The organism is Bradyrhizobium sp. SZCCHNRI2009 (assembly GCF_032485115.1).
Taxonomy (GTDB): Bacteria; Pseudomonadota; Alphaproteobacteria; order Rhizobiales; family Xanthobacteraceae; genus Bradyrhizobium.
The window spans coordinates 114,199-212,066 of the sequence record NZ_JAUEUH010000012.1 but is presented as its reverse complement, the minus strand read 5'-3'; the positions used below and the strand labels follow the sequence as shown (position 1 = coordinate 212,066).

Sequence of the window (97,868 nt, the reverse complement as noted above, 5' to 3'; positions counted from 1 at the left end):
ACCACAACGCGCCAATTCGTCCTCGAAACAGATGGCGTTCACGACGAAACTACTGCCGACTTTTTCAACGGAATCGGCCCCTCGCGGACCTTTCCAGTCGGGACGGTGACGTCTGCTCCCGGAGGTCGACCGGAAGCAAGCCGTCCAGGGGGCAAAAGGACCGGCTTTGACCTAAACCGGACCTTCGTTCGCACCGCTGTCATTTTGGGGTTGCAAAGCTTCAGTCAACGTATGCTGGTACGTTGAGGGAGAGTACCGAGGCATCGTGGCCTCCTGGAGTACAAGCAATTTGGCACTTTGCGGCGACCAGTGAGTCAAACGACGGCCGATCTGCCCGACATCTCGTATCCCGTGCTTTGTTGGCGAGAGGGCTACATCTATCTGGCTGCGACGCCACTCGAACTCTGTGCACATCCCCGCTCGATGTTTGAGGAGACGGCCCAACGCGCCCGCGCTGGCGAATGGCACTTAGTAGACGCCGACGGCCGGTCGTTCGATGTTCTAGACTTTATTCGTGTTCGCCCGTTCGGCGGCATCAGAGCCATCGGACCATGGTTGCTGCGTTCGATTTTTGCGATTCCGGTGCTGGCCAATGAAGCGAGGCTGCCGCTGTCCGAGTTTAAGAAAACGCTGATCGGCGCGATCAGGATTCGCTATCAATATGACTCCGATAAGGCACCGGCGGCACGGGCCATCAGGCTTCTGCAATCTGCTGATTCGTATGCAGCGGCTATCGACGCGCTGCCAAAGAGGTGACGGCGACAAGTAGCCCTTCGCTTTTGTCGCGTTTACTTCCGCTGCTGGCCCGTCCCGGACCTTCGGTCCCGCCGGTGATGTCGGCTTCCGGGCCTCGACCGGAATAAGGGAGCCGGGCACCGACCGCCGGCTTTTTGACCCGAAGCGGAAGTGGGCTGTTGGACGGGCAGACGCCGCTCAGGTTATGTTCCCTAACCGCCAAAAGGGGGCAAACGATGGAGCAGCGTTTCACATTCGATCAGGTCGCGAACGTATACAGGGCCTCACGACCCGATTACCCTGAGGCTCTGATTGACGATGTCATGTCATTTGCAAACCTAGAGCCAACCGATGCCGTTCTTGAAATTGGCTGTGGAACGGGTCAAGCAACAAAAAGCTTTGCGAAGCGGGGTTTGCAGATCGTCGCCATTGATCCCGGATCGGAAATGATCCGCTACGCGCGCGAGACTTTGGCGAGTTTTGCCAACGTGAAACTAGCCGAGGCTACTTTCGAGGCGTGGCCAGTTGGAAATTCAGTGTTCGCTCTAATCTTTGCGGCACAGGCGTGGCACTGGGTATCCCCGGAAGTGCGGTTCGTAAAAGCCGCCCAACTGCTTTCGACTAACGGAACACTGGCCGTCTTCGGGCACGTGCCTGTCGGACTACCCTCACATTTACTGGAACGGTTTAAGCAAATTTGGCTACGTCACACGGGCTCGTGGGGGGCGCCGCCCGAAGCTTGGTACCTACCGAACGGCCCGTTTAAGGACTGGTTTGACCAGTCGCAGTTGTTCGGGCCCGTTGAACACAAGTGCTATCTGTGGAAATGGCAGCACACGGCGTCCAGCTACACCGAGTTTCTGAGCACGCGGTCGGACGTTCGGTTACTCGCGGCAGAGACGCGTGAAGACCTGCTCGATGAAATTGCAAAAGCAATCGACGATCAAGGAGGCGGCCTCGACATCGATTATGAAACGCATCTTTACATTGCTCACCGTATTGATGGCGACAAATAGCCCTTCGCGTTAGCCCATTTGTCGCGTTCACTTCCGGTTCTGGCCCCCTACGGACGATCCAGAGCGGCATTGAGAATGTCCGCTTTCGCGGTTTAACCGGAAGCGAGCCGTCAGACGATCAGAAGGCAGCTTTTCGAATCGGACATCGTTAGTTTTTAGTAACGGCCGCACAAAAGATGCTCTCCTTCGATTTCCGCTTCCTTGTCCAAGAGCGGTATTGAGTGCGGCGTGGGCAATGTCGGCAAGCGACCAGGAAGATGAGAACAAAGCTCGCAATTGCAATGCTTCTGAGCTTCGGTGTGATCGTTCTAGGCCACGCGTACCTTCGCGGCTACGCACCCTTCACCGCTCAATTTGTGCAGACATGTGATAGAGCAATCAAGGAGCGGTTGGTTGCTCCGTCCACCTATGAGCGGATCAGCGTAGACGAGTCTCGGAAGACAATCACGTTCGACGAGTTCTTCAAAGACCCGATACGGCGAGTGTCCGAGGCAGCCAAGAAAGCCATTGCCCAAGTCGAGCGAGCTTCGCCGGTTCAGTATATCGCGCTCATCGATTACCAAGCTCAGGATCGTATCGGTGCCATCATTCGCGAAAGCGCAACATGCACTTTCAACTCACTTGATGGGAGTGACATGCCTGAACGTACAGGTTTTGTGCAGGTCGACGGCGAACATAATATTACGTGGGCTGCGAGGCAGCCGAACGCGGCCGCGCTCCTATCGCGCCTGGGACGGTGACTGGTGGTCGGCTATTGGCCCATCACGTCGATCCTGCGATTGATCGAAATGGCCGCTATCGAGGGGTAACCGGACCACCAGCGGAATCGGGAAGACAGTCGCCCATGAGGCGTAGCGGAAGATCGTAGTCCGTCGCTGGTTATCCGGCCGGATCGCTTTGGCGGCCGCTGCATCATAGAGGTATAGCGAAGCAGTAGTGCCCATCTTCATCGGCCGTGGTGCGCCATTTCGATTGGGTACACCGTAGTTGCGGAGCAATTCAGAGGTCTGCGTTCTGCGCATCGTGTTCAAGCCGAGGGGCAGTTTGCCGTAACCAATGTTTCTCGAGAAAGCCAATTGACTAAAGTCCGGATAGCTCGATCACCGGTGAGTTCTGGACGCCAACGTGCCACATGGACTTTGCTCGAAGACACGTGAGGCGTCGCCAACAACGCCGGTACGAGGCGGCCATCGGCGACTGCGTCGGCGATCAGAAGCGAGCGTCCAAGCGCGACCCCGCCGCCTTCGACGGCAGAGGTGAGGCAAAGCCCGATATCACGCAGAACCGGCCCGCGGGAGACGGCCTGGTTCACGCCAAGTGTCTTGAACCAGAATTCCCAACTCCACTCACCGGCGGGATCGCTCCCCTTGCGAATCAGCGGAAGCTCAATCAGACCGGCCGGATTCGCCAGCGGCTTGCCTTCAGGCAGCACACGTGGCGCGCACACCGGAACCACCCGTTCCTGAAACAATGGCGCTTGAGTCGAACTGGGCCGTGCTTCGGCAAGCGACGTCCAGACGATACGAAGATCGACTGAACTCGTCGCGTCCTGCTCCGCTTGGATTGGCTCGAACTCGACATCGATGTCGGGATGCTCCGACTGAAACGATGGAAGTCGCCTGACGAGCCACCACGCGGCGAACGCCGGGCCTGAACCCAATCTGACGGTTTGGCGGCTGGCGCGGCGGCGCAGACGAGGCTCCAGTCCGGCCATGGTGTCGAGCAACATCGCAAGTTCGGCTCGCAGCAAACTTCCTTCGGCGCTCAGCTCGACCCCGGGATTGAGTCTGCGGAGCAGAGTCGTCCCGTAAAATGTCTCGAGCTGCCGAATTCGATGACTGACCGCGCTCTGGGTCACACCAAGTTCTTCAGCCGCGCGAGTGAATGAGCGGTGGCGCGCGACGGCGTCGAACGCGACCAATGGAGCAAAAGGTGGAAGGCGACGGACCATCGGAGCAAGAAGTGATCAATGAGAACCACATGATACAGTTTCATGAGATTTTGAGAATGCTTCATTCGCTGCCAAGCCGTTTTTCCGCCAGCCTAAGGCGATGGCAGAACATCTCGAAATTGCGCTGGTTGAGGATCCGACAATCGCGGATAACGGTTCTTCTTCACGATTGCCGCGGTTTGCGCTTCTTGCGGCGAGTGTCAGCGGATTTCTGTTCCAGGTCGATCTCACGGGCCTGGCCGCAGCGCTACCGGACATCGCCAGCAGCTTAGGGGTCCCGGTGCAAGACCAGGCCTGGATTATCGACATCTACAGCCTCGCTCTCATCTTCGCGCTTCCGGTTGCCGGTCCGTTTGCAGACCGACACGGGCGGCGAAGAGTGTTCATTGGCGGCGGCGTCTTGTTTGCTCTCTCCTCGGCACTGTCTGCGGCGTCGACCACGTTCGAGAGCCTGCTGGCGTGGCGCGTGCTGCAAGGCGTCGCAGGCGCTGCGATCACGTCGGCGGCTGCGGCGCTACTCGCGGCCGCTTATCCGGGTAAGCGACGCGCCTGGGCCTTCGGCATCTGGGGTACGGTCATCGGTGGCTCAATGGTCGTCGGACCACCGCTCGGAGCAATCATTGCCTCCTATGCTGGCTGGCCGTGGATCTTCTGGATCAATCTTCCGCTCTGTATGGCGCTCGTGGTCTTCGCCTCGCCGCTGGCGGAATCGGAACGTGTCGGCTCTCAACCGCCAATGGATTGGCTCGGGCCGAACCTGCTAGCGCTAGTCGTCGGTTCCTCAGCGTACGCGCTCCTCTCATCAGGCGGATTTCGTGGGATAGCATTGGCTACAACCGTGCTCGCTTCTTGTGCGTTCTGGGTCGTAGAGCGCAGGCACCCGCGGCCGGCCTTTGATTTCGGACTGTTTGCGTCGGTTCCGTTCCTTGCCCTTTGTATCACCGCTATTGCAAGTTCGATCGGTTACTGGTCCTTGCTCGTCCATCTGCCGCAGATGATGCGCGGGCCGATGGGGCTCGATGCAAGTCGCTCCGGATTGCTGCTAACCGCGCTCACCATACCAATGCTCCTGCTGCCTAGTCTGGGCGCGCGCTTGTCGCAGTGTATGCCGGCACGGTTCTACTTCGGCGGAGGACTGACGGTGGTTGGCGTCGCGGCATTGTTCCTGGGAGCCATTTCAAGGGATCTATCCAGCTCGGCAGCGACGTGGGCCGTGGGCGCGATGCTGCTCCTGGGCGGAGCGGGGTGCGCACTGTTCAACGCTCAGATCACGGCCTTCTCGGTTTCCTCGGTTCCAGCCGATCGAGCGGCGACGGCTGCCGCCATGTGTGTCACAATGCGTCAGGTGGGCTTTGCTTTCGGCATCGCGCTGATAGGAGCCGTCCTGAATCTGGGCGGTAGCGGCCTGTATCCACCCGCTTTTCTTCTCGTCGGTGCGATCACGCTTGTGCTTGGTGCAATTGTGTTTGCCTTGCTCTCAATTCCTGTCGCAAGGGAGCTGCAGTAAAGCGGCAAACCAACTTTGCAGTTGATATTAGGATCGTGCAATTCACCAAGCGGGCTGCTGCGGAAGCGTTAGTCGGCCAACGTGCGATTGTCGCGCATTCTACGAACTGTGCGCGTTTCCATTGCAGGGTCCGTTTCGAACGCTTGTTTTCCCTTCGCGGCCCAAAGCTCACGTGCCCGTTCGCCCTCACCGCTTTTAAGCTTGTCAGCCATCCAAAGCAGCGCGCCCAAGATCGTGGAACGGTCGTCACCGGTCAGGTCCACGATGCCGGCTTTGACCACGAGGCCGCCGAGTTCGATGAGGTGCCGGGTGCGCTTGCGGCGTTCGACCTGCCACGCGCGCATGTCATGTCGCGCTTTTGCGGCTTGATGCCGGTTGCGCGCCGTCCGGTTGCCCAGGAGCGCCGTCCGTGTTGCGGTCAGTTGCTGGCGCATTTCAGCGCGTCCGTCCTTGAAAAAACGCGGCGCCGCGCTTGGCCCATGCCTCCCTCTTCCCGGCCTCCTTCGTCTCGGCCAGCACGATCAGCGCGCCTGCCAGTTCTTCAGCCGTCAGTGTGTCAGCTCCGGTCGCGATGACCAATTCGCCGAGCTGGCGCACCTTTCGAGTTTTCAGCCCGCGCGCTTTGTCTTCGAGTGCCTTCAGATCCGCATCAAAGTCTCGTGGCTTGCGCATCATCGTCTCCATGAGCTCGATGGAGAAATAATAGGCGAGCACACCGCAGAATGCTGTAAGGTCATCAGGACGAGCTGAGACGGGGTAGTCCCTCCCGAGATTTTTTCGAGGAGGGCGCGCTTATACGTCGTTCCGACGTGCGCTTCGCTGTGCCAGTGATCTGGTCGCGATGGCGATCTATCATCTTCACGTCAAGGTCATTGGCCGAAAGGCCGGGAGCAGCGCGGTAGCATCGGCGGCCTACCGCTCCGGCTCGCGGCTGCGTGACGAGCGGCTCGGCCGCGATCAGGATTTCTCCGCCAAGCGCGGCGTCGTTCATTCCGAGGTCATGCTGCCGGAGAACGTGCCGGAAGCATGGAGCGACCGCGAGCGGCTTTGGAATGACGTCGAAGCGCACGAAATCCGGAAAGATGCCCAGCTGGCCCGCGAGGTGGAGTTTGCGCTTCCGCGCGAGATGAGTGAGGCGCAGGGCATCGAGCTAGCCCGCGATTTCGTTCGGAGCGAGTTCGTGGGTCTCGGTATGATCGCCGATCTCAATGTGCATTGGGACAGGGCGGAGGACGGACTGCCGAAACCTCATGCCCATGTCATGGTGACCATGCGCTCGGTCGACGAGAGCGGCTTTGGCAATAAGGTACGGGACTGGAACCGTACGGAGATGGTCGAGCGCTGGCGCAGACGCTGGGCCGAGCTTGTCAACGAGCGGCTGGCCCAGCTCGACATCGACGCGCGGATCGACCATCGCAGCCTGGAAGCCCAGGGCATTGCGCTGGAGCCGCAAAGCCAGATCGGCGCGCCCGCCAAACGGATTGAGATCCGAGGCATTGCGGGCGACGAGTCTGAGGCCGACCGGGCCGAGATGCACCGCGAGATCGCGCGCAACAATGGCGCGCGGATCATCGCTGATCCCTCCCTTGGACTGGACGCGATCACCCAGCAGCAATCGACCTTCACGCGCCGCGACCTGGCAAAATTCGCGCACCGGCACAGTGACGGGCTCGACCAGTTCGATGCGGTCATGGGCGCGATACAGGGAACGCCCGATCTGATCGAACTCGGTAAGGACGCCCGCGGCGAGGATCGGTTCACAACCCGCGGAATGATCGAGACGGAACAGCGCCTGCACCGTGCCGCTGAATTGTTGGCGGGAGGGGAGCGCCTCGAGGTGCGAGATGCGGAGCGCAGGGCGGCTTTGGCGCGTGCGGAAGCGCGCGGCCTGGTGCTGTCATCCGAGCAGGTTGACGCCTTGGCGCACGTCACGGGTGGACGCGATCTCAGCGTCGTGGTCGGCCATGCCGGGACGGGAAAGAGCGCGATGCTGGGGGTGGCACGGGAGGCGTGGGAAGCGGCTGGCTTCGAGGTCCGGGGCGTGGCGCTGTCCGGCATTGCCGCGGAAAACCTTCAAAGCGGATCGGGCATTGCGTCGCGCACGATTGCCAGCCTGGAGCACGGCTGGGGACAGAGCCGTGATCTGCTCAAATCGAGCAATGTGCTTGTCATCGACGAGGCGGGGATGGTCGGCACGCGGCAGCTCGAGCGCGTGCTGTCCCATGCCGCCGAGGCTGGCGCAAAGGTGGTGCTCGTCGGCGATCCGCAACAGCTGCAGGCGATCGAAGCGGGAGCGGCCTTCCGGTCGATTTATGAGCGTCACGGCGGCGCCGAGATCGGCGAAGTGCGCCGTCAGCGGGAGGACTGGCAGCGCGGTGCCACGCGCGATCTAGCGACCGGCAAGGTGGATCATGCGCTCGGAGCTTACCGCGCCCATGGCTTGGTGCACGAGGCCCAGACCCGCGAGCAGGCTCGAGGGGATCTGATCGAGCGTTGGGACCGCGACCGGCTGGCCTCGCCGGATCGGAGCCGGATCATCCTCACCCATACCAACGAAGAGGTCCATGCGCTGAACGAGACGGCGCGCGAGCGGATGCGGGCAGCGGGCAATCTCGGCGACGAGGTGGAGGTGACGGTCGAGCGCGGCACGAGAGACTTTGCGGGCGGCGATCGGGTCATGTTCCTGCAGAACGAGCGCGGGCTCGGCGTCAAGAACGGCACGCTCGGAACCATCGAGCAGGTCAGCGCAAAATCCATGACCGTGCAGACCGACGATGGCCGATCCGTGCGCTTCGACCTCAAAGATTACAATCGGCTCGACCATGGCTATGCGGCGACGATCCACAAGGCGCAGGGCATGACGGTGGACCGCGTCCATGTGCTGGCGACGCCCGGCATGGACGCCCACAGCAGCTATGTCTCCCTGTCGCGGCATCGCGACAGCGTCGACCTGCATTATGGCCGTGACGACTTTGCCAATGAGGTTCGGCTGGTCCGCGCCCTGTCGCGCGATCGCGCCAAGGACATGGCTTCCGACTACGACCGTGCCGATCCGATCCAAAGCTACGCCGAGCGGCGTGGGATCACGTTTCGCGAGCGCGTGGCCGAGATCGTACGCAAGGTCATGCCGGAGAAGCTGCGCGACATGTTCGACGGCCTTCGCGTTCCTGGGGAGGTGTCCGACCGATATGGCGGACAACGGCCCGAGCCCGGGTCGCCGGAAAGGGAAAGGAGTGGTACGGCAACCGACCGGCGTGAACCCGAAGTGCCGGCAAGGAACGTGGCGCAAGATCCCGAGGTGGAAGCACGTCGCGTCCGGACCCGGGCGCTCGTGCGCCATGCCCGCGCCGTGGATGCGATCTTCGCGGAGCGGAAGATAGGCAGGCAGGCAAGTCCGGAGCAGGTGAAAGAACTACAGACGGCCCGCCATGCCTTCGAGGCGGTGCGGCCTTATGGCTCGCATGACGCCGAAGCCGCCTACCGAAACAACCCGGAGCTCGCCCGTAAGGCGGCGGCCGGTCAGGTCAGCCCCGCCATCCGTGCGCTCCAGATCGAGACCGAACTTCGCACCGATCCAAGCCGGCGCGCCGATCGCTTTGTGGAGCGCTGGCACAAGCTTGGCCACACCAGTCAGCGCCTATACCAAGCTGGCGACATGTCCGGCTACAAGGCTGCGCGCTCGGCAATGGGCGACATGGCCAAAAGCCTCGAACGCGATCCGCAATTGGAATCCATCCTCGCCGGCCGCAAGAACGACCTCGGCATCGCGTTCGAATCCGGCCGCCGGCTCGGCCAGGAGCTAGCCCTTGCCCACGGTATCGGCCTTGGAAAAGACCGAGGCCTCGAACGCTGACTAGGCCTATCTGCCGCCGCTTGGGCGCCACGCCCCGACAAGTCGAAAACCCAATTGCACGCCCGCCAGGCGGTGGCCTCTCTTCTCTCAGCAGCCGTCAGAACCAGCCAGCAGGAGGCAGCCCGGCCATGCGCGAAGCGGACCGCATCATCCGTTTGAAAACCGTTCTCGCGAGGACCGGGCTGTCGCGGTCCACGATCTACCGCAAGATCGCCGAGGGCACATTCCCGGTTCAGATCAAGATCAGCACCAATGGCAGCGGTTGGCATGAATCCGAAATCAACCGGTGGATCGCAGATCCTGTCTCGTGGCGACCGAGGGGCGCGCTCGGTGAAGTCCGGTGACGAGAAGATGAACGTCAATCGTCGTTGTCCTCGAAACGCATGATCAACAACGCGCGCGTCCGCCGTGGCGGCAGCTTGCCCTATTCCTTAGAGAGGCGCGTCTTCGGCCCGTTGCTGATTGGACCGTCAATCGGTCCTAGTTCTGCGCTGATAGCAACAGGCTTGTCCTGCGCTGACAGAGGGGCTTCTCCACGCAGCCAACTCCGCGTTTTCTGATCCGTTCTTGGTGAAATGCCGGCGTCCCATTGTTCACCAAAAGGGCCGCCGCCATAAGCTCACTCGTGTCGTACCCCAATCGATGTGTACCCGGAGGTGCTGACCGGATTATCGGATAGCCTTCCTATCCCCGCACACGATCTTAACGTACTAGGCCCACCACTGCTCACGCTGACGCTTCCTTGAATTGCAATATGCGCGCACCCTGGCGCAGCGCATCGAGATAGTCGGCCCACCACGTCATCAGTTTCACACGCTCATCCCAATAGTCGCCGCGGGCGTAGGCCCGGCGCACAGCATTCCGCTCAACATGCGCCAGCGCAGCCTCGATGGCGTTGATGCTCCACTTTCCGCTTTCGTTGGCCAGGGTCGAAAAGGTCGAGCGGAAACCGTGAGCGACCATCTCGTCGTTCGAATAGCCGAGACGGCGCAGCGCCGCACACAGCGTGTTTTCGCTGATCGGCCGCGTCACCGAACGCAGGCCCGGGAAGACAAGCCCGGCCACGCCTCGCCCTGTGATCGGATGCAGATCCCGCAAAATGGCGGTAGCCTGCGCTGGAAGCGGGACGCGGTGAGGTCTGCGCATCTTCGTCCGCTCGGCGGGGATGTTCCACACGGCAGCGTCCAGATCAAACTCAGCCCATGTCGCGTGGCGCAGCTCGCCCGGCCGCGGCGCTAGCAGGGCGATCAGTTGCAGCGCGGCCTTCGTCGTTGGCTGGCCCTGAAAGCCGTCAATCGCCCGCAGCAAGCCGCCGAACGCGACAGGCTCGATAATCGCCGCCCGGTGCTTCGGTTTTGGAGCTGCGATTGCGCCGCGCAGCGCTTGGGTCGGGTCCGCATTGGCACGGGCGGTCGTGACAGCATATCGAAATACGGCACCAATGACCGCCCGCAGGCGCTTTGCCGTTTCGAGCTTGCCGGCCGCTTCCAGTGGTTGCAGCACCCGCAAGACTTCGCCAGCGGAGACGTCGCCGATCGGCAGCGGTCCCAGATCGGCCTTGGCCAGGCCGAGCAGCCATTCCAGCTTGCCAGCGGTCGCAGTCGCAACGCCCTCCCGCTTCTTCTTGGCAAGCAGCTCATCGGCCAGAACACTGAACGTGTTGGCCTGAGCCTCGGCGCGCGCCGCCTTCACCTGGCGCTTCCGGATGGCGGGATCGATGCCGTCCCGCAAGAGGCCCGCAGCTTCGTCCCTTAGCCTTCTGGCAGCTTCCAGTGGCACACCGGCCGGGGCCTTGCCGTATTCGCCAAGGGCGAGCTTCTTCTGCTTGCTGCCGAACCGATACGCGAAATTCCAGAGTTTGCCACCGCTTGGCGTAAGCCACAGTTGCAGGCCGCCCCCGTCCGAGAGCTTCACTAGCCGCCCACTAGCCTTGGCGTTCCTAACGGCAGCGTCCGTAAGTTTTCCACTCGCCATGCCACGCACCAACTGTTGGCCTTTTCAAAGCTACATCGCCCGAAAGGCCAACAAGGAGGCCAACAATTTCATCGGCTGTCAACGAACGAGAACAAACCGTGACGGCCACGAATGACCGAAAATGTTTTGTTTTCAGTACCTTGTCGGCGAGAAACGAACGAGGGAGGACGGCTGCGGAAGGGGGGTGGTGCCGCAAGAGGGACTCGAACCCCCGACCCCGTCATTACGAATGACGTGCTCTACCAGCTGAGCTATTGCGGCGAACCATAGCGGCGAGCGCCCGGCACGAGGCCGGACGACGCGGACGCGCTCCTGATATCGGGCGGACGGCCCGTTGGCAAGGACAACGCGCGCGGCCGCGGCTCCGAAACGAACCGGTGTGACCGGAACGGCGGGAGGGCCTGACGGTCCTCAGCCGCCGAACCGCGACCAGAATCCGCGCCAGCCGCCGGCCTGGGCCTTGGGCGCGAGCTGCTCGGCGAACTCGTCGCGGGGCTGGTCATCGTCATCGACACCGGGATCGTCCGGCGGCCGCATGATCGGCACGATCGCCTGGATCGGCGTCTCCGCCGGCCGGGCGAGATCGTTGCGGGTGCGGAACAGCGGCGTCGGCGCGGCTGCCGCGGTCTCGGCCGGCTTGGCGGCGACCGCGTTCGGCTCGGCCTCCGTCTCCGGCTCCGATTCGGCCTCGACGGGACCCGCGGCCTGCAACGGCGGCGCCGGCTCGGCGGCGACGGCCTCGATCAACCGGCTATCCTCAGCCATGTCCACAGGGATATCCACCGGCTTGTCGACAGGCTTGTCCACGGCCTCGGCCGGTTGTTCGGCCTGCTCGAGATCGGCGGCGACCACCGGCCGCGGCGGCTCGTTGTCCTGCAGCGCCGGAGTGATCACCACGGCCTCGCGCGGCGGCTCGACCGCGGTTTCGGCCACGGCGGGCCGGGCCGGCGGCGCCAGCACGGCTTCGGCGAAGGCCGAGCTTTCGATCACGCTGCTGCGCTCCGAGGGCAGGCTCGCCACCGGGGTCTGCCATTGGAAGGCGTCCAGCCGGCCGGTGACCGGCGAGATCGGCTGCCAGCGATCGCTGACATAGCCGTCCGCGGTCCAGGCCGGGTCGTGGCGGGCGCGCACCGCGCGCAGCGCCCATTCGCGCGCCTTGCCGGCGTCGCCATGCTCGGTGCGCTCCAGCTCGGCCATCAGCATCGCCACGCGCTGGGTCGGATCCTCCGTGAACGGCGCCAGCGCCTCGCGGGCGCGGCCGAATTCGGCGGCGTCGATCGCCGCGCGCGCCACCGCCAGCGCGCCTTCGACATGGCCGGGCGTCCGCGCGGCCAGGTTCTCCACCCGCGCCAGCCGCTGCGTGGCCGAATCGCCGAGCCGCACATGGGCGTAGGCATCGGCGAGATCCGGATGCGGACACGCCGCCCAGGCCGCCTCGATGATCTTCATCGCGCGCCGCACCTGGTGCGCCTCGCTCTCGAACTTCGCCGCCAGCACCGCGGCCGGCACCAGGGTCGGCGCCAGCTTCACCGCCTCCATCGCGCTCGAGCGCGACAGGTCGCGATCCCCGGTCTCCAGCGCCAGCGCGCGCGCCGTCAGCAGCACGCCGCGCTGACGGCGGTAGGTCGGCTTGTCGATCATGCCGGCGGTGTAGTTGCCGTCGAGGATCGAAAGCGCACCGTCCCAGTCGGCCTCGGCGCAGCGGAAGCCGAGCACGGCATGCGAGGCCCAGGTGGCGTTGGGCGCCAGCCTGAGCGCTTCGTCGGCGATCATCACCGCGGCATAGGCGTCGTCGGCGCGCTGCGCCTCGATGAACAGGCCGCGCAAGCCGAGCAGGCGGGTGTCGTGGCGCTCGGCCATGGCGCGGAAGGCGCGCCGGGCGCCGTCGCGGTCGCCTTCGAGCTGCGCCGCCTGGGCGTGCAGGAGCAGCGTCAGCGGATCATCGCCGGCCAGCCGTTTGGCGGTGTCGGCGTGCTGCCGCGCCGCGGTCGAATCGCCCTGGCCGATCGCCAGCAGGCCGTGGGTGATGGCGTGGCGGCCGCGCTGATGCCGGCGGGCGCGATGCGCCTTGCGGATGTGGCCGGGCGCCCGCAGCAGCGCGCTGATCAGGTTCCAGACCAGCACGCAGGCCGCGATGGTCAGGCCGAGCGCGAGCACGAACACCGGCAAGGTCATGGCGATCCGCCACGGGCCCCAATTCAAGACGACGTCGCCGGTCTGCTCGGCGACCCAGGCCGAGCCCGCAGCGGCGAGCCCGACCAGGATGAGGAAAATGACGATCCGGAACATGGGCGTCCTATTGCGCGGGTTTGGCGAGCGCGGTCATCGCGTCGTCGGCGAATTTGCGGGCGGTCGACAGCGCGGCGTCGCGGGCATCGGCGCGTGCGAGCCAATCATTGGCGGGGGCGCGATCCTCCGGCGAGAGACCCTTCAGCTCGCGGCGGGCCTCGGCGAAATCGTTGCGCAGCGCCGCCGCGGTGATCCGTGCCACGACCGCGCCGCGATCGGTGCCGGCGCCGTCGGTGCGCTCGACCTTGACCAGGCTCGAGGCGCCGGCCGAGAGCTTGCCGAGGATCGAAGTCCCCGTGGTGCTCTCGGGCGCCGGCGGCGAGAGCTTCGGCACGATGGTGAGCAGCTCGCGGCTCAGTGCCGCGGGGCTCGGCACGCCGGTCGTGGCGAATGCCTCCAGCGGCTTCAGCGCGGCCGCGTCGGGCGCCAGCGATCTGGCGGTGGTCAGCGCCGCTCCATAGGGATCGCCGTGACGCACGGCGACGTCGAGCAGGGTCGCGGCGACCACGCGGCGCAGCGGCGCATCGTCGGCCGGCTTGGCCGCCTCTGAGAGCTTGGCGCGCTCCTGTGCCAGCGCCGCGCTCTGGCTCTTGCTCGCCCGCTCCAGCGCGTCGATGCGCGCCGTCAGGCCGGAGAGATCGACCGGCTCGGGCGCCGGCGCGGAGCCGTCCCGCGGCTGCGCCCGGACATCGTTGAGGGCCGCCACGGTCTTGTCGGCCTGCGCGCGCAGGCCGACGACGTCGTTGCGCAGCGCTGCAATCGTCTTGTCGGCGGCATCGAGCCGGCCGGTCACGGCGCCGTCCGGCTTGCCGACGCGCTGCTCCAGCCCGGCGACGCGGGAGGTGAGCTCGTCGATAGCGGCGGACTGCGGCGAGATCGCCGAGGGCGGCTGCACAGGCGGCCAGCCGAGCATCCAGCCGACGCCGATCACCAGCGCGGCCGCGGCCGCGCCGGAGAACGGTGCGATGATCCAGGGCGACACCGGACGCGGCGGCGGGGGTGGAGGAAGCTCGGCGTGCGGCGGCTCGGCCGCGGCGACCGTCTCCTCGGGCGTCTCGCTGGCGGCCGATTCCGGTTCGGCGTCACCGGCGCCATGCGGATGCGACTCGCTCGCCGCGCCCGACGACCCCTCGGCCAAGGCTTCGGCCGGGGCCGACCAGGGCGACGTGGTCGGCCGCTCGGCCGCGCTCTCGCTGGCCGACGGGCGCTCCTCGCGCGAGGTCGGCTCCAAATCGATGGTCGGCGGTGGCCGTTTCGGCCGCCCGGTGTCGGAGGCCGGTGCAGCGGTGTCGGGTTCATCGACCATGGTGGAAGTTCCCTGGCTGAGGCAAGATTGAGCAGGCCCTCTTACGCCATTCACGACCGTAGCGCACGGGTCAGGCCCTCCAGCATGTCGTTTTCATCCGGATGCGCCGCGATTGTGACCTGGGTGGCGCCGGCCTCGCGCAGCACCTCGGCGACATTGGCCGACAGGCAGCCATGCGGCACCGCCAGCGCCGAGATTTCGACGCCGTCGGCGCGGATGGCCGCCACGAACGCAACCGCGCTCCGCCGCGAATAATGCAGCACCGCCTCGATCCGGTTGGCTGCGAAGGCGTCGCAGACCTCGCGCGGCAGGGTGGTCACCTGCGCCATGCGATAGACGGTCTGGGTGATCACATCGAAGCCGCGCTCGGCGAGCTCGGAGGCGAGGTCGCGCGAGATGTCGGCGCCGGCGAGATAGAGCAGGGTGGCCCTGGCCTCGATGACGCCGCTGTCTGCGATCAGGTCGCGCAACGCGGTCGCATCGGCCGCGGCCGAGATCACCTGCGTGAAGCCGGCCTCGCGTGCGGCTGCGGCCGTCCGGTCGCCGACCGCGAACAGCGGCAGGCGCAGCAAGGCGGACGCCCTGAGCTGCGGCGCCGCCGCGCGCAGCGCGTTCGATGACGTCACGATCAGTCCGGCGGCATCGCCGCCGACGTCCGGCGGCAGCGCGACCGGCTCGAAGCGCAGCATCGGCGCCAGCAGCACCTCGAAGCCACGCGCGCGCAGGGCGCTCGCGGTGCGTTCATTGTCCGGGGCGGGACGGGTCACCAGCACGGCCATGTGCTATGCTCCCGTCGACCACGGATCGGCCGGGCTGCAACGGACGGACGATTGCACCTGGCGACCTCGTGGTGTTAGGCGGTTCTGCGCACTCATAATGACCAAAAGGGTTGAGATTGGGTAACGAATCGCAAACGCTCGTGCTGGGCATCGAAACCACCTGCGACGAGACCGCCGCGGCGGTGGTGGCGCGTGATTCGGACGGCAAGGGGCAGATCCTTTCCAATGTCGTGCGCTCGCAGACCGACGAGCATGCCATCTATGGCGGCGTGGTTCCCGAGATCGCCGCGCGCGCCCATGTCGACATGCTCGACCATCTCATCGACGCGGCGATGCGCGAGGCCGGCATCGACTATGCCGCGCTCGGCGGCGTCGCGGCGGCGGCCGGGCCGGGCCTGATCGGCGGCGTCATCGTCGGCCTCACCACCGCCAAGGCGATCGCGATGGTGCACGACACGCCGCTGATCGCGGTCAACCATCTCGAGGCGCATGCGCTGACGCCGCGCCTCACCGATGCAATCGACTTCCCCTATTGCCTGTTCCTGGCCTCCGGCGGCCATACCCAGATCGTCGCGGTCGCCGGCGTCGGCGATTATGTCAGGCTCGGCACCACCGTCGACGACGCGATGGGCGAAGCGTTCGACAAGGTCGCGAAGATGCTGGGTCTGCCCTATCCGGGCGGACCACAGGTCGAGCAGGCCGCGCGCAACGGCGACGGTCAGCGCTTTGCCTTCCCGCGTCCGATGCAGGGCCGCAGCGATGCCAACTTCTCGCTGTCCGGTCTGAAGACCGCCGTGCGTAACGAGATCGGTCGGCTCGGCAAGGTGAGCGAGCAGGACATCGCCGACCTCTGCGCCAGCTTCCAGGCCGCGGTGCTGGACTCGACCGCCGACCGCCTGCGCGTCGGCCTCGATCTGTTCAAGCAGCGTTTCGGCGCGCCGACCGCGCTGGTGGCCGCCGGCGGTGTCGCCGCCAACCAGGCGATCCGCGGCGCACTCGACGATGTCGCGCAGCAGGCCGGCACCCGCCTGATCATGCCGCCGCCGGCGCTGTGCACCGACAATGGCGCGATGATCGCCTGGGCCGGGCTGGAGCGGTTGGCGCTAGGGATGGTGGACGGCATGGACGCCGCGCCGCGCGCGCGCTGGCTGCTGGATGCCAATGCCAGCGTGCCGGGCAAGTTCGCGAATACGCGGGCGGGGTTTTAAGGGTGGCGGAGTTGCTGGCTGAACTCAGCCATCGGTTGAGCCGTGCTCCTGCACATCGTGACGCAAGCTGGTGCGCAGGACGCGGTGCACTCCCCTCCCCGTTGCGGGGAGGGGTCGGGGGTGGGGGTGGCCCCACAAGGATTGCCGCTCGTGGCACCCTCCCCAGCCCTCCCCCACAAGGGAGGAGGGAGCGCAGCGGCGCTTGCGGCGCATGACCCACGTCCAAACCATTTCCATCGTCGGCTCCGGTGCGTGGGGCACGGCGCTCGCCGCCGTCGCCGCGCGTGCCGGCCGTGAGGTCACGCTCTACGCGCGCGACAGCCACCACGCCGCGCGCATCTCTGCTGCCCGCGAAAACCCGCGACTGCCCGGCATTCCGCTCGCCCCCAGCATCGCCGTGACCGCCGATCTCGCCGAGGCCGCCCGCGCCGACGCCGTTCTCATCGTTGTCCCCGCCCAGCATCTGCGCGGTGCGGTCATGCATCTCGCCCCGCTGCTCCGTCCGGGCACGCCGCTCGTCGCCTGCGCCAAGGGCATCGAGCACGGCACCCATAAATTCATGACCGAGGTGATCGCGGAGGCCGCGCCGAACGCGATCCCGGTGATCCTGTCCGGCCCGAGCTTCGCCGACGACGTCGCGCGAGGGCTGCCGACCGCGGTGACGCTCGCCGCGCCCGACGAGGCGCTCGCGGCCGACCTCGTCCATGCGCTGGGTTCGCCGACCTTCCGGCCCTATCATTCGACCGACGTGCGCGGCGTCGAGATCGGCGGCGCCGCCAAGAACGTGCTGGCGATCGCCGCCGGCATCGTTGCCGGCCGCAATCTCGGCGCCTCGGCGCTGGCGGCGCTGACCACGCGCGGCTTCGCCGAGTTGGTGCGGCTCGGCCGCGCCTATGGCGCGCGCAGCGAGACCTTGACCGGCCTGTCCGGCCTCGGCGACCTGATCCTCACCTGCGCCGGTCCGCAATCGCGCAACTTCGCCGCCGGCCTCGCGCTCGGCCGCGGCGAGCCGCTGCCCGCAGGCAAGCTCGCCGAGGGACAATACACCGCGCCCGTGCTGGTCGAACTCGCCACCTCGCGCGGCGTCGAGATGCCGGTGGCGCAGGCGGTGGCCGCCATTCTCGCCGGCACCGTGACGATCGATGCCGCGATCGAGGCGCTGATGATGCGCCCATTCAAGGCGGAGGAGTGAGCGGCCGCCGCGCGACCGACGTCATCCAGCACGACGCTCTCTCCGCCGTCATGCCCGCGCTTGTCGCGGGCATCCATGTCTTGGATAATGCGCCGAGCAGTGCGACGTGGATGGCCGGGACCTCCCAGCGCTTCGCGCTTTTGCCTGGCCAGGACGAATGGAAAGAGACGACCATCATGAACTACTGGCTGGTGAAATCCGAACCCTCGGTATGGTCGTGGGACCAGCAGGTGGCGAAGGGCGCGAAGGGGGAGGCCTGGACCGGCGTGCGCAACTACACGGCGCGGCAGAACCTGGTGGCGATGAAGAAAGGCGACCTCGCCTTCTATTATCATTCCAACGAGGGCAAGGAGATCGTCGGCATCGCCGAGATCATCAAGGAAGCCTATCCTGATCCGACCGACAAGACCGGCAAGTTCGTCTGCGTCGACATCAAGGCGCACAAGCCCTTCAAGACCCCGGTGACGCTCGCCGCGATCAAGGCCGACAAGATGCTGAGCGAGATGGCGCTGGTGAAGCAGTCGCGGCTGTCGGTGCAGCCGGTCACGCCTGCGGAATGGAAGCACGTCTGCAAGCTGGGCGGCGTGTAGGGGCGCAAGGGCTTGTGAGACGCGCAAGGCGTTAGCGCTACTCGTGGTAGCTCCGGACCTGCGGCTGCCATGGGTAGGCTGCGTCCTTTCAGGCGCCGCGCGATGATGCTACGTTCAGTTGTGGCAGGGAGCACCTGCTTCCTGCTCCATACCGAACAGGAGACCGACATGTCTGACAGCGTCTACAAAGTCATCGAGCTGATCGGTACCAGCAGCGAATCTTGGGAAAGGGCAGCTACCAACGCCGTCGAGCAGGCGGCGAAGACACTCCGAGACCTGCGTGTCGCAGAAGTGGTCCAGCTCGATATGCAGCTCGACGCGAAGGGGAAGGTGGAAGCCTATCGAGCCAAGCTCAACGTGTCGTTCAAGTTCGAAGGCGCATGAGCTGACCATCGACTTGCGTTGTCGTTCGCCGGACTATCGGCCCGCGGCAAGGTTTGAGCCTGCAATCCGGTGTCGTGCCCGGCGTCGGGGGCATGACCGTGGACGTCTCGGTTCGGCTTCCCGGGGATGGCGAGGCGGGACGGACCACAAGCCTGTCATACGGAAATTGCCCGTCGCGCCGGTTATGTCGCAGGGCAGCGCCGCTGCATGACGATCGGGAGTTCGGATCAAAGATCGAGACCTTTCTTCCTCAGTTCATCGACCATCTGCTTCCTGATCTCTTCGCCGAGAGCTTGACCAAATTTCTGCCCGGCAATGCTCGACTCCTGGGTGACGGACGGCAGCTTCTGCAGGACTCGTTGACCTGTCGGGGTCCTGTAGAACTCAGCCATGGTCCTGAGGTCGTCCGCCGAGAAGTTCCTGGCATAGACGACCGCGATCGCATCCGAGAATTCGGAAACCCTGCCCTGAAAGGCCTGGGTGAACTTCGGGATCAACGCATCATATTGCAGAGCGACCTCGGCGCGCCCCTGGACGATCGTCGGTCTCAGGTTCTTCAGAATGATCGGCAACAGGGCTGTCGCCTGGTCATTCATATGCATCACGGAGACCAGCTCTTTCGCGGCCGCCAAGGACTCCTGTGATGTCGCTTGGGCTCTTGCCGATGGCGGCGTTGCGGCGGTGAGCCAAATGGCGGAGGCGACGACTACGTACCGACAGCGATGCTTCATCCTGATCCCCCATGTGCCGGCTGCAGCGGCGATCGCTGTTACGGCCGGGTTCCAATTCTTAAGATCAGCCGGAGCCAGCGAACAGTACCGCTAAGCTGTGTTTTCTGCCGCTGCAACCGGATTGGCATCCCCGCGCTATTGTGCGGATCAAAGCCTGCTCTGTTGCCCGTCGGGCAGTTTCCGCATTCCCGACATGCGCGAATTGCCCGTCGTGTTAGTTTGTCGCACGCTGTCGGCATTGCACCGTCGGGCAAATCACCTGCACATTTCCGCACGTCCCTGCTGCCGCATGAGGGACGTTTCGCGACCGTCACGGATCGTTGGCAGTGGGATGCGATGGGCGTGGGTCGACGCAGCGTGAGCTGATCGCGCGGACGAACGGCGATGCACGCACGGTCAAGTCGCGCGGTCCTGATATCCCGACGCTGATATCAAGCGGGTGCCGATACCCTCAGCGTGTCGCGCTCGTGATGGTGGCCAGACAGCCCGGCGCACCAGGGAGAACGCGAAGCAGCCGTTAAAACCAATCGCGCAGGGAGGGCCGGGTGTGTTCGGCCAGACCTGTGGTGCCTGCCGCCAGCATTTTCTTTCGCTGGCGGGCCACGGGCGCGGCCAGCGCCCGGCCTTCCCTGCGCCCTCTGTTTGAGGAGGGCGATAGTTTCAGCACAGCTCGGGCGCATCGTGTCGCGAGAACGAGATCGTTCGCCTTCGAGCTGCTTGTCGAGGCAACGCCGGGACCGCCAACCACAGCTGTCGTCCCGGGCAAGCGCGAAGCGCGCCGACCCGGGATCCATAACCACAGGGTTCAGTTGTCTTGCACGGACTCGCAGCCTGCCTCTTACAAACATCACGCGGTATGGGTCCCTGCGTTCGCAGGGACGACATCGGCTATTTGGCGCGCGCTCGGCCCTCACGATCCAAACACAAAGAAAGGGGCCCCAGCTTGCGCTGGAGCCCCTCAACGGTCAGGGCATTGCCGGGTATTTGCCCGAACCGAAGTTGCGGACCTGGTCGCGTACGACCAAGTCCCGGGAGAACTCAGTAGTTGTAGGCGCGCTCGCCGTGGTCGGTGATGTCGAGACCCTCGCGCTCCTGCTCCACGGTCGGGCGCAGGCCGATGATCACGTCGACGACCTTGTAGAGGATCGCCGAGCCGACACCCGACCATACCAGCGTGGCGACGACAGCCTTGATCTGCGCCAGCATCTGCGTGGCGAAGTCGTAGGTGCCGGCGTTGTTGCCGGTGATGTTGGTGTAGTCGGTGATGCCGACGCCACCCAGAGCCGGGTTGACCAGGATGCCGGTGGCCAGAGCGCCGATGATGCCGCCGATGCAGTGCACGCCGAAAACGTCGAGCGCGTCGTCATAGCCCAGCGCGTTCTTCACGGTGGAGACGAAGAACAGGCAGACCGGGGAGACGATCAGGCCGAGCACCAGCGCGCCGATCGGACCGGCATAACCGGAGGCCGGGGTAACGGCGACGAGACCGGCGACCGCGCCCGAGCAGATGCCGAGCAGCGACGGCTTGCCCTTGACGGCCCATTCGCACAGCAGCCAGGACAGCGCCGCACCGGCGGTCGCGACCATGGTGTTGACGAAGGCCAGGGCGGTGACGCCGTTCGATTCCAGGTTGGAGCCGGCATTGAAGCCGAACCAGCCGACCCACAGCAGCGCGGCGCCGATCATGGTCATGGTCAGCGAGTGCGGAGCCATCAGCTCCTTGCCGTAGCCGGTGCGCTTGCCGATCAGAACCGCGCCCACCAGACCGGCAATGCCGGCGTTGATGTGAACGACGGTGCCGCCCGCGAAGTCGAGAGCGCCGGCGCCGGCGAGCCAGCCGACAGCACCGGTGACTTCGTCGAGCTTGGCCTGGGCGGCGGTCTTGGCGGCAGCGTCGCCAGCGGCAGCGAGAGCCTTGGCAGCAGCAGCGACGTCATCGGGAGCGGCGATGTACCAGACCCAGTGCGCGATCGGGAAGTAGATGAAGGTCACCCAGAGCAGGATGAACAGCATCACCGCCGAGAACTTGATGCGTTCGGCGAAGGCGCCGACGATCAGGGCCGGGGTGATCATCGCGAAGGTCATCTGGAACACGAAGTAGGCCAGCTCCGGGATCACCACGCCGTTCGAGAAGGTCGGAACGGTCGAGTTGGCGTCGACGCCGTGCAGGAAGGCCTTGGAGAAGCCGCCCACCCACGAGGTCATGCTGCCGCCGTCGGTGAAGGCGAGCGAGTAGCCGTAGAGCGTCCAGACCACGCCGACCATGGCGACGATGGCGAACACCTGGGTGAGGACCGAGGCCATGTTCTTGGTGCGGACGAGGCCGCCATAGAACAGCGCGAGGCCGGGGATGGACATCATCAGGACGAGCGCGCTGGACACGAGCATCCAGGCGACGTCGCCCTTGTTGGGAACCGGGGCGGCTGCGGCAGCGGCGGCAGGCGCGTCCTCGGCGAACGCCACATCGACGAGGCCTGCGACGCAGAGCCCTGCAATTGCGAGCGTAACCCATCCCGCGCTGGTTGGACGCTTGAACGTCATTTTATTGTACTCCGTAAGTGTTCTGGTTTGAGCGCGAAATCAAAGGGCCGCAGCGTCCGCTTCGCCGGTGCGGATACGCACGGCGTGGTCGAGGCTGATGACGAAGATCTTGCCGTCGCCGATCTGGCCGGTCTTGGCGGCCGAGCTGATCGCATCGATGGTCTTGTCGACCTGGTCGGAGGGGATCGCGACCTCGATCTTGATCTTGGGCAGGAAGCTCACCGCATATTCGGCGCCGCGGTAGATTTCCGTATGACCTTTCTGACGGCCGTACCCCTTCACTTCCGTCACCGTGAGACCATGAACGCCGATGGCGGTCAGGGCGTCCCGGACTTCTTCGAGCTTGAATGGCTTAATGATCGCCATAACAATTTTCATGGGTCCTATCCCCGCTTGGGCCCGGCACGGACGTTACCGAGCGCTTCCTGTCGACTGAGGTTCACCACGCGGAGAAATCTTCACGACGCGGGCACAGCCGGGAGCGATAGAATCAAATGCCGTGCCAGACGGCTGGTCAGGGCTAACGAGCGGTGAATCCTGGCCTTTTCACCCCTCGGGAGGGGCAGCAGGGGCTGCGCTATTCCGTCGCGCTCAAGGAATGGGCAGGCATGCGCAAAAGTTGCGCATGTCAGGCTCAAGACACAATGCTGCTCAGCGCGCGGGCAGAATCCTGCGGCGCCGAACAGGTCAATTGGCGTCAATTGCTGCAGCTATTGCAGCGCCTCGCCATGCTGGGAGATGTCGAGTCCTTCCAGCTCGTGCTCACGCGACACCCGCAGCGGCACGAAGGCGCTGACCAGCTTCAGGAGCCCCCAGGTGACGCCGCCCGACCACACCAGGGTGACGGCGACGCCGTAGAGCTGGGCCGCAAGCTGCTTCGGGTTGCCCTCGATCAGCCCCGCCGTGCCGCCGATCGCGGCGGTCGCGAACACGCCGGCCAGCACGGTGCCGGTGAGGCCGCCGACGCCGTGGACGCCGAACACGTCGAGCGAATCGTCATAGTTGAAGCGGTGCTTCAGCGAGGTGCAGGCCCAGTAGCAGATGATACCAGCGAGCGCGCCGATCACCAGCCCATGCCAGGGGGCGACGAAGCCGGACGCGGGCGTGATGGTGCCGAGGCCGGCCACCGCGCCCGAGATCATGCCGAGCACAGACGGCTTGCGCCGCGTCGACCATTCCAGCGCGCCCCAGGTGACGGCGCCGGCGCAGGCGGCCAGATGCGTCGTCAGGATCGCCATCACCGCATGCGCATTCGCCCCGAGCGCCGAGCCGCCATTGAAGCCGAACCAGCCGACCCAGAGCAGGCCGGTGCCGACCACCGCGAGCGACAGGTCGAACGGCGAGAGGTTCTCACTGCCGTAGCCCTGGCGGCGTCCCATCACCAGCGCGGCGACCAATCCCGCGGTGCCCGCGGAGAGATGCACGACGAGACCGCCGGCGAAGTCGACCACGCCGGCCTGAGCGAGAAAGCCGCCGCCCCAGATCCAATGCGCCAGTGGCACATAGACGAAGATGAACCATGCGATGCTGAACAGGAGGTAGGCGGAGAAGCGCATGCGGTCGGCGACCGAGCCCGCCACCAGAGCCACCGTGATGATCGCGAACGTCATCTGGTACAGCATGAACAGCGACTCGGGGATCGTCTTGGCGCCGGGATGGACGCTGTCCATGCCCATGCCGGCGAGGAAGGCGCGGTCGAGCGAGCCGATCCAGGTGCCGTCGCCGACGAAGGCCAGCGAGTAGCCGAATGCGACCCACAGGATCGAGATCAGCATCACGGCTGCGAGGCTCTGCGCCATCGTCGCCAGTACGTTCTTCTTGCGCACCATGCCCGAGTAGAACAGCGCCAGACCCGGAATGGTCATCATCAGCACCAAAGCGGTGGCGACGATCATCCAGGCGGTGTCGGCCGGTTCGATCGTGGACGGCGCTGCGGCCGCTGCTGGCGTGGTGAAGGCAATCGCTCCCGCTGCAGCCAATGCTGCAGACGCGCGCAGGCTACGAGACGCGCTGGTCTCCATGACAGTCCCCCCGGCATGTCAGATGTTAGGATTTTGCAGTCCGCCGCGCCGTTGCGGCGGGCGTGCAGCCGTTGCGGCTGCTTGACGGGCTTAGAGTGCGTCGGTGTCGGTTTCGCCGGTGCGGATGCGGCGGGCATGATCGATCGGCGTCACGAAGATCTTGCCGTCGCCGATCTGGCCGGTGCGCGCGTGCGTCGTGATCACCTCGACCGCCTTCTCGGCGATGTCCGAGTTGACCGCGATCTCGATGCGCAGCTTGGGCAGGAAGTTCACGATATATTCGGCGCCCCGGTAGATCTCGGTATGGCCCTTCTGGCGGCCGTAGCCCTTGACCTCGGTGACGGTCATGCCGTGGACGCCGATCGCGGTGAGGGCTTGGCGCACCTCGTCGAGCTTGAAGGGTTTGATGATCGCGACGACGAGCTTCATGGGCGGGCCCTGGTTTCCTCAGGTAGAAGCAGCCTGTTTCGGAGGCAGGCTTGGGATGGCCGTTTTGGCCTGTTCCTAGGCAAATGGCACAAAATCAGCGCAGCGTTAAGCGAAAACGTCAAGGAGTGACGGATATCACTGAACGGAACGCGACATCGCCCGACAGACTGAAGACGTTTTCCTGCCATCCTCCATTCAAGGACATCCCATGTCGAATCGTTCCTGGTATTACGCGGCGCAAGGCCAGCAACAGGGCCCCATTTCGGAAGACGAACTGCGCGACCTGATCGCCCGGGGTGTCGTCACGGTCGAGACGCTGCTGTGGAGCGACGGCATGGCCGGCTGGGAGAAGGCCGGGCGCATTCCCGGCCTGATGTCGGGCGTGCCGAGCATCTCCCCCGGCGTCCCGCCCGCGTTCGAGGCCGGCGTGCCTGCGTCGGGCGGCGCGCTCTCGGTCAAGCTGGACACCTGGTCCTATCTCGGCTGGACACTGCTGTATGTCGTCGGCCAGTTCCTGGTGGTGATCACGCCCTGGACCGCTGTCTATCTCTACCGCTACGTGATCGAGCGGATGCGGGTGCCCGGCCGGCCGAACCTCACCTTCACCGGCCAGCCGCTCGACATCTGGTACGTCTTCATCGCGATGGGCGTGCTGGCCTACGTCGGCCTCAGCGACCGGCCGATCCTCAACCTGATCTCGCTGGTTGCCCCGGCGTTCCTGGGCTGGATGGTGCTGCGCTGGCTGCTGAGCAACCTCGCTTCGAATGGCGAGCGGTTGCCGATCCATTTCGAAGGCAGCCCCGTCGTCTATGCCGGCTGGTACCTGCTGATGATCGTGTCGGGCATCACCGTCATCGGCTGGGCCTGGGTGCTGACCGCCTGGATGCGCTGGGTCTGCCGCAACATCCAGGGGACGCGGCGCGAGGTCGTGTTCACCGGCTCGGGCCTGCAGGTGCTGTGGCGCACCTTCGCGTTCGTGCTCGGCTGCTCGGTGATCATTCCGATCCCGTGGCTGCTGCGCTGGTACAGCGCCTGGTACGTGTCGCAATTCGCGGTCGTCCCGCGGACGGCACAGCCGGTGTGATGCGGCTAGGCCCGGCGCTCGCGGATCGAGCCCTCCTGCGCGACGGAGGCGACCAGCGTGCCGTCGGGCTTGAAGATCGAGCCGCGGGTGAGCCCGCGGCCGCCCTGCGCGCTCGGCGAATCCTGCGCATAGAGCAGCCATTCGTCGGCGCGGAACGGCCGGTGAAACCACATCGCATGATCCAGCGAGGCCGGCATCATGCGCTTGTCGAACAAGGTGCGGCCATAGCGCGCCATGACCGCGTCGAGCAGCGAGAAGTCCGACGCATAGGCCAGCGCGCACATGTGCAGCGCCGGATCATCGGGCAGCTTCGCCGCCGTCTTGATCCAGACGTTGATGCGGCCATCCTCGATCTTCTGGCCGAAGTACCGGTTCAGTTCGACGGGGCGCAGCTCGATCGGCCGGTCGGATTCGTAGTAGCGGCGGATGAAGTCCGGCATCCTTTGGAAGACCTCCTGAAACATCGGCTGCTTGGAGATCTCCTCCGCCGTCAGCTTCTCCGGCGGCGGCACGTCCGGCATCTTGTCCTGGTGGTTGAACGCGCTCTCCTCGTCGCTGTGGAACGACACCATGATCGAGAAGATCGCATTGCCGTGTTGGATCGCGGTGACGCGACGCGTCGCATAGCTCTTGCCGTCGCGCAGACGCTCGACCTGGTAGATGATCGGCACCTGCGGGTCGCCGGGCAGGATGAAGTAGCAGTGCAGCGAATGCGGCAGCCGGCCCTCGACGGTGCGGCAGGCCGCCATCATCGCCTGGCCGATCACCTGGCCGCCGAACACGCGCTGCCAGCTCGTCTTCGGGCTGTTGCCGCGGAACAGGTTCACCTCGATCGGCTCGAGATCGAGGATCGAGATCAGGTCGATCAGTCCCTTGGACATGGCGTGGTGCTTTCGCTGGCTCGGCCGGCCGCTCCGGTCCCGTTCTCGCGGGATCAGGCATCCGGAATTGATGGCCTCGGGTGGCAGCCCTTGGTTCACGCCCCTGTTTCGCCCAGCTATAATCCTCCCGCAAGAGTAACTGTGAGCAGGGTGGCATGACGACACAGCGAAGCATTGTCATTTGTGGCGGGGCCTTTGCCGGCCTGGCGCTCGCGCTCGCGCTTCGGCAGGGGCTCGGTCCCGAAGTGCCGGTGATCGTGGCCGACCCGGCGCTCGCCAACCGGCCGAGCCGCGATCCACGCGCCAGCGCCATCGTCGCGGCGTGCCGCAAGCTGTTCGATGTGATCGGGGTCTGGGCGGACGTGGCGCCGCAGGCGCAGCCGATCCTCGACATGGTCATTACCGATTCCAAGCTCGAGGACGCGACCCGCCCGTCGTTCCTGACGTTTGCGGGCCAGGTCGAGGCCGGCGAGCCGTTCGCGCACATGGTCGAGAACCGGCTCTTGATCGACGCGCTGGTGCGGCATGCGGAGGCCGCAGGCGTCGAGCTCAAGGCGATGCCGGTGACCGGCTTCGTGACGCGGGCCGACGGCATCGCGGTGACTCTGGGCGACGGCAGCCAGCTCGAGGCGAGCCTGCTGGTGGCCGCTGACGGCGCGCGTTCGAAGCTGCGCGAGCGCGCGGGCATCCAGACCCATGGCTGGGACTATGACCAGTCCGGCATCGTCGCGACCATCGGTCATGAGCGCGACCATGGCGGCCGCGCCGAGGAGCATTTTCTTCCGCCCGGACCATTCGCGATCCTGCCGCTGACCGGCAAGCGCTCCTCGCTGGTGTGGACCGAGCGGCGCGCCGAGGCGAAGCGCCTCGTCGCGCTCAGCGCGGATGAATTCCACGCCGAGCTGGAGAGGCGCGCCGGTCTGCATCTCGGCGAGTTGAAGGTGCTCGACCAGCCGCGCGCTTTTCCGCTGTCCTACTTCGTCGCCCGCTCGTTCATCGCGCCGCGGCTGGCGCTGGTCGGCGACGCCGCCCATGTGATCCACCCCATCGCGGGGCAGGGGCTCAACATGGGGCTGAAAGACGTCGCCGCACTGGCCGAGGTCGTGGTCGATGCGGCAAGAATGGGGATCGATCCGGGGCAGGTCGATGTCCTCGAACGCTACCAGCGCTGGCGCCGCTTCGACACGATGGCGATGGGCGTTGCCACCAATTCGCTGAACTTCCTGTTCTCGAACAAGTCGACGCTGTTGCGGGCCGTGCGCGACATCGGCCTTGGCATCGTCGATCGCGCGCCGCCGTTGAAGGAGCTGTTCATCAAGCAGGCCGCGGGCCTCACCGGAGAGATGCCACGGCTGCTGAAGGGTGAGGCGCTGTAGAGCATGATCCGGAAAAACGGGAACCGGTCTTCCCTCGCGACAAACGCCGAAGGCGTTTGCGCGGAGATCATGCTCGAACAAAGAGCTCAGCGCGGGCCTGCGGCGGCGATGAAGCCGGCGACGGCCTCGACCATGTCGGGGTCGAGCGGACGGTCGGGGTCGTTGTAGGAGGCGAGGTTCTCGTCCTCGTTGGCGACGTCGACCAGGACGTGGTTCATCTCCGGCAGCCACAGCGACTTGGCGGTCGGTGCGGCGGCGGCGAGCGCGACCATGTCGAGGCGTGCGATCTGGTGGTCGCGGGCGCCGCCGACGATCAGAATCGGGATCGTGAGCTGCTTCAGTGGATCGATCGGGTCCTCGGCAAAGGCGGAGCCGATGCTGGGCTGCATGCTCGGTGCGACCGGCAGCTCGGGCGGTGGCGGGTCCACGACCTGCCCGGCCATGATGGCGTCGATCGCCTTGGCGACCGGCTCCATCTTCGCGGCCGGCAGCTTCTTCTCTAGCTGCGCCTTCAACAGGTCGCCCTGCCGCCGCGCCGACGTCGTGAGCAGCACGAGGCGGTCGACCGGGGTGCGGCGGGCGGTGAGGATGGCGACCAGGCCGCCCTCGCTGTGGCCGACGAGAACGATGCGGGCGAACTTGCCGCGCAGGAAGTCGACCAGCGCGGCGGCGTCGTCGACGTAGTCCTTGAAGCGGAAGTCTTCCGGGCGGCCGAATTCCGCCTTCCACCCCCGCGCGCCGCGCTTGTCGTAGCGCAGGCTGGCGATGCCTTGGGTAACGAGCTGCTCGGCGAGCTTCTTCAAGGTCGCCGGCTTGAGCTGCGGCCCGTTGCCATCCCGGTCCGTCGACCCGGAGCCGGCGATCAGCAGCGCCACCGGCGGGCGCTCGACACCCGCTGGCGTCGTCAGGACGGCGTCGAGTGCGCCAATGCGGACGGCGCTCTCCTCGGCCGAGACCCCCGAAGCGAGGGCCATCAGCGCCACGGCGAGCGCACAGCGGATCACGACGGGCCGCATCGGTCAGTCGATCTTCCGCGCTTCCTCGGGCAGCATGATCGGGATGCCATCGCGGATCGGGTAGGCGAGCTTCGCCGACCGCGAGACCAGCTCCTGTTTCGCCGCGTCGTATTCCAGCGGGCCCTTGGTCATCGGGCAGACCAGGATCTCGAGCAGCTTGGGATCGACGGAATTGGCGGGGCGTTCGAGCGGGGCGTTCATGGCAAGGGTCTCCGGCGGGCGCCTCTGTAGCATAACGTCCGCTCGCTTGTCGTGCTTCAAGGCATGTGCCGGGCGATCCGGATCAGCTCGTCGATGACCGCGTCCAGTTGCTCGGCCGGCAACGGCCGATCCGACAGCGCGTGGCCGAGGAAGGTCCAGTACAGCACCTGGGCGCGTGCGCGCGCGATCGCCGGCACTAGTCCCTCGGCTGCAAGCAGGCTCTCGACATAGCCCAGCCGGCGCCTGTCGATGGCTTGGACAGCCTGCCGCGCGGCGGGGTCGGATCCGGCCCAGTTGCGCACGGCGCGCTCCAGGGTGAGCTTGACGTTGAACGCGCGGCGGAGGAGCACGGCAATGGCCGGCTGGTCGCCGGCGTTCGCCTCCACCCCGGTGATGATCTGCTCGGCCGCAATCTCCCGCCACTTCTTGAGGAGGGCCGCGTGAAACCCGGCCACATCGGCGAAATGCCAGTAGAAGCTGCCGCGCGACACGCCCAAGGCTTTCGCCAGCGGCTCCGCCTTCAGCGCGGTGAAGCCCCGGCTGGCCAGCACCTTCAATCCCTGTGTCAGCCAATCGTCGGCCGAGAGCTGATCGGTCATGTCGTCACCATGAGACGACCATACACAGCTGTATTGACGACCGCCAGGGCTTCGTGCATTGTCCATACATAACTGTATGGAGGCGTGCCATGCGCGATGCGCTGCTCGTGACCGCGGGGCTGATGGCGATCACCGTCGCCGTGATCCACGGCGTGCTCGGCGAGACGACGGTTTTCGCGCGTGCCACCATCTCGCCGGAGCGGCTGCGAACCCTGCTGCGGCTGGTCTGGCAGACTGGCACGGTGGCGTGGATCGGCTGTGGCGTGCTGCTCGCCGTCGCCCCGCAAATGGCGTCGGAGTCGGCGCGGCATTGGACGGTGACCACGGTCATCGTCGTGTTCGCTTTCGCCGCAGGCGCCAATGCGCTCGCGACGCGCGGGCGGCATTTCGGCTGGGTCATGCTCGCCGGCGTAGTCAGTCTCGCCATCGCCGGCTACTGACGCGGCGAATCCCGGTCCACCGCAGCGCCGCCACGTACCCGGCGAGAGGAAGGCATCGCGACGCTCCGTAACCGCCGCGTCGCCTCAACTGCTGTTCGGCCGCACTCCGTTCACCGCGAGGCCACTGCCACGACACATTCGCCAAGAATGGTTCCAACTTAGAAGGAGTCTCTTTGCAGACACGGCGACGAGCCGCTTAGCTGTTCGTCGTCGCGAACGGGTGCCCGGCGTCGACATCGATCCGGGCGCACAACCGTTCTCCGATTTGCTTGTCTGGATAGGAGAGGGGACGGATCGATGTTGGTCGACGTGGTGCGGAAGTTGGTCGTCGTAGGTGGAAGCGTCGGCGTGCTGTTGATGGCAGCGCAGGCGCACGCCGGGGGATCGAGCGAGATCTGCCTCACCTATGCCAACGGTCAATTCGAGCCCAAGGAGCCGACCGTTCCTGCGGACGCGCCGCTGACCATCCGCGTCCGGAACATGGAGGGCAAGGCCATCGAGTTCGAGAGCGAGACCCTGAAGGTCGAGAAGGTGATCGCGGCCAACAGCGAGGCGGTGCTCAACGTCCGCGCCATGAAGTCCGGGCGCTACGAGTTCTACAACGACTTCAACGAAAAGGCCCGCGGCTTCGTCAACGTCCAATAGGTCCATATCCCATGCTCGCCGCCCTGATCATCGTCTTCCGCGAAGTGTTCGAAGCCGGCCTGATCGTCGGCATCGTGCTTGCCGTCACCAGCGCGGTCCCGCATCGCCTGCGCTGGATCGGCGCGGGGCTGTTTGCCGGCCTGGTCGGCGCATGCATCGTCGCGGCGTTCGCGGGAACGTTGACCCAGCTCTTTGAAGGCATGGGGCAGGAATTGTTCAATGCGGGGATCCTGTCGGCTGCCGTGATCATGCTGACCTGGCACAATGTCTGGATGGCCCGGCACGGCCGCGAGATGAGCACTGAGCTGCGGACGATGGGCCAGGCGGTGGCAGACGGCGCCAAGCCGCTGGTCGCGCTGGCGACCGTGATCGCCATCGCCGTGTTGCGCGAGGGCAGCGAGGTCGCGCTGTTTCTCTATGGGGTCGCGGCCTCCGGCGACGGCAGCGGGCGGGCGCTGCTCGGTGGCGGCGTCCTTGGCCTGCTGCTCGGCGTTGCCGTCTGTCTCGCGACCTATCTCGGCCTGATGCGCATCCCGCCGCGCGCGCTGTTCAAGACCACCACCGTGCTGATCACCCTGCTGTCGGCGGGAATGGCCGCGCAGGCGGTGGTCTTTCTCGCCCGCGCCAACTGGCTGACAACGTTCGACCATGTGGTGTGGGATTCGAGCGCGGTTCTGCCCGAGCGTGGCGTCGCCGGGCGGACGCTCAAGGCTCTGATCGGCTATACGGATCAGCCTACCGCGATGCAGCTCGCAGTCTACATCGGGGTGATCGTCACCACCATCGCACTGATGCGCCTGACGGCGGCCCCGCCAGCGCCGCGCGCGGCTCCCGCCGAGTGATCATTGCAGCGGCGGATCGCCCGAGGTCCGCTTCTTGGCGAGATCCATCTCGGTCACGGCGATAAGGATTTCGGCGCGGGTCTTCAGGTCCGGCGCCTCGAGCATCGCCTGCTTCTCCGCCGGACCATAGGGCGACATCATCGCCAGCGCGTTCACGAGCGCTTCGTTCGGCGCCGCTTCGATGCCGGCCCAGTCGACCTTGAGATTGTTCGCCTTGAGGAAGTCGGTGAGAACCGCGAGCAGCGCTTCGCGGTCCACCGCCTCTTCACCCTTGCGCGCCGTGAAATCATCGACGAACGGGAAATAATCGACCTTGCACTGCCGATAGGGCGTGAGCACCGTCATTTCCTCGACCACCTTGAAGCGGGACACGCCGGTGAGCTCGAGGATGTAGCGGCCATCGCCGGACTCGGCGAGCTGCGTGATCCGGCCGACGCAGCCGACCTTGAACAGCACCGGGCGCTCCTCGCTGGAGGAGTGCGTGACGTCGGGCTGGATCATGCCGATGAGCCGATGGCCGTCACGAAGCGCATCGTCGACCATCGCGAGATAACGCGGCTCGAAGATGTTGAGCGGCATTTGGCCGCGCGGCAGCAGCAAGGCTCCCGCCAACGGAAACACCGGAACGATCTCCGGAAGCTCGGCGGGACCGCGATATTCGGCATTGATCGGCATGCGATACCTCGTGTCCGCTGGAACGAGCGCGCGTCCCGTCCAGCCGGGTTACGAAAACAGGATCGTCGACAGCCGCTTGCGGCCCTCGATGGTGGCCTCGTCGGCGCCGCCCCAGGCTTCGAAGAACTGCACGAGCTGCTTACGCGCGCCGTCTTCGTTCCATTTGCGGTCACGCTTCACGATCTCGAGCAGCTGGTCGGTGGCTTCCTTCCGCTTGCCCGCGGCGTTCAGTGCGGTCGCCAGGTCAAAACGCGCCTGGTGGTCGAGCGGATTGGCGGCGACCTTCTGTTCGAGCTCGCCGACCGGCCCAAGCGACTGGGCCTGCTCTGCCAGATCGATCGCGGCCTGCACGGCGGAGACCGCCGAATCGCTGCGCTTGGAGTCCGGGACCATCGCAAGCGTCTGCTTGGCCTCGTCGATCGCGCCGAGCTCGACCTGGCACTTCGCAAGCCCGGCGATCGCGGGGATGTTGGCGGCATCGATCGCGAGCACCTCGGCATAGATCTCGGCCGCGCCGGCCGCATCGCCTTCAGCGAGAACCGCTTCGGCTTCCTTGAGGATTTCGGCGATGTCGGGCTCGCCGGCGCCGGGAACGCCCTTGGTGATCTTTTCGATGAAGGCGGCGACCTGGCTCTCGGGCACGGCACCCATGAACCCATCGGCGGGCCGTCCGCCGACGAACGCGATCACAGCCGGAATCGACTGGATGCCCATCTGGCCAGGGATGGCCGGATGCTCGTCGATGTTCATCTTGACCAGCTTGACCTTGCCCTTGGCGGCCTTGACGGCTTTTTCCAGGATGGGCGTCAGCTGCTTGCACGGTCCGCACCACGGCGCCCAGAAGTCGATGAGGACCGGCTGCCGCTTCGATTCCTCGATGACGTCCTTCACGAAGCTCTGCGTCGTGGTGTCCTTGATCAGATCCGGCACCTGCGGCGCCGGTCCGCCGCCCTGCTCAACAATGGTCACGGGGTCCCTCGTCCGAAAAATTCCGATGAACGGCGACCGGGAACCGGCCGCCGCCGCGCCTCAATACACGTTTTCTTTCACTTTAAGTGGCGGTCCAGCTGGAAATTTCAATCAGCGCCCATCGCGGTCCGGTGATGGGCAGGTCTCAGCCCGGTTCGGCCGGTCCCGGCCGCTAAAATTTGAACGTCGCCGGCGTACGAAACCTGTCGCAGACCTGTTGCATTCGTCCGCGGCATTTGGCATAGGTCTGCCCGTCGCTGGCGGCCACGCCGCCAAGGCGTCACGGATGCGGGTGTAGCTCAGTGGTAGAGCACGACCTTGCCAAGGTCGGGGTCGAGGGTTCGAACCCCTTCGCCCGCTCCAAAAATTTCGCTCCGTTGTTCCTTCGTCTCGTGCCTCATCATTTTGTCGGCGGGGATTTGTCCCAGGCCGCGAGCACGTCGGCGAATACCCGATCTCCACTGGGACCTTTGCCGATTGCGAGGATGCCGCGGCGCTGGTTCGCATAGACGACCGGGATGTCGAACCATTCGCGCCGTGCGAGCAGCTCCTCGTTGCGCGCGCGATCGGCCTCGACGTTGGACAAGCCCACCAGGAACGAACCTTCGGTGATCTTGACGGAAAGCCCGGCAAGCGGCGTCCCGCGCGACTTCTCATCCGTCTTCATCAGCATTCCTGGGACGCTGCTGATGCCGCCACCGACGAAATCGGCAGCGGGCCTGAATGTGAGCTCGGCGACATGGCTGGCCGGCAGGCTGGGATCGTCGTTGCGGCGCAACTGCAGGCTGACCTTCAGTTTGCGCTCGGGAATGTCGATCTCGCCACGGATCACCGGCGTGGGCCGTCCCGATTGTGCCTTCTTGACCGTCTCCGTCCGCCAGGTGACCGAGCCGGAATAGCGCTTACCCTTGGGGTCGGAGAGATCCTCATCATACAGCACGGCAAGTCCGGGCGTCCGCGCATCTGCCGCGTCGGACGATGCGGTCGGGCTCGAAACGGGAGCGTTGCTCCGGGCGGCGGCGGGGCCAGCGGGCTGCGCCGGCTTCGCCGCAGCGGCGCTCAGTTGAGCGCCGCCGTCGATCGACGTGAACATCACGAGCGGCTGCTGCGCTCCGCCCGTGGCTCGCTCCACCGCCGCGTTGGTCTGGTTGAAGGTCTCGATCAGGCGTTGGCCTGGCTGCTGCAGCGCCTCTGCAAGGGCGGCGGCGAACACGCCTTGACCGTCCGGGCCGCGCTGTCCCGCCGTCCCCGCCTGTGCGGCAAAGGAGATCACGGTCCGTGCGGAAACGTCGACCGGGACGAGGCCGGCGGCAAGACCGGCAATGCCGCGCCCGGCGAACGGATTGGAGCGGAAGGCGTCGAGAATGATCACGTTCTGCCGGGGGCTCGATCCGCCCAGCTCGCGCAGAATTGCAGTCAGGTCGCGCAGCTCGGTCTCGAGATCCGCAGCTGTCGCCGGTGCCGCGTCGACCGGGACGAGATAATCGGCGCCGCCCAGGTTGAGCCCATAGCCGGCATAATAGATCAGCGCGACGTCGGCGTCCGCGATCCGGCCCTTGAACTCGGCAAGCGCGCGATCGAAGCCGCGTCGGTCGAGATCGATCTGCGCGGCACCGCCGCTCAGGGTGAAGCCGAGTCGCGACAGGCTGTCGGCGATCAGCCGGGCATCCGCCGCCGGCTCCTCCAGCAGCGGTGCGTGCTCGTGGATGGCGTTGCCGATCACCAGCGCCACCCGCTTGTCAGCGGCAGCGGGCCCGGTCGAGATCAGGATCGCGCCGACGACAAGGATGGTTGCAGACAGCAGCTGTCCAACTCGGCCGATCACCCGACGCATGCCAACGATCTCCTGTCACCCGATCTGCTCGATCGATGATTTTACCGCATTTCGAACAAAGCAGGAACAAGAATCGTGGCAGGAAAAAGAGAAATTGCCGTGGGCTGTCGGCGACCTAGACGACCACCGGCGTGCGCACCCGGCCGGCATCGCCGAACACGCGGAGATAACGGGCGATCTCGGCGGGATCGCCGGTCGCCTTCTCCGGGTTGTCGGACAGCTTCACGGCGGGGTGCCCGTCGGCCGACGTCACCTTGCAGACCAGCGAGATCGGATCGAGGTCGACCGAGCCGTCCGGCGAGCAGCCGACGAAATCGTTGGTCAGGTTGGTGCCCCAGCCGAACGACAGCCGCACCTGGTCGGAGAACCGATGATGGATCTGCTCGATCGATTCGACGTCCATCGCGTCGGAGAACACGAGCAGCTTCTGCTTGGGATCACGCCCCTTCGATTTCCACCAGGCGATGATCTCCTCGCCGGCCTGGATCGGAGGCGCGCTGTCGGGACGGAAGCCGGTCCAGTCGGCGACCCAGTCGGGTGCGTCGCGCAGGAAGGCCTTGGTGCCGAATGCGTCGGGCAGCGCGATCAGCAGGTTGCCTGCGTAGGTCTGCCGCCACTGGTCGAGAATGCGATAGGGCGCGAAGCGCAGCTCGTCATCGTCCTTGGCAAGCGCGGCGGCGACCATCGGCAGCTCATGCGCGTTGGTGCCGATGGCTTCGAGATCGTTGTCCATCGCCAGCAGCACGTTGGAGGTGCCGGTGAACGACGGGCCGAGACCTTCCTTGACGGCCTCGACGCACCAGCGCTGCCACAGGAAGCCGTGGCGGCGGCGGGTGCCGAAATCCGACAGCCGCAGCCCCTCGAGCTTGCGCAGCCGCTCCACCTTGGCCCACAGCTTGGCCTTGGCGCGGGCGAACAGCACGTCGAGCGCGAACCGGCCCTGGCCCTTCATGGCCTGGCGCGAGCGCAGCTCGTTGACGATCGCGAGCGCCGGGATTTCCCACATCGTGGTGTGGGTCCAGGGCCCGTGGAAATGCAGCTCGTACTGGCCGTCGGACTTGCGCAGCTCGTATTCGGGCAGGCGGAAGGTGGCGAGCCAGGCGATGAACTCCGGCGAGAACATGTGGGTCTTGCCGTAGAAGGTGTTGCCGGCCAGCCAGATCAGCTCCTTCTTGGCGAAGCGGATGGTGCGGGCGTGGTCGAGCTGGGCGCGCAATTCGCCCTCGTCGATGACGTCGCCGAGCCGCACCCGCCGGGTCCGGTTGATGACCGAGAAGGTCACCTGCTGAGTCGGGTAGAACTCCCGAATCATCTGCAGCATCAACAGCTTGTAAAAATCGGTGTCGAGCAGGCTGCGCACGATCGGATCGAGGCGCCAACCGTGATTATAGGTTCTGCTCGCGATGTCTGTGATTGTCATGTGATCGTTTTACAGCGCTGGCCGCAAACCCGCCACTGGGCTTGTCGGAGGAGGCCCTCGTGGCGCGGCGGCATCCTTGCTCGGGGGTCGTGGCGGCGATTAGCGCGCCAGGAGCGGCACGCCGGGATCGAACGCCAGCACCGCTTCGGCCCATTTCGCGACGCGGAGCACGTGGAGGTCGTTGCGATAGGGGCCGGCGATCTGCACGCCCAGTGGCAGGCCGTTGTTGCCGAACCCGGCCGGCAGGGAGATGGCCGGCGCTCCGACGAAGGTCCAAGGGGCGCAATATTCGGCGTCTCCGGTCCAATCCAGGCCGCGCGGCGCTTCGCCGAAGGCTGGCAAGGTGAGCACTGCGTCGAAGCCGTCGAGCTCAGCGGCGAGCGCCTTCTGCCTGAGGGCTTGGGCCGCCTTCGCAGCGAGATATTCCATGGCCGTCTTGCTTCGCCCGCTCTCGACGTGGCCCTTCATGACCTCGCTGACCCGGTCGGGATAGCGCGCGATCAGATCGGAGAAGATCGTGGTCGCCTCGCTGAGCATGATCGTGGTGATCGCATCCCAGTTCACCGCGTCGAGCTCTCTCAGTTCGATCTCGTCGATCGTCGCGCCGGCGCTGCGCAGCTTGTCGACGACCGATTCGAACACCGCCTTCTGCTCGGCCTCGGCGCGCTCCCATTTGGCGAAGCGCACCACCGCAAGCCGTGGCGTGCGGAGCGGCGTGAGGCCGTGGTCGATGTCGACGGTGAAGCCCGGCAGCGGCCGGCCGTGGCGATCATCGGCGCTGGTGCCGGCCAGCAGAGAGAGGGCCAAGGCCACGTCGTCGACGCGGCGGGCGAAGAAGCCGACATGGTCGAGCGACGGGCTGAGGGGATGCACGCCGACGCGTGGAATCGCGCCGAAGCTCGGCTTGAAGCCGACGACGCCGTTGAAGGCCGCCGGTCGGATCACCGAGCCGAGTGTCTGCGTGCCCAGCGCGAGCGGGACCAGGCCGGCCGCAACCGCCGCGGCCGATCCGGACGATGAGCCGCCCGGCGTGTGCTCGGGGTTCCATGGATTGACGGTCGGACCTGGATGACGCCAGGCGAATTCGGTGGAGACCGTCTTGCCGAAGATGGTTGCGCCGAGATTGCGCAGTCGCTCGACCACCCAGGCGTCCGCATCCGGCACGTGATCGCGGTAGATCTGCGAGCCGTTGGTGGTCGGCATGTCCGAGGTGGCGATGATGTCCTTGATGGCGACGGGAATTCCACCGAGCGGGCCGGTCTTTGGAGCGACATCCCGCGGCAGATATTCGAATGCTTTCAGCCGCGGCTCGATTGCCTGCGTCTTCTTCAAACAATCTTCACCATAGGCGGTGGCCGCTGTCGGATCGGCTGCAAACCGTCGCAGCAGCTCGAGAACGCCGGCACCGGCCTTTGGCGTGGACACAGGGATACGCTCGGACATTCATCGATCCTGTCGACTTGATCTCATTGCCGCGCGGTGAACGGTCGCAGCCGGTTGTTCCGATCCTATCGGGTGTTCAAGCGCACGCCAATCGTCCGGCCGATCGGAGCATATGAATACAGCGCATGGCGGCAGGCCCGTGCCGCGTGGCGGACAATCGCCGATGCGGCGCAGGCGTGAGCATGGGCATGCGCATCCAGTATGAGATGAGTGGAACGGCATCTCTTGAGCCTCGCGCGAACCTGGCAGCAATCCGCTTCTCACCCGCTCAGGATGTGCTACCATTTTCGAGCAGGACCACTGGTGTGGTCGGCCAAAGGACGTCTTCAGATACGTTCCGAATAGTAGACGCAGCCACACGAGCTGCCTCATGGGAGTGAAGCGATGACATCGGCTTTTCACCGAAGCATTCTTGCGCTTGCAACAATCAGTCTTCTCGCCGGCACCAGCATCGCCGGCGCGCAGCAGCAATCCGATCAGGGCAAGGGCCTGAAGAAATACGAATCAGGCACCAAGGAGTTCTGGACGCATCCGCCGGACGACTGGTTCCTCGGTGACGAGACCGAGGCGCAGAAGGGGCTGGCGCCGCCATCGGGCCCGCCGACCGGCGCCTCCGATGCCGAGCTTGCGAAGATCGTCAAGCAAGTGAAGCTGCCGGACGGCTTCAAGATGGAGGTCTGGGCGTCGGGCGTGCTCGCCGCGCGGCAGATGGCGTGGGGTGACAAGGGCACGCTGTTCGTCGGCTCGTTCGGACTCGGCAACGTCTATGCGATCAGCGACAAGGGCGGCAAGCGCGAGGTCAAGACGGTCCTCAAGGGCTTGAACATGCCGACCGGCCTCGCCTTCCAGGACGGCAATCTCTACGTCATCGCCGTCGACAAGCTGATCAAATACGAGAATGCCGAGGCCAATCTCGACAATCTCGGCCAGGGCCAGGTCGTCTATGACGACATGCCGTCCTATGCGGCGCATGGCTGGAAATACATCGCGGTCGACAAGGAGGGCTGGTTCTATATTCCGTTCGGACCGCCCTTCAACATCGGCATTCCGCCGACATCGGTGTCGCAGATCCGCCGCGTCGATCCGCGCACCGGCAATGCCGAGATCTGGGCGCTCGGCGTGCGCAACAGCGTCGGCGGCGACGTCGATCCACGCACCGGCCGCTACTGGTTCACCGAGAACGCGCGCGACTGGGTCAGCGATGAACTGCCGAGCGACAAGCTCAACATGATCTCGAAGATCGGCGAGCATTTCGGCTATCCCTATTGCCATCAGGGTGACATGCCGGATCCGAAATTCGCGATGGGTCACAAGTGCTCGGAGTTCACGCCGCCGGTGCTGAACCTCGGTGCGCACGTGGCGCCGCTCGGCATGAAGTTCTACACCGGTGACCAGTTCCCGGCGGAGTACAAGAACAACATCCTGATCGCCGAGCACGGCTCCTGGAACCGGCACAAGTACCAGGGTGCGCGGATCATGCGCGTCATCGTCGGTCCCGACGGCAAGGACGCCAAGCAGGAGGTGTTCGCTTCCGGCTGGCTCGAAGGCGACCAGGGCTATCTCGGCCGTCCCGACGACATCATCCTCGCCAAGGATGGCTCGATCCTGGTGGCGGACGACTGGGCCGGCGCGATCTATCGCATCAGCTACGAGAAGAAATGAGCTCGTCGTGAAAGCGGGGCTGCGCGCTGCCTTACGGCGGCCGCAGCTCCAACTATTTTGACAGTCGCGCGTTGACCGGGGGCGAGGTACCGCTCATCGACCGAAGGCCGGTCCGCGCGCCATAGCAATGATGGGAGCGAGAACCCCCGCGATGACTCCAGGGACCTCCAGAATGTGCCAGGCAGCAGCGGCCGCGCTGGCGCTCATGCTCGTGCTTGCGGCGCGTCCGGCCGACGCCGCCGATCTCGAGGCGGGCAAGACCAAGGCACAGCTCTGCGTCGGCTGTCACGGCGATAACGGCATCTCGCAGACCGAGAACATTCCCTCGCTCGCCGGCCAGCAGGATCAGTTCATCCAGTGGCAGCTCGTGTTCTTCCGCGCCGGCACACGCAAGAACGAGGCGATGAAGCCGATCGTCGATCAGCTCACCAACGAGGATATCCGCAATCTCGGCGCCTATTTCGCCTCGCTGCAGCCGGCCAAGGCGCCGCCCGACAATGATCCGGATCTGTCGGCCAAAGGCGCGCAAGCCGCCGCCGGCCGCCGCTGCGCCTCGTGCCATCTCGACAGCTATGCCGGCACCAAGGGCGTGGCGCGGCTCGCCGGCCAGCGCGAGGAATATCTCGTCAAGGCGCTGCACGACTATAAGAGCGGCCAGCGCGTCGGCGGCAGCCAGGCGGCGATGACGGATGTTGCCTATCCGCTGAGCGACGAGGAGATCACGGCGCTCGCGCATTATCTGGCGCATCTGTAGCTGGGACGCCGCCCAGATCACAATTGTCGTCCCGGCCTCGCGCCGGGACCCATACCGCGGAGGCTATCGAGGGACGTCGGTGAGAGTGACCTGCTTCACTACGGGCGGTGGCTAAGGGTCCCGGCGCGAGGCCGGGACGACATCGGAGTCTGTGGCGCCGTCGTGCCTGACCAACGGTTCGGCGAACACCGAGGCGACACCAAGAGCTACTTGTCCCGCTGTGCCTCATAGACCTTGAGCTGGGTATAGGCGATGCGCAGCCGTGGCACCGGGACCTTGGCGGCATCGGCGCGGGCGACGAGATCGCCGATGACGTGATCGGCCTCGACCGGCAGGCCGGCGCGGAGATCGCGAAACATCGAGGCGGTCATCGGTGATCCCTCCGCCGTGAGCATGCCGGAGACACGCTGGAAGAAGGCGCCAGCCGGAGGGTAGCCGGCGGCCGCAGCGGTGGCGCTGCATTCGTCGAGCATGCCGAGCAGGAAATCCTTGCCGCCCGGCGCGGTCAGGATCACGCCGACCGGCCCGCGCATCAAGGTGGTCGACGCGGCGAGCGAGGACAGGAACACCCACTTCTCCCACATGTCCTGCATGATGTTCTCGCTGGCCGACGCATTGAAATTGCCGCGCTGGAAGATCTCGAAGATCGCGCGGACGCGCTCCGACGATCCGCCGTCGCGCTCGCCGAAGCTCAGCGACTGCATCGGCTGCAGCTGCACCACCTCGCACTGTTCGTTCAATGTCGCGGCGATGGCGCAGAGCCCGCCGAGCACGCGCGCGCGCCCGAACCTGGCGTCGAGCACGTCGAGGTGCTTCATGCCGTTGAGCATCGGAATGATCGCGGTGTCAGGTCCCACCGCCGGTGCAAACGAGCCGATCGCGTCGTCGAGATCGAAGGCCTTGCAGCTCAGCAGGACGACGTCGAAGTGCTGCTTCAAACCATCCGCCTGCACCGTCCGCGGATTGGGCAAGGTGACGTCACCGGTCGGACTGCGGATCACGAGGCCGGCACTGGCGAGCTCAGCCGCGCGCCGCGGGCGGACCAGGAAGGTGACATCGGCTCCGGACTGCAGCAGCCGGCCGCCGAAATAGCCGCCGATGGCGCCGGCACCGACGACGAGGATACGCATGGGGGTCTCTCCGTTAGCAAGGCTGCATCATGACGAAGCGCGTGGCGAATGACGAGTGGCGAATAGGGATGGCCACCATTCGCTACTCGCCACTCCCTATCGCCCCTACCACTTCTCGCCAAACGGCCGGATCTCCATTTCGAAGGTCCAGGCGCTCTTCGGCTGCTGGTAGAGCTGCCAATAGGCGCCGGCAACCGAGGACGGCGGCATCAGCAGGTCCGGATTGTCCAGCGCCTCCTCGCCCCAGAGCTGGGCGCGGCGCTCGCGCACCCAGGCGGTGTCGACGCCGGAATCGATGATCAGGTGGGCGACGTGAATGTTCTGTGGCATCAGTTCGCGCGCCATCGCCTGCGCCACCGCGCGCAGGCCGAACTTGGCGGAGGCGAAGGCCGCGAAGCCGGCGCCGCCGCGCAGCGACGCGGTCGCGCCGGTGAAGAAGATCTTGCCGCCGCCGCGCGGCAGCATCAGCCGGGCGGCCTCGCGGCCGGTGACGAAGCCGGCCCAGCACGCCATCTCCCAGACCTTGCGGAACACGCGGTCGGTGGTCTCCAGGATCGGGAAATTGACGTTGGCGCCGACATTGAAGATCACGACCTCCAGCGGCGCATGCTTGTCGGCGTCGTTGAGGAAGGCGGTGGTCTCGTCCTCCTTGCGGGCATCGAGCGAGCGCGCCACGATCCGCCCGCCGGCGCTCTCGACCTCCGCGACCAGCGGCGCGAGCTTGTCGCCATTGCGGCGGCCGGCGAACACCGTGAAGCCTTCGGACGCGAACTTCTTGACGATCTCGGCGCCGATGTAGTCGCCGGCCCCGACGACCGCGACGGTGGCGTTGCGCTGCTGCATGCTTGGTCTCCGTTCTCCCGAGGCGTCATTGCGAGGAGCGAAGCGACGAAGCCATCCAGTCCTTCGTCGTGGCTCTGGATCGCTTCGCTCGCGATGACGGCGATTACCTGCCTAGGATGTAGTCCTCGACGTCGCGCAGCTGTTCCTTGCCGAAGAACATCTCGTTGCCGACGAAAAAGGTCGGCGAACCGAATGCGCCGCGCTCGACGGCGCGCTGGGTGTTCTCCACGAGCTTCGCCTTGACCTCGGGCTCCTGGGCGCGGGCGAACAGCCTGGCCCCGTCGAGCCCGGACGATGTGATCGCGGCGATCGCGATCTCGGGATCGTCCATCTTCTTCGGCTCGCGCCACATGTGGTGGAACGCCGCGTCGACATAGGCCTCGAACACGCCCTCGAGCTGGGCGGCGATGGCCGCGCGCATCAAGTTCAGCGTATTCACCGGGAAGTACGGATTCCAGACCCAGGGCTGCACGTGGTAGCGCTTGAGGAAGCGCTGCGTCTCGACCTCGTGGAACTCACGCTTGTTCTTGATGCCGGCGAGCGACTCGGCGGGCGACTTGTTGTTGGTCGCCTTGAAGATGCCGCCGAGCAGCACCGGGACATAGTAGAACTGGACGCCGATCCGCTTCACGATCGCCGGGATCGCCTCGTGGCTCAGATAGGCGTTGGGACTGCCGAAGTCGAACATGAATTCTGGCGCTGGACGGCTCATGGGCGGTCTCCTCGGTTTTTCGCATTGTGGTCCAGCGCAGCAGCCCCGTCCAGGGTTTTATGACGGTCATCATATTCCAGCGGCCGGAAGACGCCGGTGGTGCGTCAGATCATCCGGCGCACCGTCCGCTTGCGCCATACCAGGAGATAATAGCTCATCTGCAGCAGCATCATCGCGGCGAACGTGATGGGATAGGCGAGCCAGACGCCGTCGAGCCCGATGCTGCGGCTGAGCCAGGTAGCGGCGGGCACCTCGATCGCGGCGATCGCAAACGCCGAGATCGCCAGCGGCATCCACACCGTCCCGGAGGCGCGCATCGCCGACGAGAACGTGATGGACATGCCGAACAGCACGGAGCTCCACAGCACGATATGCAGCGAATGCTGCGCCACCTCGATGACGGCAGGGTCGGTGATGAAGAAACCCATCAGCACCCGTGAGAACAGATAGCCGATCGCGACCAGGCCGCCGGTCAGCACCACGTTCATCTCGATGCCCGTCCGCACGATGTCGCCGATCTGCTCGGCCTGGCCGCGGCCGATCGCCTGGGCGCCGAAGATCGAGACCGAGATCGCGATCGACAGCGCCGGAAACTGCACATAGCCCAGCACCTGGTTGACCGCGCCATAGGCCGCCGTCGCGTCCGAGCCGAAGCCGTTGACGAGGCCGATCAGCACCATCTCGGCCAAGGACATCACGATCATGCCGATCGCGGCGGGGATGCCGAGCCGCAGCACCGCCCGCAGCAGCTTCGGATCAGGCAGCATGCCCTGCAGGAAGGCCGCATCGATCGCCAGCGGATGCTTGCGCCGGCGCAGATGGACGTGGAGCCAAGCCAGCGTGGTCAGGGTCGAGATCGCCGACGCCCAGGCGGCGCTGGCGACGCCGAGCACGGGCGCGCCGAGCCAGCCGCGGATGAAGACCGGGGTGAGCACCAGCCCGAGCGTGGTCGATGCGGCGAGCGAGGCCAGCGGCGTCACGGTGTCGCCGACGCCGCGCATCTGCGACGACAGCAGGATGTAGGCGAAGGTCAGCGGCATCGTGATCGTCATGATGCGGGCATAGCCCGCGGCGGCATCGAGGATGTTGGCGGGAGTGGCGAGCGCGGTCAGCAATTCGCGGCTGAACAGGCCGCCGAGCACCGCGATCAGGCCGCCGAGCAGCAGCGCAATGGTCAGCGTCGTGCCGGCGACCTGCTTCACCTTGGCGGGCTCGCCGGCGCCCCAGGCCTGTCCGATCAGAACGCCGGCGCCCGAGCCGAGGCCCATGACGAAGGAGACGAAGAAGAACATCGCCGGGAAGAACACCGAGACCGCGGCGAGCGCATCGACGCCGATCATCTGGCCGAGATAGACATTGTTGATGGTGCCGAACAGCGATTGCAGCGTGTTGCTTAGCATCATCGGAACGACGAACATCAGGAACGGCTTGCGCAGCGAGGCGGTTGGCGGCGACACGGCATGGTTCTCCGTCGACCGCTCTTCATTCGGAGCACGGTCGCGTTGCGAGGAATTGGAATGAGAGCGGCCGCGAACGGCCGCTCCCGCTGGCTGTTGAAATCAGCCGATCTCAATCGGCCCTGTGGCGATTTGCGAGCGCCACCGCATGGTCGCGGATGTCGGCCGGCCAGTCCGCGATCAGCGCGGCGAAGCGGCCGAGATCGCCGGCGAACAGCGCCCGGGAGGCCTCCTCGAATTGCGGCAGGTTGCTACCGATCCCCGACATGAAGTGATAGGCCGCGTCGCGCGCCTCGCGGGCGCGGTCGGTGTCGCCGCTGACGCGGCGGGCGTCGTGGACCAGCTTGCGCAATGCCACCGAGGCGCCGCCCGGCTGCGCGTTCAGCCAGTCCCAGTGCTGCGGCAGCAAGGTGACCTCGCGGGCCACGACCCCGAGCTTCGGCCGGCCGCGGCCGCGCGGCCCGCTCGTCGGCTGGTCTGCGACCGCGCCGGCGTCGACCGGCAGGCGCGCCAGGATCTCCCGGTCGCTGCCGCGCAGATCGAGGTCGATCGGCTGCCCGGTGCGGTCGCTGAAGATCACGATCGGCTCGGTGTTCGGCGCGGCGTGTTTCAGCACCAGCGCCACCTTGGGCAGCGGCCCGGCGGCGACCCGGGTCTGGCCGGCAAACGCGGTGAAAGTGTCCATGGCTTGGTCCCTGTGATGCGCCTAATAAGACCCGGGTGAAATTAAAGTCAATATTACCCGGATAATTATTGTGGCCGCCTCCACTGCCGAGGACGCCTCGCCGAACCCCTCCTGTCCTGCTACGGAACGGCGCCCGCCACCCGATCCGTCCCTGGGAACCCCATGCTGACCGTTCACCACCTCAACAATTCCCGCTCGCAACGCGTGCTCTGGCTGCTCGAGGAGCTCGGCGTGCCCTACGAGATCATTCGCTACGAGCGCCAGCCGGACATGCGCGCGCCCAAGGAGCTGCGCGCCATCCATCCGCTCGGCAAGTCGCCCGTGATCACCGACGACGGCAACACGGTCGCGGAGTCCGGCGCGATCGTCGAATATCTGATCGAGACCTATGGCGAGGGACGGCTGATCCCGCCGCCGAAGACGCCGGAGCGGCTGCGCTATTCGTACTGGCTGCACTACGCCGAGGGCTCGGCGATGCCGCTGCTGCTGCTGAAGCTGCTGTTCAACATCATGCCGAAGCGCGCGCCGGCGCTGCTGCGCCCGATCGTGCGCAAGGTGTCGAACCAGGCCTTGAGCACGCTGGTCAATCCGCAATTGAAGCAGCACATGGCGTTCTGGGAAAGCGAGCTGCAGAAGAGCGAGTGGTTTGCGGGCGATTCGTTCACCGCGGCCGACATCCAGATGAGCTTCCCGCTGCAGGCGGCGGCATCGCGCGGCGGCCTGGAGCAGGGCCATCCGCGGGCGATGGATTTCCTCGCCCGCATCGAGGCACGGCCGGCCTACAAGATCGCGCTGGAGAAAGGCGGGCCCTACGAGGTCGGCCGCTGAGCGCTATTTGGCGGCCGTCGCCGGCGCCGCGGTCGCCGCAATCACCTCGCGCACCAGCCGGGCGACGCCTTTGATGTCCCCGTCCGGATCCACGGAATCGCCGAGCCGGACCACGACCATGCGCTGGCTCGGCATGATCACGAGCCGCTGGCCGAGCAGGCCGAAGGCGAAGAACGCGTCCGCCGGGATGCCGGCGCGCGCCCGTCCCAGCGCGTGAAAATGCTGGCTGCGGTTCGTCCACAGTCCCGCGCCATAGTCGGTGTCCAGCGTTGCGGTCGCCGACATCGCCACCCAGCCCTCGGGCAGGATGCGCTTGTCCCCGGCGACGCCGTCACCGAGATAGAGCAGCCCCAGCTTCGCCCAGTCGCGCGCGCTCGCCAGCATGTTGCCGTAACCTTGCAGCGTGCCGGTGCCGTCGAACTGCAGCGTCGCGCTGCGCATGCCGAGCGGATGGAACAGCTCGCGCCACGCGAGTTCGATCGCCTGCTCGGGACCGCCGGCGGCATCGCGGATGATGCGTGCCAGGATCTGGGTGCTCGCGCTCGAATAGGCCCAGCGCTGGCCGGGCGGCGCGATCAGCGGCGCATGCACCGCGAACGCCGCCATGTCGCGGTGGATGTCCATCTGGCTCGACGGGTCGAAGCCGGAATTGGTCTCGTCCAGCGCCAGGCCTGATGTCATGCGCATCAGCTGCTCGATGGTGATGTCGTGGCGCGGATCTCCGGCTTCGCGCCATTCCGCGACCGGCGCCGGGACCGACGGGCTCAGTCTGCCCTGCCGGGCGAGGATGCCCAGCAGCGCATTGGTGACCGTCTTGGTCATCGAGAAGCCCAGGAGCGGCGTATCGACGCCGATGTTCGGCGCATAGCGCTCCGCGATCAGGCGACCGTCCTTGACGACGACGACCGCCTTGGTGCGGCGGAACGGCGGGTTGGCCGGCTCCTCGAAGGCGTGATCGAGCGCCGCCTTCAGCGCGGGATCGCTGGGCTCCACTGCAGCGCCTTCCGCCAAGTCGGGCAACGCGGGAGCGGGCGCCGCGGCACGCAGCGCAGCGACGTCGGTGTGAGGCACGTAAGGCGGCTTCTGGCCCTGGAGCGTCACGCAACCGAGACCGTCATGATACGTGGCCCGGGTGGCGTGCAGGCCGAGCAGCGACGCCTCCACCATGCGCATGTCCGGCTCCACCCGGTAGCGCATCACGGCCCGCAGCCGGCGCAGACCGGGCCGTTCCATGGTCTCCGCAAACACCGTTTGCGGATCGAAGCCGGAGACGTAGGTCTTGGCGCAGATCATCTCGGCGACCGCGCTGGTCGCGACGCGCAGCGCCCGGTCAGGCCGATAGGTGAGCCACCCCGCCACCAGCAGGGCCGCAAACACCAGCAGACCGACCACGAATCTTCGCAAATGCACCAGAACGTCCGACACCGTCTCGCGGGCGAGCCTCGCTGCGCCCTGGTATGCTTCTAACGCGCCTCGGTCACCACGCCAACGGAGGGAAGCGGGTGCAGGGCCCCGCCGGGCGGCGGCAAATCGTCATCCGGGGCCGCGATGTCCGGCATCGCCTGGGAACCGGCGCCTCAGCGCCCGGCTGCGGTGGCGCCCTTGCTGCGCGGATCCGGCGCGCCGACGAATCCATCCGACGTCACCAGGATGGAGTTGGCCGAGGTCCGTCCCATCGGCTCCTCGAGCTTGTGACCTCGGGCGCGCAGACCGGCGAGCACGTCCTCGGCAAAACCCTTCTCGATTCGGACCTCGTCGGGCATCCATTGGTGATGCAGGCGAGGCGCGGTGACGGCCTGGCGGACGTCCATCCGATAGTCGAGCACGTTGACGACCACCTGCAGCACGGTCGAGATGATGCGGCTGCCGCCCGGCGAGCCGGTGACGAGCACGGGCTTGCCGTCCTTCAGCACGATGGTCGGCGACATCGACGACAGCGGCCGCTTGCCGGGGCCTGGCAGATTGGCCTCGAAGCCGACCAGGCCGAAGGCATTCGAGGCGCCGGGCGCGGCGGTGAAATCGTCGAGCTCGTTGTTGAGCAGCACGCCGGTGCCCTCGGCGACGAGGCCGACGCCATAGGGGAAGTTCAGCGTGTAGGTGTTGCTGACGGCATTTCCGTCATTGTCGACGACCGAAAAATGCGTGGTGTTGCTGCCCTCCCGCAGCGGCGTGGTGTTGAGCACGTCGCCGGCGCTGGTGGCGTGCGCGGGATCGATCCCGGCGCGCTGGCGCGCGGCATAGTCCTTCGACAGCATCGCGCGCACCGGCGCGTCGACGAAGGCGGGGTCGCCGAGATAGCGCGCGCGGTCGGCATAGGCGCGCTTCATCGCCTCGATCAGCAGATGCAGCGAGGCGGGCGAGCCCTGCTTCAGCTCAGCGAGCGGAAAGCCCTCGAGGATGTTCAGCATCTCGACCAGCACGGTGCCGCCCGAGGACGGCAGCGGCATCGACACGATGTCATAGCCGCGATAGGTGCCGCGCACCGGCGTGCGCAGCACCGGCCGGTAGGCCTTGAGATCGTCCGCTGTCATGACGCCGCCGGCATCCTGGATCGCCTTGGCGAGCTGGTCGGCGACCGGCCCTTCATAAAATCCGCGCGGGCCCTGCTCGGCAATGGCGGTGAGCGTCGCCGCCAGATCGCGCTGGATCAGCCGGTCTCCTTCCCTCAGCACCGTGCCATCGGGACGGATGAAGATCGCGGCCGATGATTTCCATTTTGCCAGCCGCGGCGCCATCATCGGCAGGGTGACGGCAACGTCGTCGGCGACGGGGATGCCGTCGCGCGCCAGCACGATCGCCGGATGCAGCACCTGCGCCAGCGTGAACTTGCCCGAGCCGTATTTCTCCAGCGCCAGCGCGAGACCTGCCACCGATCCGGGGACGCCGATCGACAGCGCCGAATCGCGCGACTTGACGTTGTCGGGCTTGCCATCGGCGCCGAGGAAGATGTCGCGCGTGATCGCGGCGGGACCGGTCTCGCGATAGTCGATCGCCACGTCCTCGTTGGTCCTGGCGATGTGGATGACCATGAAGCCGCCGCCGCCGATGTTGCCGGCAACGGGATAGGTGACGGCCATCGCAAAGCCGGTGGCAACGGCGGCATCGACCGCGTTGCCGCCCAGCGCAAGGATGCGCTGGCCGACTTCGGCCGCGATCCGCTCCTGCGCCACCACCATGCCATGTGCGGGCGGCTGCGCCGGCGCGGTGATACCGGGGGGCTGCGGGATATCGAAGGTTTGCGAATCCAGCGCCCGCGCGGGCAGGCAGCCGGCCAGCAACAGCATGAAACCCGCAAGGAGCCGTCGTCGATCAATCGTGAACGTGGTCATCGCAATTCTGCCGTTGCTGACATCCGCCTGGGATCGTCAGATGTTATAGGGCCGCGTCGCCGGCGTAAAACGCAACGCCGTGATCGTCGCGAGATGCGACGCGGTGATTGCAGAGGATTTTCGAATGGCCGTCATCACGATCGAGACCTCTGGTCCTGCCGACGGCCGAATCTATCCCGGGCGCGCGGCCGTCGTCAGCTGGATCTTCTTCGATTGGGCGGCGCAGCCCTACTTCACGCTGATCACGACCTTCGTCTTCGCGCCCTATTTCGCGGCGCATGTCGCGCCGGACGCGGCGAGCGGCCAGGCGCTGTGGGGCTTTGCGACCGCCGCGGCCGGCATCGTCATCGCGCTGCTGTCACCGGTGTTCGGCGCCATCGCCGATGCCACCGGGCGCCGCAAGCCGTGGATCGCGGCGTTCGGCGCGATGCTGGTGATCGGCGCCTCGCTGATGTGGATCGGGCGTCCCGGCGCGCCCGAGCTGATCCCGCCGCTGCTCGCGGCCTATGTGATCGCCACCATCGGTGTCGAGTTCGCCACCGTGTTCAACAACGCGATGATGCCGACCCTGGTGCCGCCGGAACGCATCGGCCGGCTGTCCGGCACCGGATGGGCCACCGGCTATGTCGGCGGCATCCTCTCGCTCGTCATCGTGCTCGGCTTTCTCGCCGCCAATCCCGACAGCGGCCGCACGCTGTTTGGATTCAAGCCGCTGTTCGGGCTCGATCCCGTGAGCCATGAAGGCGACCGCATCTCCGGTCCGCTCACCGGGCTCTGGTTCATCGTGTTCGTATTGCCGATGTTCCTGTTCACACCGGACTTTCCGGCGCGGCACCGGCTGGGCGCGGCCGTGGGCGAGGGGCTTGGTCAACTGAAGCAGACGCTGCGCAGCCTGCCGCAGCAGCGCGACGTCGCGCTCTTTCTCCTCGCCAACATGATCTACACCGATGGGCTGGTGTCGCTGTTCGCTTTCGGCGGCATCTATGCCGCCGGCACGTTCGGCTGGAACACGATCCAGATCGGCACCTTCGGCATCATCCTCGCCGCCGCCGGCGCGTTTGGCGGCTGGCTCGGCGGCAAGCTGGATGACTTTCTCGGGCCGAAGCGCGTGATCGCCGGCAGCATGACGCTGCTGCTGCTCGCGATCATCGCGATTCTCATGGTGAGCCGTGATTCGGTTCTGTTCATTTCGGTTACGCCGGCCGTGCCGGGCGGCCCGCTGTTCGCCTCGCTGCCGGAGCGCGCCTATCTCTTGCTCGGCTGCGTCATCGGCGCCTGCGGCGCGCCGCTGCAGGCGGCCTCGCGCTCGCTGCTGATCCGCATGGTGCCGAAGGAGCGCGTGGCGCAGTATTTCGGTCTGTTCGCGCTCACCGGCAAGGTGACGTCGTTCATCGGCCCGCTGCTGATCGGCATCATCACCGCGGCCACCGCGAGCCAGAAGGCGGGCATGGCCGTGCTGGTGCTGTTCTTTGCGGTGGGGCTAGTGTTGCTGGCGCGGGTGAATGCAGGTGGTCGTGCGGGGCAGGGCGCCTGAAACTTGCTCCGCCGTCATTCCGGGGCGCCCGCAGGGCGAGCCCGGAATCCATACTCACGATCGTGGTTATGGATTCCGGGCCTGCGCCTTGCGGCGCATCCCGGAATGACGGCGGAGATTGTGGGCGCAATCAGTGCCGGAAGTGCCGCACGCCGGTCAGCACCATGGCGATGCCGTGCTCGTCGGCCGCCTTGATGACCTCGTCGTCCTTCACGGAGCCGCCGGGCTGAATGACCGCGGTGGCGCCGGCCTCGATGCAGGCGAGCATGCCGTCGGCGAACGGAAAGAACGCGTCGGAGGCGACCACCGATCCCTTGGTCAGCGGCTCGGCGAGCTTGAGCGCGCTGGCCGCATCCAGCGCCTTGCGCGCGGCGATGCGCGCCGAATCGACCCGGCTCATCTGTCCCGCGCCGATGCCGACTGTCGCCGACTCCTTGGCGTAGACGATGGTGTTCGACTTGACATGCTTGGCGACGCGGAAGGCGAAGCGCAGGTCGCGCAGCTCGGCTTCGGTGGGGGCGCGCTTGGTCACCACCTTCAGCTCCATGTCATCGACGACAGCATTGTCGCGGCTCTGCACCAGCAGGCCGCCGGCCACGGTCTTGGCGGTGAGGCCGGCTTCGCGCGGATCGGGCAGGGCGCCGGCGAGCAGCAGCCGCAGCTTCTTGCGCGCTGCGATCACCGCGATCGCCTCCTCGGTCGCGTCGGGCGCGATGATCACCTCGGTGAAGATGCCGGTGATCGCGTGCGCCGTGGCGGCATCGAGCTTGCGGTTCATCGCGATGATCCCGCCGAACGCCGAGGTCGAGTCACAGGCCAGCGCCTTCTGGTAGGCGGTGACGAGATCGGGCCCTTCGGCGACACCGCAGGGATTGGCGTGCTTGACGATGACACAGGCGGCGGTGCGCGCCGGGTCGAACTCGGCGATGCACTCATAGGCCGCGTCGGTGTCGTTGATGTTGTTGTAGGACAGCTCCTTGCCTTGCAGCTGGCGCGCGGTGGCGACGCCGGGACGGCGGCCGGGCAGCGCGTAGAACGCGGCGTGCTGGTGCGGGTTCTCGCCATAGCGCAGCGACTGGATCAGCTTGCCACCGAAGGCGCGGTAATCGGGCGCGTCGTTCTGGATGGTGGCGGCGAACCAGTTGGAGATCGCGGCATCATAGGCGGCGGTGCGCGCATAGGCCTTGGCGGCAAGCCGGCGGCGCAGCAGCAGCGTGGTCGAACCCTCATGCCGCGCCAGGTCGTCCAGCACGGCGTGATAGTCGTTGACGTCGACGACGACGGCGACGTCCTCGTGGTTCTTCGACGCCGCGCGGATCATCGCCGGGCCGCCGATGTCGATGTTCTCGATGCAGTCGTTGAACGGGGCGCCGCGTTCGACCGTGGCCTCAAACGGGTAGAGATTGACGACGAGCAGATCGATCGGCGCGATGCCGTGGGTCTTCATCGCCTCGGCATGCTCATCATTGCCGCGGATCGCGAGCAGTCCGCCATGCACCTTCGGATGCAGCGTCTTGACGCGGCCGTCCATCATCTCGGGAAAGCCGGTGAGGTCGGAGACGTCCTTCACCTTGAGGCCGGCATCGGCAATCGCCTTGGCGGTGCCGCCGGTCGAGACCAGCTCGATGCCGCGCGCGGCGAGCGAGCGGGCGAAGTCGACCAGGCCGGTCTTGTCGGATACGGAAAGCAGGGCACGGTGAACGCGACGAAGCTGATTGGTCATGGGCAGAGTCCTTGTGCAGGAGTTCAAAATGCCCAGGCGCACGGCGTCAAATCCCGCGCTCCCCGATGGTGCTCCATCCAAAGTCGCCAGTCGCGCGAGAGCGGGCCTCATATCAGCTTTTGCCGCCCGCGACAACGGGTGGGCGATCGAACGATCACCTTGGCCGCACGTCTCACGATGAGCCGCCCGAACGTCGGCCGCGTTCCGAGGGCCCGCCGAAGGCGGACGTCTCGACGGACGGTGATGTGAGATGATCTGAGAAGCGACCGGCCCGGTGTTACAGCGGCAGCTCAGGCTCTCTCCGCCCGTTGCGGCGCCCGTTGGTCTCGGTCGGGGACGCCGACGAGCGGACGAAGCTCCAGCGGATCGACGGGGCCTGCTGCGCGTCCTGCCGGATCACCAGTTGGGTGGTGCGGCGCGGACCGTCATTGCCGGCGAGAAACACGCTGTCCTCGAGGTCGACGCGATCGTCGAACGTCTCGAACGTCCAGACCTCGCGATTGGGCAGCACCAGCATGGCGCCGCGGCCGTCGCTGAGCCGGCTGGCCTTGACGGCCGGGTGCAGGTGGAAGCGCAGCGCGTAGTCCGATCCGCCGCCGCGGAGCCGCGCGCCCTGCGCCGGCGTCACGGTGTCCTCGCCGTCGAGCCGCGAGCCGTCCTCCGCCGCCACCAGCACGCGGCGATGGATCAGGCCGAATTTCGCCGCGTAGCCGTTGTGCGAGGTCGACAGCACGGTGCCGTCGGGCACGATCTCGCGGAAGTTCTCGACCCGCGTCGGACCCGATACGATCGGCGCGCCGTGCAGCAGGCGCTTCATCGCCGACATCTCGACGAAGGTGCAGGACGAGGTGTTGTGGTAGGTCAGCGTCGAATGCGCCACCGTGCTGCGCGCGAAGGCACGCCAATTATCGCGGCCGGTCGACGGCATGCCGCAATTGATCACGATGCGGCACGGTCCGGAGGACATCTCGAAGGCGAGGCAGCCGGCATGGGCCTCATGGCTCAGATGCGGTGGCGGCGGCGGACCGGTATCGACGATCACCGTCATCGGTCCGGCGTCGAGCCGCTGGAAACCGGAATGCGGCATGCTCGCCATCGGCGTGCCGTGGGTGTCGTCGTAGGCGAGCAGGGTCGCCAGCAGGTCGGACGGGGTGCCGCCCATGCCATTGAACAGCGCCATGTTGCCGTCGCCGTGGCGGAAGAAGCGCAGCATCGGCATCATGCGGTCGATGGCGTTGAGCAGCGCCGGCGGCGGGGCGATGTTGCGGGCCGCAAACGTCTGCCGCAGCGGCAGCAGGTCGATCAGCAATTCGATCAGCGCGCCCGGGTTGCGCGAGACGTGGCCGCCATCGGGCAGGATCTGCCGCTGCAATTCGTCGGAGAGTTTCCGGGTCGCGCTGCGGATGTGCTTGGCCTGGTTGGCGAGGCACAGCGCGGCGTAACACAGTGCGATCAGCACCTGCAGCCGCGGCGCGCCATCCGGGATGTCGATCGTCGAATAGCGCAGATAGCGGATCTCGCGGGTCAGCCCGCGCAGATAGCGGCGGTAGAACTTGCCGTCGGAATCGGCCAGCACCAGCGGCGCCTGCGACAGCAGCGAGATCACCCGCCGCGCCAGCACGTCGGCGCGCCGGCTCAGCGGATGGCGGCCGATCTGGTTGGTGATCCAGTCGTCGACCAGAGCACGGGCATTGGCGCGGGTCAGCGCGGTGTCGGCTGCGCGCAGATGTCGCAGCCAGCCGAAGCCGAGCAGGGCCACCTCCCAGTCCTCGGACGGCGGCTCCAGGTCGAAGATCGAGCGGCCATGGCAGGTCACGATCTTGCCGGCGAAGACGAAGCGGCCGGCGTAGATCTCGGCCGCCCGCGTCGCGTCCGACGTGCGCAGGTCATGCGGCGCAATGATGAGTCGGTCGGCGCGACCGGGCCACAACCCGGACACGGATACCGATACACCGCTGACGTTGGACATCAGGCTGCGCGCAAAGCGGCCCATCACCAGCGTCGATATGCGTCTGCGTTGAGCGGCGGACACGCCAAGCCTTGGATTCAGAGGGGGATTCGGTTGCGCATCCTTCATAGATCGCAACTGCCGCCGATACACCATTTTTGGCCCCGGTGCAGCACCATCGCGGGACCAGAATCTGGTGCAAAATCAGGATTTAACGGACTAACGCAACGCCGACGCCCTTAAAGCCCGACCGACGCAGGGCCGGCGCACGGCGCACGATGACACGCTCACGGCCGCCGCTCCAGTCTCGCCGCATAAAAACCATCGAGACCGCCAAGCCGGGGGTCCTGGTGCGGCAAATGGCAGGGCAGCGTGCGCAGGTCGCCGGCCGGGGTGACCAGCTCGGCCAGTCCTGCCACCTCGCCGGCGGTGACGGGGACGCGGCGCAGCTCGGTGGTTTCGGCCAGCACGCGCTCGACCACCTGCTCGCCCTCCTCGGGCTCCAGCGAACAGGTGCAGTAGACCAGGGTTCCGCCCGGCTTGATCAGGCTGCCCGCCCTGGTCAACAGCCGCGCCTGCAAGCCCGACAACGCGGCGATGTCGGCCTCGCTGCGCAACCAGCCGACGTCGGGATGACGCCGAATCGTGCCGGTCGAGGTGCAGGGCGCATCGAGCAGCAGGCCGTCGAAGCCGCCGCTGTCGGCGGGCTGCCATTCGGCGGCGTCGGCCACGACCGTCTCGGCGGTCAGCTGCAGCCGGGTCATGTTGTCCTTCAGCCGGTTCATCCGGGCCGGCGACCGGTCGACCGCGGTGACGCGGGCGCCGGCATGGGCGAGCTGAGCCGTCTTGCCGCCTGGCGCCGCGCAGAGGTCGGCGACGGCCTTGCCGCTGATGTCGCCGAGCAGGCGCGCAGGCAAGGCGGCGGCGGCGTCCTGCACCCACCATTGTCCCTCGGCGAAGCCCGGCAGCACCGTCACCGAACCATGCAGCACGGTGCGCACGGTGCCGGTCGACAGCACCTCACCATGCAGCCGCGACGCCCATTGCGCCGGGTCCGACTTCACCGTGAGGTCGAGCGACGGCTCCTGGCCGAGCGCCGCGGCGATGTCCCTGGCGGTCGCTTCGCCATAATGATCGATCCAGCGCTTGAGCAGCCAGGGCGCGATGTCGAGCGGCTGACCGGTGGCATCGTCGAGCAGGGTTGCGCCCTCGCGCGCGCAGCGCCGCAGCACCGCGTTGACGAGCCCGGCATATTTCGCTGCGCGGCGGTCGGCCTGCACCAGGCGGACGGAGAGGTCGACGGCGGCGTGGTCAGGAACGTCCATCCAGAGGATCTGGGCGGCGCCGATCAGCAGCGCGCTCTGCGCCCGCGGCGCGTCGGTCGGCACGCCGCGATCCAGCAGCCGCGACAGCACGTGACCGAGCGTTCCAAGCCGCCGCAAGGTGGTGGCGACCAGCCGCCGCATCAGCGCGCGGTCGCGGTCGGCCAGATGCTTCAGTCCGGGATGTGCGCCGGTCCCGTCGAGCTGATCGTCGAGGGTGCGATGCTTGTGCAGCACGCCGTCGACCACGTCGGCGGCGATGCGCCGTGCCGCCAGGCCTGGGACTTCGGAAGGGGTCGCAAAACGCGGCGGAGGCATGCCTGGGAATTACTCGCGAAAGAAGAAAGGCAGTTCCGCGACCATCGGGTGCATGCCATCAGCTTGCGGGTCCTCTGTCACCGGAATATGCCAAATGTAAGAATCGGCTCTGCTTTTATTAGCCCTGTTTTTTCATGGGTGGGCACACGATCTGATGAGGTCGGGAACGAACCGGTTCAATGGTGGAATGGTACGATGAGCAACGAGCCCGAGAATGAGCCCAGGAGTGAGCCGAAGGGCAAGGCCGCTTTGGCCGTGGTCGCCAGCAATGAGTCGCCGCGCAAGCCGCTGACGCCGGCCGCGCAGCGCGCGCTGGCCGAGGCTGAGGAACGCCGCCGACTGGCAGCACAACAGACGAAGCCGATGCCGACGGAGTTGCAGGGGCCGAAAGGGCCGGAGCCGACCCGGTACGGCGACTGGGAGAGAAAGGGACTCATCTCGGACTTCTGACGGGATCTCGGCGCGCGGCTTGCGTTGTTCGGCGCCGGGGTTGCCGGTCCCGCGTTCTCCGCACTCGCGTATCGCAGCGGTGACTCAGCGCGTGACCACCACCGTCGTGCCGATCGACACGCGCTCGTAGAGGTCGGTGATATCCGGGTTGAGCATGCGGATGCAGCCGTAGGACACGTAGCCGCCCACCGAATTCGGCACGTTGGTGCCGTGGATCGCATATTCGCCGCCGGCGAGCGTCAAGGCGGCAACGCCCATCGGATTGCGCGGCGAGCCGCCGGGAATGACGTCCGGCAGCTCCGGCTTGTCGCGCTTGACGTCGGCGGGCGGAGCCCAGGCCGGATTCTTGTACTTGCCGTCGATCTTGGTGGTGCCGGCCCATTGCCGGCCGGCCTTGCCGACGCCGACCGTGTAGCGCAAGGCGTGGCTGCCATCGAGCACGAGATAGAGTTTCCGCTCGCCGGTCCTCACGACGATGGTGCCCGGCGAAAAGTCGCCGGCGACGGCGACCAACTCGGGACGGGCCGACGCAGAGCCGGCCGTCGTGACCATGGTTCCGATCACCGACGCGGCCAGCATCGCCGCCTTCATTGTCAGCCTGACCGCCCCAGTCCGCATGGTCATCCCCTCAGCCGGTTCCGCGGCGCCTGCTCCCCGGCCGGGAGCACGCAGATCGCATGAGGAAAGGAAAACTCCGTCTGCGAGTAAATGACCTGAAAACAACACTCCCGCGGAATCAGCCGCGGGAGTGCGATGAGACTTGACGATTGCGGCGAACGCGCTTGGCGCCCGCGGGGCACGGCGTGCTTACGCCTGCTTCTCCTTGCGGTTCTGCCGGTGCTGGACGAGATCATCGACCACGCCGGGATCGGCAAGGGTCGAGGTGTCGCCCAGCGCGCCCGGCTCGTCCTCGGCGATCTTGCGCAGGATGCGGCGCATGATCTTGCCGGAGCGGGTCTTGGGCAGGCCGGGGGCGAACTGGATCTGGTCGGGCGAGGCGATCGGGCCGATCTCCTTGCGCACCCAGGCAACGAGCTCCTTGCGCAGCTCCTCGGTCGGCTGCTCGCCGGCCATCAGGGTGACATAGGCGTAGATGCCCTGGCCCTTGATGTCGTGGGGATAGCCGACCACGGCGGCTTCCGACACCTTGGGATGGGCAACCAGCGCGCTTTCCACCTCGGCCGTTCCCATGCGGTGGCCGGAGACGTTGATGACGTCGTCGACGCGGCCGGTGATCCAGTAATAGCCGTCGGCGTCGCGGCGACAGCCGTCGCCGGTGAAGTACTTGCCCTTGTAGGTCGAGAAGTAGGTCATCTCGAACCGGGCATGGTCGCCATACACCGTGCGCATCTGGCCCGGCCAGGACCGGGTGAGGCAGAGATTGCCCTCGGTCGCGCCTTCCAGCGTCTTGCCGTCGGCATCGACGATCTCGGGCACGACGCCGAAGAACGGCCGCGTCGCGGAGCCCGGCTTCAGTCTGGTCGCGCCCGGCAGCGGCGTGATCAGGATGCCGCCGGTCTCGGTCTGCCACCAGGTGTCGACGATCGGGCAGCGGTCGTCGCCGACGACGCGGTGATACCACTCCCAGGCTTCCGGATTGATCGGCTCGCCGACCGAGCCGAGCAGGCGCAGAGACGCGCGCGAGGTCTTCTTCACCGGCGCGTCGCCGCCCTGCATCAGCGCGCGGATCGCGGTCGGCGCGGTGTAGAAGATGTTGACCTTGTGCTTGTCGATGACGTTCCAGAACCGCGAATTGTCCGGATAGTTCGGCACGCCTTCGAACATCAGCGTGACAGCGCCATTGGCCAGCGGCCCATAGAGGATGTAGCTGTGACCGGTGACCCAGCCGACGTCGGCGGTGCACCAGTAGACGTCGCCCTCGTGATAGTCGAACACGTATTGATGCGTCATCGCGGCGTAGACGAGATAGCCGCCGGTGGTGTGCAGCACGCCCTTGGGCTGGCCGGTCGAGCCCGAGGTGTAGAGGATGAACAGCGGATCCTCCGCATTCATCGGCTCGCACGGGCATTCGGTGGTCACCATCTCGGCGGCCTCGTGGTACCAGAGGTCGCGGCTCGGATTCATCTCGATCTTGCCGCCGGTGCGCTTGACCACGACGACCCAGTCGACATTGTCGACCTTGTTCAGCGCTGCGTCGACATTGGCCTTGAGCGGCACCTTGCGGCCGCCGCGCAGGCCCTCGTCGGCGGTGATGATGATCTTGGAATCGCAGTCCTTGATGCGCTGGGCGAGCGAGTCCGGCGAGAAGCCGGCGAACACCACCGAGTGGATGGCGCCGATGCGGGCGCAGGCCAGCATCGCATAGGCGGCCTCCGGGATCATCGGCAGATAGATGGTGACGCGGTCGCCCTTCTTGACGTTGCGGTTGCGCAGGATGTTGGCCATCCTGCACACCTCGTCGTGCAGCTCGCGATAGGTGATGTGCTTCGACTGCGAGGGGTCGTCGCCTTCCCAGATGATCGCGGTCTGGTCGCCGCGGGTGGCGAGATGGCGGTCGATGCAGTTATAGGCGGCGTTGAGGACGCCGTCCTCGAACCATTTGATCGAGATGTTGCCGGGTGCGTAGGAGACGTTCTCGATTCTCGTCGGCGCCTTGACCCAATCGACGCGCCTGGCCTGCTCGGCCCAGAAGCCGTTGGGGTCCTTGATCGAGCGCGCGTACATCTCCTGGTACTTCGCGTCGTCGACAAAGGCGCGTTTCGCCCACTCGGCCGGAACGTCGTAGATCTTCTCGGACATTTCACACCCTCCACATGCGGCCTGCCGTCGATCCCGCGCAGGCCATCGTTGTTCCCACTATGCGTCCGCGTAACCGGCGGCGACAAGGCAAGACAAGTAGGACCTTCGGCGGGGAGGCGGTCTGAGCAGGATCAAAGAATTGTGCGCGGAGGTTGCGTGCGCCGGCTGCGCCTCGGAGGTCGCTACAGTCTGCAGCATCAAGGTTACCCGGAATCGGGGCGCGTACCGGTATTTTGAAACCGCTTTGCCCAAAATTAGGGACTCGCTATCCGGCCCGTCACGCCCTAAATCGCCTTGAAGCTGTGGATAACCCGGCCGGAACCAAACCGGACTCCGGGGCATTGAGCGGATGAAAACGACGGCAGGGCGTCTAAAGCAATGATGGACCAGCAGAATTTCGAGAGCCCGCGGGTCGGCCCGGCCGATCCCGAGGTCGCGCTCGCGAAAGCGCTGGGCCAGTGGCCGCCCAAGCCGCCGCGCCGCAAGCTGAGCTTGAAGGATCTGGCCCACGCCAAGACCGCCGACGCGCAAGGCAATGCCAAGACCTCGGTCGAGGAACTCGCCAAGCGCATCGGGCTGAAGCTCGGCGACCAGACCGCGCTGACCATCCGCCGCATCAGGCGGGGCAAGAGCTATACCTTCATCCGCGCCAACGGCACCCCGATCCGCCACGCCGGCACCATCCGCCGCCTGCACGCGATGGCGGTGCCGCCGGCCTATCGCGAGGTGCGCTACGCCCCCGATCCGAACCTGCATCTGCAGGCGGTTGGCGTCGATGCCGCCGGCCGGCTGCAATACCGCTATCACGCCGACTGGGAGAAGGTGCGCGAGCATCGCAAGGCGCATCGCCTCGCCAAGCTGGTCGGCGCGCTGCCGCGCATCCGTCGCGCGGTGTCGAAACATCTCGCCGGCGACCAGCCGACGCGCGAGTTCGCGCTCGCTGCTGTCATCGAGCTGATCGCGCGCACGGCCATTCGCCCCGGCAACGAGTCCTATGCCCGGCTGAACGGCACGCGCGGCGCCACCACACTGTTGAAGTCGAACGTCACGCTCGAGGATGACTCCCTGGTGCTGACCTTCAAGGCCAAGGGCGGCAAGGCCGTGCGCAAGGAATGCGACGCCGCCAAGCTGGTGCGGGCCGTCGGCATTTTGCGCGGCGTGCCCGGCCGTCGCATGTTCCAATACCGCGACGCCCAGGGCGTGGTGCGCGCGGTCTCGACCACACAGGTCAACGCCTTCCTGCGCGAGATCGCCGGCATCAAGATCTCGCTGAAGGATTTCCGCACGCTGATGGCCTCCGCCGTGGCGCTGGAGACCTTGTCGCGGATCACGCCGGCGGCGAGCGCGCGCGGCCGCAAGAAGCAGATCCTGGAAGCGATCCGCGCCGCCGCCGACGAGCTCACCAACACGCCGGCGATCTGCCGCAAGAGCTACGTGCACGACACCATCGTCACGGCGTTCGAGGACGGCATCCTCGAACGCTTCGCCGCCACCATGAAGGGCCAGCGCTCGCAGACGCGGCGCGAGCAATTGCTGGCGCAGGTGGTGACGGCGGTCTCGGCCTGACGCCGCAATTCATCAAGCCTGGCAGCGCGGCCCGATCTTGGCCGACGCAAGGAAGCGGGCGATCGGATCGAGCTGCCGGCACGGCGCCGCCGCGCTCTTCACCGGCGCGGCCTCGCGCTTGGCCGGCCGCAGCACGGTCGACTTGCTGGCCGGCTTGGCGCGGCGGGCAGCCGACGCACCACGTCCCTCCGCGCGCACGGCCCGCGAGAGCAGCGGCAGCCGTGCGCCTTCGTTGAGATCGAGCGGCGGTGTTTCGAAACTGCGATCGGACTCGTTCAACGTATCAACGCCGGGAATGGGCTCGCGGATCAGCGACGACGTCGCTTCGCCCGCGATGTCGCCGGGCGATACCGCGGCAAGCACCATCTTCGTTGCAAGCAAGCAGCAGATTATCACGAGGCAGAACCCCGCAATCCAGATCGTTCTGTTCACTGTAGGAAACCCCCGCCGATCGCGCCGGACAGTGCGGGACATCCCCTTCCCGCAGCCGGCGCCGTGCCGACCAATCAACCTTAAGAAAGTCTTACTCGCAATGTTTTCGGCAGGTTCGGCCGGGCTCGGCTCGCATTGTAGTTAATGGCGACGATGATCGGTCATCGGCGTCGGCCAATGACCGACAGAGAGCTGATCAGTTCGCAGCAGGCTGCGACATTGCGGCGCGGATCTCGTTCAATGAGTCGGCGAGACGATCTCGATCGCCGCAGGTTTCACGGATCACGTTAAATTATGCGCCGAAACTCGCTTCCGAACGCGGCGTAGCTCGGCCTGACACGACGCAAGAGCACATCCGCTCAAGATCAGCATCGGTGTCGCAGTCGAACTCATCACGCGGCTCTGCCGCCGCCTTTCATAGGGAGCTACCCATGTCCAAGCGCATTGCCTTTCTCGCTGCCGCCGCCTTCAGCGCGCTGTCGCTGACCTCGACCTTCGTCGCGCCGGCGCGCGCCGAGGAGAAGACCGTGATGGTCGGAGGCGCGGCGATGTATCCGTCCAAGAACATCGTGCAGAACGCGGTCAACTCGAAGGATCATACGACGCTGGTCGCCGCGGTGAAGGCCGCCGGCCTCGTGCCGACGCTGGAAGGCAAGGGTCCGTTCACGGTGTTCGCGCCGACCAATACCGCGTTCGGCAAGCTGCCGGCCGGCACCGTCGACAGCCTCGTCAAGCCGGAGAACAAGGCGACGCTGACCAAGATCCTCACCTATCACGTCGTGCCCGGCAAGCTCGAGGCGTCCGACCTGAAGGACGGCCAGATGCTGAAGACGGTCGAGGGCGAGCAGCTCACCGTCAAGCGCGAGGGCAAGAACGTCATGATCGTTGACGCCAAGGGCGGCACCTCGATGGTGACGATCCCGAACGTCAACCAGTCGAACGGCGTCATCCACGTGGTCGACACCGTGCTGATGCCGGCGTCCTGAGGCCCGGCGCGACACCGGACACATCCGTTTCTTCCTCCTCCTCGCGGATGTGACCAGGAGCGAGCCGGGCCACCCCCCGGCTCGCTTTTTTGTGAACGCGATAGTTTCTGCGTATCGTTTTGATCGGCGCCGCGGTGTAACGGAGCCCGCCGAGCCGGCGTATAATTGGCGTGACGAATGCAAGCGACGGAGCCGACCGCCATGACGAGCGCCACCACCAGCGCCCCCTCGACCCTCGCGGCCACCGGGGGAGCTGTAACCGGAGTCGCGACCAAGGTCGTTCAGCCGGCCTGGGTGCGCGTCATGCATTGGATCAACGCCGTCGCGATGATCATGATGATCATGTCGGGCTGGCAGATCTACAATGCCTCGCCGCTGTTCGACTTCCGCTTCGACCGCAGCTTCACGCTCGGCGGCTGGCTCGGCGGCGCGCTGCTGTGGCACTTCGCGGCAATGTGGCTGCTGATGCTGAACGGCCTTGCCTATCTCGTCACCGGTCTCGCCACCGGCCGGTTCCGCCGCAAGCTGCTGCCGATCTCGCCGGCGTCCGTCGTCGCCGACCTCAAGGCCGCGCTGACCTTCAAGCTCGCCCATGACGACCTCACCGTCTACAACGCGGTGCAGAAGCTGCTCTATCTCGGCATCATCTGCGTCGGCATCGTCGTCGTGCTCACGGGCCTGTCGATGTGGAAGCCGGTGCAGCTGCACTGGCTGGTGAGCCTGTTCGGCGACTATCCGGCGGCGCGCTACGTCCATTTCGTCTGCATGGCGCTGATCTGCGCCTTCCTGGTGATCCACATCCTGCTCGCGCTGCTGGTGCCGAAGAGCCTGCGCGCGATGATCATCGGCCGCTGAGAGGAGAGACAACCATGGCGAAACGTCCGTTCCTCATTCCCGGCGTCGACAAACGGCTCCTGATCAAGGACTCGCTGAAGGTGATGCCCGATCTCACGCGGCGCCGCTTCATCACCGGCGGCGCCAGCCTCGGCGCGCTGACCTTGCTCGCCGGTTGCGACGTCGTCGACGGCGACACCGCCGAGGAGCTGCTCAAGAAGGTCTCGAAGTTCAACGACGCGGTGCAGGCCTGGATGTTCAATCCGGATGCGCTGGCGCCGACCTTCCCGGAGAGCGCGATCACCAAGCCGTTCCCGTTCAATGCCTACTACACGCTCGACGAGGCGCCGGAGATCGACGCCGCCGACTGGAAGCTCGAGGTGCGCGGCCTCGTCGACAACAAGAAGTCGTGGACGCTGGATGAGCTGCACGCGCTGCCCCAGGTGACGCAGATCACGCGCCACATCTGCGTCGAGGGCTGGAGCGCGATCGGCTCCTGGACCGGCACGCCGCTGCGCGACTTCCTCAAGCTGATCGGCGCGGACACGCGTGCGAAATATGTCTGGTTCAACTGCGCCGACAAGGACGGCTACAACTCGCCTTTGGACATGCGTACCGCGCTGCATCCGCAGACCCAGATGACCTTCAAGTTCGCCGACCAGATCCTGCCGCGCGCCTACGGCTACCCGATGAAGATCCGCGTGCCCACCAAGCTCGGCTTCAAGAACCCCAAATACGTCGTCGCGATGGAAGTCACCAACGACTACAAGGGCGGCTACTGGGAGGACCAGGGGTACAATTCGTTCAGCGGGAGTTGATCTCCCGCCAATCGAGCCCGGATAGCGGCCGCAATATCCGCTGTCGTCCCTGCGAACGCAGGGACCCATAACCACCGGCCGTGATGAGGCAGGCAACTACCAGCAGATCCCTCGATAGCGTCCGCGGTAGGGGTCCCTGCGTTCGCAGGGACGACACCGTCGATCAGGCTCGATCGGCGCGCTTCAACTTCCCCTGCAGCGCCGCCATTGCCGCGCCCAACAGCAACAGCGCCGCCGACACATTCAGCGCATAGGTCAGGCTTCCCATTGCATCCGTGATCGCGCCGACCGCGAACGGACCCAGCGTCTGGCCGATGCCGAACGAGATGGTCAGCGCCGCGATCGCGCGCGGCCAAGCGGCTTGCGGCAGGTTGAAGCGCACGAAGGCCGTCGTCGCGGTCGTCACCGTCGAGAACGCGATGCCGAACACTGCGGCCGACAAGGTCAGCATGACGGGCGAATGGCTGAGCGAGGGCAGGGCGGCGCCGATCGCGTTGATGGTGAGGATGAGGGCGGTGGGCCAGCCGCCGCGATCGAGCGCCAGCACGCGCCGCCACACCCAGGGCGTGGTGAAGCCGGCGAGGCCAATGAGGCACCAGAAGCCGGATTGCGCCGCGGCGCCGCCGCCGAGGTCGCGGACATAGGCGATCATGAAGGTGAGATAGGCGATGTAGCCCGCGCCGTAGAGGAAGTAGCCGAACAGATAGATCGCCATCGGCCGCAGCGAGACGCGGTCCGCGCGCGTCTCCGGCATGGCGGCGTTCGCTGGAAGCCGCATCAGCAGCAGCGGCACGATCAGCATTGCGCCGGCGCCTGCGAGCACCGCCCACACGATCCACCATGAGCCGGGCCCGAACGCCTGCAGCACGAACGGCGCGATCAGGCCTGAGATGACGATGCCGAGCGGCGGCCCGGCATAGAACAGGCTCAGCACGAAGCTCGCCTGCGCCGGCCGCGCCAAGGCGACCCGCGCCGCCACCGCGCCGCCGGCCACCAGCGCCACGCCGGCGCCGATGCCGGTCACGAGCCGCGCCAGGCTGAGCGCAATGAAGTCGCCCGTCATGGCGCAGACGACGAGAGAGACCAAAGCCGCCAGCGTGCCGCCGCGCACCGCGGTCAGCCCGCCGAACCGCCGGGCCGTCTGCGCGGCGATCAACGCCCCGATCAGATAGCCGGCGGCATTGACCGTGTTCATGAAGCCGGCCGCCGAATACGACCAGTGCAGCGTGTCGCGCATGTCCGGCAGCACCAGCGCATAGGCGAAGCGGCCGATGCCGAGACCGATGATGGGACCGAGCGACAGCGTGAGGTTGGTCAGCGCCGGGTGGGCCGGCGGCGGATCGGAACGGGAGATCGGCAAGACATGCTCCGGCGTGGCGCATATCCGGCAAATCATGCTGCTCGGCCGCCAGTTTCGAGCACAGTACAGCCTTGCCCGGCGCGACAGAAGGCGGGCGGCGGCAATGGTGGCTTGCCAACCGCGCAGGAGCGCTTTAGCACTCCGCCGATTTTGCAACTCTCGTCATTGCCGGGCTGCTGTCCCCGACCCATCGGGGCGAGCCGGCAATCCAACCAAAAGATGACGGATGTCCGGGCTCAGGCCCCGGCATGACAAGCCCCGTGAGGACAACGACCATGGCGACCCAGAAGCTCCTTTTGCTGCCCGGCGACGGCATCGGCCCCGAAGTGATGGCCGAGGTGAAGCGGCTGATCGGCTGGCTCAACGCCAAGGGGCTGGCCTCGTTCGAGACCGAGGAGGGTCTGGTCGGCGGCGCCGCCTATGACGCCCATGGCGTCTCGATCTCGGAAGCCGACATGGACAAGGCCAAGGCTGCGGATGCGATCATCTTCGGCGCCGTCGGCGGTCCGAAATGGGACGGCGTTCCCTATGAGGTCCGCCCCGAGGCGGGCCTGCTGCGCCTGCGCAAGGATCTCGGCCTGTTCGCCAATCTGCGTCCGGCCGTGTGCTATCCGGCGCTCGCCGATGCCTCCAGCCTCAAGCGCGAGATCGTCGAGGGCCTCGACATCATGATCGTGCGCGAGCTCACCGGCGGCGTGTATTTCGGCGAGCCCAAGACCATCACCGATCTCGGCAACGGCCAGAAGCGGGCCGTCGATACCCAGGTCTACGACACCTATGAGATCGAGCGCATCGCCCGCGTCGCCTTCGACCTCGCGCGCAAGCGCCGCAACAAGGTGACGTCGATGGAGAAGCGCAACGTCATGAAGTCGGGCGTGCTCTGGAACGAGGTCGTCACCGCGGTCCACAATCGCGAATACAAGGACGTCACGCTCGAGCACCAGCTCGCCGATTCCGGCGGCATGAATCTGGTCAAGTATCCGAAGATGTTCGACGTCATCGTCACCGACAATCTGTTCGGCGACATGCTCTCGGACATCGCGGCGATGCTGACGGGATCGCTCGGCATGCTGCCGTCGGCTTCGCTCGGCGAGGTCGACGCCAAGACCCACAAGCGCCGCGCGCTGTACGAGCCGGTGCACGGCTCGGCGCCGGACATTGCCGGCAAGGGTCTCGCCAACCCGATCGCGATGCTGACGTCGTTCGGCATGGCGCTGCGCTACTCCTTCGACATGGGCGCGCTCGCCGACAAGCTCGACGCCGCCATCGCCGCCGTGCTCGGCTCGGGCCTGCGCACCGCCGACATCAAGGCCGAAGGCTCGACCCCGGCCTCGACCGCGCAGATGGGCGAGGCGATCATCAAGGAGCTGGAGAAGCTCACGGCGTAGTCGGAGCCGAGGTTCCGCCGCGCCGAAGGGGCACTCCCCTCCCCGCAAGGGGGAGGGGGGGCTCACCGTCGTTGTCGAGATAGCGCAAATTCAACGCACGACGTGTTCGATCGCGCCACCGGGCGCGTCGTCGCTATTCCGCGGTCGCGTCCTGCAGGCGCATCGCAAGGCCTGTCGATTTTACCTATAGACTTTCATCCCCGGATGAATAGCCTGACCCCAACGCCGCGCCATTGAATGGACGCGGGCTCGCACGCGTTCGACATGATGCGTGCGAGGGCCGGGGAGGATGAATGTGATCGCGCTTGCGATGCGATATGTCGCTCGCCGTGCATGGTGTCGTCGCCAATGTCGCGACCACCGCCCCGTGGCGATTGTACGCAACCTCCCTCACCACAAACGCTGACGCATGACTGCGCCGCTCATCTCCGTTCACGGGCTGTGCAAGAGCTTCCCCGGCGTCCGGGCGCTGCACAATGTCAGGTTCGAGCTGCGCGCCGGCGAGGTCCATGCCGTGATGGGCGAGAACGGCGCCGGCAAGTCGACCCTGATGAAGATCCTCGCCGGCGTCTACCGCAAGGACTCCGGCGAGATCATCTACGACGGCGCCAGCGTCGATTTTCCAGGACCGCGCGAGGCGCAGGCCGCCGGCATCGGCATCATTCATCAGGAGCTGCAACTGATGAACCACCTCACGGTGGCGCAGAACATCTTCATCGGGCGCGAGCCGATGAAGGCGTTCGGGCTGCTGCTCGATGAGGACAGGCTCAACCGGCAGGCGGCCGAGCTGCTTGCCCAGCTCAATCTGTCGATCGACCCGCGCACGACAGTCGGCGGGCTGACGGTGGCCAGGCAGCAGATGGTGGAGATCGCCAAGGCGCTGTCCTTCAACTCGCGCGTCCTGATCATGGACGAGCCGACCGCCGCGCTGAACGATCGCGAGATCGCCGAGCTGTTCAAGATGATCCGCGCCTTGAAGGCACGCGGCGTCGGCATCGTCTACATCTCCCACAAGATGGACGAGCTGAAGCAGATCGCCGATCGCGTCACCGTGCTGCGCGACGGCGAGTATGTCGCGACGGTGCCGGCCGAGACCACCACGATCGAGACCATCATCGGCATGATGGTGGGCCGCACCTTGGGCGACGCGCGCGTCGCGGGCACGCAGCCCGCCGGCGCGATCGCGCTGGAGGTGCGCGGGCTCAACTGCGGGCCGCTGGTCCGCGACGTCAGCTTCACCCTGCGCAAGGGCGAGATCCTCGGCTTTGCCGGCCTGATGGGGGCCGGCCGCACCGAGGTCGCGCGCGCGATCTTCGGCGCCGACGCCGTTCCGTCCGGCGATATTCTCGTCGACAATCGCAAGGTGACGATCCGCTCGCCGGCGCATGCGGTCGCCCACGGCATCGGCTATCTCTCCGAGGACCGCAAGCGCTTCGGCCTCGCCACCGGCATGGACGTCGAGTCCAACGTCGTGATGTCGAACCTCGCGAACTACCTTGCAATGAAGTTCATGCTCAGGAAGCGCGCGATCCGCGACACCGCCGGCCGCTTCATCCGGATGCTGAACATCCGCACGCCTTCGGCGTCGCAGCAGGTTCGCCTGCTTTCCGGCGGCAACCAGCAGAAGATCGTGATCGCCAAATGGCTCGATCGCGATTGCGACATCCTGTTCTTCGACGAGCCGACCCGCGGCATCGACATCGGCGCCAAGAACGAGATCTACCGCCTGCTGCGCGCGCTGGCCGACCAGGGCAAGGCGATCGTGATGATTTCCTCGGAGCTTCCCGAGGTGATCAGGATGAGCGATCGCATCGTCGTGATGTGCGAGGGCCGCATCACCGGCGAATTGTCGCCGGACGAGGCCACGCAGGAGCGGATCATGCAGCTGGCCACCCAGCGCGAAACCATGAAGGCAGGCTGACGGCATGAGCGACCCCGCATTGGTCAATGATCAGGTCAAGGATGGCCTCGCGCCGAGTGGCGCGATGGCGGCGCTGCGGCGCCGTCTGCTCGGGCCCGCAGCGCTGCAGAAGCTGCTGGCGTTCGCGAGCCTCGTGCTGCTGCTGGTCTATTTCAGCTTCGCGTCGCCGGCGTTCATGCAGACCGACAACATGATCAACATCCTGCAGGCGACCGCGGTCAACGGCGTGCTGGCGATCGCCTCGACCTTCGTGATCATCACCGCCGGCATCGATCTGTCGGTCGGCACGCTGATGACCTTCTGCGCGGTGATGGCCGGCGTGTTCCTCACCTATTGGGAGCTGCCGATGTGGACCGGCATCGTCGCGGCGATCGTGACCGGCGCGCTCAGCGGCGCGCTGTCGGGCACGGTCATCACCAAGATGAAGGTGCCGCCGTTCATCGCGACGCTCGGCATGATGCTGGTGCTGAAGGGGCTGGCCCTGGTCGTCTCCGGCAGCAAGCCGATCTATTTCACCAACACCGAGAACTTCTCGATGATCTCGCAGGACTCGCTGCTCGGCACGCTCGTGCCGGCGCTGCCGATTCCCAATGCAGCCCTGATCCTGTTCGTGATGGCGGTGCTGGCCTCCGTCGTTCTCAACCGCACCGCGCTCGGCCGCTACACCTTCGCGATCGGCAGCAACGAGGAGGCGGTGCGGCTCTCCGGCGTCAATGTCGACCGCTGGAAGATCATCATCTACGGCCTCGGCGGCGCCATCTGCGGAGTCGCGGGACTGCTGATCGCGTCGCGCATCAACTCCGCCCAGCCGGCGCTCGGCCAGGGCTATGAGCTCGATGCGATCGCTGCCGTCGTGATCGGCGGCACGTCGCTGAGCGGCGGCACCGGCACCATTCTCGGCACCATCATCGGGGCCTTCATCATGAGCGTTCTGACCAACGGCTTGCGCATCCTCTCGGTGGCCCAGGAATGGCAATTCGTCGTCACCGGGGTCATCATCATTCTCGCTGTTTACGCCGACATGCTCCGTCGAAACCGCGCCTGACCCTTCAAGGAGGACCAGCGACCAGCACCGCTCCGACGTCGCGCCGAAGACTGCGCTGCCCGCCGACAGCGAGCGGCGACGACCACGATCATCACTGTAACGACAAGGTCACTGAAGAGAGCAGAGGAAACACCAATGTTGAGCAAGCATCTCCTCGGCGTCGCGCTCGGCGCCCTCATGGTCGCGGGAGTGTCCGCGAGCGCGCGTGCCGATGATGTCTACATCCCCCTCGTCTCCAAGGGCTTCCAGCACCAGTTCTGGCAGGCGGTGAAGCTCGGCGCCGAGCAGGCCGCGAAGGCCGCCAACGTCAAGATCACCTTCGAAGGGCCGGAAACCGAGGCCATGGTCGACAAGCAGATCGACATGCTCTCCGCGGCGCTCGCCAAGAAGCCGCAGGCGATCGGCTTCGCCGCGCTCGATTCCAAGGCCGCCATTCCGCTCCTGAAGAAGGCGCAAGCCGCCAAGATCCCGGTGATCGCCTTCGACTCCGGCGTCGACAGCGACATTCCGCTGACCACCTGCACCACCGACAACCTCGCCGCGGCGGGCCTCGCCGCTGACAAGATGGCCGACATGATCGGCGATGCCGGCGACGTCGCCGTCGTCGTGCACGACCAGACCAGCCGCACCGGCATCGACCGTCGCGACGGCTTCCTCAAGCGCATCAAGGACAAGCATCCGAACATCAAGATCGTCAGCGTGCAGTATGGCGGCGGCGATCAGCTCAAATCGACCGAGATCACCAAGTCGATCCTGCAGGCCAATCCGAATCTCAAGGGCATCTTCGGCGCCAATGAGGGCTCGGCGATCGGCGTGCTCAACGGCGTCAAGGAGATGAAGAAGAAGATCGTCGTGATCGGCTACGATTCCGGCAAGCAGCAGAAGGCCGCGATCATGTCGGGCGAGATGGCCGGCGCCATCACCCAGAACCCGATCGGCATCGGCAGTTGCACCGTGGAGTCAGCGGTCAAGGCGTTGAAGGGCGAGAAGCTGCCGAAGGTCACCGACACCGGCTTCTACTGGTACGACAAGTCCAACATCACCGACGCGAAGATCGCGGCTGTGCTGTACGATTGAGACCGGTGCGAGGTCGGGCCGGGCGATCGCATATGATGATCTGAGTTTGCGGCGGTCCATCTCCGCGTCGTCATGGCCGGGCTCGTCCCGGCCATCCACGTCGCGAGGCATCCTGGGAAGGACGTGGATGCCTGGGACAAGCCCGGGCATGACGGAGTAGCCAACTCGCACGCTTGCTTGTCGCGACTGCTCGTCGGGCAAATCAGATCAGCTCTCGGGTGCGATCGATGGCGATTGACGGAGGTTGCCGCTCGTCCCGTGGCTCTATTCCCTTCGCGGCGAAGAACTTATTTCGCCCGCGATTTCAATCTCCTCCGCTTGATCAGTCGGCCTCCGCCAAAAATTCCACTTTCGTTTTTCCAGAATCCATGGTCTTCTCCCTCCATCCCGCTTCGCTTGCGAGGGACGTTTCGCGATCGTCAGGAGGCGTGAGGCGGGAATGCGGTGGCCGCGAGGGCTCGCAGCATGTCCTAGGGGCATGCGGACGAACGAGACTCTTGCGGACGTGAAGCTGCGTGGTCCTGGCGCCCCGATGCTGGCGCCAAGTCGGAAGGGCGATGATCCCGACGACGACGGTGGCTAACAGGCCGGACACCGGGGAGAGCGTAGAGTAAGCGTGAAAACCATCGCGCAGGGAAGGCCGGGTCGATTCGGCTGTACCTGTGGTTCCTGCCCCGTGCATTTTTTCCGCACGGGGGCCACGGGCCTCAGCCGAGGCCCGGCCTTCCCTGCGCCCTCTGCAAGGAGAGGGCGATCAGACGAGCAAAGACTCGGACGCGAAAGCGGGTGCGAGGATGACCAGTCGTGCCGAAAATTCCGGTGTCGTCCCGGCGAACGCTGGGACCCAGACTCCCCGACAGGGGTGTGAGGCACGCTGGAGCGATGAGACCGGGGGGTCATGCCGGCCGGTGGTTATGGATCCGGCGTTCGCCGGGATGACACTGAGGGGTGGAGCAGGCTGGCCTCCATCGGCGTGTAGCGATGTGTCAGCCATGTCTCCGAACGGTCGTCTCACACGTTCGAAATCGAGCAGTGACCAGCTCATGATCGATGACGACGCGATGGAATGTCAGCGCGGCAAAACAACAAAAAGCCGGGCGGGGCCCGGCCTTGATGATCTGACGATGCGGCCGCCCTCAGTAGGGGATCGGAATCCGGGTCGGATAGCCACCGAGATCGGACGGCGCCATCAGCGGCTGACGGTCGATCGGGCGGTTCAGGTTCTCGCGGGCGAACGACGGATAGCCGACGGCCGGCGGGAACGCGTAATCCGAGAACTTGCGGTCGCCCGGCAGCACCTCGGTGCCGCCGTCGAGGAACGAGCGGCGGGTGATGTAGATGCGGGTGCGCGGGCCGGACTGGTAGGAATAGTTCGGATTGCCGTTGCTATAGGTGGTCGTCACGCGGCGCTTGGTGGTGGCGGCATCCGCCGAGGTGGCGGCAAGAGACGTGACGGCAAGGCCCGTCGCGGCGATCACCGCCAAGGCCATGACCCGGGTCGCAGCAGGAAATTCGATCATCACGTCCTCTTCCTCGCGCCAAAAGGGGCGGGCGCTCGCCATGCGCATGATTTGGCCCGCACAATATCTGGGTCGGCTGTGGCATCACAAGGTCATTCCCGCGGCCGCACCGAAGATAAATTCCCGCTGTGGCGGGAAAGTTGCATCAAAATCCGTCACTTGGCTGCCGATGTGGACGCCCGAATTGGGCGCGGTCACGCCCAGCAACATCCGGACGCAGGCAGACATTCACAAGGCGCCGCGCAGCCTCGGATTGGCGGTCGACGTCACCCAATCGGCGCTGCCGCTGGCGATGGCGGGTTCGTCGCAGCCGCCGCGCCGCTGATCGGACCCCATGAACAGCTGGCTCAGGGCCCGGTGCTGGTCGGGCGCCAGCAGGGTCAGCCGGTTGAGCATGCACCCGACCATGGCGCGGCGCATCGGCATCGTCACGCCCTGGCACGACCAGCCGGAGATCCGCAAGCTCGGCTCGGCGATGGTCTTGAGAAAGCCGAGGCAGGCTCCGGCGCCCTCGGGAGCCCCGGCCCGGCGAACCAGACTGACGGGGCCGAACCGGCTGTCGATCACGCCGGCGGTCTCGAGCTCGGAGGCGGAGTTGCGCCCCATCCGGACCGCGAGATCGGCCCGGGGATCATGCCTTGCATCGCGCTCCGATCCGAACCGGTAGACCTCGAGCTCGGCAGCGGGGCGATCGGCGGGTTCGCCCCAGCGCAACACGTCCTTGCGGCCGCCTTCCGGGTGGATGAGCACGGTGTAGGTGGCGGTCCTGTCGGGCTGGTCGGTGAGACGAAGCGAGAACGCCGGCACTGCGGCGTCGGCCAAGGTCCAGCCGGCGCGGCCGGGCAAAGCGTCGCCGTCGTTGAGATGATTCCAGCCGGCGACCCCGAGCATGGCGATCAGCGCCAGAGCCCCCACATAGGCGAACAGGCGCGCAAAGGTGCCGCAGACCTCGTCCGCGAAGCTCTTGAGCCCTTGCAGGACGGACCCGGATCGGGGCGCTGCGGCTGTTCTGGCCGAATTGGACTGCATCGAATGCGAGACGTCGTGGTAACGTTGTGTCAGGGACGTTTCTCGCATAGAAGCGCTGCCGCTTCGGTTTCCGCTGACACGCGCGGCCGGCCATATTTCTTCGGAGAGTGAACGATGGGTTACAAAGTCGCAGTGGTCGGCGCGACCGGCAATGTCGGGCGGGAAATGCTCAATATTCTCGACGAGCGGCAATTCCCGGCGGACGAGGTCGTGGCGCTGGCCTCACGCCGCAGCGTCGGCGTCGAGGTGTCCTATGGCGACCGCACGCTGAAGGTCAAAGCGCTCGAGCACTACGATTTTGCCGATGTCGACATCTGCCTGATGTCGGCCGGCGGTTCGGTGTCGAAGGAGTGGTCGCCCAAGATCGGCGCCGCCGGCGCTGTCGTGATCGACAACTCGTCGGCTTGGCGCATGGATCCCGACGTGCCGCTGATCGTGCCGGAGGTGAATGCCGACGCCGCCGCCGGCTTCAACAAGAAGAACATCATCGCCAATCCGAACTGCTCGACCGCCCAGCTCGTCGTCGCGCTGAAGCCGCTGCACGACAAGGCCAAGATCAAGCGCGTCGTGGTGTCGACCTATCAGTCGGTGTCCGGCGCCGGCAAGGATGCGATGGACGAATTGTTCTCGCAGACCAAGGCCGTCTACACCAACGACGAGCTGGTCAATAAGAAGTTCCCCAAGCGCATCGCCTTCAACGTCATTCCGCAGATCGACGTCTTCATGGAAGACGGCTTCACCAAGGAAGAGTGGAAGATGATGATGGAGACCAAGAAGATCCTGGATCCGAAGATCAAGCTGACCGCGACCTGCGTGCGCGTGCCGGTGTTCGTCGGTCACTCCGAAGCCGTCAATGTCGAGTTCGAGAATCCGATCACGGCGGACGAGGCCCGCAACATCCTGCGCAATGCGCCGGGCTGCCTCGTCATCGACAAGCACGAGCCGGGCGGCTACGTGACGCCCTACGAGGCGGCCGGCGAGGACGCGACCTATATCAGCCGCATCCGCGAGGACGGCACGGTCGAGAACGGCCTCGCCTTCTGGTGCGTGTCCGACAATCTGCGCAAGGGCGCGGCGCTGAACGCGATCCAGATCGCGGAGGTCCTGATCAACCGCAAGCTGATCACGGCCAAGAAGAAGGCGGCCTGAGCGGAGACGTCGTCAGGGTGAGGCGCGGAACGCAATGAGCGAGAAGACGACGCCGGACGCCGCCAGGCACGCGCCGGGTCCGCTCGAGCGCGGGCTCGAAGGCTTCCTGTTCAAGAGCCGCTGGCTGATGGCGCCGTTCTATGTCGGCCTCGTCGTCAGCCTCGTCGTCCTGCTGTTCAAGTTCGTGCTGCTGCTGTGGGAGAACATCGTCCACCTGCCGACCGCCAGGGAGAGCGACATCATCCTCGGCGTGCTCAGCCTGATCGACGTCTGCCTGACCGGCAACCTGGTGCTGATCGTGGTGTTCTCCGGCTATGAGAACTTCGTCTCGCGCATCGATCCCGGCGGCCATCCCGACTGGCCGGAATGGATGACCAAGGTCGATTTCGCCGGACTGAAGCAGAAGCTGCTCGCCTCGATCGTCGCGATCTCGGCGATCCAGCTCTTGAAGGCGTTCATGAATCTCGACGCCGGCTACGACTCGACCAAGCTCGCCTGGCTGGTCGGCGTGCACATGACCTTCGTGGTGTCGACCCTGATGTTGGCGCTGTCGGACCGCTGGTCGGGTGACCATTGATGGGCGGCGAATAGCGAGGCGCGAATGGCGAATAGGGCAGGTGAACTACTCGCTACTCCCCATTCGCTATTCGCCAGCGCGCGCGCTCTTGAATTCCTTGCTGGCCTTGTCGAGCACGAACAGCGAGCCCTCGGAGACGCCGAAATAGGCGCCGTGGAGCTGCAAATCACCGGCCTCGACGCGGCTGCGCACGAATGGGAAGGTCATCAGGTTCTCGAGGCTGCGGAACACCGCGGCCTTCTCGATCCGGGTGACGAAGTCCTGGAAACTCTCATGCGTGCGCTGTTCGACGACCTCGCCGGGCTTGATGAACATCGACATCCAGCGGCCGATGAAGTCGCCCGGGGACAGCGGCGCCGCCTTGTCGACGAAGGCGCGGATGCCGCCGCACTGGGCGTGGCCCAGGATGACGATGTGCTTCACCTTCAGCACGGTGACGGCATATTCCAGCGCCGCCGACACGCCGTGCGCGTTGGCGTCCGGCTGATAGATCGGCACCAGGTTGGCGATGTTGCGCAGCACGAACAATTCGCCGGGGCCGACGTCGAAGATCACCTCGGGCGAGACGCGCGAGTCGCAGCAGCCGATCACCATCACTTCGGGCGACTGGCCGCGCTCCGAGAGCTCGAGGTAACGGCTCTGTTCGGTCGGCAGGCGTTGGGTGGCGAAGGCGCGATAGCCTTCGAGCAGGCGTTGCGGAAACGAGATCATGGGCCTTGCCTAAACACATGCGGCTTCCGGGAACAAGCCTTTCGGGCCGGCCCCCGAAATGGTATCGCGGGCCGCGTCGATAAACCAAGGGAAACGCCGAAATGATCCGCCCGCGCCGCAGTCTCCTGTTCATGCCCGGCTCCAATGCGCGCGCGCTGGAGAAGGGGCGGAACCTGCCGGCCGACGGGCTGATCCTCGATCTCGAGGATTCGGTGGCGCCGGACGCCAAGGCCGCCGCCCGCGACCAGATCGCCAAGGCGGTGGCGGCCGACGGCTACGGCAAGCGGGAACTGCTGATCCGGATCAACAGCCTGGATACGACGTGGTGGCGCGACGACGTCGCCATGGCCGGACAGGCGGCGACCGACGGCATCCTCGTTCCCAAGGTGTCGACCGTCGAGGACCTTCGCCTGGTCACGGATCGCTTGGCCGAGGTCGGCGCCGATCCCGCGCTGAAGGTATGGGCGATGATCGAGACGGCGCGTGCCGTGCTCGATGCCGATCTGCTCGCGGCCACCGTGCACGAGGAAGGCTCGCGGCTCGCCGGCTTCGTGTTCGGACCCAACGACATCTCGCGCGAGACTCGCATCCGGATGCTGCCGGGCCGCTCCACGATGCTGCCGATGATCAGCCACTGCATCCTGGCGACGCGCGCCCATGGGCTGGAGATTCTGGACGGGCCTTACAGCGATTTCGCCAACACCGACGGATTCGCGCAGGAATGCATCCAGGCCCGCGATCTCGGCTTCGACGGCAAGACGCTGATCCATCCCGGCCAGATCGACGCCTGCAACGCGATCTTCACGCCGCCGGCCGACGAGGTCGCTGCGGCACGCAAGATCATCGCTGCGTTCGAGCTGCCGGAGAATGCCTCGCGCGGCGCGATCCAGATCGACGGCCGCATGGTCGAGCGGCTGCATGCCGAGATGGCGCGACGCACGATCGCGATCGCCGATGCGATCGCGGCGGTGGCGAAGTGAGGCGTCAGGTGCGGCGGAGACTGAGGATGTAGTTGACGAGGTCGCCGCGCTGCTCGGCCGTCAGAATGACGTTCGGCATCGTCGGGTGGCTGCTCTGCAGGAACACCTTGAGCGATAGCTCGGTCGTCGACGGCATGTTGGCGACCGCGACGAAATCGGGGGCGGTCGTGGTTTGGGCTCTCGCCCCGCTGGTGTCGATGGCGTGGCAGTTGCTGCACCAGGCCTCCGCCAGTTTGCGTCCCGCCTGCACGCTGTCGGCGGCCGGCGTCACGCCGCCGGCATTGTGCAGCCGGATCAGCAGCATCGCGCCGAGCGCGAGCAGGATCGCGGCGCCGACATGGAGCCAGGTGTTGCGGTGCAGATTCGGCAGGCTCATCGCATTGCTCCGCTGGGTGGGAGGGAGGCGGCGATCAGTGCTTGACCGCGGCGCTGCCCAGGCGGTCGATGGTCGGGGCGTTGAGGCAGTATTCCTCGTAGTGCTCGGCACTCGTCCCGGCGGCAAGATCGCGATGGCAGCGCGGCTTGTCCTTGCACATGGCGCAGACGCGCTCCATGTCGCGCAGCACCAGCGGCTCGGCGCGCCCCAGCGCGGCCTCGTCGATGCCGAGCGCCTTCAGCATCTGCGGCAACTCGTCGGCGGCGTGCTCGCCATGGCGGACCAGCTCGTCGAGATCCGCCGGCGTGACCTGGAGGTCCATCGCGATACGCTCGAAATCGTCACGGTCGAGCTGCCGGATCTCGCTCAGCTCACGCCGGTGCCGGAGCCATTGCGCGAACGTATCGATCAGGAACTGAACCCGCGGATAAGGCTTGGCGTCTACGGTCATGACACGTCTCCGATGATTGTTCGCAATCAATCACCGGGTGGACGCGCGGACGTTGCGGTAGATCAAGCAGCAAATCGGTCCTGCGCCGGCCGCAAAGCTGCGTGGCGAAAGGTCAGCGCGGGGCAAATCGTGCGGCCGCCCAGGCATAGAGGCTGCCCGGGATCGGCGCTTCGCCGCCGCGGCCCTTCGGCGAGATGTGCAGGCCGATGACACCCGGATCGCCGATCAGGCCGGAGAAGTCGGAAGGGTCGAAGAACGCCTTCGGCTCGGCATGCACCGCGTAGAAGCTGCGCTTCGGCAGCGCATGGTGCAGCGAGCCATGGCGGCGGGCCAGCGCCGTCAGCGCGGCAGGGCCGAAGATGGCGACGCGGATGTCCGAGAGGCGGTCGGAGCCGCCGCGCAGGCGGCGCAGCGCAAAGGTGAGGCGGTGACGCAGCGAAAGCCAGTTCGGCGTCAGCGCGTCCTGCGCCATCAGCGCGGCGAACTCGGCGACGATCGGATCCTCCGGCGGCAGGTAGAGCACGGAGTTGCCGAGCTGCCGCGGCCGCTCCCAGGCGAAATAGGGCACGGCGGGGTCGATCTCGACCGGCCTGAGCAGCAGCACGTCGGCATCGAGCCAGAGGCCGGCCCGCTGTGCCATCAGCCGCATCCGGAAGAAGTCGCTGAACTGCAAGGTGGTCCAATCGCGCCAGCCGCCGTCCGGCTGCGGCGGCCTGAGACGCTCGGAGAACGCATAAGGCAGGACCGCCTCGGCCTCGGCATTGCCGACGCCGTCGGGCAGGCCGGGCAGCGGATCGAAGCTGTAGACCGTGACCTTGTGGCCGGCGGCGAGCTGCGAGCGCAGGCAGGTCTGGCGCAGGCGGTCGAGCGGCCCCCGCCAGAAGGTGACGACCTCGGGCAATACGCGCGTCAACGGCGGACCTGCTGGGCTGCTCTCGAAACAGGGCCCTGGACGAGGTCCGGGGCCCGCGAACTCACCATCCTTCGGCGGGCCTCAGGCCCAGGCGCGCTCGGCCAGCTTGGCCTCGTAGCTGTCGATCGACGCCTTCTTCTCCAGCGTCAGCCCGATGTCGTCGAGCCCGTTGAGCAGGCAATGCTTGCGGAACGGGTCGATGTCGAACTTGACGGTGCCGCCGTCGGGGCCGCGGATCTCCTGGTTGGCGAGATCGACCGTCAAGGTCGCGTTGGCGCCGCGCTCGGCGTCGTCAAACAGCTTGTCGAGGTCGGCCTGCGACACGCGGATCGGCAGAATGCCGTTCTTGAAGCAGTTATTGTAGAAGATGTCGCCGAACGAGGTCGAGATCACGCAGCGGATGCCGAAGTCGAGCAGCGCCCAGGGCGCGTGCTCACGGCTCGAGCCGCAGCCGAAATTGTCGCCGGCGACGAGGATCTTGGCGTTGCGATAGGCCGGCTGGTTGAGCACGAAATCCGGGTTCTCGCTGCCGTCGTCCTTGTAGCGCTGCTCCGAGAACAGGCCCTTGCCGAGGCCAGTGCGCTTGATGGTCTTCAGGTACTGCTTGGGGATGATCATGTCGGTGTCGACATTGATGATCTTCAGCGGCGCGGCGACGCCTTCCAGCGTGGTGAACTTGTCCATCGGGGCACCTTCGAGAATACGGGCAGGCCGCTGTTTAGCCCGAACGGCAGGGCGGATAAAGTCAAAATCCCGGTGCTATCGGCCGGCTCGTCAGTCGACGGACGCCTCGATTGCCTCCATGTCGTCGTCGGACATTCCGAAATGATGGCCGATCTCGTGGATCAGGACATGGCGGACGATGTGGCCGAGGCTCTCGTCGTGCTCGGCCCAGTAGTCGAGGATCGGTCGGCGATAGAGCCAGATCATGTTGGGCAGGCGCGGCAGGTCGTCGTTGCTGCGAAACGGCAGTCCCGTGCCCTGGAACAGGCCGAGCAGGTCGAACTCGCTTTCGCACTGCATCTCGTCGAGCACCTCCTCGGTCGGAAAGTCGTCGACCCGGATGATGACGCCCTCGCACATCCTGCGAAAATGCTCGGGCAGACGCTCGAACATCTCGTGCGCCATGACTTCCATGTCGGCGAGCGAGGGGGCTTTCAGATCTGTCCACATTGCCGCCTTCTAGCCCGGCTTTGATCATCTTGCATCTTGGTTCTATGACATGTGTGGCGGAGCTGGTTGACGCAGGGGATGAAACCGGCGACCGTGACGCGCAAACTGGGGGTTGGGGGACAGATGAGGCAGATGTCGATGGTGCTGGCCGGAGCGGCGCTGGCTGCGGCGGTCGTGGTCTCGATCTCGGCAACAGCGCAAGCGGAGCAACCCGCCGGCGCGCGCGGCGCCGTGCAGGGTGAGGTGAGCACGGATCTCTCCGCACAGCGCCGGCAACGACGAATCCAGATCTATCCGCGCTACGAGGGTCATTGGCAGCCCGACGTGGTGCCGCGCTTCAACCCGGGTCGGAACGCAGTTCGTATATGCGACGCCACCTATGTTCCGGAGCATCGGCCGAGCGGCACCGTGATCGTCCCGCATATGAGTTGCGTCTGGCGACGCGGCTGACTCCTGGGTCCCGCGCACTGATCGGCTCGGCAAGCGCGCACGCGATCCGGTCGCGATCGCGACGTTGCCTGATGTTACCGGCCGGACACAGTGCCGATATGTCGCGTACTGCGGCGGAACCATGCGCGACATATCGGCATTCTGCTCCTGCGCAGGTCTTCATGTCCCATTCACGTCGCTCGTTCGAGACTGGTCTGCGTCGCGCTGCTGCGGCCGCCCTTCAGGCAACTGACAAGGCGGAAGGTACGGTGCCGGACGTGATGTCAGGCGATCGAGGGAGAAGTTCATGACTGTGATGAAGCTGTTGGGCATCGCGGCGGTTGGCGCCGTTCTCGCGATGGCTGCCCCCGCCGAACGCGCGCAGGCGCTGTCGCTGATCAATCCGGGCGCTGCGACCGCGGTGCAGCAGGGCACGGCGCAGGAGACCACGCAGGCGCATTGGCATGGCCGCCGCCATTGGCATCCCCGGCGCCACTACTATCCTCGGCATTACTACCATCCGCGTCATCACTGGCGGCCGCATCACTACGGATATCGCCATCACGGCCGCTGGTAAGCCGCGCCTTCCATCCGATCGAGACAATGACCGAAATCAAACAGGCCCGCTTTGCGGGCCTGTACGTTGATGGGGGCTGGCAACGAGGTTCGCCATGAAACCATCAGTCAACAGAACCTGGCTCGGGATCAGCGTTGTCACGGTGGCGATGCTGCTCGCAAGTTCCGCCGCCACCGCTCCTGTGGCCGCAGCTCCAGCCGTTACGCAGGCGCGTCAGACCGTAACGGATGCTGGCCCGCGTCGGCAGGGCCGCCGATCGAAGCCCGTGGTGTCGACGGCAGAGGTGCCGCGCTATCTCGACCGTCCCACGGATTACACGCCGGCCTATCCGCCGGGGCCATTGGTTCTAGTCACGCCGTTCTACCATTGAGGCCATGTCGGCGAGGCGCGCTGCGTTTCCTGCGTGTCGTTAGTTGCGAAGTCCCCGCACGAGCAGCACGTGAGCCGTTGCGTCGGCATCCGTGATCCTGAGTTGCAGGACGACTTAGAGGCTTACTTGCATCCCCTCTGCCGCGACGCCACGCCGCAGATGCGCGTGCACCGTGCATCACTGACGTGCATCATTCATGCCGCATTCACGTCGCTATCTCTACGTTCATGTTGGGGGTGCGCCAATCCACCGATCGGACGACCAGCATCGGCGCTGCATGGGTCCATCGTTGCACAGCATTCAGGGAGAAGGGACCATGATGAGGATGAAGGACCAGCGCGCTGGTCTTGCTCGTCGCCTCAGTCTTGCGGCGGCTACACTGTTTGTCTTGGCGGGCGCGTCCGGACGGCCTGCGCTTGCGATGTCGCCGGTGAGTCCCGGTGCCGGCTCCGCCACGCAGACGCCTTCGGACGTATTGACCGTTCAGGTCCGAGGCCCCGGCGGCCATGGCGGCGGTGGTGGCGGGCATCCCGGCGGTGGTGGATTCCGCGGCGGTCCGGCGTTCCACGGCGGAGGCGGCGGCCCGGCGTTCCATGGCGGCGGCGCCATGTTCAGGGGCGGCGGCAGCCCCGCGTTTCATGGGGGAGGACATGCCTTCGGCGGTGGTGGCCCGCGTCCTGTCTTCCACGGTGGCGGCCCCGCATTCCATGGCGGCGGCTATCATCATCGTCCGTACTACGCCTACCGGCCGTACTTCCACCATCACCGCCGGCACTTCTACGGCTATCGCAGCTACTACGCGCCGGTCTATACCTCGGGCTACTACTATCCCTATCGCCGCTGCCGCGTCGTCTGGACCCACTACGGGCCGCGCCGCATCTGCCACTATCGGCATTGGCGAGGTCATCACTGGCGCCATTATCACCGGTGGCATCATCGCCACCGCCACCATTGGCGCTACTACTGACGGGACTTGAAGTTCGACAAAACAGGAAGGGCGCCCAACGGCGTCCTTCTCTCATTTCAAGGGGATGGAGTGGGGCGCGGCGGTCAGAGCCAATTCTTGAACTGCCAATTCCTCACACTCAGCTTCCAAGGCACCAGCGTCTCCAGGCGCCATTTGGCAAAGCGGCCGGGCGGCCAGTTCGACAACCGCCGCTCCTCCTTCGGAGCCTCGGGCTGGGCAATGATCTTGGCGGGCGGTGTCTTGCGGCGTTGGCGCGTCGCATCACGGATGAGGTCGACGTATTCCGGCTTGTCGGCCATGTCAGGCTCCTCGGCACGTTCCTCTGCAGACGCAGCGCGTCCGGCGGTAGGATTGTGCGCGACGAGACTTAAGAAGCCCTTGCCGAACTGTGTCGACGTTGAGGTGAAATGAAAAACGCGATGGCTTGGGTGAAGCCATCGCGTTCGTTTGTAGACCGGCCGCCGTGCCGGATGTGAAGCAGCGAGATGACGTCAGCGCCAGTCGCGTACGTCGACGAAGTGTCCTGCGATTGCGGCCGCCGCGGCCATCGCGGGCGACACTAGGTGGGTGCGGCCCTTGAAGCCCTGGCGTCCCTCGAAGTTGCGGTTCGAGGTCGAGGCGCAGCGCTCTTCTGGCGCCAGCTTGTCCGGGTTCATGGCGAGGCACATCGAGCAGCCCGGCTCGCGCCATTCGAAGCCGGCCTTGATGAAGATCTTGTCGAGGCCCTCGGCTTCCGCCTGCTCCTTGACGATGCCCGAGCCCGGAACGACCATCGCGTTGACGTGGCCGCTGACGGTCTTGCCTTCGGCGATCTTGGCTGCGGCGCGCAGATCCTCGATGCGACCGTTGGTGCACGAGCCGATGAAGACGCGGTCGAGCTTGATGTCGGTGATCTTCGTGCCCGCGGTCAGGCCCATGTATTTCAACGCGCGATGCTTGGAGATGCGCTTGGCCTCGTCTGCGATCTTGTCCGGATCGGGCACCACGCCGGTCACCGAGATCACGTCCTCGGGCGAGGTGCCCCAGGTCACGATCGGCGGCAGCTTGGCGGCGTCGAGCCGGAGCTCGTGGTCGAAATGCGCGCCCTCGTCGGAGCGCAGCGTCTCCCAGTAGCGCATCGCCGCATCCCAGGCGGCGCCCTTCGGCGCCTTGGGACGGCCGCGCAGGAAGTCGAACGCCTTCTGGTCGGGCGCCACAAGGCCAGCACGGGCGCCGCCCTCGATCGACATGTTGCACACGGTCATGCGGCCTTCCATCGACAGCGCGCGGATCGCCTCGCCGGCATATTCCAGCACGTAGCCGGTGCCGCCGGCGGTGCCGATCTCGCCGATGATGGCGAGGATGATGTCCTTCCCCGTCACGCCGTCCGGCAGCACGCCGTCGACCGTGACGCGCATGTTCTTCGCTTTCTTCTGGATCAGCGTCTGTGTCGCCAGCACGTGCTCGACCTCGGAGGTGCCGATGCCGTGCGCCAGCGCACCGAACGCGCCATGCGTCGAGGTGTGGCTGTCACCGCAGACGATGGTGGTGCCGGGCAGGGTGAAGCCCTGCTCCGGGCCGATCACGTGGACGATGCCCTGGCGGCGGTCGAACTCGTTGTAATATTCGATGCCGAATTCCTTGGCGTTCTCGGCCAGCGTCTTGATCTGCTCGATGCTCTCCGGATCCGGATTCGGCTTGGAGCGGTCGGTGGTCGGCACGTTGTGATCGACCACGGCCAGCGTCTTCTCAGGCGCGTGCACCTTGCGGCCGGTCATGCGCAGGCCTTCGAAGGCCTGCGGCGAGGTCACTTCATGGACCAGATGGCGGTCGATGTAGAGCAGGCAGGTGCCGTCCTCGGCTTCGTGGACCAGATGGTCGTTCCAGATCTTGTCGTACAGGGTGGTCGGCTTCGACATGAGCGAATGCTCCCGGGAATTGAAGGTTGGAAACTGAGCGCGTGCCGGGCACGCGTGAACAATCAGCAATGAGGCGCTGCGGCTTACAGCGCGCGCCTAAGCTCAGATGTTGCCGAGGTGGCGAAGCGTCCGAAGAACCGCCCGGGCAGCCGGCGGCGATCGTCGATGACGACGCGGCGACAGGCCATGCTGGTGCGATCTAGAACCATTTCAGGGGGTATATAGCACGCGTGCCGTGGAGTGCGAGATGCGTTTGCGCCCGCCGTCATTGCGAGGAGCGAAGCGACGAAGCAATCCAGGGGCCGGGGCAAGGACTCTGGATTGCTTCGCTTCGCTCGCAATGACGGCAGCGCAAAAACAGAAAAGCGCGGGGCCAGCCCGCGCTCTTCGTCAATCCAATGAAAGCAACGCCTACTCGTTGACGGCGGTCTGCTGCCGGTCCTGCTTCTCGACGATGCGGGCCGACTTGCCGCGCAGCTGGCGCAGGTAATACAGCTTGGCGCGACGCACCTTGCCGCGGCGCACGACCTTGATCGAATCGATCATCGGGGAGAGGATCGGGAACACGCGCTCCACGCCCTCGCCATAGGAGATCTTGCGCACGGTGAAGCTCTCGTTGATGCCGCCGCCGGACCGGCCGATGCAGACGCCCTCATAGGCCTGCACGCGCGTGCGCTCGCCTTCGACCACCTTCACGTTGACGATCACGGTGTCGCCCGGGCCGAACTCCGGAATGGTCTTGTTGGCGGACAGCTTGTCGAACTGCTCTTTTTCGAGCTGCTGAATCAGGTTCACGGGTAAATCTCCATCGGCGGCGCGCCCAGCCGGGTCACGCGGGGGCTGCGCTTGTTCCTGCCGTCACTTGCGGAATTGGGCGCTCCTATAAGCCAAAGCGCGAGGCTTGTCACCCGTCTGTCGTGCTTTTTGGCTCTTTTTGGCCGGTCCCTCTTTGTTCTCGGCCGTCGCGCCCCTGCCATTCGGCCCACAAATCCGGCCTTCGCGCTTCAGTCAGCGCCTCGGCCTGGGCGCGGCGCCAAGCGGCGACCTTGGCGTGGTCACCCGAGGTGAGCACATCCGGAATGGTCCGGCCTTCGAATAGTTGGGGCCGGGTGTATTGCGGGTATTCAAGTAGGCCATCGGAAAAACTCTCGTCGGTGCCCGATTCGAGCTTGCCCATCACGCCCGGAAGCAGCCGGACGCAGGCGTCGATCAGCACCAGGGCGGCGATCTCGCCGCCCGACAGCACGTAGTCGCCGATCGAGACCTCGGTCAGCGAGCGGGCATCGATGACGCGCTGGTCGACGCCTTCGAAGCGACCGCAGACGATCAGCGGGCCCGGACCGGCCGCGAGCTCGCGGACGAAGGCCTGGGTCAACGGCCGGCCACGCGGGCTCATCAGCAGCTTCGGCCGCTCCGGATCGATCGCCGCCGCGTCGATCGCGGCTGCCAGCACGTCCGCGCGCAGCACCATGCCGGGGCCACCGCCGGCCGGCGTGTCATCGACGCTACGGTGCTTGTCGGTGGCGGAGGCCCTGATGTCGCGCGCCTCCAACGACCAGATGCCGGAGGCCAGCGCGCGGCCGGCCAGGCTGACGCCGAGCGGCCCGGGAAACATCTCCGGGAACAGCGTCAGCACGGTGGCGCGCCAAGGTGCGACTGGGGATGGGGGCGAAGTCGTCATGATGCTCTGTGTTAAGGTACCCAGGTTGCGAGATCGAGCCCTGGATGCATTGCCGGCTCTTGCGACCTCGACACCGGTGTCGTCCCGGACAAGCGTGACGCGCGTCAGCGCGTCGCGGCGCCGATTCGGGACCCATACCGCGTGATGTCGAAACGAGGCATGCGGCCAGTCCCGCGCAAGCCAATCAGCTGCGGTGGCTATGGGTCCCCGCTTTCGCGGGGACGACGAGCGGAGGGTGCGGCGGCAGCGTCATCTTCAGCGGAAGCCGGTTCATCCGCGGCTTCATCCTCGCCCTCGATCTCCGCCGGCAGCTCGATGATCACGCGGCCGCCGGCAAGATCGACCGTCGGCACCACGGCATTGGTGAACGGCAGCAGCAACGTGCTGCCCGAGGGCGGGGCGATCTCGATGATGTCGCCGGCGCCGAAATTATGGATGGCGAGCACGCGGCCGAGCTGCGCGCCGTCAGCGGTCTCCGCGGCGAGGCCGATCAGGTCGGCGTGGTAGTATTCGTCGTCAGCCGTCTCGGGCAGGCGGTCTCTGGGCACGTAGAGCTCGAGCCCGTTGAGGCGTTCGGCCGCATTGCGGTCGGTGACGCCCTTGATGGCTGCGACCAGATGGTCCTTGGCCTCGCGCGCCTTCGCGACCTCGAACGAACGGCTGCCGTCCTTGGTCGTGAGCGGGCCGTAATGCAGCACGGCCAGCGGATCCTCGGTGAAGGTCCATAAGCGAACCTCGCCGCGCACGCCATGCGCGGCGCCGATTCTGGCGACACAGATGAGCTTGGACATCAGCGTGCCTCGTCCTTCGAGACGCGCTCGAACGCGCGCTCCTCAGGAGGAGGAGCCAGTTCCTCATGCAAGGGAGCACGGCGCAAGCCGTGCATCTGGAAGCATGAGGCCGCGCTCGTCAACGACCTTAGCCCTTGGCGGCGGCTTCGGCCTGCGCCTTGCGCTCCTTGCGCGGCACGGCCTTGATCGGGTTCTGGCGGGCTTCGCGCTTCTTGACGCCGGCGGCGTCGAGGAAGCGGGCGACGCGGTCGGACGGCTGCGCGCCCTTGGCGAGCCAGCCCTTCACCTTCTCCATGTCCAGCTTGAGGCGTGCCTCGTTGTCCTTCGGCATCAGCGGATTGAAGTAGCCGAGACGTTCGATGAAGCGGCCGTCACGCGGGAAGCGCGAGTCGGCGACGACGACGTGATAGACCGGGCGCTTCTTGGTGCCGGCACGGGCGAGACGGATGACGACGGACATGTAGGTTCTCCTGAGTGTCTTCTGATGAGTTGATGTCAGCTAAGCCGTCATTCCGGGGCACCGCGAAGCGGTGAGCCCGGAATCCATAACCACGATCGTGCGTATGGATTCCGGGCTCGCGCTGCGCGCGCCCCGGAATGACGAATGGAAAGAGGAGCGGATGATCCTCATTATTTCTTCTTCCCCGGAGGAAGGCCGAGGCCCGGCAGAGTCGGCTTGCCGCTGAGACCGGTGAGGCCGGGGAGGTTCGGTAGGCCGCCGCGCAGGCCGGCGGGCAGATCCTTCGGCAAATTCGGCAGTCCGCCGGGCATGCCACCCGGCATTTTTTCCGCAAGCGCCTTGAGCTGATCCGGCGAGGGCATGCCGCCACCGCCGCCAAAACCCATCGCCTGGGCGATGCCGGCCAGCGGGCCGCGCTTGCCTGAGCCCATGGCCTTCATCACGTCGGCCATGTTCCGGTGCATCTTGAGCAGCTTGTTGACGTGCTCGACGCTCTGGCCGGAGCCGGCCGCGATGCGCTTCTTGCGGCTGGCCTTGAGCAGGTCGGGATGCTTGCGCTCCTCGCGCGTCATCGAATCGATGATCGCGACCTGGCGCTTTAGGATCTTGTCGTCGATGCCGGCGGCCGCGATCTGGTTCTTCATCTTCGAGATGCCGGGCATCATGCCCATCAGCCCGCCGATGCCGCCCATCTGCGCCATCTGCTGCAGTTGCTCGCGCATGTCGTTGAGGTCGAACTGGCCCTTGCGCATCCGCTCGGCGGTGCGTGCGGCCTTCTCGGCGTCGATGTTCGCCGCGGCCTTCTCGACCAGCGAGACGATGTCGCCCATGCCGAGGATGCGGCCGGCGATGCGCGAGGGATAGAAGTCTTCGAGCGCGTCGGTCTTTTCGCCGGTGCCGAGCAGCTTGATCGGCTTGCCGGTGACCGCGCGCATCGACAGCGCCGCACCGCCGCGTCCGTCGCCGTCGATACGGGTCAGCGCGATGCCGGTGAGGCCGACGCGCTGGTCGAAGGCGCGGGCGAGATTGACGGCGTCCTGGCCGGTCAGCGAATCCGCGACCAGCAGCACCTCGTGCGGGTTGGCGACCGCCTTGATCTCGGCGGCCTCCTTCATCATGTCCTCGTCCAGCGTGGTGCGGCCGGCGGTGTCGAGCAGCACCACGTCGTAGCCGCCGAGCTTGGCGGCCTCGATGGCGCGGCGTGCGATCTGCGGCGGCATCTGGCCGGCCACGATCGGCAGCGTCGGGATGTCCAGGTCGCGGCCGAGCACCGCGAGCTGCTCCATGGCGGCCGGACGGTAGACGTCGAGCGAGGCCATCAGCACCTTGCGCTTGTCGCGCTGGACCATGCGGCGCGCGAGCTTGGCGGTGGTGGTCGTCTTGCCGGAGCCCTGCAGGCCGACCATCATGATCGGCACCGGCGGCACGGCGTTGAGGTCGATGGTCTGGCCGTCGTCGCCGAGCGTCTTGACCAGCTCGTCATGGACGATCTTGACGACCATCTGGCCGGGGGTGACCGACTTGACGACGGTGGCGCCGATCGCCTGCTCGCGCACGCGCTCGGTGAAGCTGCGGACAACCTCCAGCGCGACGTCGGCCTCGAGCAGCGCCCGGCGGACTTCGCGCATCGCGGCGTCGACATCGGCTTCCGAGAGCGAACCACGCCCCGTCAGCCGATCGAGAATGCCGCCAAGCCTTTCCGACAGATTGTCGAACAATGCCGTTATCCTTTGCCCTTGCGGGCGCTCGCTTCATTGCCGCCCGTCATCGCCGCTTGCTGCGGCCCATGACGACCATATAGACCTCGGCCCGTCGGCCGAAACCGTCAGTCCAAACACGTTTGCGCCCGAGGGCGCACAGCGCTGTCGGGCGGTGACCTCCGGCCTCCAGGGCCGGGCGGTGGCTCGAAAAGACGAAACTTTCCGAAATTCGGCCGGGTTAAACCCTCAGCAGCCGCAAAAGTCAAGGAAACTTGCTTCTCGCCGTCCCGTTGCCGGACCCTGTGGGGGCGCTTACCTCTTGCGCCAGTTCAGCTTTCCCTTGCGAGGACGACCTTGCTGCGCCGTTCCAGGACCTATTCCGGCCCCGTCACCGACCATTTCGACGGCAAGCGCTTCTACGATCCCGACGGCGTTCCGCCCAAATCCCTGTCCCAGGTGCTGCGCTGGCAGTTCGACCGCAACCGCAAGCGTTCCCGCTGGCCGTCCTGGGCGGCGAGCCCGCACGCCGACACGCCGCCGCACCGGATCGACGGCGAGACAGTGCGGCTGTCCTTCATCGGCCACGCCAGCTGGCTGATCCAGACCGGCGGGCTCAACATCCTGGTCGATCCTGTCTGGTCGGAGCGGGTGTCGCCATTCGCGTTCGCCGGTCCCCGGCGGCACAATGATCCCGGCATCGCCTTTGAGGGGCTGCCGCATATCGACGTCGTGCTGGTGTCGCATGGGCATTACGATCATCTCGACATCCGGACGTTGTCGAAGCTGACCGCGCGATTTTCGCCGCGGGTCGTCACGCCGCTGGGCAACGACCTTACGATGATCGACGCTGACTCCAAGATCCGCGCCGAGGCCTATGACTGGCACGATCGCGTGACGCTGAACGAGGAGGTCGCCGTGACCCTGGTGCCGACGCGGCACTGGACGGCGCGCGGCCTGTTCGACCGCAACAAGGCGCTGTGGGCGAGCTTCGTGCTGGAGACGCCGCGCGGCAGGGTCTACATCGTCTGCGATTCCGGTTACGGCACGGGCAAGCATTTCCGCCGCGTGGCGGAGCAGCACGCGCCGATCAGGCTCGCGATCCTGCCGATCGGCGCCTACGAGCCGCGCTGGTTCATGCGCGACCAGCACATGAACCCCGAGGATGCCGTGCAGGCGCTGCAGGATTGCGGCGCGGAGGCCGCGCTGGCGCATCACCACGGCACGTTCCAACTGACGGACGAGGCGATCGACGCGCCAGTGCGCGCCCTGCACGCCGCGCTCGACCAGGCCGGCATCCCGCGCGAGCGGTTTGGTGTGCTCAAGCCAGGACAGGTGGTGGAGATCTAAGCAGGCCGCCGCCACAAAACAGATGTCGTCCTGGCCTTGAGCCGGGACCCATAAACACCGAATTCAATGTTGTGAAGGCTGGCAGCTCCATCTCGCGCGACAATTACCGCCGCGGAGTATGGGTCCCGGCTCAAGGCCGGGACGACACCGAGTTTGTAGCTACGTTGTCGGCTGCCACGACGCACAATGCGCCGCGCGGGCGTGAGGCCGCCTTACTGCCCCGGCTTGATCGCCCAGGTCACGTTGACCGTGATCGACAGCGTCTCCTCGCCCTGCGCCACCGGTGTCGGCGTCGCGGCCATCGGTGCGGCAAAGGTCTTGGCGCGGAACACCGGGGCGGGCGCGCCATCCTCGGAGATGCTGAGCGGCTGACCCAGCGTCACGCCGGCGGCCTTGGCATAGATCTCGGCCTTGCGGCGGGCGTCTGCGACGGCCTTCTCGCGCGCCTGGTCGAGCAGCTTGGATGGCTCGGCGACGCTGAAATAGATGTTGCCGGCATCGTTGGCGCCGGCCGCGACCAGCGTATCGATCACGCTGGCGACCTTGGCGACGTCGCGCAGCTTGATGGTGACGCGATTGCTGGCGCGATAGCCGGTCACCGCCGGCTGGGCCGGCCGGTTCTGCGCATATTGCGGCTGCAGCGACAGCCGCGAGGTCTGATAGTCCTTGTCGGCGATCCCGGCCGCCTTCAGCGCCTGCAGCACCTTGGCCATGGCGGCGTTGTTGGCCTCGGCGGCCTCGCGCGCGGTCTTGGCGTCGGATGCCACGCCGGCGTCGATCTGCGCCAGATCCGGCGGCGCCGACACGCTGGCTTCGCCGCTGACGGTGATCGCCGGCGTGTCCTGCCGGGCGATGTCATCCGCGAGGGCGGGCATTGCGAAGCTGGTCGCGAGCGCGACCGCGAGGATGGGTCTGATGATCATGGTGCTCACTTCAGCGGCACGTAGACGTTGATGACGAGCTTGTCCTCGGCCGTCTTCAAGGGGTCGGTCAGGTACTCCTCGATGAAGGTGTCCTTGGCCTCCAGCCGGCGCTCGTCGAGGTGGTTGGTGATCGCCTCGTAGGTGTTGTCCATGTTGTCGTAGGAGCCGCGATGGACGAACTTCAGCGCCTTGCCCTCGGGCGACTGGCCGATGCTCATCCCCTTGCCGAGCGTCTTCGGCTCCTGCTCGACCGGCATCTCGGCCAGGAAGGTGAAGCCGGTGTCGTCGGTCGAGGTGTAGACGATCATGCCGTTGCCGGCGGGCTTGATGCCCTGCTTGTCCAGCGTGGCCGACAGCGATTTGAAGGAGTCGATCAGCGTGTCGAACGCATTGTCCCAATTCGCGGTGCCCTTGACGAGGACGACCTTCTTCGCCTCGAGCTTGATCTCGTCGCCGAAGGCGTCGGCCGCCTGGGCCGGCGCCGCGGCCTGCGGCGGCGTCGTGGCCGGGGACTGGGCCGCGGTCGGAGATGACGACGGCGAGGGGCTCGCGCTGGCGGCCGGCGTCGGGCTGGTCGCGGGCGCCGGACTGGCCGACGCGGCAGGCGCAGGAGAGGCCGGCGCCACCGGCGCCGGTAGCGCGCTCGGGGCCGGTGCGGGCGTGGCTGAGGCCGCCGGAGCCGGCGAGGCCGACGGCGCCTGGGCCCGGGCGAACGTGCCGCCGAGCAGGAGCGCGACCGAGCTCACGGCCAGAACGAGGCGGAAAGTGCTGAGATTCATTCGACTATTCTCCAGTGGCCGTGCTGCTTTGCCCGGTTCGTGCCGGCGAATGAACCGGTCCTAACATGCTCGGCGGCGCGGCGTCCCATGACAGATGCGTCATGTCGCTCTGCAGGCTGGTCAATGCCGCGCCATTCGCCATATAAGGCGGACACAATTTGGATATTTTCATGAGCGCGCTGGCCAACCACAGCTTCGTCAAGATGAACGGGATCGGCAACGAGATCGTCGTGGTCGATCTGCGCGACGTGAAGCATGTCGTCACGCCGGACGAGGCGCGGGCGGTGGCATCCCGGGTGCCCTACGATCAGCTGATGGTGCTGCAGCCGCCGCGGCTCGACGGCACCGAAGCGTTCATCCGCATCTACAACAATGATGGATCGGAGTCCGGCGCCTGCGGCAACGGCATGCGCTGCGTGGTGCGCCAGGTGTTCGGCAAGACCGGCCAGACCAGTGCGACGTTCGAGACCCGCGCCGGGTTGTTGAACTGCTGGCAGGGGCCGGCGCCCGACCTCTACACTGTCGATATGGGCGCGCCGAAGTTCGGCTGGCAGGACATTCCTCTCGCCGAGGAGTTCCGCGACACCCGCTACATCGAGCTGCAGATCGGGCCGATCGATGCGCCGATCCTGCATTCGCCCTCGGTCGTCAACATGGGCAACCCGCACGCGGTGTTCTGGGTGGACGACGTCAATGCCTATGATCTGGAGCGCTTCGGGCCGCTGCTGGAGAACCATCCGATTTTCCCGGAGCGTGCGAACATCACACTCGCCCACATCGTCGATCGCGACCACATCACGATGCGCACCTGGGAGCGCGGCGCGGGGCTGACCAAGGCCTGCGGTTCGGCGGCCTGTGCGACAGCGGTCGCGGCCGTCAGGCTGAAGCGTGCCAACCGGATCGTGCAGATGAGGCTGCCCGGCGGCGAGCTCACGATCGAGTGGCGCGAGCGCGACGATCACGTGCTGATGACGGGCACCGCGACGTTCGAGTTCGAGGGACGGTTCGAGCCGTCGATGTTCGCCAGCGTCGCATGAGCGTCGACGTCGTTACCTTCGGCTGCCGCCTCAACGCGTTCGAATCCGAGCTGATCGCGAAACATGCCGAGGCGGCCGGTGCCGACGACACCATCGTCATCAACAGCTGTGCCGTCACCAACGAGGCGGTGGCGCAGGCCCGGCAGTCGATCCGCAAATTGAAGCGCGAGCGCCCCGCGGCGCGCATCGTTGTGACCGGCTGCGCCGCGCAGACGCAGGCCGGCATGTTCGCCGCCATGCCCGAGGTCGACCGCGTCATCGGCAATGACGATAAGCTGCGGCCCGATGCGTGGCGTGCGACCACACGGGCGCTGGCGGTGCCACGGTTCGGCGTCGATGCGTCCGAGAAGGTGGCCGTCTCCGACATCATGGCGGTGATGGAGATGGCGCCGCATCTGGTCGACGGCTTCCAGCGCGGCCTGCCGCGCGTGTTCGTGCAGGTGCAGAACGGCTGCGATCATCGCTGCACCTTCTGCATCATCCCGTTCGGTCGCGGCAATTCGCGCTCGGTGCCGATGGGCGCTGTGGTGGATCAAATCCGCGCGCTGGCCGATCGTGGCCATGCCGAGATCGTACTCACCGGCGTCGACCTGACGAGCTATGGCGCCGGCCTGCCCGGCACGCCGAAGCTCGGCCGGCTTGTGAAGCAGATCCTCCGCCACGTGCCGGAGTTGAGACGCCTGCGCATCTCCTCGATCGATTCGATCGAGGCCGATGCCGACCTGCTCGATGCGCTCGCGGATGATGCCAGGCTGATGCCGCATCTGCATCTGTCGCTGCAGGCGGGTGACGATCTGATCCTGAAGCGCATGAAGCGGCGGCATGCGCGCGCCGATGCCATCGCATTCTGTGCTCAGGTGCGCCGGCTGCGGCCGGACATCGCGCTTGGCGCCGATCTGATCGCGGGATTTCCGACCGAGACCGAGGAGATGTTCGCGCGCTCGCTCGATCTCGTCGAGGAATGCGGGCTAACCTTCCTGCACGTCTTTCCCTATTCGCCGCGGCCGGGCACGCCGGCCGGTCGCATGCCGCAGGTGGATGGCGCCGTCATCCGCGATCGCGCGCGGCGATTGCGGGCGGTGGGCGAGGCGGCGTTACGCCTGCGGTTGGAGCAGGAGATCGGCTGTCAGCGTGAGGTGCTGATCGAGAGTGAGACCCAGGGACGGACGGAGCATTATCTGCCGGTCGCCACGACCACTGCGTTGCCAGGCACCGTGCAGAGGCTCACGATCACGGGGCATCATGGGGCCCGGCTGTTAGTCCAGAATTCCGTCATGCCCGGGCTTGACCCGGGCATCCACGCTGTCCCCAAGAACTAAGACGTGGATGGCCGGGACTTCGCCCGGCCATGACGGTGCGGAAAGAGATGGGCTCACTCCCCGTTCCACCCGCACATCCTCAGCCGCTCATGCATGTGAACCGGCGCCGGCGCCACCACGTGTACCGGTGGCTTGTTTTTCGACAGCGGAATCGAAATCTCGCGTGCGTGCAGATGCAGCCGCGGCTCGCCGAAGCGCGGGCCGTTGCCATAGATGTTGTCACCGACGATCGGCCATCCCGACGCTGCCGAATGCACGCGCAGTTGATGCGTGCGGCCGGTGACCGGTTCCATCGCCAGCCAAGTGAGTCGCGGACTGCGATTGGAGTGCACCGACTCTCCCTCTCCGGTTGGCAGCTGCGCTCCGTCCCTCCTTGTGGGGGAGGGTTGGGGAGGGGGGTGGCTCCAAGCGACACTGCCCGTGGGGACCCCCACCCCCGACCCCTCCCCGCAAGGGGGAGGGGAGTCGTTGCCACGAGTGGGAGGGGAGTTCAGGGATAGACTGGCAAGAGAGTACGACCTCCCCAGCACCCGCCATTTCGTCACCGCTGGCTGCCCGTTCGGATCCGGCTTCTGCCACCAGCCGCGCTCGGCGTTCAGCTTGCCGAGCGGGAGCTCGATCACGCCCTCGTCAGCGTCAGGTCCGCCCTCGACGACGGCCCAATAGGTCTTCGAAATCTTGCCATGCTTGAACAAAAGCCCGAGCGACGCCGTTGCCTTGCGATGACGGCCGAGCACCAGACAGCCCGAGGTTTCCTTGTCCAGCCGATGCGCCAGCACCGGCGGGCGCGGCAGGCCGAAGCGCAGCGCGTCGAAGGAGGCTTCGAGGTTCGGTCCGCCCTTCGGTCCCTTGTGCACGGGAATGCCGGCCGGCTTGTCGATCACCAGCATCAGCCCGTCGCGGTGGAGCACGCGGGCGAGCATTTCCTCGTCGGTGGGTTGGTTAATGTCCATGGAAACCGTAACGCGGGTGTGAGCTTTCGTTTGCGAATGGAAAGGGCTAACACCACGCCATGAACGATACCACCTCCGAAACACCCAAGCTGTCGTGGTGGCGGCGGCTGTCGGCGGGCCTGAAGCGCACGTCCGGCGCGCTCGGCACGGCCGTCGCCGATCTCGTCACCAAGCGCAAGCTCGACCGCGCGATGCTCGACGACATCGAGGACGTGCTGCTGCGCGCCGATCTCGGCACCCGGGTCGCGGGGCGGATTGCGGAGGCCGTCGGGACCGGCCGCTACGACAAGGCGATCAGCGCCGACGAGGTCAAGGCGGTGGTCGCGACCGAGGTCGAGAAGGTGCTGTCGCCGGTGGCGAAGCCGCTCGAGATCGCGCCGGGCCACAAGCCGTTCGTCATTCTCGTCGTCGGCGTCAACGGCTCCGGCAAGACGACCACGATCGGCAAGCTGGCGCAGAAATTCGCTTCCGAAGGCAGGCAGGTGATGCTGGCCGCGGGCGACACGTTCCGTGCCGCCGCGATCGAGCAGCTCAAGGTCTGGGGCGAGCGCACCAAGGCGCCGGTGATCGCCGGCGCTCAAGGCTCGGACTCCGCCAGCCTTGCGTTCACCGCCATCACCGCGGCCAAGGAGCAGGGCCGCGACATCCTGCTGATCGATACTGCCGGCCGTTTGCAGAACAAGGCCGAGCTGATGAACGAGCTCGAAAAGGTGGTGCGTGTCATTCGCAAGGTCGACGCGTCGGCGCCGCATGCGGTGCTGCTCGTGCTCGACGCGACGGTGGGACAAAATGCGCTGTCGCAGGTCGAGGCGTTTCATCGTACGGCAGGCGTCACCGGCCTCGTGATGACCAAGCTCGACGGTACGGCGCGCGGCGGCATCCTCGTGGCGCTGTCGGAGAAGTTCAAGCTGCCGGTGCACTTCATCGGCGTCGGCGAGGGGGTCGATGATCTCTCACCGTTCGCCGCGAAAGATTTTGCGCGGGCGATCGCCGGCATCGAGGATTGACGTCGGCACGCTCGGGCTCCGGCCCACCGCCAGATCGAGACGACCGGATCAACCGCTGCCGTGGCTGCAGCCAACAGGACATGGAATGGACAAGACCCAGCCGCACCCGCTGTTCAAGCTCGCGACCGAGCTCGGCCCGCTGATCATCTTCTTCGTGGTCAACGCCAAGTTCAACCTGTTCGCGGCGACCGGCGCGTTCATGGTCGCGATCATCGCGGCGCTGATCGCGTCCTATGTCGTGACGCGGCACGTCCCGCTGATGGCGCTGGTGACCGCCGTCGTCGTCATCGTGTTCGGCACGCTGACCCTGGTGCTGCACGACGAGACCTTCATCAAGGTCAAGCCGACCATCATCTACGGACTGTTCGCGGCCGTGCTCGGTGGCGGGCTGCTGTTCAATCGCTCCTTCATCGCGATCATGTTCGATCAGATGTTCAATCTGACGCCCGCGGGCTGGCGCATCCTCACCTTCCGCTGGGCGTTGTTCTTTGCCGCGATGGCGGTGCTGAACGAGATCATCTGGCGCACGCAGAGCACCGATTTCTGGGTCGGCTTCAAGGCGTTCGGCGTCGTGCCGCTGACCATGATCTTCGCCATCGCCCAGATGCCGCTGATCAAGTGCTACCACCAGGACCCGGCGTCGCTCGAAGCCAGCGATGCGGCGGAAGGGGATGTGAGCAAGGGGTAGCTGCCCCGAACGCGGTCATCGCGAGGAGCGTAGCGACGAAGCAATCCAAGGCCCGTAGGTGCTCCGGATTGCTTCGCTTCGAGGTTCTCCGCGCCGTCATTCCGGGGCGCGCCGCGCAGCGGCGTGAGCCCGGAATCCATAACCACGACAAGGCGTGTGACGCGAGATGGCTGTGGCGCCCGTCTTCGCCAAACGACCGCTCGTGAGTATGGATTCCGGGCTCGTCGCTTCGCGCCGCCCCGGAATGACGACGCAGAGAGAGGAGCGTGTTTGCCGCTGAAGCTCCGATGGCTGCGCGAGGCTTACGAACCCACCTTCAGCGCCTTCTCGATTTCCGGTTTCAACACCGCATCGATGTTCTGCGCCGTGATCGGGCCGACCAGCTTGTAGACGATGGTGCCCTCGCGGCCGACGACGAAGGTCTCGGGCACGCCATAAACGCCCCATTCGATGCCGGCGCGGCCGTTGCCGTCGACGCCGACGACGTCATAAGGGTTGCCGTAGCGGCCGAGGAAGCGGCGGGCGTTGTCGGCGCCGTCCTTGTAGTTGATACCGATGATCTGGAAGCGCTTGTCGCGGCCGAGCTCGACCAGCAGCGGCGCCTCGTCGTGGCAGGGCACGCACCACGATGCCCAGACATTGATGATGCTGACCTTGCCCTTGAGTGCAGCCGGGTCGAGGCCGGGCACCGGCGTGCCGTCCCTCGCCAGTTCCGGCAGCGCCGGCAGCGGCGTGGCCGGCGCGGGGCGGCCGATCAGCGCGGATGGAATGCGCGACGGGTCGCCGTTGCCCAGGCGCGACCAGAACAGCGCCGCCAGCCCGAGGAACACCACGAGCGGCAGCAGCATGAGGAATGAGCGGCGCCGCGGCGCCGGCTCTGTCGCAGCCTGTTCGATCATTGGATATCCGTCGCGGCGCGGCCGGAACGACGGCTGATGCCGCTGTCCTCGAGCGCGCGCAAGCGCGCCTTCTGGGTGCGGTAGTCGATGGCGATCCAGCCGATCAGCAGCATCACGACCAGCGCCGCTGCAAGATAGGAGGTCGCGATGAAGGAGGTATAGGGGCCAAGGTCCATGTCAAGCCGCTCCCGCGATCTGGCCTGCCGCATCGTCGGCTGGTGCGGCCGTGGTGTAGGCGCGGGCCTGCATCATCTGCAGGCTGCGGACGCGCCGGCGCAGGATCTCGTTGCGCATCGCCGCGACATGCAGGGTAATGAACAGGAACGAGAACCCGACGGCCATCACCAGCAG

The 97,868-nt window shown here is 66.1% G+C and carries 96 protein-coding genes, 2 tRNA genes, 1 pseudogene and 1 riboswitch (1 of these 100 running past the window's edge); of the genes and pseudogenes, 42 read left to right on the top strand and 57 right to left on the bottom strand.

Going from position 1 to position 97,868, the window contains the following annotated elements; all coding sequences use genetic code 11:
* From QX041_RS31985 to QX041_RS31970, 4 genes are all read left to right on the top strand, one after another.
* A partial coding sequence (locus tag QX041_RS31985; protein WP_316167812.1) for a hypothetical protein occupies positions 1-246 on the top strand: 246 nt, incomplete at its 5' end.
* Between the two features lie 63 nt (positions 247-309).
* On the top strand, positions 310-756 hold the full coding sequence (locus QX041_RS31980; RefSeq protein ID WP_315715830.1) for a hypothetical protein: 447 nt from the start codon (positions 310-312) through the stop codon (positions 754-756).
* Positions 757-971: 215 nt separating this feature from the next.
* A complete protein-coding gene (locus QX041_RS31975) occupies positions 972-1,751 on the top strand; it encodes a class I SAM-dependent methyltransferase (protein ID WP_315715831.1) in 780 nt (259 codons plus the stop codon).
* A gap of 257 nt (positions 1,752-2,008) precedes the next feature.
* Entirely contained in the window at positions 2,009-2,491 is a 483-nt protein-coding gene (locus QX041_RS31970; protein WP_315715832.1) for a hypothetical protein, read from the top strand.
* A gap of 287 nt (positions 2,492-2,778) precedes the next feature.
* Here QX041_RS31970 and QX041_RS31965 read toward each other — a convergent pair whose 3' ends face one another.
* A complete protein-coding gene (locus QX041_RS31965; protein WP_315715833.1) occupies positions 2,779-3,702 on the bottom strand; it encodes a LysR substrate-binding domain-containing protein in 924 nt (307 codons plus the stop codon).
* A 100-nt stretch (positions 3,703-3,802) separates the two neighbouring features.
* Here QX041_RS31965 and QX041_RS31960 point away from each other — a divergent pair, with 100 nt between their 5' ends.
* Positions 3,803-5,209 (top strand): MFS transporter, encoded by a 1,407-nt coding sequence (locus QX041_RS31960; protein WP_315715834.1) that lies wholly within the window; start codon positions 3,803-3,805, stop codon positions 5,207-5,209.
* Between the two features lie 68 nt (positions 5,210-5,277).
* Here QX041_RS31960 and QX041_RS31955 read toward each other — a convergent pair whose 3' ends face one another.
* Both QX041_RS31955 and QX041_RS31950 read right to left on the bottom strand, forming a co-directional pair.
* Positions 5,278-5,553 (bottom strand): conjugal transfer protein TraD, encoded by a 276-nt coding sequence (locus tag QX041_RS31955; RefSeq protein ID WP_315715835.1) that lies wholly within the window; start codon positions 5,551-5,553, stop codon positions 5,278-5,280.
* Position 5,554: 1 nt separating this feature from the next.
* Positions 5,555-5,881: pseudogene (locus QX041_RS31950) on the bottom strand (conjugal transfer protein TraD).
* A gap of 169 nt (positions 5,882-6,050) precedes the next feature.
* On the opposite strand from QX041_RS31950, the gene traA reads away from it, so the two are divergent.
* Both traA and QX041_RS31940 read left to right on the top strand, forming a co-directional pair.
* Positions 6,051-9,062 (top strand): Ti-type conjugative transfer relaxase TraA, encoded by a 3,012-nt coding sequence (gene traA / locus QX041_RS31945; protein WP_315715836.1) that lies wholly within the window; start codon positions 6,051-6,053, stop codon positions 9,060-9,062.
* A gap of 128 nt (positions 9,063-9,190) precedes the next feature.
* Entirely contained in the window at positions 9,191-9,406 is a 216-nt protein-coding gene (locus QX041_RS31940) for an AlpA family transcriptional regulator (protein ID WP_315715837.1), read from the top strand.
* A gap of 382 nt (positions 9,407-9,788) precedes the next feature.
* Here QX041_RS31940 and QX041_RS31935 read toward each other — a convergent pair whose 3' ends face one another.
* The 5 genes from QX041_RS31935 to QX041_RS31915 form a co-directional block, all read right to left on the bottom strand.
* Entirely contained in the window at positions 9,789-11,036 is a 1,248-nt protein-coding gene (locus QX041_RS31935) for a tyrosine-type recombinase/integrase (protein ID WP_316167809.1), read from the bottom strand.
* A 185-nt stretch (positions 11,037-11,221) separates the two neighbouring features.
* Positions 11,222-11,297, bottom strand: a tRNA-Thr gene (locus QX041_RS31930).
* A gap of 150 nt (positions 11,298-11,447) precedes the next feature.
* Complete coding sequence (locus QX041_RS31925; RefSeq protein ID WP_316167807.1) at positions 11,448-13,325, bottom strand: heme biosynthesis protein HemY; 1,878 nt, start codon at positions 13,323-13,325, stop codon at positions 11,448-11,450.
* 7 nt (positions 13,326-13,332) lie between these two features.
* The gene (locus QX041_RS31920) at positions 13,333-14,631 is read right to left on the bottom strand and encodes a hypothetical protein (RefSeq protein WP_316167806.1); all 1,299 of its coding nucleotides are present in this window, start codon (positions 14,629-14,631) and stop codon (positions 13,333-13,335) included.
* 50 nt (positions 14,632-14,681) lie between these two features.
* Complete coding sequence (locus QX041_RS31915; protein WP_315825732.1) at positions 14,682-15,410, bottom strand: uroporphyrinogen-III synthase; 729 nt, start codon at positions 15,408-15,410, stop codon at positions 14,682-14,684.
* Positions 15,411-15,550: 140 nt separating this feature from the next.
* Between QX041_RS31915 and tsaD the strand changes: the two genes are divergently transcribed.
* The 4 genes from tsaD to QX041_RS31895 all read left to right on the top strand — a co-directional run bounded on the left by tsaD (position 15,551) and on the right by QX041_RS31895 (position 18,784).
* Complete coding sequence (gene tsaD, locus QX041_RS31910; RefSeq protein ID WP_315715842.1) at positions 15,551-16,618, top strand: tRNA (adenosine(37)-N6)-threonylcarbamoyltransferase complex transferase subunit TsaD; 1,068 nt, start codon at positions 15,551-15,553, stop codon at positions 16,616-16,618.
* 211 nt (positions 16,619-16,829) lie between these two features.
* Complete coding sequence (locus QX041_RS31905) at positions 16,830-17,810, top strand: NAD(P)H-dependent glycerol-3-phosphate dehydrogenase (protein ID WP_316167805.1); 981 nt, start codon at positions 16,830-16,832, stop codon at positions 17,808-17,810.
* Between the two features lie 176 nt (positions 17,811-17,986).
* A complete protein-coding gene (locus QX041_RS31900; RefSeq protein WP_315750837.1) occupies positions 17,987-18,400 on the top strand; it encodes an EVE domain-containing protein in 414 nt (137 codons plus the stop codon).
* 168 nt (positions 18,401-18,568) lie between these two features.
* Positions 18,569-18,784, top strand: coding sequence for a dodecin family protein (locus QX041_RS31895; protein WP_042340486.1), 216 nt, complete (start codon positions 18,569-18,571; stop codon positions 18,782-18,784).
* Positions 18,785-19,011: 227 nt separating this feature from the next.
* Here the strand turns inward: QX041_RS31895 and QX041_RS31890 are convergent, their stop codons facing one another.
* From QX041_RS31890 to QX041_RS31870, 5 genes are all read right to left on the bottom strand, one after another.
* Positions 19,012-19,416 (bottom strand): DUF2059 domain-containing protein, encoded by a 405-nt coding sequence (locus QX041_RS31890; protein WP_315715844.1) that lies wholly within the window; start codon positions 19,414-19,416, stop codon positions 19,012-19,014.
* A gap of 1,137 nt (positions 19,417-20,553) precedes the next feature.
* Positions 20,554-22,056 carry an ammonium transporter gene (locus QX041_RS31885; protein WP_315715845.1) on the bottom strand — a complete coding sequence of 501 codons (1,503 nt, stop codon included), beginning with the start codon at positions 22,054-22,056 and terminating at the stop codon, positions 20,554-20,556.
* Positions 22,057-22,095: 39 nt separating this feature from the next.
* Positions 22,096-22,434, bottom strand: a complete 339-nt coding sequence (locus QX041_RS31880; RefSeq protein WP_006611147.1) for a P-II family nitrogen regulator — start codon at positions 22,432-22,434, stop codon at positions 22,096-22,098.
* 332 nt (positions 22,435-22,766) lie between these two features.
* Positions 22,767-24,077, bottom strand: a complete 1,311-nt coding sequence (locus QX041_RS31875; protein ID WP_315715846.1) for an ammonium transporter — start codon at positions 24,075-24,077, stop codon at positions 22,767-22,769.
* Between the two features lie 90 nt (positions 24,078-24,167).
* Positions 24,168-24,506, bottom strand: coding sequence for a P-II family nitrogen regulator (locus tag QX041_RS31870; protein ID WP_172112996.1), 339 nt, complete (start codon positions 24,504-24,506; stop codon positions 24,168-24,170).
* A 208-nt stretch (positions 24,507-24,714) separates the two neighbouring features.
* Here QX041_RS31870 and QX041_RS31865 point away from each other — a divergent pair, with 208 nt between their 5' ends.
* Positions 24,715-25,590, top strand: coding sequence for a DUF4339 domain-containing protein (locus tag QX041_RS31865; protein WP_316167803.1), 876 nt, complete (start codon positions 24,715-24,717; stop codon positions 25,588-25,590).
* A 5-nt stretch (positions 25,591-25,595) separates the two neighbouring features.
* Here QX041_RS31865 and tesB read toward each other — a convergent pair whose 3' ends face one another.
* Positions 25,596-26,471 (bottom strand): acyl-CoA thioesterase II, encoded by an 876-nt coding sequence (gene tesB, locus QX041_RS31860; RefSeq protein ID WP_315715848.1) that lies wholly within the window; start codon positions 26,469-26,471, stop codon positions 25,596-25,598.
* Between the two features lie 155 nt (positions 26,472-26,626).
* Between tesB and QX041_RS31855 the strand changes: the two genes are divergently transcribed.
* Complete coding sequence (locus QX041_RS31855; protein WP_316167802.1) at positions 26,627-27,847, top strand: ubiquinone biosynthesis hydroxylase; 1,221 nt, start codon at positions 26,627-26,629, stop codon at positions 27,845-27,847.
* An 86-nt stretch (positions 27,848-27,933) separates the two neighbouring features.
* Here the strand turns inward: QX041_RS31855 and QX041_RS31850 are convergent, their stop codons facing one another.
* From QX041_RS31850 to QX041_RS31840, 3 genes are read right to left on the bottom strand one after another with little or no spacing between them, the layout of a single operon-like run.
* On the bottom strand, positions 27,934-28,863 hold the full coding sequence (locus QX041_RS31850) for an alpha/beta hydrolase (protein WP_315825736.1): 930 nt from the start codon (positions 28,861-28,863) through the stop codon (positions 27,934-27,936).
* A gap of 3 nt (positions 28,864-28,866) precedes the next feature.
* Positions 28,867-29,064: a Trm112 family protein gene (locus QX041_RS31845; protein WP_006613415.1), complete on the bottom strand. Its 198-nt coding sequence runs from the start codon at positions 29,062-29,064 to the stop codon at positions 28,867-28,869.
* 56 nt (positions 29,065-29,120) lie between these two features.
* Positions 29,121-29,663: a TetR/AcrR family transcriptional regulator gene (locus QX041_RS31840; protein ID WP_315715851.1), complete on the bottom strand. Its 543-nt coding sequence runs from the start codon at positions 29,661-29,663 to the stop codon at positions 29,121-29,123.
* 89 nt (positions 29,664-29,752) lie between these two features.
* Between QX041_RS31840 and QX041_RS31835 the strand changes: the two genes are divergently transcribed.
* The 3 genes from QX041_RS31835 to QX041_RS31825 all read left to right on the top strand — a co-directional run bounded on the left by QX041_RS31835 (position 29,753) and on the right by QX041_RS31825 (position 31,590).
* Positions 29,753-30,103 carry a hypothetical protein gene (locus tag QX041_RS31835; RefSeq protein WP_315715852.1) on the top strand — a complete coding sequence of 117 codons (351 nt, stop codon included), beginning with the start codon at positions 29,753-29,755 and terminating at the stop codon, positions 30,101-30,103.
* A 297-nt stretch (positions 30,104-30,400) separates the two neighbouring features.
* Positions 30,401-30,748, top strand: coding sequence for a cupredoxin domain-containing protein (locus tag QX041_RS31830; protein WP_315750576.1), 348 nt, complete (start codon positions 30,401-30,403; stop codon positions 30,746-30,748).
* Positions 30,749-30,759: 11 nt separating this feature from the next.
* Entirely contained in the window at positions 30,760-31,590 is an 831-nt protein-coding gene (locus tag QX041_RS31825; RefSeq protein WP_315825738.1) for an FTR1 family protein, read from the top strand.
* On the opposite strand, the gene QX041_RS31820 is transcribed toward QX041_RS31825, so the two are convergent.
* Both QX041_RS31820 and trxA read right to left on the bottom strand, forming a co-directional pair.
* Positions 31,591-32,265, bottom strand: a complete 675-nt coding sequence (locus QX041_RS31820) for an LON peptidase substrate-binding domain-containing protein (RefSeq protein WP_315825739.1) — start codon at positions 32,263-32,265, stop codon at positions 31,591-31,593.
* Positions 32,266-32,313: 48 nt separating this feature from the next.
* Complete coding sequence (trxA, locus tag QX041_RS31815) at positions 32,314-33,234, bottom strand: thioredoxin (protein ID WP_315825740.1); 921 nt, start codon at positions 33,232-33,234, stop codon at positions 32,314-32,316.
* 288 nt (positions 33,235-33,522) lie between these two features.
* Between trxA and QX041_RS31810 the strand changes: the two genes are divergently transcribed.
* Positions 33,523-33,597 (top strand) — tRNA-Gly (locus tag QX041_RS31810).
* A 37-nt stretch (positions 33,598-33,634) separates the two neighbouring features.
* Here the strand turns inward: QX041_RS31810 and QX041_RS31805 are convergent.
* The 3 genes from QX041_RS31805 to QX041_RS31795 form a co-directional block, all read right to left on the bottom strand.
* Positions 33,635-35,068: a caspase domain-containing protein gene (locus QX041_RS31805; protein ID WP_315825741.1), complete on the bottom strand. Its 1,434-nt coding sequence runs from the start codon at positions 35,066-35,068 to the stop codon at positions 33,635-33,637.
* A 115-nt stretch (positions 35,069-35,183) separates the two neighbouring features.
* Entirely contained in the window at positions 35,184-36,488 is a 1,305-nt protein-coding gene (gene pncB / locus QX041_RS31800; RefSeq protein WP_316167801.1) for a nicotinate phosphoribosyltransferase, read from the bottom strand.
* A 99-nt stretch (positions 36,489-36,587) separates the two neighbouring features.
* Positions 36,588-37,931, bottom strand: coding sequence for an amidase (locus QX041_RS31795; protein ID WP_315825743.1), 1,344 nt, complete (start codon positions 37,929-37,931; stop codon positions 36,588-36,590).
* Between the two features lie 384 nt (positions 37,932-38,315).
* Between QX041_RS31795 and QX041_RS31790 the strand changes: the two genes are divergently transcribed.
* Both QX041_RS31790 and QX041_RS31785 read left to right on the top strand, forming a co-directional pair.
* Positions 38,316-39,593 (top strand): PQQ-dependent sugar dehydrogenase, encoded by a 1,278-nt coding sequence (locus QX041_RS31790; protein ID WP_316167800.1) that lies wholly within the window; start codon positions 38,316-38,318, stop codon positions 39,591-39,593.
* A gap of 172 nt (positions 39,594-39,765) precedes the next feature.
* Complete coding sequence (locus QX041_RS31785; RefSeq protein ID WP_315825744.1) at positions 39,766-40,347, top strand: c-type cytochrome; 582 nt, start codon at positions 39,766-39,768, stop codon at positions 40,345-40,347.
* A gap of 206 nt (positions 40,348-40,553) precedes the next feature.
* Here QX041_RS31785 and panE read toward each other — a convergent pair whose 3' ends face one another.
* The 5 genes from panE to QX041_RS31760 all read right to left on the bottom strand — a co-directional run bounded on the left by panE (position 40,554) and on the right by QX041_RS31760 (position 45,174).
* Positions 40,554-41,477, bottom strand: coding sequence for a 2-dehydropantoate 2-reductase (panE, locus tag QX041_RS31780; RefSeq protein WP_316167799.1), 924 nt, complete (start codon positions 41,475-41,477; stop codon positions 40,554-40,556).
* Between the two features lie 105 nt (positions 41,478-41,582).
* Positions 41,583-42,320 carry an SDR family NAD(P)-dependent oxidoreductase gene (locus QX041_RS31775; RefSeq protein ID WP_315750583.1) on the bottom strand — a complete coding sequence of 246 codons (738 nt, stop codon included), beginning with the start codon at positions 42,318-42,320 and terminating at the stop codon, positions 41,583-41,585.
* A gap of 103 nt (positions 42,321-42,423) precedes the next feature.
* A complete protein-coding gene (locus QX041_RS31770) occupies positions 42,424-43,032 on the bottom strand; it encodes a 2-hydroxychromene-2-carboxylate isomerase (RefSeq protein ID WP_315715864.1) in 609 nt (202 codons plus the stop codon).
* 104 nt (positions 43,033-43,136) lie between these two features.
* Complete coding sequence (locus QX041_RS31765) at positions 43,137-44,450, bottom strand: MATE family efflux transporter (RefSeq protein WP_315825827.1); 1,314 nt, start codon at positions 44,448-44,450, stop codon at positions 43,137-43,139.
* Between the two features lie 151 nt (positions 44,451-44,601).
* The gene (locus QX041_RS31760) at positions 44,602-45,174 is read right to left on the bottom strand and encodes a DUF2239 family protein (RefSeq protein WP_315825745.1); all 573 of its coding nucleotides are present in this window, start codon (positions 45,172-45,174) and stop codon (positions 44,602-44,604) included.
* A gap of 162 nt (positions 45,175-45,336) precedes the next feature.
* Between QX041_RS31760 and QX041_RS31755 the strand changes: the two genes are divergently transcribed.
* Complete coding sequence (locus QX041_RS31755; protein ID WP_315715866.1) at positions 45,337-46,002, top strand: glutathione S-transferase; 666 nt, start codon at positions 45,337-45,339, stop codon at positions 46,000-46,002.
* 3 nt (positions 46,003-46,005) lie between these two features.
* On the opposite strand, the gene QX041_RS31750 is transcribed toward QX041_RS31755, so the two are convergent.
* Both QX041_RS31750 and ggt read right to left on the bottom strand, forming a co-directional pair.
* Positions 46,006-47,412 carry a serine hydrolase gene (locus tag QX041_RS31750; protein ID WP_315750587.1) on the bottom strand — a complete coding sequence of 469 codons (1,407 nt, stop codon included), beginning with the start codon at positions 47,410-47,412 and terminating at the stop codon, positions 46,006-46,008.
* Between the two features lie 167 nt (positions 47,413-47,579).
* Entirely contained in the window at positions 47,580-49,331 is a 1,752-nt protein-coding gene (ggt, locus tag QX041_RS31745) for a gamma-glutamyltransferase (protein WP_410051906.1), read from the bottom strand.
* A 124-nt stretch (positions 49,332-49,455) separates the two neighbouring features.
* Here ggt and QX041_RS31740 point away from each other — a divergent pair, with 124 nt between their 5' ends.
* Entirely contained in the window at positions 49,456-50,865 is a 1,410-nt protein-coding gene (locus tag QX041_RS31740; RefSeq protein WP_316167797.1) for an MFS transporter, read from the top strand.
* A 130-nt stretch (positions 50,866-50,995) separates the two neighbouring features.
* Here the strand turns inward: QX041_RS31740 and purH are convergent, their stop codons facing one another.
* The 3 genes from purH to QX041_RS31725 form a co-directional block, all read right to left on the bottom strand.
* Complete coding sequence (gene purH / locus QX041_RS31735) at positions 50,996-52,588, bottom strand: bifunctional phosphoribosylaminoimidazolecarboxamide formyltransferase/IMP cyclohydrolase (RefSeq protein WP_315825747.1); 1,593 nt, start codon at positions 52,586-52,588, stop codon at positions 50,996-50,998.
* Between the two features lie 23 nt (positions 52,589-52,611).
* Positions 52,612-52,692: riboswitch (ZMP/ZTP riboswitch) on the bottom strand.
* Positions 52,693-52,865: 173 nt separating this feature from the next.
* Positions 52,866-54,581, bottom strand: coding sequence for a heparinase II/III family protein (locus QX041_RS31730; RefSeq protein WP_315750590.1), 1,716 nt, complete (start codon positions 54,579-54,581; stop codon positions 52,866-52,868).
* A gap of 242 nt (positions 54,582-54,823) precedes the next feature.
* On the bottom strand, positions 54,824-56,176 hold the full coding sequence (locus tag QX041_RS31725; protein ID WP_315750591.1) for an RsmB/NOP family class I SAM-dependent RNA methyltransferase: 1,353 nt from the start codon (positions 56,174-56,176) through the stop codon (positions 54,824-54,826).
* Between the two features lie 255 nt (positions 56,177-56,431).
* Here QX041_RS31725 and QX041_RS31720 point away from each other — a divergent pair, with 255 nt between their 5' ends.
* Complete coding sequence (locus QX041_RS31720) at positions 56,432-56,626, top strand: DUF1674 domain-containing protein (protein ID WP_316167822.1); 195 nt, start codon at positions 56,432-56,434, stop codon at positions 56,624-56,626.
* An 84-nt stretch (positions 56,627-56,710) separates the two neighbouring features.
* Here QX041_RS31720 and QX041_RS31715 read toward each other — a convergent pair whose 3' ends face one another.
* Entirely contained in the window at positions 56,711-57,205 is a 495-nt protein-coding gene (locus QX041_RS31715) for a L,D-transpeptidase (protein WP_409998633.1), read from the bottom strand.
* A gap of 228 nt (positions 57,206-57,433) precedes the next feature.
* A complete protein-coding gene (gene acs, locus QX041_RS31710) occupies positions 57,434-59,386 on the bottom strand; it encodes an acetate--CoA ligase (RefSeq protein ID WP_315715872.1) in 1,953 nt (650 codons plus the stop codon).
* Between the two features lie 378 nt (positions 59,387-59,764).
* Here acs and QX041_RS31705 point away from each other — a divergent pair, with 378 nt between their 5' ends.
* Entirely contained in the window at positions 59,765-60,952 is a 1,188-nt protein-coding gene (locus QX041_RS31705; protein ID WP_315750595.1) for a DNA topoisomerase IB, read from the top strand.
* Positions 60,953-60,964: 12 nt separating this feature from the next.
* Here the strand turns inward: QX041_RS31705 and QX041_RS31700 are convergent, their stop codons facing one another.
* Entirely contained in the window at positions 60,965-61,333 is a 369-nt protein-coding gene (locus QX041_RS31700) for a hypothetical protein (RefSeq protein WP_316167795.1), read from the bottom strand.
* 482 nt (positions 61,334-61,815) lie between these two features.
* Here QX041_RS31700 and QX041_RS31695 point away from each other — a divergent pair, with 482 nt between their 5' ends.
* From QX041_RS31695 to QX041_RS31685, 3 genes are all read left to right on the top strand, one after another.
* A complete protein-coding gene (locus QX041_RS31695) occupies positions 61,816-62,370 on the top strand; it encodes a fasciclin domain-containing protein (RefSeq protein WP_315750597.1) in 555 nt (184 codons plus the stop codon).
* Between the two features lie 201 nt (positions 62,371-62,571).
* The gene (locus QX041_RS31690; RefSeq protein ID WP_315750598.1) at positions 62,572-63,225 is read left to right on the top strand and encodes a cytochrome b/b6 domain-containing protein; all 654 of its coding nucleotides are present in this window, start codon (positions 62,572-62,574) and stop codon (positions 63,223-63,225) included.
* A gap of 14 nt (positions 63,226-63,239) precedes the next feature.
* The gene (locus QX041_RS31685) at positions 63,240-64,022 is read left to right on the top strand and encodes a molybdopterin-dependent oxidoreductase (protein WP_316167794.1); all 783 of its coding nucleotides are present in this window, start codon (positions 63,240-63,242) and stop codon (positions 64,020-64,022) included.
* A gap of 163 nt (positions 64,023-64,185) precedes the next feature.
* Here QX041_RS31685 and QX041_RS31680 read toward each other — a convergent pair whose 3' ends face one another.
* Positions 64,186-65,382 (bottom strand): YbfB/YjiJ family MFS transporter, encoded by a 1,197-nt coding sequence (locus QX041_RS31680; RefSeq protein WP_316167793.1) that lies wholly within the window; start codon positions 65,380-65,382, stop codon positions 64,186-64,188.
* A gap of 275 nt (positions 65,383-65,657) precedes the next feature.
* On the opposite strand from QX041_RS31680, the gene leuB reads away from it, so the two are divergent.
* From leuB to QX041_RS31660, 4 genes are all read left to right on the top strand, one after another.
* Positions 65,658-66,770 (top strand): 3-isopropylmalate dehydrogenase, encoded by a 1,113-nt coding sequence (leuB, locus tag QX041_RS31675; RefSeq protein WP_316167791.1) that lies wholly within the window; start codon positions 65,658-65,660, stop codon positions 66,768-66,770.
* A 409-nt stretch (positions 66,771-67,179) separates the two neighbouring features.
* Positions 67,180-68,691, top strand: coding sequence for a sugar ABC transporter ATP-binding protein (locus QX041_RS31670; protein ID WP_316167789.1), 1,512 nt, complete (start codon positions 67,180-67,182; stop codon positions 68,689-68,691).
* A 4-nt stretch (positions 68,692-68,695) separates the two neighbouring features.
* A complete protein-coding gene (locus QX041_RS31665; RefSeq protein WP_316167787.1) occupies positions 68,696-69,736 on the top strand; it encodes an ABC transporter permease in 1,041 nt (346 codons plus the stop codon).
* 135 nt (positions 69,737-69,871) lie between these two features.
* Complete coding sequence (locus QX041_RS31660; protein WP_315715882.1) at positions 69,872-70,813, top strand: ABC transporter substrate-binding protein; 942 nt, start codon at positions 69,872-69,874, stop codon at positions 70,811-70,813.
* A 1,136-nt stretch (positions 70,814-71,949) separates the two neighbouring features.
* On the opposite strand, the gene QX041_RS31655 is transcribed toward QX041_RS31660, so the two are convergent.
* Positions 71,950-72,333, bottom strand: coding sequence for a hypothetical protein (locus QX041_RS31655; protein ID WP_316167786.1), 384 nt, complete (start codon positions 72,331-72,333; stop codon positions 71,950-71,952).
* A 228-nt stretch (positions 72,334-72,561) separates the two neighbouring features.
* On the bottom strand, positions 72,562-73,362 hold the full coding sequence (locus QX041_RS31650; protein ID WP_316167784.1) for a hypothetical protein: 801 nt from the start codon (positions 73,360-73,362) through the stop codon (positions 72,562-72,564).
* A 114-nt stretch (positions 73,363-73,476) separates the two neighbouring features.
* Here QX041_RS31650 and QX041_RS31645 point away from each other — a divergent pair, with 114 nt between their 5' ends.
* A complete protein-coding gene (locus tag QX041_RS31645; protein WP_315715885.1) occupies positions 73,477-74,511 on the top strand; it encodes an aspartate-semialdehyde dehydrogenase in 1,035 nt (344 codons plus the stop codon).
* 34 nt (positions 74,512-74,545) lie between these two features.
* Positions 74,546-75,088, top strand: coding sequence for a TIGR00645 family protein (locus QX041_RS31640; RefSeq protein ID WP_316167783.1), 543 nt, complete (start codon positions 74,546-74,548; stop codon positions 75,086-75,088).
* A gap of 66 nt (positions 75,089-75,154) precedes the next feature.
* Here the strand turns inward: QX041_RS31640 and QX041_RS31635 are convergent, their stop codons facing one another.
* On the bottom strand, positions 75,155-75,799 hold the full coding sequence (locus QX041_RS31635) for a carbonic anhydrase (protein ID WP_315715887.1): 645 nt from the start codon (positions 75,797-75,799) through the stop codon (positions 75,155-75,157).
* A 101-nt stretch (positions 75,800-75,900) separates the two neighbouring features.
* Here QX041_RS31635 and QX041_RS31630 point away from each other — a divergent pair, with 101 nt between their 5' ends.
* On the top strand, positions 75,901-76,779 hold the full coding sequence (locus QX041_RS31630) for a CoA ester lyase (protein WP_315715888.1): 879 nt from the start codon (positions 75,901-75,903) through the stop codon (positions 76,777-76,779).
* Positions 76,780-76,783: 4 nt separating this feature from the next.
* Here the strand turns inward: QX041_RS31630 and QX041_RS31625 are convergent, their stop codons facing one another.
* The 5 genes from QX041_RS31625 to QX041_RS31605 form a co-directional block, all read right to left on the bottom strand.
* Positions 76,784-77,155 (bottom strand): cytochrome c, encoded by a 372-nt coding sequence (locus tag QX041_RS31625; RefSeq protein WP_316167782.1) that lies wholly within the window; start codon positions 77,153-77,155, stop codon positions 76,784-76,786.
* Between the two features lie 34 nt (positions 77,156-77,189).
* Positions 77,190-77,606, bottom strand: coding sequence for a DUF6455 family protein (locus QX041_RS31620; protein ID WP_315715890.1), 417 nt, complete (start codon positions 77,604-77,606; stop codon positions 77,190-77,192).
* A gap of 112 nt (positions 77,607-77,718) precedes the next feature.
* The gene (locus QX041_RS31615) at positions 77,719-78,519 is read right to left on the bottom strand and encodes a hypothetical protein (RefSeq protein WP_315715891.1); all 801 of its coding nucleotides are present in this window, start codon (positions 78,517-78,519) and stop codon (positions 77,719-77,721) included.
* Between the two features lie 81 nt (positions 78,520-78,600).
* Positions 78,601-79,203 (bottom strand): 3-isopropylmalate dehydratase small subunit, encoded by a 603-nt coding sequence (gene leuD, locus QX041_RS31610; RefSeq protein WP_315715892.1) that lies wholly within the window; start codon positions 79,201-79,203, stop codon positions 78,601-78,603.
* Positions 79,204-79,293: 90 nt separating this feature from the next.
* A complete protein-coding gene (locus tag QX041_RS31605; RefSeq protein ID WP_315750608.1) occupies positions 79,294-79,692 on the bottom strand; it encodes a metallopeptidase family protein in 399 nt (132 codons plus the stop codon).
* A gap of 141 nt (positions 79,693-79,833) precedes the next feature.
* Here QX041_RS31605 and QX041_RS31600 point away from each other — a divergent pair, with 141 nt between their 5' ends.
* From QX041_RS31600 to QX041_RS31585, 4 genes are all read left to right on the top strand, one after another.
* Positions 79,834-80,142, top strand: a complete 309-nt coding sequence (locus QX041_RS31600; protein ID WP_316167820.1) for a hypothetical protein — start codon at positions 79,834-79,836, stop codon at positions 80,140-80,142.
* Between the two features lie 286 nt (positions 80,143-80,428).
* Positions 80,429-80,698 (top strand): hypothetical protein, encoded by a 270-nt coding sequence (locus QX041_RS31595; protein WP_315715894.1) that lies wholly within the window; start codon positions 80,429-80,431, stop codon positions 80,696-80,698.
* 94 nt (positions 80,699-80,792) lie between these two features.
* Positions 80,793-81,068 (top strand): hypothetical protein, encoded by a 276-nt coding sequence (locus QX041_RS31590; protein ID WP_316167781.1) that lies wholly within the window; start codon positions 80,793-80,795, stop codon positions 81,066-81,068.
* A 316-nt stretch (positions 81,069-81,384) separates the two neighbouring features.
* Positions 81,385-82,035 (top strand): hypothetical protein, encoded by a 651-nt coding sequence (locus tag QX041_RS31585; protein WP_315750611.1) that lies wholly within the window; start codon positions 81,385-81,387, stop codon positions 82,033-82,035.
* Between the two features lie 83 nt (positions 82,036-82,118).
* Here QX041_RS31585 and QX041_RS31580 read toward each other — a convergent pair whose 3' ends face one another.
* The 7 genes from QX041_RS31580 to ffh all read right to left on the bottom strand — a co-directional run bounded on the left by QX041_RS31580 (position 82,119) and on the right by ffh (position 88,583).
* Positions 82,119-82,334, bottom strand: coding sequence for a hypothetical protein (locus tag QX041_RS31580; protein ID WP_315750612.1), 216 nt, complete (start codon positions 82,332-82,334; stop codon positions 82,119-82,121).
* Positions 82,335-82,526: 192 nt separating this feature from the next.
* Positions 82,527-83,933, bottom strand: coding sequence for a 3-isopropylmalate dehydratase large subunit (gene leuC / locus QX041_RS31575; RefSeq protein WP_315750613.1), 1,407 nt, complete (start codon positions 83,931-83,933; stop codon positions 82,527-82,529).
* Between the two features lie 411 nt (positions 83,934-84,344).
* Positions 84,345-84,728, bottom strand: coding sequence for a 50S ribosomal protein L19 (gene rplS, locus QX041_RS31570; RefSeq protein WP_015663536.1), 384 nt, complete (start codon positions 84,726-84,728; stop codon positions 84,345-84,347).
* Positions 84,729-84,837: 109 nt separating this feature from the next.
* The gene (trmD, locus tag QX041_RS31565; protein WP_315750614.1) at positions 84,838-85,614 is read right to left on the bottom strand and encodes a tRNA (guanosine(37)-N1)-methyltransferase TrmD; all 777 of its coding nucleotides are present in this window, start codon (positions 85,612-85,614) and stop codon (positions 84,838-84,840) included.
* A 197-nt stretch (positions 85,615-85,811) separates the two neighbouring features.
* Positions 85,812-86,405: a ribosome maturation factor RimM gene (gene rimM / locus QX041_RS31560; RefSeq protein ID WP_315715902.1), complete on the bottom strand. Its 594-nt coding sequence runs from the start codon at positions 86,403-86,405 to the stop codon at positions 85,812-85,814.
* 127 nt (positions 86,406-86,532) lie between these two features.
* On the bottom strand, positions 86,533-86,865 hold the full coding sequence (gene rpsP / locus QX041_RS31555) for a 30S ribosomal protein S16 (protein WP_008964221.1): 333 nt from the start codon (positions 86,863-86,865) through the stop codon (positions 86,533-86,535).
* 170 nt (positions 86,866-87,035) lie between these two features.
* Positions 87,036-88,583 (bottom strand): signal recognition particle protein, encoded by a 1,548-nt coding sequence (gene ffh, locus QX041_RS31550; RefSeq protein ID WP_316167780.1) that lies wholly within the window; start codon positions 88,581-88,583, stop codon positions 87,036-87,038.
* 336 nt (positions 88,584-88,919) lie between these two features.
* On the opposite strand from ffh, the gene QX041_RS31545 reads away from it, so the two are divergent.
* A complete protein-coding gene (locus QX041_RS31545) occupies positions 88,920-89,912 on the top strand; it encodes an MBL fold metallo-hydrolase (protein WP_315750616.1) in 993 nt (330 codons plus the stop codon).
* Positions 89,913-90,124: 212 nt separating this feature from the next.
* Here QX041_RS31545 and QX041_RS31540 read toward each other — a convergent pair whose 3' ends face one another.
* Together QX041_RS31540 and QX041_RS31535 are read right to left on the bottom strand one after the other, a co-directional pair.
* Positions 90,125-90,835, bottom strand: a complete 711-nt coding sequence (locus QX041_RS31540; RefSeq protein WP_316167779.1) for an SIMPL domain-containing protein — start codon at positions 90,833-90,835, stop codon at positions 90,125-90,127.
* Positions 90,836-90,840: 5 nt separating this feature from the next.
* On the bottom strand, positions 90,841-91,614 hold the full coding sequence (locus QX041_RS31535) for a GyrI-like domain-containing protein (protein ID WP_315715906.1): 774 nt from the start codon (positions 91,612-91,614) through the stop codon (positions 90,841-90,843).
* A gap of 170 nt (positions 91,615-91,784) precedes the next feature.
* On the opposite strand from QX041_RS31535, the gene dapF reads away from it, so the two are divergent.
* Both dapF and mtaB read left to right on the top strand, forming a co-directional pair.
* Positions 91,785-92,651, top strand: coding sequence for a diaminopimelate epimerase (gene dapF / locus QX041_RS31530; RefSeq protein ID WP_316167777.1), 867 nt, complete (start codon positions 91,785-91,787; stop codon positions 92,649-92,651).
* A complete protein-coding gene (gene mtaB / locus QX041_RS31525; protein WP_316167776.1) occupies positions 92,648-93,970 on the top strand; it encodes a tRNA (N(6)-L-threonylcarbamoyladenosine(37)-C(2))-methylthiotransferase MtaB in 1,323 nt (440 codons plus the stop codon). The genes dapF and mtaB overlap by 4 nt, the downstream gene beginning before the upstream one ends.
* 53 nt (positions 93,971-94,023) lie before the next feature.
* Here the strand turns inward: mtaB and QX041_RS31520 are convergent, their stop codons facing one another.
* Positions 94,024-94,923: an RNA pseudouridine synthase gene (locus QX041_RS31520; protein ID WP_316167775.1), complete on the bottom strand. Its 900-nt coding sequence runs from the start codon at positions 94,921-94,923 to the stop codon at positions 94,024-94,026.
* 59 nt (positions 94,924-94,982) lie between these two features.
* On the opposite strand from QX041_RS31520, the gene ftsY reads away from it, so the two are divergent.
* Together ftsY and QX041_RS31510 are read left to right on the top strand one after the other, a co-directional pair.
* The gene (gene ftsY, locus QX041_RS31515; protein ID WP_315825769.1) at positions 94,983-95,930 is read left to right on the top strand and encodes a signal recognition particle-docking protein FtsY; all 948 of its coding nucleotides are present in this window, start codon (positions 94,983-94,985) and stop codon (positions 95,928-95,930) included.
* 85 nt (positions 95,931-96,015) lie between these two features.
* Positions 96,016-96,618 carry a septation protein A gene (locus QX041_RS31510; RefSeq protein ID WP_316167774.1) on the top strand — a complete coding sequence of 201 codons (603 nt, stop codon included), beginning with the start codon at positions 96,016-96,018 and terminating at the stop codon, positions 96,616-96,618.
* Positions 96,619-96,920: 302 nt separating this feature from the next.
* Here QX041_RS31510 and QX041_RS31505 read toward each other — a convergent pair whose 3' ends face one another.
* The 3 genes in view from QX041_RS31505 to QX041_RS31495 are tightly spaced (at most 1 nt apart) and all read right to left on the bottom strand, a layout consistent with a single transcriptional unit that may run on beyond the window.
* Positions 96,921-97,517, bottom strand: coding sequence for a DsbE family thiol:disulfide interchange protein (locus QX041_RS31505; RefSeq protein ID WP_315715912.1), 597 nt, complete (start codon positions 97,515-97,517; stop codon positions 96,921-96,923).
* The gene (ccmD, locus tag QX041_RS31500) at positions 97,514-97,693 is read right to left on the bottom strand and encodes a heme exporter protein CcmD (protein WP_315715913.1); all 180 of its coding nucleotides are present in this window, start codon (positions 97,691-97,693) and stop codon (positions 97,514-97,516) included. Before ccmD ends, QX041_RS31505 begins: the two co-directional genes overlap by 4 nt.
* 1 nt (position 97,694) lies before the next feature.
* On the bottom strand, positions 97,695-97,868 hold the end of the coding sequence (locus QX041_RS31495) for a heme ABC transporter permease (protein ID WP_316167773.1). It continues 603 nt past the right edge of the window; the window shows 174 of its 777 coding nt (coding positions 604-777); the start codon falls outside the window, past its right edge; its stop codon occupies positions 97,695-97,697.

Excerpts from the sequence above, each read along its gene's own strand:
- QX041_RS31975 (WP_315715831.1), top strand. The coding sequence starts at position 972 with ATGGAGCAGCGTTTCACATTCGATCAGGTCGCGAACGTATACAGGGCC.
- QX041_RS31970 (WP_315715832.1), top strand. The coding sequence starts at position 2,009 with ATGAGAACAAAGCTCGCAATTGCAATGCTTCTGAGCTTCGGTGTGATC.
- QX041_RS31965 (WP_315715833.1), bottom strand. The coding sequence starts at position 3,702 with ATGGTCCGTCGCCTTCCACCTTTTGCTCCATTGGTCGCGTTCGACGCC.
- QX041_RS31960 (WP_315715834.1), top strand. The coding sequence starts at position 3,803 with ATGGCAGAACATCTCGAAATTGCGCTGGTTGAGGATCCGACAATCGCG.
- QX041_RS31955 (WP_315715835.1), bottom strand. The coding sequence starts at position 5,553 with ATGCGCGCGTGGCAGGTCGAACGCCGCAAGCGCACCCGGCACCTCATC.
- traA (WP_315715836.1), top strand. The coding sequence starts at position 6,051 with ATGGCGATCTATCATCTTCACGTCAAGGTCATTGGCCGAAAGGCCGGG.
- QX041_RS31940 (WP_315715837.1), top strand. The coding sequence starts at position 9,191 with ATGCGCGAAGCGGACCGCATCATCCGTTTGAAAACCGTTCTCGCGAGG.
- QX041_RS31935 (WP_316167809.1), bottom strand. The coding sequence starts at position 11,036 with ATGGCGAGTGGAAAACTTACGGACGCTGCCGTTAGGAACGCCAAGGCT.
- QX041_RS31925 (WP_316167807.1), bottom strand. The coding sequence starts at position 13,325 with ATGTTCCGGATCGTCATTTTCCTCATCCTGGTCGGGCTCGCCGCTGCG.
- QX041_RS31920 (WP_316167806.1), bottom strand. The coding sequence starts at position 14,631 with ATGGTCGATGAACCCGACACCGCTGCACCGGCCTCCGACACCGGGCGG.
- QX041_RS31915 (WP_315825732.1), bottom strand. The coding sequence starts at position 15,410 with ATGGCCGTGCTGGTGACCCGTCCCGCCCCGGACAATGAACGCACCGCG.
- QX041_RS31905 (WP_316167805.1), top strand. The coding sequence starts at position 16,830 with ATGACCCACGTCCAAACCATTTCCATCGTCGGCTCCGGTGCGTGGGGC.
- QX041_RS31900 (WP_315750837.1), top strand. The coding sequence starts at position 17,987 with ATGAACTACTGGCTGGTGAAATCCGAACCCTCGGTATGGTCGTGGGAC.
- QX041_RS31895 (WP_042340486.1), top strand. The coding sequence starts at position 18,569 with ATGTCTGACAGCGTCTACAAAGTCATCGAGCTGATCGGTACCAGCAGC.
- QX041_RS31885 (WP_315715845.1), bottom strand. The coding sequence starts at position 22,056 with ATGACGTTCAAGCGTCCAACCAGCGCGGGATGGGTTACGCTCGCAATT.
- QX041_RS31880 (WP_006611147.1), bottom strand. The coding sequence starts at position 22,434 with ATGAAAATTGTTATGGCGATCATTAAGCCATTCAAGCTCGAAGAAGTC.
- QX041_RS31875 (WP_315715846.1), bottom strand. The coding sequence starts at position 24,077 with ATGGAGACCAGCGCGTCTCGTAGCCTGCGCGCGTCTGCAGCATTGGCT.
- QX041_RS31870 (WP_172112996.1), bottom strand. The coding sequence starts at position 24,506 with ATGAAGCTCGTCGTCGCGATCATCAAACCCTTCAAGCTCGACGAGGTG.
- QX041_RS31865 (WP_316167803.1), top strand. The coding sequence starts at position 24,715 with ATGTCGAATCGTTCCTGGTATTACGCGGCGCAAGGCCAGCAACAGGGC.
- tesB (WP_315715848.1), bottom strand. The coding sequence starts at position 26,471 with ATGTCCAAGGGACTGATCGACCTGATCTCGATCCTCGATCTCGAGCCG.
- QX041_RS31855 (WP_316167802.1), top strand. The coding sequence starts at position 26,627 with ATGACGACACAGCGAAGCATTGTCATTTGTGGCGGGGCCTTTGCCGGC.
- QX041_RS31850 (WP_315825736.1), bottom strand. The coding sequence starts at position 28,863 with ATGCGGCCCGTCGTGATCCGCTGTGCGCTCGCCGTGGCGCTGATGGCC.
- QX041_RS31845 (WP_006613415.1), bottom strand. The coding sequence starts at position 29,064 with ATGAACGCCCCGCTCGAACGCCCCGCCAATTCCGTCGATCCCAAGCTG.
- QX041_RS31840 (WP_315715851.1), bottom strand. The coding sequence starts at position 29,663 with ATGACCGATCAGCTCTCGGCCGACGATTGGCTGACACAGGGATTGAAG.
- QX041_RS31835 (WP_315715852.1), top strand. The coding sequence starts at position 29,753 with ATGCGCGATGCGCTGCTCGTGACCGCGGGGCTGATGGCGATCACCGTC.
- QX041_RS31830 (WP_315750576.1), top strand. The coding sequence starts at position 30,401 with ATGTTGGTCGACGTGGTGCGGAAGTTGGTCGTCGTAGGTGGAAGCGTC.
- QX041_RS31825 (WP_315825738.1), top strand. The coding sequence starts at position 30,760 with ATGCTCGCCGCCCTGATCATCGTCTTCCGCGAAGTGTTCGAAGCCGGC.
- QX041_RS31820 (WP_315825739.1), bottom strand. The coding sequence starts at position 32,265 with ATGCCGATCAATGCCGAATATCGCGGTCCCGCCGAGCTTCCGGAGATC.
- QX041_RS31805 (WP_315825741.1), bottom strand. The coding sequence starts at position 35,068 with ATGCGTCGGGTGATCGGCCGAGTTGGACAGCTGCTGTCTGCAACCATC.
- pncB (WP_316167801.1), bottom strand. The coding sequence starts at position 36,488 with ATGACAATCACAGACATCGCGAGCAGAACCTATAATCACGGTTGGCGC.
- QX041_RS31795 (WP_315825743.1), bottom strand. The coding sequence starts at position 37,931 with ATGTCCGAGCGTATCCCTGTGTCCACGCCAAAGGCCGGTGCCGGCGTT.
- QX041_RS31790 (WP_316167800.1), top strand. The coding sequence starts at position 38,316 with ATGACATCGGCTTTTCACCGAAGCATTCTTGCGCTTGCAACAATCAGT.
- QX041_RS31785 (WP_315825744.1), top strand. The coding sequence starts at position 39,766 with ATGTGCCAGGCAGCAGCGGCCGCGCTGGCGCTCATGCTCGTGCTTGCG.
- panE (WP_316167799.1), bottom strand. The coding sequence starts at position 41,477 with ATGCGTATCCTCGTCGTCGGTGCCGGCGCCATCGGCGGCTATTTCGGC.
- QX041_RS31775 (WP_315750583.1), bottom strand. The coding sequence starts at position 42,320 with ATGCAGCAGCGCAACGCCACCGTCGCGGTCGTCGGGGCCGGCGACTAC.
- QX041_RS31770 (WP_315715864.1), bottom strand. The coding sequence starts at position 43,032 with ATGAGCCGTCCAGCGCCAGAATTCATGTTCGACTTCGGCAGTCCCAAC.
- QX041_RS31765 (WP_315825827.1), bottom strand. The coding sequence starts at position 44,450 with ATGTTCGTCGTTCCGATGATGCTAAGCAACACGCTGCAATCGCTGTTC.
- QX041_RS31760 (WP_315825745.1), bottom strand. The coding sequence starts at position 45,174 with ATGGACACTTTCACCGCGTTTGCCGGCCAGACCCGGGTCGCCGCCGGG.
- QX041_RS31755 (WP_315715866.1), top strand. The coding sequence starts at position 45,337 with ATGCTGACCGTTCACCACCTCAACAATTCCCGCTCGCAACGCGTGCTC.
- ggt (WP_410051906.1), bottom strand. The coding sequence starts at position 49,331 with ATGACCACGTTCACGATTGATCGACGACGGCTCCTTGCGGGTTTCATG.
- QX041_RS31740 (WP_316167797.1), top strand. The coding sequence starts at position 49,456 with ATGGCCGTCATCACGATCGAGACCTCTGGTCCTGCCGACGGCCGAATC.
- purH (WP_315825747.1), bottom strand. The coding sequence starts at position 52,588 with ATGACCAATCAGCTTCGTCGCGTTCACCGTGCCCTGCTTTCCGTATCC.
- QX041_RS31730 (WP_315750590.1), bottom strand. The coding sequence starts at position 54,581 with ATGGGCCGCTTTGCGCGCAGCCTGATGTCCAACGTCAGCGGTGTATCG.
- QX041_RS31725 (WP_315750591.1), bottom strand. The coding sequence starts at position 56,176 with ATGCCTCCGCCGCGTTTTGCGACCCCTTCCGAAGTCCCAGGCCTGGCG.
- QX041_RS31715 (WP_409998633.1), bottom strand. The coding sequence starts at position 57,205 with ATGCTGGCCGCGTCGGTGATCGGAACCATGGTCACGACGGCCGGCTCT.
- acs (WP_315715872.1), bottom strand. The coding sequence starts at position 59,386 with ATGTCCGAGAAGATCTACGACGTTCCGGCCGAGTGGGCGAAACGCGCC.
- QX041_RS31705 (WP_315750595.1), top strand. The coding sequence starts at position 59,765 with ATGATGGACCAGCAGAATTTCGAGAGCCCGCGGGTCGGCCCGGCCGAT.
- QX041_RS31695 (WP_315750597.1), top strand. The coding sequence starts at position 61,816 with ATGTCCAAGCGCATTGCCTTTCTCGCTGCCGCCGCCTTCAGCGCGCTG.
- QX041_RS31690 (WP_315750598.1), top strand. The coding sequence starts at position 62,572 with ATGACGAGCGCCACCACCAGCGCCCCCTCGACCCTCGCGGCCACCGGG.
- QX041_RS31685 (WP_316167794.1), top strand. The coding sequence starts at position 63,240 with ATGGCGAAACGTCCGTTCCTCATTCCCGGCGTCGACAAACGGCTCCTG.
- leuB (WP_316167791.1), top strand. The coding sequence starts at position 65,658 with ATGGCGACCCAGAAGCTCCTTTTGCTGCCCGGCGACGGCATCGGCCCC.
- QX041_RS31670 (WP_316167789.1), top strand. The coding sequence starts at position 67,180 with ATGACTGCGCCGCTCATCTCCGTTCACGGGCTGTGCAAGAGCTTCCCC.
- QX041_RS31665 (WP_316167787.1), top strand. The coding sequence starts at position 68,696 with ATGAGCGACCCCGCATTGGTCAATGATCAGGTCAAGGATGGCCTCGCG.
- QX041_RS31660 (WP_315715882.1), top strand. The coding sequence starts at position 69,872 with ATGTTGAGCAAGCATCTCCTCGGCGTCGCGCTCGGCGCCCTCATGGTC.
- QX041_RS31655 (WP_316167786.1), bottom strand. The coding sequence starts at position 72,333 with ATGATCGAATTTCCTGCTGCGACCCGGGTCATGGCCTTGGCGGTGATC.
- QX041_RS31650 (WP_316167784.1), bottom strand. The coding sequence starts at position 73,362 with ATGCAGTCCAATTCGGCCAGAACAGCCGCAGCGCCCCGATCCGGGTCC.
- QX041_RS31645 (WP_315715885.1), top strand. The coding sequence starts at position 73,477 with ATGGGTTACAAAGTCGCAGTGGTCGGCGCGACCGGCAATGTCGGGCGG.
- QX041_RS31640 (WP_316167783.1), top strand. The coding sequence starts at position 74,546 with ATGAGCGAGAAGACGACGCCGGACGCCGCCAGGCACGCGCCGGGTCCG.
- QX041_RS31635 (WP_315715887.1), bottom strand. The coding sequence starts at position 75,799 with ATGATCTCGTTTCCGCAACGCCTGCTCGAAGGCTATCGCGCCTTCGCC.
- QX041_RS31630 (WP_315715888.1), top strand. The coding sequence starts at position 75,901 with ATGATCCGCCCGCGCCGCAGTCTCCTGTTCATGCCCGGCTCCAATGCG.
- QX041_RS31625 (WP_316167782.1), bottom strand. The coding sequence starts at position 77,155 with ATGAGCCTGCCGAATCTGCACCGCAACACCTGGCTCCATGTCGGCGCC.
- QX041_RS31620 (WP_315715890.1), bottom strand. The coding sequence starts at position 77,606 with ATGACCGTAGACGCCAAGCCTTATCCGCGGGTTCAGTTCCTGATCGAT.
- leuD (WP_315715892.1), bottom strand. The coding sequence starts at position 79,203 with ATGGACAAGTTCACCACGCTGGAAGGCGTCGCCGCGCCGCTGAAGATC.
- QX041_RS31605 (WP_315750608.1), bottom strand. The coding sequence starts at position 79,692 with ATGTGGACAGATCTGAAAGCCCCCTCGCTCGCCGACATGGAAGTCATG.
- QX041_RS31595 (WP_315715894.1), top strand. The coding sequence starts at position 80,429 with ATGACTGTGATGAAGCTGTTGGGCATCGCGGCGGTTGGCGCCGTTCTC.
- QX041_RS31590 (WP_316167781.1), top strand. The coding sequence starts at position 80,793 with ATGAAACCATCAGTCAACAGAACCTGGCTCGGGATCAGCGTTGTCACG.
- QX041_RS31585 (WP_315750611.1), top strand. The coding sequence starts at position 81,385 with ATGATGAGGATGAAGGACCAGCGCGCTGGTCTTGCTCGTCGCCTCAGT.
- QX041_RS31580 (WP_315750612.1), bottom strand. The coding sequence starts at position 82,334 with ATGGCCGACAAGCCGGAATACGTCGACCTCATCCGTGATGCGACGCGC.
- leuC (WP_315750613.1), bottom strand. The coding sequence starts at position 83,933 with ATGTCGAAGCCGACCACCCTGTACGACAAGATCTGGAACGACCATCTG.
- trmD (WP_315750614.1), bottom strand. The coding sequence starts at position 85,614 with ATGACGACTTCGCCCCCATCCCCAGTCGCACCTTGGCGCGCCACCGTG.
- rimM (WP_315715902.1), bottom strand. The coding sequence starts at position 86,405 with ATGTCCAAGCTCATCTGTGTCGCCAGAATCGGCGCCGCGCATGGCGTG.
- rpsP (WP_008964221.1), bottom strand. The coding sequence starts at position 86,865 with ATGTCCGTCGTCATCCGTCTCGCCCGTGCCGGCACCAAGAAGCGCCCG.
- QX041_RS31540 (WP_316167779.1), bottom strand. The coding sequence starts at position 90,835 with ATGATCATCAGACCCATCCTCGCGGTCGCGCTCGCGACCAGCTTCGCA.
- QX041_RS31535 (WP_315715906.1), bottom strand. The coding sequence starts at position 91,614 with ATGAATCTCAGCACTTTCCGCCTCGTTCTGGCCGTGAGCTCGGTCGCG.
- dapF (WP_316167777.1), top strand. The coding sequence starts at position 91,785 with ATGAGCGCGCTGGCCAACCACAGCTTCGTCAAGATGAACGGGATCGGC.
- mtaB (WP_316167776.1), top strand. The coding sequence starts at position 92,648 with ATGAGCGTCGACGTCGTTACCTTCGGCTGCCGCCTCAACGCGTTCGAA.
- QX041_RS31520 (WP_316167775.1), bottom strand. The coding sequence starts at position 94,923 with ATGGACATTAACCAACCCACCGACGAGGAAATGCTCGCCCGCGTGCTC.
- ftsY (WP_315825769.1), top strand. The coding sequence starts at position 94,983 with ATGAACGATACCACCTCCGAAACACCCAAGCTGTCGTGGTGGCGGCGG.
- QX041_RS31510 (WP_316167774.1), top strand. The coding sequence starts at position 96,016 with ATGGACAAGACCCAGCCGCACCCGCTGTTCAAGCTCGCGACCGAGCTC.
- QX041_RS31505 (WP_315715912.1), bottom strand. The coding sequence starts at position 97,517 with ATGATCGAACAGGCTGCGACAGAGCCGGCGCCGCGGCGCCGCTCATTC.
- ccmD (WP_315715913.1), bottom strand. The coding sequence starts at position 97,693 with ATGGACCTTGGCCCCTATACCTCCTTCATCGCGACCTCCTATCTTGCA.